General features: G+C 32.7%; 68 protein-coding genes and 1 tRNA gene (1 of these 69 running past the window's edge). 32 read left to right on the top strand and 37 right to left on the bottom strand.

Translation table 11 applies throughout. From position 1 onward, the window contains the following. The 17 genes from ACTJIW_RS14855 to ACTJIW_RS14775 all read left to right on the top strand — a co-directional run. Window positions 1-4,069 carry the 3' end of an amino acid adenylation domain-containing protein gene (locus tag ACTJIW_RS14855; protein WP_440714792.1) on the top strand. The gene continues 4,616 nt to the left of window position 1, outside the view, so the window shows 4,069 of its 8,685 coding nt (coding positions 4,617-8,685); the start codon falls outside the window, past its left edge; its stop codon occupies window positions 4,067-4,069. A gap of 73 nt (window positions 4,070-4,142) precedes the next feature. Then, on the top strand, window positions 4,143-10,559 hold the full coding sequence (locus ACTJIW_RS14850; protein WP_440714793.1) for an amino acid adenylation domain-containing protein: 6,417 nt from the start codon (window positions 4,143-4,145) through the stop codon (window positions 10,557-10,559). Between the two features lie 6 nt (window positions 10,560-10,565). Then, the gene (locus ACTJIW_RS14845; protein ID WP_440714794.1) at window positions 10,566-15,272 is read left to right on the top strand and encodes an amino acid adenylation domain-containing protein; all 4,707 of its coding nucleotides are present in this window, start codon (window positions 10,566-10,568) and stop codon (window positions 15,270-15,272) included. 29 nt (window positions 15,273-15,301) lie between these two features. After that, a complete protein-coding gene (locus ACTJIW_RS14840) occupies window positions 15,302-16,078 on the top strand; it encodes an SDR family oxidoreductase (RefSeq protein WP_149208210.1) in 777 nt (258 codons plus the stop codon). A gap of 33 nt (window positions 16,079-16,111) precedes the next feature. Then, a complete protein-coding gene (locus ACTJIW_RS14835) occupies window positions 16,112-20,332 on the top strand; it encodes an AMP-binding protein (RefSeq protein ID WP_440714795.1) in 4,221 nt (1,406 codons plus the stop codon). A gap of 419 nt (window positions 20,333-20,751) precedes the next feature. After that, a complete protein-coding gene (locus tag ACTJIW_RS14830) occupies window positions 20,752-27,984 on the top strand; it encodes an amino acid adenylation domain-containing protein (protein ID WP_440714796.1) in 7,233 nt (2,410 codons plus the stop codon). A 56-nt stretch (window positions 27,985-28,040) separates the two neighbouring features. Continuing rightward, complete coding sequence (locus tag ACTJIW_RS14825; RefSeq protein WP_440714797.1) at window positions 28,041-29,420, top strand: aminotransferase family protein; 1,380 nt, start codon at window positions 28,041-28,043, stop codon at window positions 29,418-29,420. After that, window positions 29,401-39,588, top strand: coding sequence for an amino acid adenylation domain-containing protein (locus tag ACTJIW_RS14820; protein WP_440714798.1), 10,188 nt, complete (start codon window positions 29,401-29,403; stop codon window positions 39,586-39,588). The genes ACTJIW_RS14825 and ACTJIW_RS14820 overlap by 20 nt, the downstream gene beginning before the upstream one ends. Before the next feature lie 24 nt (window positions 39,589-39,612). Further along, on the top strand, window positions 39,613-41,220 hold the full coding sequence (locus ACTJIW_RS14815) for an MBL fold metallo-hydrolase (protein WP_012024166.1): 1,608 nt from the start codon (window positions 39,613-39,615) through the stop codon (window positions 41,218-41,220). A 53-nt stretch (window positions 41,221-41,273) separates the two neighbouring features. Beyond that, the gene (locus tag ACTJIW_RS14810; protein ID WP_440714799.1) at window positions 41,274-47,252 is read left to right on the top strand and encodes an amino acid adenylation domain-containing protein; all 5,979 of its coding nucleotides are present in this window, start codon (window positions 41,274-41,276) and stop codon (window positions 47,250-47,252) included. Between the two features lie 168 nt (window positions 47,253-47,420). Continuing rightward, window positions 47,421-49,805, top strand: coding sequence for an outer membrane beta-barrel protein (locus tag ACTJIW_RS14805; protein WP_440714800.1), 2,385 nt, complete (start codon window positions 47,421-47,423; stop codon window positions 49,803-49,805). 12 nt (window positions 49,806-49,817) lie between these two features. After that, window positions 49,818-50,537: a thioesterase II family protein gene (locus tag ACTJIW_RS14800; protein WP_440714801.1), complete on the top strand. Its 720-nt coding sequence runs from the start codon at window positions 49,818-49,820 to the stop codon at window positions 50,535-50,537. Between the two features lie 41 nt (window positions 50,538-50,578). Then, a complete protein-coding gene (locus ACTJIW_RS14795; RefSeq protein ID WP_121361961.1) occupies window positions 50,579-50,938 on the top strand; it encodes a hypothetical protein in 360 nt (119 codons plus the stop codon). An 11-nt stretch (window positions 50,939-50,949) separates the two neighbouring features. Further along, window positions 50,950-52,575 carry a cyclic peptide export ABC transporter gene (locus tag ACTJIW_RS14790; protein ID WP_440714802.1) on the top strand — a complete coding sequence of 542 codons (1,626 nt, stop codon included), beginning with the start codon at window positions 50,950-50,952 and terminating at the stop codon, window positions 52,573-52,575. Window positions 52,576-52,663: 88 nt separating this feature from the next. Beyond that, window positions 52,664-57,109 carry an amino acid adenylation domain-containing protein gene (locus ACTJIW_RS14785; RefSeq protein ID WP_440714803.1) on the top strand — a complete coding sequence of 1,482 codons (4,446 nt, stop codon included), beginning with the start codon at window positions 52,664-52,666 and terminating at the stop codon, window positions 57,107-57,109. 36 nt (window positions 57,110-57,145) lie between these two features. Further along, on the top strand, window positions 57,146-59,083 hold the full coding sequence (locus tag ACTJIW_RS14780) for an alpha/beta fold hydrolase (protein ID WP_440714804.1): 1,938 nt from the start codon (window positions 57,146-57,148) through the stop codon (window positions 59,081-59,083). Window positions 59,084-59,144: 61 nt separating this feature from the next. Further along, window positions 59,145-60,512, top strand: coding sequence for a hypothetical protein (locus ACTJIW_RS14775; RefSeq protein WP_440714805.1), 1,368 nt, complete (start codon window positions 59,145-59,147; stop codon window positions 60,510-60,512). Window positions 60,513-60,628: 116 nt separating this feature from the next. On the opposite strand, the gene ACTJIW_RS14770 is transcribed toward ACTJIW_RS14775, so the two are convergent. The 18 genes from ACTJIW_RS14770 to ACTJIW_RS14685 form a co-directional block, all read right to left on the bottom strand. Continuing rightward, window positions 60,629-61,672: a serine hydrolase domain-containing protein gene (locus tag ACTJIW_RS14770; RefSeq protein WP_012024175.1), complete on the bottom strand. Its 1,044-nt coding sequence runs from the start codon at window positions 61,670-61,672 to the stop codon at window positions 60,629-60,631. Window positions 61,673-62,184: 512 nt separating this feature from the next. Then, a tRNA-Ser gene (locus tag ACTJIW_RS14765) sits at window positions 62,185-62,269 on the bottom strand. A 163-nt stretch (window positions 62,270-62,432) separates the two neighbouring features. Beyond that, on the bottom strand, window positions 62,433-62,831 hold the full coding sequence (locus ACTJIW_RS14760; protein ID WP_012024176.1) for an acyl-CoA thioesterase: 399 nt from the start codon (window positions 62,829-62,831) through the stop codon (window positions 62,433-62,435). A 1-nt stretch (window position 62,832) separates the two neighbouring features. Continuing rightward, complete coding sequence (ribB, locus tag ACTJIW_RS14755) at window positions 62,833-63,963, bottom strand: 3,4-dihydroxy-2-butanone-4-phosphate synthase (protein ID WP_187775460.1); 1,131 nt, start codon at window positions 63,961-63,963, stop codon at window positions 62,833-62,835. Window positions 63,964-63,965: 2 nt separating this feature from the next. Then, complete coding sequence (locus tag ACTJIW_RS14750; protein WP_012024178.1) at window positions 63,966-65,426, bottom strand: LptF/LptG family permease; 1,461 nt, start codon at window positions 65,424-65,426, stop codon at window positions 63,966-63,968. A gap of 8 nt (window positions 65,427-65,434) precedes the next feature. After that, window positions 65,435-66,127, bottom strand: a complete 693-nt coding sequence (locus tag ACTJIW_RS14745; protein ID WP_081432686.1) for a LolA family protein — start codon at window positions 66,125-66,127, stop codon at window positions 65,435-65,437. A gap of 7 nt (window positions 66,128-66,134) precedes the next feature. After that, on the bottom strand, window positions 66,135-68,585 hold the full coding sequence (locus ACTJIW_RS14740) for a DNA translocase FtsK (protein WP_012024180.1): 2,451 nt from the start codon (window positions 68,583-68,585) through the stop codon (window positions 66,135-66,137). A 15-nt stretch (window positions 68,586-68,600) separates the two neighbouring features. Then, a complete protein-coding gene (locus ACTJIW_RS14735) occupies window positions 68,601-68,975 on the bottom strand; it encodes a diacylglycerol kinase (protein WP_012024181.1) in 375 nt (124 codons plus the stop codon). Window positions 68,976-68,988: 13 nt separating this feature from the next. Further along, window positions 68,989-69,486, bottom strand: coding sequence for a thiol peroxidase (tpx, locus tag ACTJIW_RS14730; protein WP_012024182.1), 498 nt, complete (start codon window positions 69,484-69,486; stop codon window positions 68,989-68,991). A gap of 297 nt (window positions 69,487-69,783) precedes the next feature. Continuing rightward, a complete protein-coding gene (locus ACTJIW_RS14725; RefSeq protein ID WP_008462029.1) occupies window positions 69,784-70,041 on the bottom strand; it encodes a DUF6952 family protein in 258 nt (85 codons plus the stop codon). A 66-nt stretch (window positions 70,042-70,107) separates the two neighbouring features. Further along, complete coding sequence (locus ACTJIW_RS14720) at window positions 70,108-70,416, bottom strand: thioredoxin family protein (RefSeq protein ID WP_012024183.1); 309 nt, start codon at window positions 70,414-70,416, stop codon at window positions 70,108-70,110. A gap of 240 nt (window positions 70,417-70,656) precedes the next feature. Continuing rightward, the gene (locus tag ACTJIW_RS14715; RefSeq protein WP_012024184.1) at window positions 70,657-71,295 is read right to left on the bottom strand and encodes a peroxiredoxin; all 639 of its coding nucleotides are present in this window, start codon (window positions 71,293-71,295) and stop codon (window positions 70,657-70,659) included. 125 nt (window positions 71,296-71,420) lie between these two features. Continuing rightward, the gene (locus ACTJIW_RS14710) at window positions 71,421-73,034 is read right to left on the bottom strand and encodes a glycoside hydrolase family 3 protein (RefSeq protein WP_440714806.1); all 1,614 of its coding nucleotides are present in this window, start codon (window positions 73,032-73,034) and stop codon (window positions 71,421-71,423) included. A 2-nt stretch (window positions 73,035-73,036) separates the two neighbouring features. Beyond that, entirely contained in the window at window positions 73,037-73,486 is a 450-nt protein-coding gene (locus ACTJIW_RS14705; protein ID WP_433815899.1) for a GNAT family N-acetyltransferase, read from the bottom strand. 204 nt (window positions 73,487-73,690) lie between these two features. Continuing rightward, entirely contained in the window at window positions 73,691-74,032 is a 342-nt protein-coding gene (locus ACTJIW_RS14700) for a hypothetical protein (RefSeq protein WP_121361952.1), read from the bottom strand. A gap of 22 nt (window positions 74,033-74,054) precedes the next feature. Next, window positions 74,055-75,326, bottom strand: a complete 1,272-nt coding sequence (locus ACTJIW_RS14695; protein WP_012024188.1) for an MFS transporter — start codon at window positions 75,324-75,326, stop codon at window positions 74,055-74,057. Then, the gene (locus ACTJIW_RS14690) at window positions 75,313-76,884 is read right to left on the bottom strand and encodes a glycoside hydrolase family 10 protein (protein WP_012024189.1); all 1,572 of its coding nucleotides are present in this window, start codon (window positions 76,882-76,884) and stop codon (window positions 75,313-75,315) included. The genes ACTJIW_RS14695 and ACTJIW_RS14690 overlap by 14 nt, the downstream gene beginning before the upstream one ends. A 195-nt stretch (window positions 76,885-77,079) precedes the next feature. Further along, window positions 77,080-78,288, bottom strand: a complete 1,209-nt coding sequence (locus ACTJIW_RS14685) for an anhydro-N-acetylmuramic acid kinase (protein ID WP_440714807.1) — start codon at window positions 78,286-78,288, stop codon at window positions 77,080-77,082. Window positions 78,289-78,635: 347 nt separating this feature from the next. Between ACTJIW_RS14685 and ACTJIW_RS14680 the strand changes: the two genes are divergently transcribed. Both ACTJIW_RS14680 and ACTJIW_RS14675 read left to right on the top strand, forming a co-directional pair. After that, a complete protein-coding gene (locus ACTJIW_RS14680; RefSeq protein ID WP_149208190.1) occupies window positions 78,636-79,193 on the top strand; it encodes a LemA family protein in 558 nt (185 codons plus the stop codon). Next, entirely contained in the window at window positions 79,193-80,149 is a 957-nt protein-coding gene (locus ACTJIW_RS14675) for a DUF3137 domain-containing protein (protein ID WP_440714808.1), read from the top strand. The genes ACTJIW_RS14680 and ACTJIW_RS14675 overlap by 1 nt, the downstream gene beginning before the upstream one ends. 202 nt (window positions 80,150-80,351) lie before the next feature. On the opposite strand, the gene ACTJIW_RS14670 is transcribed toward ACTJIW_RS14675, so the two are convergent. Continuing rightward, complete coding sequence (locus ACTJIW_RS14670) at window positions 80,352-80,585, bottom strand: hypothetical protein (protein WP_433815912.1); 234 nt, start codon at window positions 80,583-80,585, stop codon at window positions 80,352-80,354. 248 nt (window positions 80,586-80,833) lie between these two features. Between ACTJIW_RS14670 and ACTJIW_RS14665 the strand changes: the two genes are divergently transcribed. Beyond that, window positions 80,834-81,619: a hypothetical protein gene (locus ACTJIW_RS14665; RefSeq protein ID WP_440714809.1), complete on the top strand. Its 786-nt coding sequence runs from the start codon at window positions 80,834-80,836 to the stop codon at window positions 81,617-81,619. A 258-nt stretch (window positions 81,620-81,877) separates the two neighbouring features. Here the strand turns inward: ACTJIW_RS14665 and ACTJIW_RS14660 are convergent, their stop codons facing one another. Continuing rightward, a complete protein-coding gene (locus ACTJIW_RS14660) occupies window positions 81,878-82,690 on the bottom strand; it encodes a mechanosensitive ion channel family protein (protein WP_274252692.1) in 813 nt (270 codons plus the stop codon). A gap of 395 nt (window positions 82,691-83,085) precedes the next feature. Between ACTJIW_RS14660 and ACTJIW_RS14655 the strand changes: the two genes are divergently transcribed. Continuing rightward, on the top strand, window positions 83,086-85,992 hold the full coding sequence (locus ACTJIW_RS14655; protein ID WP_440714810.1) for an FAD-binding and (Fe-S)-binding domain-containing protein: 2,907 nt from the start codon (window positions 83,086-83,088) through the stop codon (window positions 85,990-85,992). A 282-nt stretch (window positions 85,993-86,274) separates the two neighbouring features. After that, on the top strand, window positions 86,275-88,206 hold the full coding sequence (locus ACTJIW_RS14650; RefSeq protein WP_440714811.1) for an amino acid permease: 1,932 nt from the start codon (window positions 86,275-86,277) through the stop codon (window positions 88,204-88,206). A gap of 169 nt (window positions 88,207-88,375) precedes the next feature. Here the strand turns inward: ACTJIW_RS14650 and ACTJIW_RS14645 are convergent, their stop codons facing one another. Next, window positions 88,376-89,620, bottom strand: a complete 1,245-nt coding sequence (locus ACTJIW_RS14645) for an aminotransferase class I/II-fold pyridoxal phosphate-dependent enzyme (protein ID WP_440714812.1) — start codon at window positions 89,618-89,620, stop codon at window positions 88,376-88,378. A 334-nt stretch (window positions 89,621-89,954) separates the two neighbouring features. Here ACTJIW_RS14645 and ACTJIW_RS14640 point away from each other — a divergent pair, with 334 nt between their 5' ends. The 5 genes from ACTJIW_RS14640 to ACTJIW_RS14620 all read left to right on the top strand — a co-directional run bounded on the left by ACTJIW_RS14640 (window position 89,955) and on the right by ACTJIW_RS14620 (window position 93,479). Next, the gene (locus ACTJIW_RS14640; RefSeq protein ID WP_274252697.1) at window positions 89,955-90,413 is read left to right on the top strand and encodes an Lrp/AsnC family transcriptional regulator; all 459 of its coding nucleotides are present in this window, start codon (window positions 89,955-89,957) and stop codon (window positions 90,411-90,413) included. Window positions 90,414-90,576: 163 nt separating this feature from the next. Further along, the gene (locus ACTJIW_RS14635) at window positions 90,577-90,822 is read left to right on the top strand and encodes a hypothetical protein (RefSeq protein ID WP_149208184.1); all 246 of its coding nucleotides are present in this window, start codon (window positions 90,577-90,579) and stop codon (window positions 90,820-90,822) included. After that, complete coding sequence (locus ACTJIW_RS14630) at window positions 90,812-91,105, top strand: type II toxin-antitoxin system RelE/ParE family toxin (protein WP_149208183.1); 294 nt, start codon at window positions 90,812-90,814, stop codon at window positions 91,103-91,105. The genes ACTJIW_RS14635 and ACTJIW_RS14630 overlap by 11 nt, the downstream gene beginning before the upstream one ends. A gap of 271 nt (window positions 91,106-91,376) precedes the next feature. Next, window positions 91,377-92,780, top strand: a complete 1,404-nt coding sequence (lpdA, locus tag ACTJIW_RS14625) for a dihydrolipoyl dehydrogenase (protein ID WP_440714813.1) — start codon at window positions 91,377-91,379, stop codon at window positions 92,778-92,780. Between the two features lie 156 nt (window positions 92,781-92,936). Further along, entirely contained in the window at window positions 92,937-93,479 is a 543-nt protein-coding gene (locus tag ACTJIW_RS14620; protein ID WP_012024201.1) for a lipocalin family protein, read from the top strand. Window positions 93,480-93,534: 55 nt separating this feature from the next. Here the strand turns inward: ACTJIW_RS14620 and ACTJIW_RS14615 are convergent, their stop codons facing one another. Beyond that, the gene (locus tag ACTJIW_RS14615; RefSeq protein WP_012024202.1) at window positions 93,535-93,909 is read right to left on the bottom strand and encodes a DoxX family membrane protein; all 375 of its coding nucleotides are present in this window, start codon (window positions 93,907-93,909) and stop codon (window positions 93,535-93,537) included. A gap of 210 nt (window positions 93,910-94,119) precedes the next feature. Next, a complete protein-coding gene (locus tag ACTJIW_RS14610; protein ID WP_433815928.1) occupies window positions 94,120-95,034 on the bottom strand; it encodes a DUF4349 domain-containing protein in 915 nt (304 codons plus the stop codon). Between the two features lie 177 nt (window positions 95,035-95,211). On the opposite strand from ACTJIW_RS14610, the gene ACTJIW_RS14605 reads away from it, so the two are divergent. From ACTJIW_RS14605 to ACTJIW_RS14595, 3 genes are all read left to right on the top strand, one after another. Further along, complete coding sequence (locus ACTJIW_RS14605; RefSeq protein ID WP_440714814.1) at window positions 95,212-96,498, top strand: anthranilate synthase component I family protein; 1,287 nt, start codon at window positions 95,212-95,214, stop codon at window positions 96,496-96,498. A 217-nt stretch (window positions 96,499-96,715) separates the two neighbouring features. Further along, complete coding sequence (gene tilS / locus ACTJIW_RS14600) at window positions 96,716-98,026, top strand: tRNA lysidine(34) synthetase TilS (RefSeq protein ID WP_440714815.1); 1,311 nt, start codon at window positions 96,716-96,718, stop codon at window positions 98,024-98,026. After that, window positions 98,026-100,113, top strand: coding sequence for a cytochrome c biogenesis protein CcdA (locus ACTJIW_RS14595; RefSeq protein WP_440714816.1), 2,088 nt, complete (start codon window positions 98,026-98,028; stop codon window positions 100,111-100,113). The genes tilS and ACTJIW_RS14595 overlap by 1 nt, the downstream gene beginning before the upstream one ends. A 187-nt stretch (window positions 100,114-100,300) precedes the next feature. Here ACTJIW_RS14595 and ACTJIW_RS14590 read toward each other — a convergent pair whose 3' ends face one another. Beyond that, window positions 100,301-101,617 carry an ammonium transporter gene (locus ACTJIW_RS14590; RefSeq protein WP_073409881.1) on the bottom strand — a complete coding sequence of 439 codons (1,317 nt, stop codon included), beginning with the start codon at window positions 101,615-101,617 and terminating at the stop codon, window positions 100,301-100,303. A gap of 316 nt (window positions 101,618-101,933) precedes the next feature. Between ACTJIW_RS14590 and ACTJIW_RS14585 the strand changes: the two genes are divergently transcribed. Further along, on the top strand, window positions 101,934-102,896 hold the full coding sequence (locus tag ACTJIW_RS14585; protein ID WP_440714817.1) for a Gfo/Idh/MocA family protein: 963 nt from the start codon (window positions 101,934-101,936) through the stop codon (window positions 102,894-102,896). Here ACTJIW_RS14585 and ACTJIW_RS14580 read toward each other — a convergent pair whose 3' ends face one another. Then, window positions 102,897-103,598 carry a DUF1963 domain-containing protein gene (locus ACTJIW_RS14580; protein WP_440714818.1) on the bottom strand — a complete coding sequence of 234 codons (702 nt, stop codon included), beginning with the start codon at window positions 103,596-103,598 and terminating at the stop codon, window positions 102,897-102,899. Window positions 103,599-103,752: 154 nt separating this feature from the next. Between ACTJIW_RS14580 and ACTJIW_RS14575 the strand changes: the two genes are divergently transcribed. Then, entirely contained in the window at window positions 103,753-105,288 is a 1,536-nt protein-coding gene (locus ACTJIW_RS14575; RefSeq protein WP_073409878.1) for a YifB family Mg chelatase-like AAA ATPase, read from the top strand. A 107-nt stretch (window positions 105,289-105,395) separates the two neighbouring features. Here the strand turns inward: ACTJIW_RS14575 and abc-f are convergent, their stop codons facing one another. From abc-f to ACTJIW_RS14515, 12 genes are all read right to left on the bottom strand, one after another. Further along, entirely contained in the window at window positions 105,396-106,985 is a 1,590-nt protein-coding gene (abc-f, locus tag ACTJIW_RS14570; RefSeq protein ID WP_440714819.1) for a ribosomal protection-like ABC-F family protein, read from the bottom strand. 152 nt (window positions 106,986-107,137) lie between these two features. Beyond that, on the bottom strand, window positions 107,138-107,506 hold the full coding sequence (locus tag ACTJIW_RS14565) for a nuclear transport factor 2 family protein (RefSeq protein WP_012024212.1): 369 nt from the start codon (window positions 107,504-107,506) through the stop codon (window positions 107,138-107,140). 65 nt (window positions 107,507-107,571) lie between these two features. Then, complete coding sequence (locus ACTJIW_RS14560; protein ID WP_440714820.1) at window positions 107,572-108,438, bottom strand: alpha/beta hydrolase; 867 nt, start codon at window positions 108,436-108,438, stop codon at window positions 107,572-107,574. Window positions 108,439-108,527: 89 nt separating this feature from the next. Beyond that, window positions 108,528-109,031, bottom strand: coding sequence for an SRPBCC family protein (locus ACTJIW_RS14555; RefSeq protein WP_440714821.1), 504 nt, complete (start codon window positions 109,029-109,031; stop codon window positions 108,528-108,530). A gap of 41 nt (window positions 109,032-109,072) precedes the next feature. Next, entirely contained in the window at window positions 109,073-109,573 is a 501-nt protein-coding gene (locus ACTJIW_RS14550) for an SRPBCC family protein (RefSeq protein ID WP_440714822.1), read from the bottom strand. Further along, a complete protein-coding gene (locus ACTJIW_RS14545) occupies window positions 109,563-109,889 on the bottom strand; it encodes an ArsR/SmtB family transcription factor (protein ID WP_012024216.1) in 327 nt (108 codons plus the stop codon). Before ACTJIW_RS14545 ends, ACTJIW_RS14550 begins: the two co-directional genes overlap by 11 nt. A 143-nt stretch (window positions 109,890-110,032) precedes the next feature. Next, window positions 110,033-111,220 carry a hypothetical protein gene (locus ACTJIW_RS14540; RefSeq protein ID WP_440714823.1) on the bottom strand — a complete coding sequence of 396 codons (1,188 nt, stop codon included), beginning with the start codon at window positions 111,218-111,220 and terminating at the stop codon, window positions 110,033-110,035. Window positions 111,221-111,374: 154 nt separating this feature from the next. Next, window positions 111,375-111,950 (bottom strand): hypothetical protein, encoded by a 576-nt coding sequence (locus ACTJIW_RS14535; protein ID WP_440714824.1) that lies wholly within the window; start codon window positions 111,948-111,950, stop codon window positions 111,375-111,377. 2 nt (window positions 111,951-111,952) lie between these two features. Further along, window positions 111,953-112,666: a M949_RS01915 family surface polysaccharide biosynthesis protein gene (locus tag ACTJIW_RS14530; RefSeq protein WP_440714825.1), complete on the bottom strand. Its 714-nt coding sequence runs from the start codon at window positions 112,664-112,666 to the stop codon at window positions 111,953-111,955. Between the two features lie 30 nt (window positions 112,667-112,696). After that, window positions 112,697-113,854, bottom strand: a complete 1,158-nt coding sequence (locus tag ACTJIW_RS14525) for a hypothetical protein (RefSeq protein WP_440714826.1) — start codon at window positions 113,852-113,854, stop codon at window positions 112,697-112,699. Window positions 113,855-114,087: 233 nt separating this feature from the next. Beyond that, window positions 114,088-114,555, bottom strand: a complete 468-nt coding sequence (locus tag ACTJIW_RS14520) for a DUF1572 domain-containing protein (RefSeq protein ID WP_440714827.1) — start codon at window positions 114,553-114,555, stop codon at window positions 114,088-114,090. 33 nt (window positions 114,556-114,588) lie between these two features. Continuing rightward, window positions 114,589-115,140, bottom strand: a complete 552-nt coding sequence (locus tag ACTJIW_RS14515) for a hypothetical protein (protein ID WP_440714828.1) — start codon at window positions 115,138-115,140, stop codon at window positions 114,589-114,591. Window positions 115,141-115,343 lie beyond the last annotated feature (203 nt).

The following is a 115,343-nucleotide window of genomic DNA, read 5'->3' as shown; positions in this document are numbered from 1 at the left end:
AAATACTGTTGTAACAACTTATTATGATTGTAAAAAAGCTCTGAATGAAAAGGTATCTATAGGAAAACCTGTTGCCAATACACAGGTTTATATTTTATCTGAAAATTTAAAATTACAGCCAGTTGGTGTAATTGGAGAATTGTGTATTTCTGGAATTGGACTTTCAAAAGGATATTTGAACCAGCCGGAATTAACCAAAGAAAAGTTCATTCAAAATCCATTTGAACCTGAAGAAAAATTATATAAAACTGGAGATTTAGCAAGATGGCTTCCAGATGGAAATCTTGAATATGTAGGAAGAAAAGACAACCAGGTTAAAATTAGAGGAAACAGAGTTGAATTAGGAGAAATTGAATATGTTATCAGAGAGTTTGATTCAGCGATTTCCAATGCTGTGGTTTTGGTAAAAGAAGTAAAGAATGAACCGTTTATAATTGCTTATTACACTACAGGAAAATCTGTTGATAAAAAAGAACTTAGAAAATATTTAAAAGATAAGCTGGCTGATTATATGATTCCTGCTTATTATGTAGAACTTGAAACGCTGCAGCTGAATGCAAATGGAAAAGTAGATCTTTCTAAACTGCCTGCCATATCCGAATCAGATATTGTTAAGAAAGAATATATAGCACCTGCCAATCAAACAGAAGAAAAAATTGCCGTAATCTGGCAGGAACTTTTAGGACATCAAAAAATTGGTGCTGGAGATGATTTCTTTGAACTTGGAGGGCACAGTTTATTATTAACTAAGTTATTAAACGAATACCAGAGAGTATTTAAAATTGCAGTCAATCTAAAAACTCTTTATACAAATTCAAGTCTTAAAAGCCATGCAGCGCTTTTGATAAATTCAAAAGAAGAAATCGCTGTTATTGAAAAATTATCGTATCAGGAATTTTATGATTTATCTCCTTCGCAGGTTAGATATTGGTTATTGTATAAAATAAACGGAAAATCAAAAGAGTTTAATATCTACAGCACGTTTAACCTACCGGAAAATCTAAATACGGCTGTTTTTGAACAGGCATTTAATATTCTTTTAGAACGACACGAAATTTTAAGAAGCTTATTTGCTGAAGAAGCCGGAATGCCAAAACAAAAAATAATACAAAATCTGGCGGTGCGAATTCCTGTTTTTGAGTCAGAAACAGAGATTAAACTGCATGTATTCGAGTACGAATTTGATCTTGAATTAGATTTATTGTTTAGAGCAGCGGTCTTAAAAAAAGGCACAGGTTACAGTTTATATTTTAATATGCATCATAGTATTGGCGACGGCTGGTCTATGGGAATTATTTCCAGAGATTTAATGGAAATATATAACGCTTTACTAGAAGGAAAAACAGCTCAGCTTCCGGAACTAACCATACAATACAAGGATTATGCACAATGGCAGAATAATGTATTGCAGTCACAAGAAATCAAAATCCAGGAAAACTATTGGAGAGAACAATTTGCGGGAACGCTGCCGTATCTGCAATTACCATCAGATTATATTTCAAAGCTGAAAAAAGCAGAAACATCATCTTCATACACCCTATTTATTTCTGATGAAAAGAAGAAGAAAATAGAAGAGTTATCAAGAAAAAACGGTGCCAGTGTATTCGCAGTATTTGCTGCCGTTTTAAAAGTGTTATTGTACCGTTTGACTTCAGAAGAAGATATCATTCTTGGAATCCCAACAGCAAACAGAAATCATTATCAATTAAAGAATCTGGCAGGGTGTTTTATCAATACACTTATGCTTCGTGATACAATAAACAGTAATTTTTCTTTTGAAACATGGCTGGCAAAAGTCAACGAAACTTTGATTAACGCTTTAACACATCAAAATTATCCCTTCGAAAAGGTCTTGGAATTAATTGATATTCCTCAGGATGATAATCGTTTTCCGTTAAGTCCCGTTTTCTTAAACATGGTCGATTTTGATGCTGGATCACTGGATACTATTACAGCATTCACATCAACTCATGAAGTACTAAATACTGCTCCTAAATTTGATTTTGAATGTTATATAAAAAGTTTCGAAAATGGTTACAGTATTAACTGTGTGTACGATCATGAACTGTTTAAAAAAGAAACTATCCAATATTGGATAAATGCCTATTTGTCTATTATAGATCAGGTTATAGAAAATGATAAAAAAGCATTGTTTGAAATTAAAATTTTTGAAGACTTTATTTATCAGGAAAACGATCTCAAACCGGTTAATGATTTTGGATTTTTTGAAGCAAGCGAAATACAGCAGAGTATAGCACAACGATTTGAAAAACAAGTAGAATTGTTTCCAGACCGCGAAGCCGTTGCATCAAAAAATACCGTGCTTACCTATAAAAAACTTAATAATTGCGCGAATCATTTAGCACAACAAATAATAGAAAAAGCCAGCACAGAAACTAAACGAGTTGCATTGCTTTTAAATCACAACGAAACCTCTGTAATAGGAATGCTTGGAGTGCTTAAAGCAGGCTATGCTTATGTTCCTATAGATGCAAATAGTCCGTTGAGCAGAATTCAGTATATTATTGAAGATTCTGGATGTGATCAATTAGTTTGTAATGAAGTTACTGTAGAAAAAGCAAATCAGTTAAAGAAAGAATTACCGCAATTGTCAATTACAAAGCTTTCTGAAAATTACAATCTTCCAGAAATCTTAAATCCAAAACAGAGTTCAAGCCCTTTAGCAGAAGCGTATGTTTTGTATACATCAGGATCAACAGGTATGCCAAAAGGAGTTTTACAGATCCAGAAAAATGTTCTTCACTTTATTCGTGTATATACAAACAATGTTCATATCGCGATACAGGATAATTTAAGCGTTTTTTCGACTTATACTTTCGATGCTTCTGTAAAAGATATTTATGGAGCGATTTTAAACGGAGCCAAAGTAAGTATTTATGATATTGTTGAAAACGGACTAGATTCACTTTCTGAATGGCTTTTGGCAGAAAATATTACCATTATACACATGGTGCCAACGATTTACAGGAATTTTTTAAAAGGACTGAAAAAAGATGAAGCCGTGCCAACAGTACGATTAGTCGATTTAGGAGGAGAATCATGCCATAAATCAGATTTGGAATTGTTTAAAGAACATTTCCTTGAAGGTGCATTTTTGGTTAATGATTATGGTCCAACAGAATCTACTATTGTGGCTCAAAAATTCTTGTCGCATGAATCTGAATTGACAAGAAATAATATGCCATTAGGTAAATCTGTAGAAGAAACAAAGGTTTTCTTATTAGATGAAAATAATAAACCAAAAGGTATTTATCAAACAGGGGAAATTGTTTTCAAAAGCGATTATCTGTCTCTAGGATATCTAAACCGACAGGAATTAACAGATAAGGTTTTTACAACAGATCCTTTAACCGGAAACGGCAGAGTTTATAAATCCGGCGATATAGGAATGATGCTTCCTTCGGGAGAAATTGAATTCTTACAACGAAAAGATTCTCAGGTAAAAATTAACGGATTGCGAATTGAATTATCTGAAATAGAATATCAATTAGAGCAGATTGAGTTTATAAATGAAGCAGTGGTTTTGTTGAAAGAATTACAAGAAAACAGTTATATAACAGCTTATGTTCGATCTGAAGAAATTCTGGATGTGACCAAAATAAAATTGCTTTTAGGTAAAATATTACCCAAATATATGATTCCGGCAATCTACATTTCAATGGAAAATTTCCCATTGACACGAACCGGAAAAATAGAAAGAAAAGCTTTGCCAGATCCCGTAATTTCTGATTTAAAAACGGTTCCTTATGAAGCTCCGGCAAACGATGTTGAAAGCAGACTAGTACACATTTGGGCAGAAGTCCTTAAGCTTGATCCTGCTGTAATTGGCACCAATGACAATTTCTTTGAGTTAGGAGGAAATAGTCTGCAGGCTGTGGTTTTAATTAACAAAATAAACAAAATATACAACACGGTATTTTCTATCACAAATCTATACGAGACCTTAACTATAAAAGGATTAGCAGTGCTGCTTAATTTCTATTTAATTCAGAAAAACGAATTTGATATGGTACTTCAGGAAGAAGATCAAGATGAAATTATTCTGTAAAGTTTCTAAAGACCAAAATAATCATTAACAAATAAAATAAAGACCCGGCAATGCTGGACTTAAATCAATTTTTATGAAAAATGACATCTTAAATAAACTTCTTTCTCTTGGAGTTCAGCTGAAAATAATTGATGGTAATCTTAAAGTAAATGCCCCAAAAGGAGTATTGACAAAAGAATTATTAGAAGAAATTAAAGAATACAAGGCCTATTTAATTAGTTTAATATCCTTTAATACATCTATTCCCAAAACTGAGATTAAAGAAAATTACGCCTTAACACCAACTCAGTATTTTATGTGGTTTACACATGAACATTTGGGCGGAAAAAGAGCATATAATATAACATCGACATTAAAACTGAAAGGAAAGCTGAACGAATTTCTTCTTGAAAAAGCATTTCAGAAGGTTATAACACGTCATGAATCGCTTAGAACAGTTTTTAAGAAAGACGAGAATGATCAGGTTCAGCAGCATATTTTATCATCAGATGAAGTTCATTTTAAATTACAAAAGGCAGCATTGCAGCATTTTTCTGTAGAGCAGCTTCATAACCGCATTAAGTTAGAATACTTAAATACATTCGATCTGGAAAAAGGACCTTTGTTAAACGGTACTTTGTTAAAAACCAGCGAAGAAGAACATATTTTAGTATTTGTATTACATCATATTATTGGCGACGGATGGTCATTACAGCTGCTGACTCGTGAGATTATGCTTGTCTATAATAGCTTGGCAAGTGCTGAAGAAGTACAATTGCAAGAACTGCCAATACAATACAAAGATTACAGCGAATGGCTGAATAAAAAGCTTATCAGCGATGAATACAACCAAAAACTTGAGTTTTGGAAAGAACAGTTTAAAACTAAATCTCCCGCTTTGGAGCTAATTATGAATAAACGTCCGGCTGTAAAAACGTATAACGGACGTATTTATAATCACGAATTTTATAAGCAGTTTTTAGGAGAACTAAATGCATTTGCAAAAGAGCAGCAAATGACTCTTTTCATGTTGTTAATGGGAAGTCTCAACGGATTATTTTCTAAATATACAGGCCAGACCGATATTACATTAGGAACAACAGCTGCTGGAAGAGAACACACAGATTTGGAACATCAAATAGGATTGTACTCTAATGCATTAGCCATACGTACCAAATTTCACAAAGAGGATAGTTTCTTGGAGTTGATGCAAAAACAAAAAAATACTCTAATCAAAGCGTATGAAAATAAAGAATATCCTTTTACTGCACTTGTTAATCATTTAAAACCGGCAAAAGATCAAAGCAGATCAGCATTGTTTGATATTATGGTTTTACTGCAAAACCATCAGGGATTAGAAATTAATGACCAAAAAGGAATCAATGGAGTTACAGCATCTGAATATAATGAAATTGAAAGAGGTGTAAGTCAGCTGGACATTAGTTTTGTTTTTGTAGAAAAAGAACACGGACTTTCTTTAAGTGTAGAATATAACACAGATATTTATAACCAAGACTTTATTACAGCTCTTTTATCTCATTTTGAGGAATTTGTAAAATCAGGTTTGCAAAACCCAAATCAATCCATAAATGATGTTGAGATTGTAACTGCAGCAGAAAAAAATAAAATCCTGACGGAATTTAATCAGGACAATGTTTCTTCTGAAGTTTCTTTGACCGTAATCGATTTAATAAAATCAGCTGCAGCTGAAAATCCAAATAAAACAGCGCTTGTTTATCAGGAAGAAGAAATAAGTTATAGAACTTTAGATATATACAGCAGTAAATTAGCGAACTATTTACAGCAAAACCGCAATGTAAAAAAAGGGGATTTTGTTGGGATTGGACTGCAAAGAAATTCCTGGAGCATTATAACTATTCTGGCCGTTTTAAAAACAGGTGCTGTATATGTGCCTATAGATCCGGATTACCCTGAAGATAGAAGAAATTATATAGAAAAAGACAGCGGCTGTAAGTTTACAATAACAGCGGCTGTATTAGAAGAATTTAAAAACATTTCGGATCGTTTTATCGGCGAATACAATGCTGAGGTAAGTCCCAGTGATTTAGCCTACATTATATATACTTCTGGATCTACAGGAAATCCAAAAGGTGTGCAGATAACCCACACATCTTTGACAGATTATGCAGTGACTTTTAAAAACTATTTCCAATTAACGTCGCACGACAGTATAGTACAGCAGGCAAGTATTTCTTTTGATACTTCGATAGAAGAAATTTTTCCAATTCTTGTCAGCGGTGGAAGTATGGTGGTTTATGATGGAAAAGGAGATTTTGAAACCCTATTTCGTCTTTGTGAAAAACACAATGTAACAGTTTTGAGCACAAATCCATACGCATTGCAATATTTAAATGCTGCGTACGATCAATTTTATCTTCAAATCAGAATATTAATAAGCGGGGGAGATGTTCTGCAGCCGGATTATATTCATAATTTATGGAATCACATCTCAGTTTACAACACTTACGGACCAACAGAAAGTACGGTATGTGCGACTTATTATCATGTAAACGAAAAACTAAACGCTGTTTCTATTGGAAAACCAATTGCAAACAGACAAGTATATATTATTGAACCCGAAAGTTCTCAACTAGCTCCAGTGGGCATTATTGGAGAACTCTGTATTTCTGGAAAAGGATTATCAGCGGGTTATTTAAATCAGCCTGAACTTACCGCTGAAAAGTTTGTACAAAATCCTTTTATTAAAGGAGAGAGAATGTATCGTACAGGCGATTTAGCATACTGGCTTCATGATGGAAATATTGAGTATATAGGCAGAATCGACAGTCAGGTTAAGATTCGTGGATTTAGAATTGAGCTGGGAGAGATTGAAACATCCTTACTTCAATATTCTCAAAATGTAAGACAGGCAGTTGCCGCTGTAAAAGAAATTAACGGCGAAAAAGTACTGGCAGCTTATTACGTAAGCACACAGGAAATTGATAAATCAGAGATTCGCAGTTATCTTCAGGGAAAACTGCCAGAATATATGGTTCCTGGTTTTTATATTGCTTTAGACGTTCTTCCGTTAACACCAAATGGCAAAACGGATAGAAAAGCGCTTCCTGAAATAAGCGGAGAAGACCTTATCAGAAAAGAATATGCAGCTCCAAGAAATGCCGCAGAGCAGAATCTGGCTCAAATCTGGCAGGAAGTACTTGGCGTAGATCAGGTTGGTATTACGGATAATTTTTTCGAACTCGGCGGACACAGTCTTGTTGCGGCACAGGTCATTAACCGAATCCAAAAACAGTTAAACAAAAAAGTTTCCTTTAAAGATTTCTTCTCAAACCCAACTATAGAAGCCTTGTCAGCAAGATTGAGCGATGCCGGTTATGTATCTATAACACCCGCGCCAATTCAGGAAAGTTATCCGCTGACAGCTTCACAAAACCGACTTTGGCTTTTGAGCCAGCTTGACGGCGGTTCTCTGGCTTATAATATTCCGTTTGCTTTCGAATTATCAGGAGCTTTGGATAAGGATAATTTCCAGGCCTCATTAAAAAAAGTAATCGAGCGTCATGAAATATTAAGAACCTATTTCAAATCAGACGAATCAGGAGTAGTCCGCCAGCATATTTTACAAGCAGATTTAGTTAATTTTAAATTGATTGAAGAAGATTTTACTCAAATCGATAATCAGCAGAAATCTGTATCTAATTATCTGCAGCAGCAAAACCATATTGCTTTTGATTTAGAAAAAGCACCTTTGCTTCGTGCAGGACTTGTAAAGCTTGAGGAGCAGAAACATATTTTCTTTTTAACGATGCATCATATCATTGGAGATGGCTGGTCGCTTGAACTGCTTATTTCTGAGGTTGTTAAAATTTATAATGCTCTAAATGAAGGAAAAGATGCAGATCTTCCTGTATTGAACATTCAATATAAAGACTATGCAGTCTGGCTTTCTAATGAGCTTGAGCAGGAAAAGCACCTTGTTTCTAAAGAATTCTGGATGAAGCAGTTTACAGGTGAAATTCCAGTATTGGATCTTCCTAGTTTTAATAAACGTCCGTTATCGCAGAGTTACAAAGGCGATAGTGTAAGTCATACATTTTCGCAGACTTTTTTATACAAATTAAAATCCTATTCAAAAACTCAGGATGCCACCTTGTTTATGACTTTAATGGCAGGAGTAAAAACACTTCTTTATCGTTATACAGGCCAGAACGATCTGGTTATCGGGACACCTATTGCAGGCAGGGAACATCCGGATTTAGAAAATCAGGCTGGACTTTACCTCAATACACTTGCCATAAGAACACAGCTTAAGGAAAAATCACATTTTGCATCAATTTTAAATCAGGAAAAAGAAACGTTGCTCGAAGCTTATCAACATCAAAATTATCCTTTTGATGAACTTATCGGGAATCTGAACCTAAAGAGAGACATGAGCCGTTCCGCATTATTTGATGTCATGGTGGTGCTGCAAAATCAGTCTCAGCTTCAAAATCTTTCCAGCGGAGATGCATTAACAGGGCTTCAGATTAAGAATTATGAGTTTAAAAATAATACTTCACAATTTGACGTAAGTTTTGTTTTTGTTGAAAAAGAAGAAGGGCTGTCTCTTACAATTCAGTACAATACAGATCTTTATGATTCACTTTTGATCAAAAGAATATCTGCTCATCTGGAAAATTTAATGACTCAGGCATTAGAAAATCCTTCTCTTGCAGTTGAAGAACTGTCCTATATTACTCCAGATGAGAAACTTCAGGTAACAGAGACTTTTAATGCTACTGCTGCCGAATATTCTCGTGATAAGACTATCATAGATAAATTTGAAGAACAGGTTTTAAAAACTCCGGACCAAACCGCTGTTGTTTTTGAGGAAACAGAACTGAGTTATCAATCTTTAAATGCACTGTCTAATCAGCTTGGAGGTTATTTGAGAAAGCATTATGATATCCAGCCTGATGATCTAATCGGAATTAAGCTTGAGAGAAGCGAACGTATGATGGTGGCAGTTCTGGGAATTTTAAAATCAGGAGGCGCTTATGTTCCAATCGATCTTGCTTACCCGCAGTCTAGAATTGAATACATTGAAAAAGACAGCAGCAGCAAACTTATTATTGATGAAAAAGTTCTGGAAGCATTTTACAAAGAAAAAGATGAATATTCGACATTAAACATTGTCAAAAACAATACTCCGTCAAATTTGGCTTATGTTATTTATACTTCTGGAACTACCGGAAATCCTAAAGGGGTAATGGTAGAAAATAGAAATGCGGCAACTTTAATTGACTGGTCAAAAGAAGAATATGCTAATAGTGTATTCGATATAGTTTACGCCGTTACTTCGTATTGTTTTGATTTATCGGTTTATGAATTTTTCTTCACTTTAACAACCGGAAAAACATTGCGAGTACTAAAAAATGCATTAGATATAGAAACCTATATCAATAATGATAAGAATGTATTATTGAATACTGTTCCTTCGGTAGTGAGAAAATTATTAGAAGACAAAGTTTCTTTAAAAAACATTAACGTGCTGAATATGGCAGGAGAAATCCTTCCGACTGATATTATCGATAAGCTGCCTTTAGAGATCATGGAAGTAAGAAATCTTTACGGTCCGTCTGAAGATACAACATATAGTACGAGCTATTTAATAACTTCAAAAGGAAACAGAACAATTTCTGTCGGACGTCCAATATCAAATACACAGGCATGGATACTGAACGAATCTCTTTTACCTGTTCCTGTTGGTATAGCAGGTAAATTATATCTTTCAGGAGAAGGAGTTACAAGAGGATATTTAAACAAGCCAGAACTTACTGCTGAAAAGTTTGTTAATAACCCTTTTGTTCAAGGTGCGGTAATGTACGATACAGGCGATCTGGCTTATTGGCTTCCTGATGGGAACATAGAATTTTTAGGAAGAAAAGATCATCAGGTTAAAATTCGTGGTTTTAGAATAGAATTAGGAGAAATTGAAACCGCAGTTTCTAATTATTCAAGTACTGTAAAACAAGTTGTTGTTGATACAAAAGAAATAGAATCAACTCAGGTTTTAGCGGCTTACTATACAGCCTCAGAAAATGTCAACAAAGGAGAATTAAGAAAACATCTTCAGAGTGTACTGCCAGAATTTATGGTTCCCGGTTATTTCATACAATTAGAAAATATGCCATTGACTCCAAACGGAAAAATTGACCGAAAGGCACTTCCCGATGTATCAGAGAAACATATTATCAAAAAAGAATATGTGGCACCCAAAACCGAAATAGAAAAGTCATTAGTAACGATTTGGCAGGAGGTTTTAAAAGTAGATAGAATTGGTATTACAGATAATTTTTTCGAGCTGGGCGGCCACAGTCTTATGGCAGGACAGCTTATTAATCGGGTAAACAAACAATTTGATGTGTCGATTAATATAAAAGAAATCTTCATGTCTCCAACAATTGAAATTCTGGCCTTAAATATAGAAAACACAAAATGGATAGAAGAAACTGTTTTAGAAGATTCTACTGCAAAAATATTAATATAAAAGCATATGGAAATACGTTTATTGATTAAAAGATTAAGAGAAGAAGGCGTAATAGTTAAGATGAAAAACGATCAGCTGGAAATATCGCTGCTATATAATCATATAGAAGATGAGACCCTTCAATTGCTGAAAACGCATAAACTGGAAATTATAGATTATTTATCGACGATTTTATCTAAAAACAAAATTGTAGAAATTCCGCTTGTCAAAAAAGCAGATTCTTACCCTTTGACAGCTTCCCAAAACCGCTTTTGGATTGTAAGCCAGTTTGAAGATGCTTCTTTAGCTTACAATATGCCAATTGCTTTAAAGCTAAAAGGACAATTAGATGTAGTAAAATTTGAACAATCCTTTCTTCATCTTTTAGAAAGACATGAAAGCCTGCGCACTTCTTTCAAAATTAATGAAGAAGGAGATCTGCGTCAATTTATAACTTCTATGCAAGATTTGGATTTTAGCTTAAATTATATTGATTTAAGTTTAAATGCCGAAACAGAAAAAGCTGTAGAGGAATACATTACAAACCAAAAAGAAATCGTTTTTAATTTAGAGAAAGCACCTCTTGTACGTGTTTCGCTTATTAAATCAGCAGAAAATGAATATGTTTTCTTCATGACTATGCATCATATTATTGGAGACGGCTGGTCATCAGAGCTTTTGGTGAAAGAAGTTATAACAATTTATAACTGTTTGATAGAATCAAAAGAAATAAGTCTGCCAGAATTAAAAATTCAGTATAAAGATTATGCATCATGGTTAAACGAAGAATCGCAGCAGCAGCTTTATAAAAAAGCAGAAACTTACTGGCTGAATCAATTTTCGGGCTCACTTCCTGTGGTTGAATTGCCTAGTTCGAAGAAACGTCCATTGATGAAGACCTATAATGGTGATTTTGTTAACCACCAGTTTACAGTTCCATTTTTAGAAAAACTTACGGCTTTTTCACATAAGCACGACGTTACCTTGTTTATGACTTTAATGGCCGGAATCAACGCACTTTTGAGCAGATATACCGGTCAGCAGGATATTATTATAGGTTCTCCTATTGCCGGAAGGGAACATCCTGATTTAGAAAACCAAATAGGACTTTATCTCAATACCCTGGCATTTAGAACGAAGATCGATAAAGGCTTTAATTTTATTGATTTATTGCGCCATGAAAAAGATGTAATACTAGGCAGTTACGAACATCAGAATTATCCGTTTGATGAATTGGTTGATAAACTCGAATTAAAACGAGACAACAGCAGATCGGTATTATTTGATGTGATGGTTATACTGCAAAGCCAGTCTAAACTTAATAATTTTGAAAGTGGTAAATTAGAAAATCTAGAATTTAAAGAGTATAAACTAAATACTAAAACATCAAAATTTGATTTTGCTTTTTCTTTTACTGAAAAAACAGATTCTCTTTCGTTAGAAATTAATTACAATACAGATATTTATGATGCTTTTTTTGTTGAAAAAATTGCTTCTCATTTTGAACAGCTGATTACAGAAATGATCGATCAGCCGGAAACTAAAATTCTGGATATTGATTATTTAAGTAAAAAAGAAAAACAGCTTATTTTAACGGATTTTAATAATACAGCAGCCTATTATCCGGAAGATAAATCTATTGTACAATTATTTGAACAACAGGCAGCAAAAACACCAGATCATACTGCCGTAATTTTTGAAGATAAAAAAGTAAGTTACCAGGCTCTAAACGAACAGGCCAATCAGCTGGGCGGTTATTTAAGAAAACATTACAATATTCAGCCGGATGATCTTATTGGTATAAAGCTGCAAAGAAACGAACGTATGATAACGGCTATTCTGGGGATATTAAAATCCGGAGCTGCTTATGTGCCCATTGATCTCTCTTATCCTCAATCCAGAATTGAATATATAGAAAAAGACAGTAACTGCAGGCTTATTATCGATGAATCTTTTTTGCAGTCATTTTACGAGGAACAGCATAAGTATTCAGTTGTAAATATTGAAAACAGGAATACTCCAAAAGATTTAGCTTATATAATATATACCTCTGGAACTACCGGAAACCCTAAAGGAGTTATGGTAGAACATAAAAATGCAATAGCACTGGTAAACTGGTCAAAAGAAGAATATGCCAAAAGCGCATTCGATATGGTATACGGAGTTACGTCATATTGTTTCGATTTATCAGTTTATGAATTTTTCTTCACGCTGGCAATTGGAAAAACATTACGTATTTTAAAAAATGCACTGGACATAGAAAACTATATAAATACAGATAAAAATGTCCTGCTTAATACGGTTCCTTCTGTAGTTAGAAAATTATTAGAAGATAAGATTTCATTAGAAAACATCAAGGTCATTAATATGGCAGGAGAAATTCTGCCGACAGATATTGTGGATCAGCTGCCAATAGAAAAAATGGAAGTAAGAAATCTTTACGGCCCGTCTGAAGATACCACTTACAGTACCAGTCATCTTGTAATTTCAAAAACAAACAGAACTATTTCTATCGGGCGCCCAATGTCAAATACACAGGCCTGGATTTTAAATGAATCTCTTTTACCTGTTCCTGTTGGCATATCGGGTAAATTATATCTTTCCGGAGAAGGAGTTACAAGAGGTTATTTAAACAAACCAGAGCTTACTGCCGAAAAGTTTGTTACTAATCCTTTTATTGAGAATGAAAGAATGTATGATACCGGCGATCTTGCTTATTGGCTTCCTGACGGAAACATAGAATTTTTAGGAAGAAAAGATCATCAGGTTAAAATACGCGGTTTCAGGATAGAATTGGGAGAGATTGAAGCGGCTTTGCTTCAATATTCAACAGATTTAAAACAGGTGGTTGCAGCCGTAAAAGAAGTCAATGGTGAAAAAATATTAGCAGCCTATTATATAAGCACAAAAGAACTGGACAAATCTTCCCTTCGTGCTTTTCTTAAGGATAAACTGCCAGAATATATGGTTCCGGGATTTTATGTAAGGTTAGAAAGTCTGCCATTAACACCTAATGGAAAAATAGATCGTGAGATTCTGCCAGGGATTAATGGAGAAGATCTTATTAGAAAAGAGTATGAGGCGCCAAAAAATGAGATAGAAAAGAAACTAGCTGAAATTTGGCAGGAGATTTTATCTTTAAAAGAAGTAGGAATTCATGATAACTTTTTTGAATTAGGAGGACATAGTATGAAGGCTATGAAACTGATTTCGAAAATTAAACAAGAATTTAATATAAATTTTAAGATAAGTGAAATCTTTATCCATCCTACATTATTATCTCAGGCTGAGCAAATTGTTTCACAAGAAAAGAATTTTAACGATACCATTCCTTTATTAAAAAAAGAAACAAGTTATCCTGTTTCATTTGCACAAAGACGATTACTGCCCTTAAGTCAGATAAAAGAAAGTTCTGTTGCTTACAATATGCCAATGAAATTGGTGATAAACGGGTATGATCCTGATCTTTTTATTGAGGCTTTACATGCTGTTGTAGAAAGACATGAAATTTTAAGAACAGTATTTCAGGAAGATGCAAATGGAAACTTCAGGCAATTTGTGAAAACTAACGAAGAATTAGGGCTAAAAATAAAGACTTATGATTTTACTAAAAATCAAAATCCTTATAAAGAAGTATTTGATTATGTTTCTAAAGATTCGCTTGAACCATTTGATATAAAAAGAGGTCCTCTGGTAAGGTTTGCTTTGCTGAAAACAGCTGAAAATACATTTGTGTTTTACAGTAATTTTCATCACATCATTTTTGATGGATGGTCTTATAAAGTTCTTAAAAAAGACATAGAGGTATTTTATAACGCTTTTAAAAACCTTGAAAAGCCATTACTCCCGGATTTGCGTATTCAGTACAAAGATTTTACTGCTTGGCAGTTAAAAACAATAGAAGGTAATGAATACAAGAACCAGAAAAATTTTTGGCTCAATCAGTTTCAGGGAGAAATACCACAGTTAAATCTAAGTTTTGCTGATAAGAGACCTAATTTTAAAACTTACAATGGTTCTATGCTGACCTATTTAATTAAAGAAGAGAATTTTGAGAGTTTTGTAAAATTAACCAATACTACCGGAAGTACACCTTTTTTAAATCTGCTTGGTATTGCAGCTATGGTCTTATACAAAAATTCTCTTCAAAAAGAAATAATAATCGGAAGCCCGGTTTCAGGAAGAGTTCACCCAGATTTAGACGATCAGGTTGGATTTTATGTAAACACACTTCCATTGCGAATATTTTTAGAAGAAGACAAAACATATCAGGATTTTATAGAAACTATTAAAGAAACTGTGCTGAGTTGTTTTGATAATCAGTCTTATCCATTTGATATTTTAACAGAAGACCTAAATCAGGGCAGGGATTTGTCCAGAAGTCCGCTTTTTGATGTCATGCTTAATCTAAACGAGTACGAGGTAATTAACGAAAGTTCTATTAAAGCAGGTCAGTATGCAGAAGAAGAGACAGCCAGTAAGTATGATCTTTTACTTGAATTTGACTTATTTAAAGATAATCTGCAGTGCCGTTTTACTTACAATACTGATTTATTTGAGAAAAAAGATATTGAAAAATTGATTCAGGAATTTGAAAAATTACTAGAAACAGTATCTCAAGACCAGCAGTATCCGCTTATAAATTATTTGAATTTGATAATGAGCCAGGAGGAACTTTTGGAACAGGAAGATTTCTTCAGTGCAATTATTTCTGAAATCAGCGAAGAGTTTTAAACCATTTACTAAATGAAAAAAATAATAAAATGAAAAACACAAATAGAGTAGGAATAATAACCGGCGCAAGTTCAGGCATAGGCAGGAATACTGCATTACGTATCGCTTCTGATGGTTTTAGAATTGTTTTAAACGGACGAAACGAAAAAGAATTGGATTTATTAAAACAAGAAATAAATACAAAAACCGGAACAGAAACAGCCATTGTTATTGCTGGTGATGTTACAAATAAAGAAACCCTCGAAAAATGTATTAAGGCTTGTTACGAAAATTGGAATGTAAGTCCAACCCTTTTTGTAGCCTGTGCCGGAAGAGGGCTGCCGGGAACATTAATTACTTCAGATGAAATGCAATGGGAAAATCTATGGCATATAAACGTTCTTGGCTTGCAGCATCAGTTAAAAGCAATTTCTCAGGTTATGATAGCCGAAAGAGAAAAAGGCTCAGATACCGAAACCCCTTCAGATATTGTAGTAATAGGTTCAACGATAGGAAGAAATGTTTCTCCATTTAACTCTGTTTACGGAGCTACAAAATTTGCAACTCATGGTTTAACAGAAGCCCTGCGAAGAGAATTAGGACCTAAAGGAATCAGAGTTACGTTGATTGAGCCAGGTTTGGTTTCGACAAATTTTCAGGAATCTGCAGGTTATGATATGGATTGGTTCGAAAATTACTGTAACGAAATCGGGCCGGTGCTTGTAGGCGATGATGTAGCAAAAGTTGTTCAGTTTTTGGTTCAAATGCCCGGAAATGTGCATTTAGATAATATTTCGATCAGGCCGACAAGACAGTCCTACCCATAATTCAATTTAATTATTCATTTGACATTTTTTGAGATGATACAAGAGCAAAAAAAATTAACCGATTTATTTGAGCATATCTCAAATAATTATCCTGATCGTATTGCGATTAAGGACAGCAGTAATCATTATACTTATTCTGATTTACAAAAATCTGCACTAAAACTGGCTGCAAGATTAAAAAACAGTGGAATAAAATTAAATGACAGAATAGGTCTTTTGACTAAAAAAGATACAGCTACTATATTGTTGTTTTGGGGAATTGCTTATGCAGGAGGAATACCAGTATTGTTAGATGATGATGATGAAATCCTTGTACTTAAAAATAAATTAAAATCTTCACAGCCAACTTACATTATTGTGAGAGATTGGGATAATGATAAAGAAGAAATGTTGTCCGAAACTCAAATTCTGCATGAATCAGAACTGCTGGAAAAACTAGAAGAGCAAGAACTGTTAAACTCATATACAACAGGCGAAATATGCTATATGATTACAACAAGCGGTACAACAGGTCTGCCTAAAGTAATTAAAATCTCGCATGATAACGTAATGCATTATGTCAGCAATTTGTATGAACTTTTAAAAAGCCCGGACCAGCTAAATGCAGCACACGTTACCAATTTTTCGACAGATTTAGGACATACCAATTTTTTATTGTCTTTAATCTCCGGCGGAATGCTTTATATCTTTAACAGAAATGAATCACGAGATCCTTCCATTTTTAATTCTGTCTTAAAAAAGGAACAAATCAATTTTATAAAAACCACTCCTTCTCATATAGAAGTTATGCTTCCTTTTTTAAATTTTGAAGCAGATTATAAAATCGACTTTTTAGTTTTGGGAGGAGAAAAACTTCCATGGAAACTCGTTAGACAAATTAAAGATCTAAAATTCTTTTCATCTATACTAAATCATTATGGACCAAGCGAAACCACTGTTGGGGCTCTGGTATATCCTGTAACAGAAACATTGGGAACAGAAAATAGTGTTCCTATTGGAAAACCTATTGGAAAAGGAAATGCTTATTTGGTTAACGAAAAAAATGGAAAAGGCGAACTGTACATCGAAGGGCCAGGTGTTGGAATAGGATATTTTAATAATGATAGTGAAACACAAGAGAAATTCTTTTTTAATGAAAAAACAAAAAACTACGGATACAAAACCGGAGATATCTGTAGTATAGACAGCGATGGAAATGTTGTATTTCTAAAACGAAATGATAATCAAATTAAAATAAGAGGACACCGTGTTGAACTGGATGAAATCGAATCGGTATTAAATAAACATCCAAAAATTTTATATTGCAGGCTGAATACATTTTATGAAAATGAGACTGCTAATATAGAATGCTTTATAAAAATAGCTAAAGAAGAAAGTCTAAAAAAACAAGAATTACTGTCATGGCTTAGTAAACTATTGCCGGATTATAAAATCCCTGCACATATTTATATTCAAAACGAAGTTGTTTATACCGGAAACGGAAAAATTGATTTTAAAACCTTAAGAAAACAGCATTCTAATAAAAGTGCCAAACGACTTAAAGATCTTGATTTAAACAGCTGGGAAGATAATGTATTATATTGCTGGCAGGAGATATTTGGGCTGGGACACAGTAACAAACATTTTTTAGATTCTGGCGGAGATTCTCTTAGTGCAATCAAATTTGTGGGCAAATTACAATTAAACGGATTTGATGTGAACCTTACAGATCTATACGATAACCCTTATTTGGATCATTTTATTGCGTTGAAAAAATCGCAGAAGAATTCTTTAGAAAATAACACTTTTGAATCTTCAGATTTAAAATTTACAAGTTCTCAATTATCATTTCTAAAAAATGAGTCATTAGATATAAATCCTTATACACAGACTTTATTGTTTGATATAGAGGGAGATATTAATGCCCAGTTATTAGCAAAAGCGATTGAAGAATCCTTAAAATCTCACGAAAGTTACAGCTTGAAATTTATAAATGCTGCCGGTGATTATCTGCCGGAAAATAACATAAATCTAACACAGCCTTTGGTTGTCTATAATTTAAATTCAGATAAATTATTTACAGATCAGCTGCTGCAGATTACTGGAGATTTGGTCAATAATATTGATGTAGAAAAAGGAATTTTGTTTAAATCGGCTTTGATTACAGATACGGCTAAAAATCTGAATTATTTATTTTTTGTAAGTCATCACCTCATTACCGATGCCATTTCATGGAATACTTTGTTAGAAGAAATTTTATGGAGATATGAATCCTTAACTATAGAAAGAGTTTTACCTGTAAATAAAGAACAGATTCAGAATCATTTTTATAATAAAACCGAAAAATTGGCACAGCCAAAACTTCGAAAACCTTTAGGCATCAGTAATAAAATAAAAAGAATTCCAATAAGTAAAAGCAATACAAATTATTCGAACGCTGTAATTTCAGTTGTTGTTGCTGCTGAATATGCTGAAAAATTAAAGTATTTAGAAACCGAATCGGATAGTCATTTAAAACTTCAGGACTTTTTCCTGAATAGTTTTATTAGTTCTCTTTTTGATTTTTACAATACTGGAGAGTGTACTGTTGATATGGAGTTTCACGGAAGACCAGAAGAAAATGAAGGAATAGATTTAAGCAGATCTGTTTCATGGTGGTCCACAACGCTTCCTGTAGATTTTGACGAAAGCCATAGGTCTGTTCAGCTGCTGAAAGAATTCATGGATCCTATTACAGATTATGCTAATAATATTAATTCCTGCCAGGAGATTTTTTCAAAAAAAGCAGAATTAAAGGCTGATATTCGATTTAATTATTTAGGAAAATTTCCAGAATCATATGGCAATTCTTCTTTAAAACTGACTCCGTCGCATTATACGACCAGCCCTACGAGATCAAACAAGAATAATAATGAATATAAATTATTCTTTACAGGAAGATTTATTGGCAGTAGTTTGATTTTTGATATTCAATACAATACCGCTTGTTTCACTAGTCAGGAGATACACAATATGATCAATCTCTTTTTAAAATATTTGGCAGCTTATACTGACTTTGGAAAGAACAAAAAGTTAGGCGATTTTGCTCAGCTGTATTACAATAATGTTTGTACAGTTGGAAAAACAATGTTGAATTTTCCAATTAATAAAACAGCGAAAAAACAAAACAAAACGGTTTTACTAACAGGAGCAACCGGCTTTTTAGGATCGAGTGTTTTAAGGGATCTGCTTTTAGAAGATGCTGAGGTATTCTGCCTCATTAAATCGGAAAATTTATATAATGCGAAACAAAAACTAAAAGATACTTTAGATTTTTATTTCCCAGGAGAAATGCTTTCGGAGAAAATCAACACGAATATAGTATTGGGAGATTTGTCTAAAAGATATTTAGGAATGGACGATTACAATTATCTTTTAAATCATATAGATGTTGTAATTCATTGTGGTGCCAATGTAAACCTTGTAAAATCATTTGATGATTTAAATGATACAAATGTCTATGGCACAGAACAAATTATATCTTTTGCAAAACAAGGCAGAGAAAAAACACTGCATTATATTTCAACCCTGGCAGTCAGCGGTTATACAACAGCTTCTGTACAGGATTTTTCAGAACATCATTTTGATATTAATCAAAAATTCTTGTCTGGATATGAAAAGTCAAAGTTTCATGCCGAAAAAATTGTAAGAACAGCTTTTAGTGAAGGACTAAAAGGTAAGATCTATCGTGTAGGACATATTGGAGCACATTCTGTAACAGGTAAATTTCAAAAAAATGCAACAGATAATAGGGTTATTCAGGTCTTAAACGGAATCATTTCGCTAAATCAGATTCCAGCTTCTTATAACGAAAAAATCTCTTTTTCTTACGTTGATGTTATTTCTAATATAGTTTCATCGATTGCATTACAAAAAATTGAGTGCGATTTAGATTGTATACATTTAGAAAACACGGCCTATTTCTCAATTAAAGAAATTGCTTCAATGATGAACAATATTGGTTATCCATGTAAAATAGTTGACGATGCAGTTTTTAACAATGAAGTAATTAATTTTAAAGGATCTGAAAAAGAATCCGAATGTATTTATGGCTATAATATTTGGGTTAACCGATATCTTTCACAAAAAAGAAATGTAAGATACTTAAGTAATGACTCCAATGAGATTTTTAGCAAATATGGTATTGTTTTTCCAAAACTATCAAATAGCTGGTTAAAAAAACTAATTGTTAATCAGCTCGAATCTGAACCAATTAAAGAAGTTAGTTTATATTAGAAATCAGGTACTTTTTGAAGTATCTAAAACAACAAAATTAGGGGTTGGCTTTTTAATTAAAGTCAGCCCTTTTTTTTGTATTAAAATTCATCACGTTTAAAAAAATCTCTTTTCCGTAGTCTATAAAATTAAATAGAAAATGAGATTAAAGTTGTAGATGCCTTATTTTATTGGGATTTAGCTCTTTGTTGAATTTTTAAGCCCGTAATTATTTTACGAAAAATCCGTAATATTTAGATTTATGTTACTGCTACTTTTGAATAAATCAAATTGTTTATTGCATTTGAATCATGAACTGAGACAAAATTCCTGAAGCTTATTTTAAAATGAATCAGCATTGGAAAAACTGGAAACCAAATATAATTTTTGGATTGTTTCTAACATATAAAAAATGCTTCTAATAAATAAAATATATACAAATGAGCAAAAAAATAATTCATACCGTATTTGAAAGTGTAGTACAAAGCCAAGGCAGCAATATTGCTTTGCAAGGCGATCAAGGAAATATATCATATCAGGAACTAAATCAATATTCAAATAAGCTGGCGCATCTTTTGCTTAATAATAACATATCTAGAAATGATATTGCAACTGTTTATTTTTCAGATCCGAGATTACAGGTTATTTCATTACTTGGTGCTTTAAAGTCAGGAGCGATTTATCTGCCAATTGATAAAAAGTACAAACGCAATCATTGGGAAGAATTATATACCACAATACTTCCAAAAGTATATATTACTGCTTCAGAAGATCTTCCGCTGTTACATCAATTCAGTGACTCGTTCGATTATTCTATTCCATTTATCATAACATTATCAATTGATAGTCATGGAGCGTTAAAACATAAATTGTATGCCTATTCAAATAAAGCATACGTAGATGTAACGAGCAAAACTCTTTTATCTGACGAAAATCCAAATTTAGAATTTGGAGAGAATGATCCTAATTATATTTATTTCACTTCAGGTTCAACCGGTAATCCAAAAGCCGTTTTGGGTTGTCATAAAAGTCTGAGTCATTTTATACACTGGGAATCTAAAGAGCTGGGTATAAAAGAATCAGATAAAATAGGATTACTGCCTTCTTTTTCATTTGATGCTTCAATCCAGGCTGTTTTTATGGCGTTGATTAACGGAAGCACACTTTGTTTAATTAATTCTGAAACGAAAGAAGATATTATTCAACTGCAAAACTGGATAAGAAATTATAATATTACGGTGCTTCACATGGTACCAACCTTGTTCAGGATTTTGAGTATTTATTCAGAAGGTAAAGACAAAAATCTTTCATTTCCTGATTTGAAATACATATTACTGGCAGGAGAAAAATTATATAACAAAGATGTTGTAAACTGGAGAGAATGCCACGGAAACAACACAGAAATTATCAATTTCTACGGAACTACAGAAGCTACAATTCTTAGTACATTTTATAGAATAGAACAAGAACTTCAAGGAGAATTATCGGATGTGTTTTGTGTTGGACAGCCAATTTCAAATACTGCCATATTAATTTTAAATAAAGAAAATAAACTTTGCAAGATTGGCGAAGTAGGAAGTATTTACATAAAAACGCCATTTTTAACAAAAGGATATTACAAAAATCCGGAGCTGACAGCTGATAAATTTATACAAAATCCGTTAACTGCTTCAACAGATATTATTTATAAAACAGGCGATTACGGAAAATATGATTCGCAGCGAAATACTATCGTTACAGGAAGAGAAGATGGTTTGGTAAAAATTAATGGGGTTCGTATTGATATTAATACAATCGAGCAGACTATCCTGAAATTAAAGGAGGTCGATATGGTAAAATGCCTTACCTATCAACAAGATTTACTAAATGTAATTTTGGTATGTTTTTATAAATCGGCAGCTGTTAATGAAAACGACATTAGAAAACACTGTCTTGAGTATTTATCTCAATATGAAGTGCCTTCTCGTTTTATTGCCCTTGACGAAGTGCCAATTAATGCTAATGGTAAAATTGATCCGGTTGTCCTGAAAAAAATAATCGACGATACATTAGCTGCAGATAATAATGAAACTGAAGATGAAACTCAAGCTGATGAAACAGAACAAAAACTAATTCAGATCTGGAAAGAAATATTGAATGTTGAAAAAATCAGAGTAAAAGATAATTACCTGTTTTTAGGAGGAAACAGTATTAAACTTATTCAATTAAGACTTAGAATTCAGCAAAATTTTGATGTAGAACTCAGCATTTATGATTTATTTACTAATCCGGTTTTAAAAGAACAGGCAAAACTAATCGCAGAATCGAAGAAATCTGTTTTCGAGGCTATTCCACAAGTACAAGCTCAGGAATATTACAATTTATCTTCAACACAATACAGAATGTGGGTTGTTTCGCAAATAGAAAGCAGTTCTATTGCATATAATATGCCTAGTGCTTTCTTATTAAAGGGAGAAATTGACAAGTTAAAATTCAACGAAGCATTTAAAAATATTATTGAACGTCATGAAATCCTGCGAACTTTTTTCAAATCAAATCAGGATGGAGAAGTTCACCAATATATTACACCAGTAAACGAAGCCGCTTTTGAAATTACTGAAAAGGATTTGTCGCATTTTAATTCATTAGAAGAAATTAAACCTTACCTAATCAGCTTAAACGCAGAACCATTTAATTTAGAAGAAGCACCACTTTTAAGAGCTTATTTAATTAAAGTAAATGAAAATCAGCATGTATTCTATTTTACAATGCACCATATTATTGGCGACGGATGGTCATCATTAATTTTGCTTAAAGAAATAATCAGCACATATAATAGCTTATTAAATGGAAACCAGACTGAATTAGAGGGGTTAAATATTCAGTTTAAAGACTATGCAGCATGGTCACAAAATGAAACCCATTTAGAGAAAAACAAAATTTCTGAAAACTATTGGTTAGATCAATTTTCTGGTGAATTGCCAGTATTAGAACTGCCAGGTTTTAAAAAACGCCCTTTAATAAAAACTAATAACGGGAACAAGATAGAACACGTTTATTCGGCAGAATTTACTAAAAAATTAAAGTCATTTTCAGAAACTCAAAATGTTACTTTATTCATGACTTTAATGGCAGGAATAAATACACTTTTGTCAAGATATTCAGGGCAGGATGATATTATTGTTGGAACGCCGGTTGCAGGAAGAGAGCACCCGGATTTAGAAAACCAGATTGGTCCTTATTTAAATACTGTTGCTATCCGGACAAAACTAGAAGAGCAGGAAACTTTTACTTCATTATTGTTAAAAGAAAAGCAGCTATTATTAAACTCATATCAGCATCAGGATTATCCTTTTGATGAATTGGTATGGAAATTAAATTTAGCTCAGGATAGCAGCCGTTCATTTTTATTTGATGTTTTAGTAGTATTACAAAACCAAAACCAGGTTGCTAATTTAAATATCAGCGAAGAATTAAGCGGTATAAAAATAGAACCAGTTGATTTTGAAAGCAATTTTTCAAAGTTTGACCTGAACTTTATGTTCATCGAAGCAGAAAACTTAAACCTTTCAATTACTTATAATACAGATATCTACGATCAGTTTTTAATTGAAAGAATGTTTCAGCATTTCGAAATTCTTTTAAACCAGTTTACTGCTAATCCTGATGTCGCTGTCAATAAAGTTGATTATCTGACAGAAAACGAAAAAACACAGTTATTGTTTGATTTCAATGATTTGATTGTAGAGTATCCAAAAGATAAAACTATTGTTGAATTGTTTGAGGAACAAGTAATTAGTAATCCTCATTCTGCAGCAATAGTATTTGAAGATAAAAGCGTCACTTATGCAGATTTATCTAAAGAAGTAAATGCATTAGCTGCACAGCTTTCTGAACAAAATGTTGAAAAAGGAGATAAAATTATAATTTGTTTTAACAGCCATATCGAAAAAGCAATAACAGGACTATTGGCTGTTTTAAAAATAGGAGCGGTGTATGTTCCTGTAGATTCAGATTATCCATTAGAAAGAATCCGTTTTATTGTTGAGGATACCAAAGCAAAATTCGTTATTACAAACAGTTTAGATGCTGTTATTTTTAAAGATGTAAATGCAGATATAATTGCATTAGACGAACAAAAAGAATTTGAAAACAGTAAAGAACTTGTTTTTGAAAAAATCAATATTTCAGATAATGCTTATGTGATTTATACTTCAGGATCTACGGGAAATCCTAAAGGAGTAGTGGTAAGCCATAAAAATATAAACGATTATGTTTTTGGATTAAAATCTAAAATTCAAATACAAAAGAATGACTCTTTTGCCTTAATGTCAACATTGGCTACAGATTTAGGAAACACAGTTCTTTTTGGTTCTTTGCTGACTGGAAAAACGCTGCATTTGTTTTCGAAAGACAGTTTAAGAGATGTAAATTATATTCAGGAATATTATGAAAATCATTCTATCGATTGTATTAAAATTGTGCCAAGTTATTGGAAATCATTAAACTTAAAAAGCCAGTCTCCTAACAAGATGATCATTTTTGGCGGAGAAGAGCTGACCGTTGATGTTGTAGAACAAATCAAAAACGAAAAGCCTGCTATTACCATTGTTAATCATTACGGACCTACTGAAACAACTATTGGGAAATTACTTCATGTTGTTGATCTGGAAAATTCATACGATCGTATTCCAATTGGAAGACCGTTCTCGAATACCAATGTATTTGTAGTAGACCAGAACTTTTTACTATGTCCTGTAGGTGTTGAAGGAGAATTGGTTATTGGGGGAGATGGTGTCTCAAATGGTTATTTGAATAATCTGCAATTAACAGAAACGCAATTTGTTAAAGATACACTTCTTCAAACAGAAGCGAAACTTTACAAAACCGGAGATAAAGTAAAACAATTTCCAAATGGTGATATCGAATACTTAGGACGATTTGACGATCAGGTAAAAATAAGAGGACACAGGATCGAATTAGGAGAAATAAGCAGAAACCTTGCATTAATAGAAGGCATAAGCCAATCTATTGTAACAGTAGGACAAAATAACGAGGAGAAGTTTTTAATTGCTTATTACGTTTCAGAAACACAGTTAGATAAAAAAGAAATTCAGTCCAGTCTATCTAAAGTACTGCCAGAATATATGGTGCCGTCGTATTATGTGAATTTAGAAAGTCTGCCTTTAACATCGAATGGAAAAATCAACAGAAAAGCACTTCCTAAAATTTCTGAGAAAGACATTATCCGAAAAGAATATGTAGGGCCAAGAAATAAAACAGAAGAAAAATTAGTTCAAATCTGGCAGGAAATATTAAAAGTAGAAACAATTGGTGTAACTGATAATTTCTTTAATCTTGGCGGACACAGTTTATTAGTTGTTAGAATTATTAACTTAATCAAAAAAGAAATAGGCTTAAATATTTCTGTAAAAACATTTTTTGACAATCCTACGATTGATGCCTTATCAGGACAGTTAAAAGGAAAAGACACAGAATCTTTCTTTATTGAAAAAATTGCTCCTGCTGATTCTTATCCGGTAACGGCTTCGCAAAAAAAGTTTTGGTTAATCAGCCAGTTTGAAGATGCTTCTTTAGCTTATAATATGCTGACTGTTTTTAGACTTGAAGGAAATTTGATTATTCCAAAATTCCAGGAATCGTTTATTCATCTTATCGAAAGACACGAAAGTTTAAGAACTTCTTTCAAACTTAATGATGATGAAGAATTAAGACAGTTTATAACGCCTGTTGAAGATCTGGATTTTAGTATCAATTATGTTGATCTCAGCTCTAATGAAACAACCGAAGAAAATTTAGCCGCTTATGTAGAAAAAGAAAATGCGATTCGATTTGATTTAGAAAAAGCACCTCTGGTTCGTGCTTCATTAATAAAAGCAGCTGAAGGTAAATTCGTATTCTTTATATCAATGCATCACATTATTGGAGACGGCTGGTCATCTGAATTATTAGTTGGAGAAGTTGTTTCTATCTACAATGCTCTTATTCAGGAAAGAGAAGTGAATTTACCAGAATTAAGAATTCAGTATAAAGATTATGCAGCCTGGCTTAACAATGAAATTGAAAAAGAAGGATATAAAATTTCAGAGAAATATTGGTTAGATCAATTTTCAGGAAATCTTCCAACTATTGAACTGCCTGGTTCTAAAATAAGACCTTCAGTAAAAACGTATAATGGAGACTATTTAGGTTATGAGTTTTCAGACAGTTTTTCGCAACAGTTAAGAGATTTCTCTACAGAGCAAAATGTATCATTGTTCATGGTATTAACAGCTGGAATCAACACGTTGTTAAGTAAATATACCGGAGAAAATGATATTGTTGTAGGAACTCCGGTTGCTGGAAGAGAACATCCTGATTTAGAAAATCAAATAGGACTTTATTTAAATACGCTGGCTCTAAGAACCAAAATAAATCAAAAAAACAGTTTCTTAGAATTATTACAGCATGAAAAAGAAGTTATTCTGGGAGCTTACGAAAATCAGCTTTATCCGTTTGATGAATTGATTGATAAACTGCAGTTAAAAAGAGACAGAAGCAAAGCCTTATTATTTGATATCCTGATTGTTTTACATAATCAGACAAAATTAAATATGGAAGATGATGAAAAACTGGTAGATCTTTACATTAAACCTTATGCCTCAACACGTAAAACTTCGCAGTTTGATTTGTCATTTAGATTTTCAGACAATGAGAGACTATATCTTGAAATAAATTACAATACAGATATCTACGAAAAATCATTTATCGAAAAAGTATTTACACATTTTGAAGCACTGGTTTTTCAATTAATAACCAAACCAGAAATAAAATTAGAGCTTGTTGATTTTCTATCTGAAGAAGATAAAAGAGAAATCGAAATGAGTGATTACTGGAAATCGGTTTTCAAAAATGAATTTTCAAATGTTGTATTTCCTTTTGAAAAACAAACTCTTGAAAAATTGGATAAGTCAGGAGCTCAGTTTCAGTTTTCTATTAATGAAGAATTAAAAGAAGGATTAGAAAAATTATCAGATTCAAACAATGGTGATCTTTTTACTTCAGTATTGTTTTCTCTAAAAACGGCAGTACGAAAATATATTGAAAATGATGAGGTTGCATTTCATATTTCAATTCCGGAAGAAGCACCTAATGAATGGCATAAATTGGATTTACCATTTGTTACCAATATCAGTAACGACGAATTACTGCTGGATGTTTACAACGATTTGAATTTTAGAATAACAGAGTTAAAGGAAAATCTTTTTACTGATTTTCAATTGGCAAAAAAAACGGCTGATTCTTTTTATAAACAAAATGAAGCTGCAGTTTTCAATATCAAATATAATTATCATAAAAATCATGATTTTCAGGATTGGATGCAGTCAGAATCAACAGAAGAAAACGAGTTTGAAACAAGTATTATTTTTAAGGAAGAAGCTGCAATTACTCATAATATGTCATTCGATTTTTATGAAAATGAATCTAGTGTTACCTGCGTACTAACTTATAATGCAGATAAATACGATAAAAATCAGGTTGTGTTATTTATAGAAAGATTCAAAATTGTAATGAATCAGATAGCGAATACTAAAGAACAATTCAGCAAGCTGACAACTCGTGAGATCAGTTTTAATTATCAAAAAGAAAAACAAGCGGGGAAAAGCAAAATGCTATTAGAAGAGAATTTCTAAAATCAGTCCTTAAACTATTACAAACAGATATTAATTAACCATTAAATAAAAACAATATGATTAAATCCTTAATACAATCTATGGCAGTATGCCCGGATATGAATAAAGTTTACCCTAAAATTGATTACGGTAAAGGTGTATATGTATATGACCAAAATGGTAAAAAATATTTAGATGCATCGTCAGGATCTTCGGCAGTTTCAAATATAGGACACGGGAGAACTGAAATTGCAGATGTAATTCACCAGCAGGTTTCTAAAATATCTGTTTTGCCAACACACGCTTTTAACTCAGATGTAGTCGAAAGTTATTTAGATCGTCTTGTTTCTTTTGCACCAGCAGGATTTAGCAAAGCGTGGACAGTAATGAGCGGGACTGAAGCGGTAGAAAGTGCAGTTAAACTTGCTTTACAATTTCATCAGTTAAGAGGAGATTTCAACCGATACAAAGTAATTTCAAGATGGAATACTTATCATGGAAACTCAGTTTTTATGCTGGATGTAGGAGGAATGAAAATCAGAAGAGAACTTTACAAGCAGTGGCTTAATAATTTCCCTCACATTTCTCCGGCTTACAATTACAGAAGACCGGAAGAATTAAATGAAGATCAGTTTGTTCAAAGTTTACTGGCAGAGTTTGAAACTACAATTATTGAAGAAGGTGCAGAATCAATAGCTGCTTTTGTGGCAGAACCTGTAATCGCCTCAGCAATGGGTGCAGTACCGCCTCCGGCAAATTATTTTGCAGGAATCTCAAGAATATGTAAAAAATACGGAATCCTTTTTATTACAGACGAAATCCTGACAGGTTTTGGAAGAACAGGTAAAAATTTTGGTATGGATAATTATGGTGTTGTACCAGATATTATCGCTGCCGGAAAAGGAATGAGCGGCGGTTATTTTCCTTTATCAGCCGTAATTGCTTCAGCATATGTTACACAGCCTTTTATTGACACAAAAACGCCATTTCTTGGCGGTTACACTTTTGCTTGTAATCCGGTTGGCTGTGCTGTTGGAAATAAAGTAATGGATATTTTAGAAAGAGAAGATGTTATAGGTAATGCTAAGAGAATGGGAGCTTTGTTTCTGGAAAAACTAAAAGCATTATACGAATTCGAAATCGTTGGTGATGTTCGCGGCGAAGGGCTGTTATGCGGTGTTGAAATTGTTCAAAACCAAAGCACAAAAGAGCCATTTCCGGTTTCTATGGGAATTTCAAAAATGCTGGGCGAAAAAGCAATTAAAAAAGGAGTAGTCCTTTATCCAGGAAGAGGTTCTGTAGACGGGGTTCTGGGAGATCATATTCAAATTTCGCCGCCATTGGTAATTAACGAGGAACAATTGGATGAAATTGTAGATGTTTTAAAAGAATGTTTAAAAGAAGTAATGTCTGAAATTAAAAAAACTACCCTGAGTTATGAAAGTATTGAGTCTTAAGAAAGCTAAAACAGAAGAATTTTTAAATAGATTTTTAAACGAAAATCAAAACACTGATTCGAATACATTTTTTAAAGGAGTACATATAAAATCTGAGAGTAAAACAAACTCTCAGATTGAATTAGACCTGGATGTAAATGATGTTGCCAGAATTCAGGAAATCTGTAATGGATCAGATATATTGATGTATAATTTTTATTCTTGTACTTTAAGTATTCTGCTTCAAAAGTATGAAGAGACATCTATTTTTATTTCACGTTTGTCTCAATTTGAGGATTATATAGAAAATGACCATGAATTTTTTGTTCTGCGTCATCAATTAGATAAGAATGAAAATTTTAAAGGTCTTTTTTCAACAGGTAAAATAGCTCTTTTGGAATCAATTGAGAATAGTTTTGATCTGGAAATATTTAAAGATTCTTTTTTAAACTTTCAAGACTTCAAAAATAAAATACCATTTGGAATAGCTGTAAATGATACTGACAGCGATATTCTGGATATAGCCGGAACTTTATTTGTTTTTGATTTTAAAAGTAACACGCCTTCATTAAAGATTGTATGTAAAGGAGAAATGATAGATAATGATCTGTTGTATCTTTTTGCAGATAATTTTAATAAACTATTAAGCGAAATACTTCAAAATTTATATGAACCAATAAACAAATTAGAGTTTAGAGGAGATAAAGAACAGCAGCTTTTAAATACAATAAATCTGCCGGAAACTGATTTTTCATTAGATAAAAACATTATCGAACTTCTTGCGGAGCAGTGTAAAAACCAAGCTGAAAAAATTGCCATTTCCTGCAAAGAGCAACACATTACGTATAAAGAATTAGATCAAAAAACAAACAAACTTGCACGTTATATTCAGAATGAATTTTCTGCAGGAAAAGACGACCTTTTTGGTATAATGCTTTCAAGATCCATTAATATGGTAAGCGGTATTCTTTCTGTTTGGAAAACAGGAAGTGCCTACGTGCCGGTTGCTGTAAATCTTGGTGATGATGCTTTGCAGCATATTATCGAAAATTCAAATCTTAAAGCTGTAATTACAGATGACAGCAGCGTTTTGGAACAGCTTAAAAGATTACCTATTGACATTCCTGTTATTGATTTAAAGGCTGTTGAACCTGTTTTAAAAGACCTATCAGATCTTCCGTTAAATGTTACAATCGGGGCAGAAGACCTTGCTTATGTAATTTACACCAGCGGCTCTACTGGAAGACCAAAAGGAGCGATGATTGAACATTATGGAATGTTAAATCATATTCTGTCTAAGGTTACAGAAATGAACATTAATGAAGAAAGTGTTGTAGCACAAAATGCACCGCATACTTTTGATATTTCTGTCTGGCAGTTTTTTGCACCTTTAACAGCAGGAGCAACTAGTGTAATATACGATGAAGAAACTATTCTTGAGATTAACGAATTTGTAAACAGTATAGCAAAAGACAAGGTTACATTACTGGAATTAGTGCCTTCTTATTTATTGGAAATTCTCAATTACCTTGAAAATGAAGATAATGAAATTACGCTTCACCTCGATACACTGATCTTAAATGCTGAAACTTTAACCAAAGCAATGGTTAAAAGATGGCTGGATGCTTACCCGCAGATACCAATTGTAAATACATACGGAGCTACTGAAGTTTCTGATGATATGTCGCATTTTTTCATGCAGGAAGTTCCTCAAAGTTATTCTGTTCCGGTAATGAAACAGCCTATACAAAATTTTGAGGTTCATATTCTTGACGAAAATAGAGAAAGAGTTCCAGTTGGGGTTAAAGGTGAAATCTACCTGGCAGGTCCATGCGTAGGAAGAGGTTACTTTAATGATGAAAAACGCACAAAAGAAGCTTTTTTAAATGGACCAATAGAAGGAATCACAAATCAAAAAAGAATATATAAAACGGGTGACTTAGCAAGATTTATGCCTAACGGAACTATGGAGTTCATTGGCAGAAATGACAATCAGGTTAAAATACTAGGACATAGAATAGAATTAGATGCTATAGAGAATATTATGGCTGAAATTCCAGCTGTTAAAAGTGTTAAAGCGATCGCTGATACAAATAAACAGATGATTGTTTTGTACTACGTATCTGATTCTGAAATTGATAAAAACTTTATGGAAGAACAGCTTTTAAACAAGCTTCCTAAATATATGCTTCCATCTGCTTTTATACATATGTTAAGTTTTCCATTAACTAAAAATGGTAAAATTGATAAAACTAAACTTCCAACTGTCTCATTAGATGATTTAGCGGCAAAGGATTATGCTGCTCCTCAAAATGAAACTCAGGAGAAACTGGCTGTTATCTGGCAGGAAGTTTTAAAAATTGATAAAGTTGGAATAACAGATAACTTTTTTGATTTAGGCGGACACAGTTTGCTGGCTGTCAGAGCAATCAATAGAATAAAAAAGGAATTAGGATTAAACACTTCTGTAAAAGTATTTTTTGAAAATCCTACAATTGAGTCTTTATCTAATCAATTAAAAGAAGAGCAGTATAGTCCAATCGAGAAAGCAGGCTTACAAAGTTCTTATCCATTAACAACATCACAGCATAGACTTTGGGTGCTAAGTCAGGTCGAAGATGCTTCATTGGCACATAATCTATCTATGCCTCTTCAATTTAAAGGAGAATTGAATGCTGTAAAATTGGAAGAATCATTCCGCTTTTTGATCAACAGACATGAAGCGCTGCGTACGTCTTTCAAATTTGATGAAAATGGAGAATTGCGCCAGTTTATAACTCCAATTGATGAATTGGATTTTAATCTTAAGTATATCGATTTAAGTTCTAGTACTGAAAAAGAAACAGCAATACAAGCTTATCTTTCTAAAGAAAATGCAGTTGCTTTTGATTTAGAGAAAGCGCCGCTGGTACGCATTTCATTACTTAAATCAGAAGAAAAAGAATATGTTTTCTTTATGACAATGCATCATATTATAAGTGATGGATGGTCGTCTGTGGTACTATTCAAAGAAATGTTAACCATTTACAATTCTCTTGTTGAAGAAAAAGAAATAAACTTACCAGAATTAAGAATTCAATATAAAGATTATGCAAACTGGTTAAATCAGGAATCACAGCAAGAACATTATAAAAAATCTGAAATGTATTGGCTGGACCAATTTTCAGGATCGCTTCCTGTAATTGAATTGCCAGGTGCTAAGAAACGACCTATAGTGAAAACTTATAATGGGAATTATTTAAATTATCAGTTTTCTAAAGAGTTTACTGAAAAATTAAACGCTTTTTCTCAAAAACAAGATGCCACTTTATTTATGACATTGATGGCAGGAGTCAATGCCTTGTTAAAAAGATATACAGGACAAAATGATATTATTATTGGTTCTCCAATTGCAGGAAGAGATCATTCTGATTTAGAGAATCAAATAGGACTTTATCTAAATACTCTGGCTTTACGAACAAGAATAGGCGAAGGTTTTACTTTCCTGGATTTACTGCGTCATGAAAAACAGTTGATATTAGACGGTTATGAGCATCAAAAATATGCATTTGATGAACTTGTAGATAAACTTGAAATGAAACGCGACAGCAGCAGATCGGCTTTGTTTGATATTGTGGTTGTACTGCAAAACCAGTCAAAACTTAACAATTTTGAGAACGAAAAGTTATCAGGAATTGTAATTGAGGATCAAAAAGTAACGCATACAAAAGCGCAGTTTGATTTGATCTTTGCTTTTATGGAAACTGAGAATTTGTTATTAAGCATTGAGTACAATACAGATATTTATGACAAGCTTTTTATAGAAAATCTATTTATTCATTTTGAGAAACTACTTTTATTATTAATTGATAAGCCTGAAAATGAAATAATGGCTGCTGATTATTTATCTAACAAAGAAAAACAGCAGATTTTAGTTGATTTTAATGATATCGAAGTAGGGTATCCTAAAGAAAAAACCATAGTAGATTTATTTGAAGAACAGGCTGCCAAAACTCCGAATAATACTGCATTAGTTTTTGAAAACACAAAACTTACTTATTCAGAACTTAATAAACAAGCCAATCAGCTTGGGCATTATTTAAGAGAGAAATACAACATTCAGCCAGATGATTTATTAGGCATAAAATTAGACAGAAGCGAAAAATTAATAGTTTCAATTTTAGCTGTTTTAAAATCAGGAGGAGCTTATGTGCCTATTGATCCAAGTTATCCTGAAAGCAGAAAAGAGTATATCGAAAAAGATAGTAATTGTAAAGTTATTATTGATGAAGCTGAATTAGAAAAATTTAGTTCAGAAAAAAATAAATATTCAAAAGCTAATTTAGATCAGTATATAAAATCTAATAATCTTGCTTATGTAATTTATACTTCTGGAACAACGGGTAATCCGAAGGGTTCATTATTAGAACATAAAAACGTTGTGCGATTATTTTTTACAGACAAACCTTTATTTGATTTTAATGAAGATGATGTCTGGACTATGTTTCACTCTTACAGTTTTGATTTTTCTGTTTGGGAAATTTACGGTGCCTTACTTTATGGAGGAAAATTAGTGGTAGTTTCTAAAGAATTAGCTCAAAATACTCCAGGATTTGTAGAATTAATCTACAACGAATCTGTAACTATATTAAATCAGACACCTCTTGCATTTTATAATTTTATAGAGTGCGAAAAAGTCTGCCCAAAAAGAGATTTAAAACTTAGATATATAATTTTTGGCGGTGAGGCTTTAAATCCGGCAATGCTTTCCAGCTGGCACAATAAATATCCTGATGCTAAATTGATAAACATGTATGGTATTACAGAAACTACTGTGCATGTAACTTACAAAGAAATAGGAAAAAAAGAAATTGATTTAGGACAGTCAAATATTGGTAAACCAATACCAACACTAAGCTGTTTAATTCTGGATGAATTTAAAAATATAGTTCCGGCAGGAGTTATTGGCGAAATGTATATTGGCGGTTCAGGTTTAGCAAGAGGATATCTAAATCGCCCGGAACTTACTGCTGAAAGATTTATAGTAAATCCGTTTAACCCAGAAGAAAGACTTTATAAAACTGGAGATCTTGGCAGATGGCAGACAGATGGAAATATTGAATACATAGGCAGAATCGATAATCAGGTAAAAATTAGAGGCCATCGTATAGAATTGGGCGAAATAGAAGCTGTTTTATTGGGATATTCAAGCGATATCAGACAGTTTGTAGTAGATACCTGCGAATTAAATGGAGATAAAATTTTAGTTGCCTATTATGTTTCAGATACTGAAGTAGATAAAGCATCACTTCGCAGCTATATCCAGCAGCAGCTGCCAGAGTATATGGTTCCAAATTTCTTTGTAGCTATGGATGCCATTCCTTTAACCGGAAATGGTAAAGTTGATAGAAAATTACTTCCTGGAGTTATTGAAAGTGATTTAATTAAAACTGAATATACAGCGCCAAGAAATGAAGAAGAAAAAGCATTAGTAGAAGTCTGGACAGAAGTTTTAAAGTATGAAAAAATTGGAGTAAAAGACAACTTTTATAATCTGGGAGGTGATTCTATTAAATCTATCCTGATTATTTCTAAATTAAAACAACGCGGTTATGTATTGAAGATTGATAATATATTACGAAATCCAGTATTAGAAGATCTGGCTCGATTTGTTGTAACAATTACAAATAATATCGAGCAAATCGAAACAACAGGTAAAGTTGAATTAACGCCAATTCAGCATTACTTTTTTGAAACCGAAACCATACCAAACAAAAATCATTACAATCAGTCAGTACTGTTAAAAAGTAAAGAAGAGCTGGAACCATCTGTACTAGAGCGTTCAATTGCTTCTTTAGTAAAACATCATGATGCTTTGCGAATGGTTTATAAACAAACAAATACGAGCTGGGAACAGTTTAATGAAGATGCTTCAGATGTTCATTATAAAATTAATTTTTATGATTTAAGAGAAGAATCAGATCAATTATCTGCTTTAAACAAACTAGGAAATGAGCTTCAGTCTTCATTTGATATCAGCTCAGGAGTTTTGGTTCATGTGGGGCATTTTAGAATGTCTGACGGAGACAGACTGGCTTTAATAATTCAGCATTTAGTTGTCGATGGCGTATCATGGCGTATTTTGTTAGAAGATTTATCAAATCTGTATGATTCTTATAAGTCAGACAGCGAAGTTAAATTACCATCAAAAACAGATTCATTTCAGCGCTGGGCATCCTTGCAGAAAGATTTTGCAAAGAGCAGAGAGATGCAGTTACAAAGAAAATATTGGGAAGAAATCAGTAAAGAACAAGTACCAGTATTATCTACAGACTATGATCAAGAATCTGAAACAGTTAGTATAGATACAAAAAAAGGTTTTGTATTAGATCGATTAATAACAGAAAAACTGCAGACACAGGTTCATAATGTATACAATACAGAAATAAATGATATCCTTTTAACGGGACTAGGTCAGGCGATACAAGAAGTTTTTGATGTTAGCAAGACTGCAGTAAAAATGGAAGGTCATGGCCGTGAAGAAATTATTGATGGAGTAGATATTGGTCGTACGGTTGGCTGGTTTACAAGTATTTACCCATTTGTTTTAAATGTGTCAGGAAATAATGCATTGGTTTCTGTTAAAGAATCATTGCGTAAAATTCCAAATAAAGGGATAGGTTATGGTATTTTAAATTATCTGGATGCGCCTTTTGAATCTTCTTTACTTCCAAGTGTTCAATTCAACTACCTTGGAGATTTTGGTTCAAATTCCGGAGAGTCTGATAATGAAACCATATTTGAATTTGCAGGAGAGAGCATTGGTTCATCTATAGATATTAAAAATAGCCAAAGTACTATTTTATTAGATGTTTCAGGAATGATGGTAGCAGGTGAACTGAATATTAATATTGGGTACTCTGCAAAAAAATATTCACAAGAAACAATAGACAGACTTACAGATGCTTATCAAAATAAACTTGTAAAGCTTATAACAGAACTTTCACAAACGAAAGAATCTCAGCTTACACCTTCGGATTTGACTTATAGTAATTTGTCTTATGAAGAATTAGTACAGCTAAATAAAGACAATAACATTGAAGATGTTTACGAGTTATCTCCGTTGCAGCAAGGTTTATACTATCATTGGTTAGTAGACAAAACCAGTCCAATGTATTTTGAGCAGATGTCTTACAGCTTAAATGCAAAAGGATTATCTATTGAATCTGTTAGAAAAGCTTTTAATGAACTAATCTCAAGATACTCAGTTTTAAGAACAGCTTTTGTCAATAATCTTGCAGAATTGCCATTGCAGGTTGTTTATAAATCTGCAGAAGGTCATTTCTCACACGAAAAAGTTGTAAAAAATGATAATGAGACTATTGAAAATTTCATAGAAAGAAGGAAAAAAGAAGACAGAGCATCTGGATTTAATTTTGAAGAACCTTCACTAATGAGATTGAAAGTTTTGGAGCTCGAAGACGATCATTTCGTATTCATCTGGAGTCACCACCATATTTTGATGGATGGCTGGTGTATGAGTATTTTGATTAATGATTTTGGAAATATTATAGATGCCATTTCATCTAATAAGTCGATAGATCAGCCTAAACCTGTAAAATATTCAGAGTACATAAAATGGCTGTCAAAAGTAGATAAAGAAGAATCATTAAACTACTGGAAAAATTATTTAGACGGATTGGAAACAATCATAGATATTCCGTTTAAGAAAAAACAGCCGCTAAAATTCGAAGTTAAACATTTTAATTTTGATATAAATGGAGAACTCTATCAAAGAATCAGTCAGTTATGTCAGGAGATTGGCATAACAGTTAACACTTTCGTTCAAGGAGTCTGGGGCTATTTATTATCAAGATATAATAATACACAAGATGTTGTTTTTGGGTCTGTAGTTTCTGGTCGTCCGGGAGAATTATCCGGAGTCGAAGAAATCGTTGGACTATTTATAAATACAATACCGGTAAGATTGAAATATACTAATAATGATACTCCAAAAGCATTGTTAAAACAACTTCAATCAGAAGCTATAAAAAGTGTCTCACATCATTACATGAATTTGTCTGATGTTCAGTCTCAAAGTATTTTAGGAGTAGAACTGATTAAAAATTTAATGGTTTTTGAAAACTATTTTGTTCAGGAAACTGCAGCTGATACTTCTGAAGAACATCAAGATAGACAAAGCATAAATGTAGAAGAAGTAAAAACCTTTGAACAAACAAATTATGACTTTACGATTATTGTAAATCCATCAAATTCTGAATTAAAGATAGATTTCAGCTATAATTCAGAAGTCTTTGAAAAAGAAGCGATAAAAAATATTTCGCAGCATTTTATCAATATAGTAGAACAATTCAGTAAAGAGGATGATGTAAAATTAGGTGATGTAGTCTATTTAACAGAAGATGAAAAACACAAGATATTAGTAGATTTCAATGATACTGAATCAGCATTTCCAAAAGATAAAACAGTAATTGAATTGTTTGAGGAACAAGTTAAAAAAGCTCCTGATAACATTGCAGTATCTTTTGAAGATTGTATTCTGACTTATCGTGAATTAGATAATCTGACAGATAAAATGGCCGGGTTTTTAACAGCTCACTCAGCTATTAAAAAAGGAGATCTGGCGGCAATTAAACTAGAAAGAAGCGAATATCTGATTGTATCAATTTTAGCAGTCTTAAAAATAGGCGCGGCTTATGTTCCTTTAGATGTCAATTATCCTGAAAATAGAATAAATACTATTGTCGAAGAAACAAAAGCCAAAGTATTAATAGATCAGCAAATTATAAACGATTTTAATTTAAACAAAGAAAATTTATCGGCAGTCAAATTAAATATTGACAGATCTAGTGATGATTTAGCTTATGTAATTTATACATCAGGATCTACAGGTACACCAAAAGGAGTAATGATATCAAACAAAAGTCTGGTTAATTTATGTTTTTGGCATACTAAGACATATGAAGTCAATGCTCAGAGCCGAGGTACATTGTATGCAGGAGTTGCTTTTGATGCATCAGTTTGGGAAATCTTCCCTTATTTAATCTCTGGTGCTTCATTGTATCCTATTCAGGATGATGAGACAAGATTTCAAATAGAAAATCTGGTTTCTTTCTTAAAAACAAATAAGATTACCCATTCTTACATTCCTTCAAAAATTTGTCAGGATATAATAGAAGAAAATGTATCAGGGTTAGAGACCAAATTACTAACAGGCGGGGAAGCTTTAGTTTATTCAAAAGAAAGCAATCTGAAAATCTATAATAATTACGGACCTACAGAAAATACAGTAGTGGCTACTTATTATGATTGTCAGTCGAAAACAGATAAAAATGTTCCTATTGGAAAACCAATATCAAATGTCCAGGTTTATATATTAAACGATAAACTTAACATGCAGCCTGTTGGCGTAATAGGAGAGTTATGTATTTCGGGAGAAAGCCTTTCTAATGGATATTTGAATAATGAAGAGCTTACAAACGAAAAATTCATTGAAAATCCATTTAAATCTGGTCAAAAAATTTATAAAACAGGCGATTTGGCACGCTGGTTACCAGACGGGAATATTGAATTTATGGGAAGAATAGATGGTCAGGTAAAAATTCGAGGCTACAGAATAGAATTAGGAGAAATCGAAAAACAGCTGTTATCTCAGGAAGGAATTAAACATTCTGTAGTTCTTGTTAAAGAAATTAAAGGTGAAAAATGTTTAGTGGCTTATTATGTTTCAGATTATGAGCTTGATAAGAAGATTTTGACCGAAAATCTAAGCAAAATGCTGCCAAATTACATGATACCTGCCTACTATGTACAATTAGATGTTATCCCTTTAACAACAAACGATAAAGTAGATAGAAAAGCTCTTCCGGATGTAGATGATACTGATTTAATCAGAGAAGAATATAAAGCTCCTGATACCGAAGAAGAGTTTAAACTTATTGAAGTCTGGAAACGAGTTCTGGATATAGACAAAATAGGAGTAAACGACAACTTTTTTGCTCTGGGCGGTAACAGTATTAAAGCAATGATGATTATTGGAGGAATTAACAAAACGCTGGGCGTAAAGATAAACTTAGAAACATTCTTTTTAAACCCTACTGTAAAAGCCCTGGCATTAGAAATATCAAACAAAGCCTGGTACGAGTATCAATTGAGTGAAGAGAATATATCAGACAAGATAGTTATTTAATATAAAGTAAAAAATCGTATAAAAATGGAACTAAATACAAATCAATATTATTTAAAATTAAACGTAGCAATTGAATCGTTAGTAGATAAATGGTATGCTTGGTCATACTTAATATCGCCTGCAACTGCAGCAATGAACATAAAAGACAGACATTTAAAAATCATGGAATCCTATATCAAGAATCCTAGTGTACATGCTGCTGCTGTTGAAAATCCTAAAATGTTAGGCGGACCATTTATTGATTATAAAGGAAAAAGAGTAGATGAAATTAAGTCTCTATACGATGAAACCTTAGAAAAAAGAGCTGATCTACTAGAGTTAAGAGAAGCAATTTTAGAACTAAATGAAATATTAAGAAAAGAAGCTAAAGGATATTCTTTAAACCTTTTATATGACAAAGTTCCTGAAATTTTAAAAGGTTATGTTGAGTTATATTATGACCTTAACAATAATCCAAATTTCAGATTTTTTGAAAATTTATTGTATAAAAGTAAATATTACGATGAGTCAGCACAAACGATCTCTTTACAATTAGTAGAAGCAGATGACTCCCGTTCTTTTGTTTTAAGTACGCCAAGATTAGATGACGATAATTTAGTTCACTTAGATATACCATTTAAATCAGAAGTTATAGATGAACTTTTTAAAATGAAAGAAACTCCAAATGATTACAATAAAATAAAACAACTTTTAGGAGTAAGTGATAATCAGGAAGAATTGTTTAAACAATTTTTTACAAAAGAAGCACCGCCAAAATTTACAAAATATAGTGGTTCTGGAGTTAGAACAAGATATTTTGGACATGCATGTGTTCTGGTAGAAACAAATGAGATTTCTATTCTTGTTGATCCGGTAATTAGTTATGACGGATACGAAAAAGAAGTTAACAGATATACAATCAGCGATTTACCGGATCAAATAGATTATGTATTGATAACACATAATCATCAGGATCATATATTGCTAGAGACTTTATTACAGTTAAGACATCGTATCAAACATATAATTGTTCCCAGCAGCGGAAAAGGAAACCTGCAGGATCCAAGTATTAAAATGATGTTTAATGCCATTGGTTTTAACAATGTAATCCAATTAGACGAAATGCAAAATATTGAAATGCATGGTTGTACTATAACCGGATTACCATTTTTAGGAGAACATTCGGATATCGATATTAGAAGTAAATTATGCTATCATATTGCATTGCATAATGATTTAAAAATTCTATTTACAGCAGACTCCTGCAATATTGAACCTAAAATTTATCAAAAAATCCATGAAGTTCTTGGAGATGCAGATGTTTTATTTTTAGGTATGGAATGCGATGGAGCACCTCTTTCCTGGCTTTATGGGCCATTAATGCCGGAAAAATTAGACAGGGAAAAAGATTTATCCAGAAGATTAGCAGGTTGTGACAGCAAGCAGGGAATGTCACTGGTTGATATTTTTAAACCAAGAAATGTCTTTGTTTATGCAATGGGATTAGAGCCTTGGCTGGAATTTATCAGTTCAATTAAATATACAGATGAGTCACGTCCTATTGTAGAATCTAACCAGCTTGTAGCAGAATGCATAGAAAGAGGTATAGATGCAGAAAGACTGTTTGGAGAAAAAACTATTGAGTATAAATAAAAAAGATGCTGAATGCTTTTTCTAATTAATAAATCTTAAAAATAAAATTTGTCATGAAAAATCATATAAATAATCTGCTTAACAAATTAAAGGAACACCATATTTACATAAAACTTAATGATGAGGAAAACATTGAAGTTGCTGCCGATAAAGGTAAGATTCCAGCAGAAATGATTAATGAAATTAAAGAGAACAAAGAAGAGATTATTCTTTATTTAAAATCTTTAAAAAAAGAATCACGAACCAAAATAGAAAAAGCACAGCAGTCTGATAATTATGCTGTTTCATCAGCACAAAGAAGATTGTGGATTGTTTGCCAGAACGAAGAAGCTTCTATTTCATTCAATATGCCGGCCTCTAAAATTTTAGAAGGGGTAAAAAACAAATTGTATTTATTGAAAGCAATAGATTCTGTTATTGACCGACATGAAATACTAAGAACTGTTTTTAATGAAAATGAAAATGGTGAGTTAAAGCAATACATCTTAGATCGAAATACTTTAAATTTTAAAATTGATTATAAAGATTTTAGAAACGAAACCAACATTCAGTCTGCAGTGGCAGATTATATAAAAGAAGATTCATTTAAGCCATTTGATTTAATCAACGGGCCATTACTTAGAGCATCACTTTTGCAGACAGCAGAAGAAGAATACTGTTTTTACTATAACATGCACCACATTATTAGCGACGAGTGGTCGCTGGGCATATTAGAAAAAGAAGTTCTGGCTTACTATGAATCCTATCTTACAGATACAATAGTTAATTTACCAGAATTGCAAATTCAGTATAAAGACTATTCTGTTTGGGAAGATGCTCTATTAGCGAGCGACGAAATGAAAGGGCACAAAGAATTTTGGAAAGAAAATTTAAGCGGTGATTTAGCAGCTTTAAATCTGCCTTCAAATAAAAAGAGACCAAAATTTAGAACATACAACGGCTGTCATTTTCAAACTAATATAGCTCCGGAAAGTATTAAAAATTTAAAACACATAATTCAAAAAGAAGAAGGAAGTGTGTTCATGGGATTATTATCAGTTTTAAAAATACTTTTATACAAGTACACTAATGAAAAAAATATAATTCTTGGCTTCCCAATGGCCGGAAGAGAAGATTACGAGCTTGAAAATCAAATAGGTTTTTATATTAAAACTCTGGTGCTCAAAAATCATCTTTCTCCAGAAGACAGTTTTGTCAAATTTTTTAAAGAAGTTAAGAAAAATACTTTAGCAGCCTTTAAACATCAGGATTATCCGTTTGATGAGTTAGTGAGCGATTTAAACCTAAATCATGATCCGGGAAGAACTCCTGTTTATGATATGTCATTTACGTTTCACGACAGTAGTTCAAACAATTATGCAGAAACGCAGTATAATGTAATTAAAACTCTAGGAACAGGAAAATGTAAACATGATATCGAATTTCACTTTCAGGAAATAAATGACTACGTTTCTTTTTCAATGAATTTTAATACAGATATTTATGAACCTGAAATGATAAAACGCTTTATGGCTCATTACAGCAGCATTTTATCTCAAATTTCAAATAATCCTGAGATTCCTGTTAAAGACATCAGCTTCTTATCTGAAGAAGAAAAACAACAATTGCTGCATGAATTTAATTCTTATAAAGCCGATTATTCAATGCATAAAACAGCAGTTGAATTATTTGACAAACAGGTTAAAAACGCACCAGATAATATTGCTGTTACTTTTACTGACAAGAAACTAACTTACAAAGAACTAGATACATTATCTAATTCTCTGGCTCAAACTTTACAAAATAAGTTTAATATTAAAAAAAATGATTTTATAGGTGTACACTTAACCAAAAGTGAATTATCTATTGTTTCTATTTTAGGAATATTAAAAGCAGGAGGAGTTTATGTGCCTATTGATACAGAATTACCAAGCAATAGAAAGCTTTATATAGCTCAAGATGCAGATTTGAAATTATTAATTACCGAAACTGCTTTTATTTTTGACCTGGATTTTTACCAGGGTGATATTTTTTCGATAGATGTAGAACTGGATACAAATCCGGAAGAAAATATTTATCAGGATGTAAACCTGCTTCCGGCTGATTTGGCTTATGTAATTTATACTTCGGGATCAACAGGAAATCCAAAAGGAGTTATGATAAAACATTCTGGGTTAATAAATACGGCTGTTTCACAAATAGAACTTTTTAAACCTTATAACTGCTCAAATTGGCTGCAATACTCATCACATTCGTTTGATGCTTCGATTTATGAAATTTTTATTTCACTTCTTGGAGGACATTCTTTGTTTATTTTAAATGAAGAAACACGCAAAGATGTAAAATTGTTTGAAAGCTATGTTGTCGAAAATAATATAGATATTTCTATTCTGCCTCCGGCATTTTTTAAAATGCTTGATGTTCAATCTTTAAAAGGATTTAAAGTTTTAATAACAGGAGGAGAATCAGCAGTTTATGATAAAGTAGCAGAGTTTATACAGCACGGAAATTTCTTTAATGCATACGGCCCTACAGAAGTATGCGTTTTAGGTACAATATCTAAAATAGAAAAAGGATCTGAATTATTATCTAAAACAGTACCTATTGGTAAACCTATAGCTAATACTGAAGTTTACATTTTAGACGAATATCTTAATTTATTGCCAGAAGGAGCAATTGGAGAAATTTATATTACAGGTGCCGGATTAGCCAGAGGATATTTGAACAGACCCGAATTAACCGCTGAAAAATTTATACCTAACCCATATAAGGAAGGTGAAATTATGTACAAAACCGGTGATTTAGGAAAATGGCTGGCAGATGGAAATATAGAATATACAGGAAGAATCGACGAACAAGTAAAAATAAGAGGTTATCGAATTGAATTAGAAGAGATAGAAAAACATCTTTCTTTACAGGATGAGGTTAAGCATGCCGTTGTTGTAGTTAAAGAAAATCAAGATGATAAGTATCTGGTCGCTTATTATGTTTCTGATGTTGAATTAGATAAAAGAAAGCTGCAGGCGGCGTTAGGTAAAATATTGCCAGAATACATGATTCCGGGGTATTTTGTTCAGGTAGAATCTATTCTAATGAACACAAGCGGTAAAGTCGATAGAAAAGCACTTCCAGACGTTGTTGAAAGTGATTTAATAAAAGAAGAATACATAGCACCAAGAACATCAGAAGAAAAACTGCTTGCGGCCGCATGGTCTGAAGTTTTGAAATATGAAAAAATTGGAGTAAAGGACAGTTTTTTCAATCTTGGAGGAGATTCTATAAAATCAATCATGCTGATTTCTCGTTTAAAACAACAAGGTTATGTTATAAAAGTAGAACAAATATTAAGACAACCCGTATTAGAAGATTTAGCTAAACTGGTAGAAATAAATACTATTGCTGTTGACCAAAAAGAAGTGGCAGGCGAAGTAGAATTAACACCAATACAGTACTACTTTTTTGAGACAGAAACCATACCAAACAAAAATCATTACAATCAGTCCGTACTGTTAAAAAGTAAAGAAGAGCTGGAACCATCTGTACTAGAGCGTTCAATTGCTTCTTTAGTAAAACATCATGATGCTTTGCGAATGGTTTATAAACAAACAAATACGAGCTGGGAACAGTCTAATGAAGATGCTTTAAACGCTCATTATAAAATTAGTTTTTATGATTTAAGAGATGAATCAGATCAATTAGCAGCTTTAAACAAACTAGGAAATGAACTTCAGGCTTCATTTGATATCAGCTCAGGAGTTTTGGTTCATGTTGGACATTTTAGAATGTCAGACGGAGACAGACTGGCTTTAATAATTCATCATTTAGTTGTCGATGGCGTATCATGGCGTATTCTGTTGGAAGATTTATCAAGTCTGTATGGCTCATATCAATCAGATAACGAAGTTAAATTACCAGCAAAAACAGACTCATTTCAACGTTGGGCATCCTTGCAGAAAGATTTTGCAAAAAGCACCGAAATGCAGTCAGAGAGAATCTATTGGGAAGAAATGAGCGAAGAGTTAATTCCTTTATTGCCATCTGATTATGAACCATCTGCTAAAACCCTGAAAATTGATAAAAGAAATGTCTTTGCATTAGATAATGCTATTACAGAGAAATTACAAACTCAGGTTCATGATGTATACAATACAGAAATAAACGATATTCTATTGACTGGCTTAGGATTAGCAGTCCAGGAAGTTTTTGGAATAAGTAAAAGTGTTGTAAAAATGGAAGGCCACGGCCGTGAGGAAATCATCGAAGGAGTAGATATTGGTCGTACAGTTGGTTGGTTTACAAGTGTATATCCTTTTGTTTTAGATGTTCAGGATAAAACAAATCAAGTTACTGCAGTAAAAGAATCTCTGCGCAAAATTCCAAATAAAGGAATAGGTTACGGTATTTTACATTATTTAGATAAACCATTTAGTAATGAACTAATTCCAAGCATTCAGTTTAATTATTTAGGAGATTTTGGTGCAAATGCGGGAAAAACTGATAATAAAGTTATGTTTGAATTTTCTTCAGAAGGTATTGGTTCATCAATTGATATTCGAAACAGCGAAAGCAGTATTTTATTAGACATATCAGGAATGATGGTTGCAGGAGGTTTAAGCTTATCAATAGGATATTCAAGCGAAAGATACTCAGCACAAACTATTCAAAAACTAAGTGATTCTTATCAAAATAAATTAGAGAATTTAATCGAAACTCTGGCTTTAAAGTCAGTTGAAAAGAAACATACTGTTACTGATACAGAGAAAAAATCTGGATGGTTTTACGGTGATTTAGTTGAATTGTCTCCAAACCAAATTAGATTTTATAAATCTCAATACGCCTGTGTAACTATAAAAGAAACAATGCCTGATTTTGATAGAAATTCATTTGAAAAGAATTTTAGAGAATTTCTTTTAGGCATTCCAGCCTTGTCTATGAAACTGGAAAAAATAGACAATAAAGTTTTTCAGCGATATATCCATCCGGATGATGTAGAAATGGAAATCTTAATTCAAGATGTTTCTTTTGCTGAGCAGGAAGAGATTTTAAAAATAGAAGATAATTTTTTAGGAAGACCTTATGATCTCGAAAATGAAGCACTTATAAGATGTTTGGTTTTACAGCAGGAAGCACATACCAATGATGCCGGAATAACTTTAAAGATACATCATTCATTATTAGATCAATATTCTGTCGATAAAATCTATCAGGAGCTTTGCAGTTATTTTCAAGGAAACGGAAGACTGAATAATTACAATCATCCTTTTGATTTTATAATTAAAAAGAGAGAATTTTTATCATCTGATGAAGGTGTAAAAGAAAGAGAATACTGGAAAGAAACACTCCAAAAAGCACCATTGCATTTTAATGATTCGAAGAATAAAAAAGAATCAGTAAATATAATTCAGGAAGTAACTATTACAAGCGACAGATTCGACGGCATAAAAAAAGCGGCAAAGCAGAATAATCTTCCTATAAGTGCTTTTTTTATTGGGTTTTATGAGATGATTTTAAACGCTCTTAATATCGAAAACAAAGGATTGTACAGTTTCTTAGTTAATGGCAGGGAGCAGGAAATCCAAGGTATGGATCTAAATCAGATACTGGGAGTTACAGATAATGCTCTGCCAATTTCATATCATGGAGATCATCAAACAATGAGTCTGGAATTTATTTTAGAAACGTATATTAAATATCTTCAAAACAGAACGTATCAAAGAATTCCATACGAAACCATAAGACAAGATGTAATGGAAATCTCAGGATATGACATCGACCTGAATGTAATTGGATATTTAAATTTATTTGTTAGAGAAGGAAGTTTAAATTCTAAAAGAGAGATTAACGAAAACGGGAAAATTTATTCTGAAAAATTCCTGGACTTTTATGGAGTAAATCTGGAGTGTGAAATATTTGAAGACGGGATTTTCCTAAAACTAATATCTGCACAGAATATCTATCAGGAAAAGCAGGATGTAATTTCGTTAAATAATTTTCTACAGGACTTATACGAAGGAATTGAAATTAACCAGAATTCCGAAATCAATACTTTTTAGTACCATAAATTTTTATTGTAAGGATTACTATTCATGTTGTTTTTATCAAAAATAACAGCATGAATAGGATGCTTATGGAGTAATAATATTAATGTAAGAGCCAAAACAACAAAGCCAAAAGTTCTCTGTACAAGTAAATAGGGAGAAACTTAATTAAATAAAAAAGAAATGAAAAACACAATATTAATATTACTGATCATCATACCTTTTTTCTCTTTTTCGCAGGTAAAAATAAACGGAACTATAAAAGATGAAACAGGCTTGTTATCTAATGTAAATGTTATTTTGTCTGATGATAAAGATGTTACTGTAAAAGAAATCGTAACAGGGCAGGACGGTTCTTTTGAATTTGATGTTTCAAAAGGAATTTATAAAATAACAATTAGTTATCTGGACTATGAATCTTTTTTTCAGGAGATTTCTGCAGAAAATGATATACAGCTTGAACCAATTATCTTAAAAAGAAAAGAGAATATTTTAGAAGAAGTGGTAATTAAAAACTCGGGCAGTCTGATAAAAAGAAAGCTGGATAAAACTATTTTTTCTGTTCAGAACAGCCCAATAGCAAGTGTAGGAAACGGGTTTGATGCCTTGAAAAGAGCGCCGGGTTTAATTCTTAAAAATGATGAAATTGTTATGCTGGGAAAAAGCAGTGTTAGAATCATGATAGAAGGAAAAATGGTGCAGCTGACAGGAGAAGAATTAAAAAACTTTTTAAAAACTATTTCTGCAACAGATATTAAAGAAATTGAAGTAATCACTAATCCTTCTTCAAAATATGAAGTAGAAGGAAACAGCGGAATAGTGAATATCATTTTTAAAAGATCTAAAAAAGATTCCTGGAGTGATAATATCTCTGCAACACATATTCAGGCTAAATATGGTAAACAATCGCTTAATAATAATTTCAGCTACAGAAAAGATAAAATCAACTTGTCTTTTATTACAGGATATGATTATGGAGATACTTTTATAGACCAGCGTATGGAGATTTATTTTAAAGATTCACCTCTTAAATTAAAAACCCATCAAAAGCAAAATGAAAACAGCTTTTCGACAAGACTTTTATTTGATTATAATATGAGCAGTTATGATAAAGTTGGAATTCAATATTCTGGAGCATTTATAAAATCGAACCTGAAAGACAACATTCATACAGACATTTACAACAGCTCTAATGAAATTGATTACTACTTAAAAGCAAACGGAAATTTAGACGGAAAAAAAGACAACCATTCAGTTAATTTATTTTATGAAAGAAAACTGGATACACTAGGTAAAAAAATCATTTTTAATGTCGATTACCTTAATTACAACCGCGATGTACATAGTAATTTATTGTCGAATAAATACAACACAGATAATGAATTCATGAATGTTGACTTTGCAAACAATTCAAATGTTAATCAAAACATAGACAATTACAATGCAAAAATAGATGTAGAACATCCTTCAGCATTTGCTAATTTTCAATACGGTGCCAAAATAAGTTTTATAAAAACAAACAACGATAATATTTACTACGATCTTATTTCAGGAAGCCCGGTTTTAGATCCTGAACTTTCAGATGAGTTTAATTATAAAGAAAATATTCAGGCGGCCTATTTTACCGGAACCAAAAAAATTAATCAAAAAATAGACCTTCAAATTGGGTTAAGAGGAGAATACACGCAAACAACAGGAGAATCTGAAAAATTAGATCAGATTAATAAAAACGATTATTTTAAGCTTTTCCCAACCGTATTCTTTTCATATCAAAAAAATGAAGACAATGTTTTTAGTTTTAATTACGGACGAAGAATCCAGAGACCTAGTTATTCTTTACTAAATCCGTTGCGTTATTTTGTAAACAGCAATGTCTCATCACAGGGAAATCCAAATTTACAGCCGGCTTTTATAGATAGTTTTGAATTTTCGCATACATACAAAGAAAACCTAAACACGAAGATTTCTTTTATGTCAAAAACAAATGCTTTTGGAGTTGTGTTTAAATTAGATGAGAGTACTCAGGAACAAATAGTTACTCAGGAAAATTTTTATACAAATTATGGCTTTGCATTGACCGAAAATTATCAGCTGCCAATTTTTTCCTGGTGGAAAACAGATAACACTTTGTTCTTAAATTATTCTGTTTCTAATAAAACAAATAATGATGTAAATGCATCTTTAAAAAATGGTCTTGAATTTTATGGTTCAATTAATAACATTTTTACGTTTGATAAAGATGGAAAAATCATAGGAGAACTTAATTTTTGGTACAATTCGCCTTATAAAGATAATTTATTCGAGTATTCACAGGCATCTTCTCTGGATCTTGCATTTACTTATAAATCTATAATAAAAAACATGAATCTTTCTATGGGATTGTTTGACATTTTTAACTCCAGTGTTAGAAAAATGTCTTCAGAGATTAACGGTATAAATCAAAATTACATTTCCTATCCAAGCAATAGATATTTTAGAATTTCTTTAAACTATATGTTTGGAAATGATAAGATTAAATCTCAAAAAAGAAATTTTGGAAATGAAGAAGAAAGAAAAAGAAGTAATTAATCAGTATGTATCATGAAAAACCAGTTATTTTTTTTGCATTTCGCAGGAGGCAGTTCATTTTCGTTTGATTTTCTTAAAAACAAACTTAATAATAGTATTATGTCTATTGCTCTCGAATTACCGGGAAGAGGTAAAAGAATGGATGAAAAACTTATCAAACTAAAAGAAGAAGCAATAGATGATTACTGTCGTCAGATTATCAAATTACGAAACGGAAATCCTTTTGTAATATACGGACATAGTATGGGCGCCACATTAGGACTAAGCGTAGTGGCAAGGTTAGAAAAAATGGGACATTTTCCTGAACAATTAGTTGTTTCAGGAAATGCAGGCCCGGGAGTACGAAAGAAAAAAAACTTTATGACGTATTTATTAGGCGATTCTGAATTTAAAGAAGAATTAAGAGAGCTTGGAGGCGTTCCGGAAGAAGTCCTGAAAAATAACGAATTATACGATTTTTTTGCTCCTATAATCCGGGCTGATTTTGAATGTCTGGAAAAAGATCCCTTTTTAGAAAAAGGCATAGTAATTAATACTCCAATTTATGCCCTGATGGGAACCGAAGAAGAAACATGCAGTGAAATCGAGAATTGGAAAATATTTACAGATTCGGATTTTAGATACAATGTTTTAAAAGGAAACCACTTTTTTATATATCCCCATTCAGATCAAATAGCAATGATATTAAACAAGTCTTTTTCGGCTAAAAAAGGGGATTTATTGACAATTTAAAAATTTTAGAATATAAGGTTTAACAATTAAATTTTAAAGGGATGAATAATATAGCAAAAGAAGTTTATTGTATATCAGATGGATATGTGTATATATTGGGAATAAAAACTAAAATTCAGAACAAAAATGATCTGGAACCTATTATGATTGATGATGTTTTAATTTCAGAAAACCTTTCAATGAAATTTAGATACATATTAGGAAGCTTAAATTTTATGTTTAATGAAACATTATCGGCCAATCATAATATTGAGAAAAAACAATACATAGCAGTCAAAATTGTAAGATTACTGCTAAGGATCATCGAAATTTTTGGAAACAGCATTGAATCTTCAGAAATCGAAAAAATAATCTACCAGCTCGACGCAGAAAGGGTAGAATTAAAAATGAAATTAACGTAACCTTACTTATCATGTTAAAAATAAAAAAACGAGAAATTTTTTATCTCCTTTTATACGCTGTGCCAAACACCTTATTAACATTCTCGATTGTATATATAATCAATAATGTAATGGCAGGAAACAAAGCTTTCCTTACTGACTATATGGGAATTGTGTTTGTGTCTATTCTTGTATATACGTATTTATTAAATGTTATTTTTCAAAAAAAGCTCAATAAGTTTTCATTTAATATGCTTTATGAAAATGAAAAGAAAATTTTCAAACAAATATTAAGCGTTCCATTGCTAAAACTGGAACAATACGGATCGCAGAGATTTTATACGGTTGTCGAAGATTTAAGAACCTTTTCTTTACTGCCTTATACTGTTACACATACAATTAATTCGCTGTTAATGCTTATCCTTTGTTTAATCTATATGTTTACACTTTCGCTGGTATCTGCCTTAATAGTAGTAAGCTTGATTGTAATGGTAGGAGCCTGCTATTTTATTGTAATGAATGCAATGTCTAAAAGAGTAAATCAATTAAGAGAATACAATGATGGATATTACAAATCAGTAGATGATGTTATACGAGGTTTTAAGGAGTTGAAAATTAGTTTTTTAAGAAGAGATAACTTACTGAACAAATTTATTGTTCCAAACAGAGATGAAGCAATGAATCTTGATTTTAGTATAAATTATGTTTTTCTTTCTATTAACCTAATAAGCCAATACGGATTGTATTTTGTTGTATCTGTAATTTTATTTGTACTGCCGGCACTTGATCTCCTTTCAAGAGAAGATGTTATTTCGTATGTCGTAATTATTTTATTTATCTCTGGGCCTATAAACAATATTATCAACTTACAGCAGCTTTATACTCGATTTTTTGTTGCCAATACAAGAATCTCAAATTTTATAAAAGATTTTGAAGTTATTGAAGAAACGGCACCTAAAAATGAAACCCTGAATGATTTTGAATCCCTGAATTTTAGCGATGTTGAATTTACTTATCCAAGCAAAGATGAAGATTCATCTTTTCAGTTAGGACCAATAAGCTTAAACATTCAAAAAGGCGAAACCATCTTTATAGTGGGTGGAAATGGGTCTGGAAAAAGCACCTTTATAAACCTGCTTACTGGACTTTACAAACCTACAGAAGGAAAAATTATAATAGATGACAAAAGCGACAAGGGAGAAAATATACAAGACCTTATTGCAGCCGTATTTACAGATAATCATTTGTTTTCTAAAAATTACGACGATTATACCTTAGAGAATAATAAAGATTATGTCGAATTATTAAAAACAATGGAGATGGATAGAATCATTACAGATGATAAAGATTCGTCTATAAGAAGAAAATTCTCTAAAGGTCAAAGTAAACGAATGTCATTGATTTTTAATTTGTTAGAGAAAAAACCTGTAATGGTTTTAGACGAATGGGCTGCAGATCAGGATCCGCATTTTAGAAAATATTTCTATGAATTTCTTTTGCCAAAATTTAAAGAAGAAGGCAAAACGATTATTGCAGTTACACATGATGATGCCTATTTTCATTTGGCAGACAGAATCATAAAATTTGATTATGGCAATATTGTCAAAGAAATTAAAACTACCAGCAAAGAAGAATTGGCCGAGAATATCTGGGCCTGATAAAAACTAAAGTTTAACCGGTAATTATTCTTACAATCTTTATTCCTATAAAGATTGCAGGGAATTCTCAGCCTAATTTTTTATAAAAATGAAACTTACACTTCCTCAACAAGATGTTTATTTTGAGCAGCTTATGTATCCTGATGATCCTATTTATAACATAGGGGCAAAGATTTCCATTGATGGAGATGTTTCCTATGAAATATTAAATCAGGCATACATCGAACTAATTAACCAGCATGATTCTTACAGAAGCATTATACAAAAATCTGGAGACCAGGTAACAATTCAAACTGTTGAAAATCATGATTCGGTTTTAGAATATCTGGATTTTTCCTGTGGTGAAAATCCAGATTTAGAAGCAAACCAATTTATGCAGGAAAAATTTCAGGTATCTGTTAAATTAGATACCAAAGAATTATTGCACAAATTTATTTTGATAAAAGTAAACGAAAAGCAGCACTATTTATTTTCTGTATATCATCATATTATTACAGACGGATGGGGAACATCTCTAATGTTTCAAAGATTAGTGAAAAATTACAATGAAATTTCACTTTCAGGAAATGTAACCTCTGTTTATACTTACTCTTATCAAGATTTTATTTTAGATGATGAAGCCTATTTGTTATCTGAAGATTATGAAAATGACAAAAACTATTGGAAAAACAGATTTAAGCAGCTTCCAGAACAATTACTCGAAGTAAAAGAAAATAATGGTAAACCTAATCAAAGCAAAAGAAAAGAAATTATTATAAAACGTAACGTTTATAATCAATTAGAGCAGAGAAGCAAAGATTTAGGAGCGACAACTTTTCATGTTATTCTTGGTGTTTTATACCTCTATTTTGGAAAAAAACATCAAAATACAGATTTTACAATTGGGCTTCCAGTCCTGAACAGAGGAAAATCGATATTCAAAAAAACCGTTGGATTATTTATGGGAGTGTCCCCGTTAAGAATTCAATTTGGGTTGGAAGATAATTTTGAAGAACTTATTAAAAATATCAAACAACAGCTTCGTCAGGATTATCGTCATCAAAGATTTCCTTTAGGAAGATTAGTAAAAGAGCTGGGTTTATTTCAGGAAAATGAAAGGCTTTTTAACATTACATTGTCTTATGAAAAACAAAATTATGCAGATCACTTTGTTAATACCATTACAAAGGTAATCCCGCTTTCTCATCATTCTGAGCGAGTAGCTCTGGCAATCTATATTCGCGAGTTTGATGCATTAGAAGATGTAAAGATAGATTTTGATTACAATGTCAATTATTTTAGTCAGGAAGATATTTCCCGAGTTGGATCTCATTTTGAAACATTACTTTCTGAAATCATAAAAAGTACAGAAAAACCGCTTTCAGAATATGAATATATTACGGCAATTGAGAAAAAACAATTACTGGAAGAATTCAATGCAACAGAATTTAATTGTGATTCAGAAACAACATTGCTGGATTCTTTTAAAAAGCAGGCAGCAAAAACTCCAAATAAAATTGCATTAACAGATCAGGAAAAAACATTTACATACCAAGAGCTGGATTTGTTTTCGGATAGGATTGCATTCTTTTTGCAAAAAAAGATTAAAAAAGATGAGCCGGTACCTGTTGCAGTTCTTATGAATCGTTCTGCAGATCTTGTGGCGACTTTACTAGGTGTTTTGAAATCAGGGAATGCTTATATTCCTTTAGATCCTTCATTTCCAAAAGATCGTTTAGAATATATTATTGATCACAGCGGTGTAGAACAGGTAATTTCTACAGAAATTTTAAATCAAAGTATAGGTTTAAACAGGCAGATTATAGACATTGAATTATTGCCAGATGAGGTTTTAGATCAAAAACAAAATGCATTAAAAACTGTGCCTTCTGCAAATACGGCGTATATTATATACACTTCAGGATCAACAGGAAATCCTAAAGGAGTTGCAATTGGTCATAAAGCCCTGCTCAATTTTTTAATCAGCATACAGCAGCAGCCAAAAATTGAAGAACAAGATTATTTGTTTTCAGTAACAACACAGTCTTTTGATATTTCGATTCTTGAATTTTTTGCTCCATTAATCAGCGGTGCAGCGCTTTATATTGCAAGTAAAGAACTTTTAGACGATCCTTTTGCAGTTATAACAGCTTTAGAAGACTTAAAACCAACAATAATTCAGGCAACACCTAGTTTCTTTCAAATGTTATATAATGCCGGATGGAAAGGAAATAAATCGCTGAAAATTTTATGCGGAGGAGATTTGCTAAGCGAAACATTATCTGAAAAATTAAGACAGACCAACGGAGCATTATGGAATATGTACGGACCTACAGAAACAACAATTTGGTCCAGCTGTAAAAATATTATGCAGGCCAATGAAGCTTCAAATATTGGTAAACCTATCAATAATACCCAGCTTTATATTCTTGATTCATACATGAAGCTGCTTCCTATCGGGTCTGCTGGAGCTATTTATATTGGCGGAGATGGTCTGGCACAGGGATACTTTAAAAATGAAGAATTGACAAATGAAAAATTCGTTCAAAGTCCATTTGACCAAAATCAAAAAATATACAATACAGGGGATCTGGGACGATGGAACGAAAATGGAGAAATAGAATTCATGGGGCGCAATGATAATCAGGTAAAAATAAGAGGTTATCGAATTGAACTTGGTGAAATTGAAGCCAGATTAAATCAGATAAAAAATGTAAAAGCATCTGTTGTTGTTGCCCAAAAATCCAAAGAACAGGAATCTTTACTTATTGCTTATCTAATTTTTGAAAATGAAGAATTTAACCCTTCGTTTATTGTCAATATTTTAAGAGAAGAATTACCGGAATACATGATTCCGCATGCCATAATACAGGTAGATGAATTTCCGCTGACTCCAAATAAAAAAATAGACAGAAAAGAGCTTTCATTGCGCAAAATAACAATTCCCAAATCTGAAGTTTCAAACGAAATGCCTGTAACAGCAATTGAGAAAAGCCTTTACAAATTCTATACAGAAGTATTAGAGATAAAAGCAGAAATTAGTATTACAGATAATTTCTTTGCACTGGGAGGACATTCCTTAAATGCAGTAAAACTAATAAATCTAATTAATGAACAACTGCATTATAGAATTACCCTAAAAGATGTGTTTGATTATCCTACAGTTCAAAAACTTGCTAAATATCTTGATAATAAAGAAGTTGTAAAAGATGTAAATATCCAGACTAGTAATGAAGAGCCCTATTATGCAATAACTCCCTCTCAATACAATATTTGGCTGGCATCGCAGCAACAAGAGAAATCGACAGCTTACAACATGTCGGCAGTATTTAAAATTCAGGGAGAACTGAATAAAGCCCTATTCGATCAGATATTTCATGAAATCCAAAAGAAACATGAAGTATTGAGAACAAATTTTATTGAGATAGGAGGGATTCCGCACCAGATAATTACAAGTAAAAAAGAAGCGAATATCTTGATTAATGAATTCTTTTATGATGAAAAACACATAACTGATGCGCTGAATGAGTATATAAATACAGAATTTGATCTGGAGAAGGAACCTCTTTTTAGAGTTTCATTTTTTCACGGAAGTGACGGGCAGTCTTACCTTGTTTTTTCGACACATCATATTATAATGGATGGCTGGTCTTTGGAGATATTAATTGAAGAGTTTGTCAGCAAATACAAAGCCAGAGAAAAACAAGTTATAAAACAAGAATCAGAATTAAAATTTCAGTTTAAAGATTATGCAGTTTGGCATGAAAAAGAGCTGAAAAGTAATCACGAAAAAAACTTTGATTTCTGGAAAAACTATCTCAAAGGATATTCATGGAATAAAAATGTGCCTTTTGATTATGAAAATATCGAAGAAAAAGATTTAAAAGGCAGCCATGATTTTAGGTATGAATCAGTTGAAAATGCACAATTAAAAAGTTTTGTTCATCAGTATAATGTATCACTTCACACTTTTTTGGTTAATGCATTTAATGTCTTGATTTACAAAATGTATGAGAAAGATGATTTTTGTGTAGGAACAGTTAATTCTGGAAGAACAAATTCTGAATTGCATAATCAATTAGGAATGTATGTAAAAACATTACCATTGAGAACACAAATAAATTCAAACCAAACTGTTCTCGAAATCATGAATCAAATGCATCAAAATTTATTATTGATTGATGAACATCAGGATATACCGGCAGTTATACAGTCAAAATTAAGGTTTGATACTTTGTTAGTACTCCAAAATCCATCTTTTGATTATAATAACATTTACATAAATAAAGACCTTAATCTGCAGATAGCGCCAATAAAAGAAGCCTACAGCCGATTACCATTGTTGATCACTTTTACTGTAAACAGCAAAAATTTGACTGGAAATATAAATTACTCGGCCTCAAGTTACAGCGCTGAAACAATTGAATTAATCACATTAAAATACGAAAAAATAATAGCTGAAATTATTAAAAACCCTAACGTTCCTGTAAGCTCATTAGATATCGAATTATCTTTTGAAAAAGAAAGGAAAATTGAGATTGGTTTAAATTTCTAAACAACGATTCTAAAAACAACATTAAAAAGAAATATTATGAAATTAAAAGCGACAATTATCCTTATTCTTTTTTTAGTGGTAAATATTTTGAGCGGTTTACAAGCACAAACTGTGACCTTTGAAAAAAGCGCACCTCATTTATCTCAATTTAAAGATTCTGATTCTAAAATAGTCTGGGGATATCTTAATGTTCCTGAAACCTGGGGATCTGAAGATGGAAAGACCATAAAGATTGCTGTAACTGTTTTAAAGAAAACTTCGAACGAGAAATCTTCAAAAGCAATTGTTTTTATACAAGGAGGCCCGGGCGCATCTGGTATCTCAAATGTATGGACCTGGATGAATCATCCTCTTCGGGAAAATAATGACATTGTAGTGTTTGATGTTCGCGGTACAGGATTCTGTAAACCAAGATTATCTGAAAATCTGGGTAAAAAGTTTTTAGAAATTCTGGCAAGGAATCAAAGTGAAGAAGATGATGAAAAACAAAAGACAAATGCTGCAATGTTATGCCGACAGGATCTTGTGAATAGGGGAATAAATATCGATTCGTATAATAGTTTTTCTATTGCCAATGATCTTCATGCCTTAAAAACGGCCTTAAAATATAAAGAATGGAATGTATATGGCGTATCGTATGGAACTTACATTGCACAAGTCTATGCCAGTACTTATCCAAAAGATATACAATCATTGGTTTTAGATTCTGCTGTAAATGATATTTCAACGTATTATGTAGACAATACCTCTAATTATATGACAAGTCTGCAAAAGGTATTTGATATTTGTAAAAATGACAAAAACTACAACAAAGAATATCCTAATTTAGAAAAAGTATATTACGAAGTTATTGCCGATTTGGAGAAAAATCCTCTTACAGTAAAAGTCGACAAATCACTCGTGTCAACAGGCACATTTACTTATAATCCGGAAGATTTTAAAGTAGCAATTCAGCAGGCATTGTACAATAAACAGCTTGTAGAAGTTATTCCGGTATTAATTTATCAGTTTCATGAAAGAAAAGGAGAATCATTAGGAAATCTGGTAAGTGCTTTTTCAAATTTATTAGAAATGGATTATGGCGTTTACTATTGTGTAAGCTGTAATGAAGCACTGCCTAACAACGATTTTTCTTTATATAAAAGCGAAGCGTCAAAATTTAGAGGTTTAAGCGGGGGAATTTCTTTCTATAAATCTGATTTTAAAGTATGTGAAGCATGGAATAAAAAAAGAAATGAAAGTACAGTAAAACATTACGATCTCTCAAATCTTTCTGCAGCTAAATTTCCAGTATTGGTTTTCTCAGGTGAGTTTGATCCCATAACACCACAGGCAAATGGAAAAAAGACAGCCGAAAAATTTAAAAATGCTTATAATATTAATGCAGAAACCTATGGACATGTACCAAGCTTTACAGCAATTGGACGTGAAGTGGCAGAGAAGTTTATTAATAATCCTCAGCAAAAACCCGATTTGGATGCTTTTAAGAAAGCAAAAGAAATTAAACTTGTAACCGGAGTTATAATCAATAAAGGAGTATCAAAAGCAGGAAGCAGTATTGGACAATTTAATTTAATATTCTTATTTCCACTTATTATAGCTTTAATAATTATGCTGGTTTTTATTTTAACGTATTTCATAAAAATAATCAAAAAACGATACCCTGCAATACAGGATAAAGTGATGAGAATATGTTTAATTACTACTTCGATCATTGGATTAGCTCTTTTTGTAAATCTGATTATGGCAATAATAGAAGTATCAAAACAAAACTTTTTTATTTTGGCTTTTGGACTGCCGGAAAATTTCAATTATATATTCTCAATGGTTTTCTTGTTTTTAGGCTGTCTGATCTTAACGTTGGCATATTTTGTTTTTACGGTTAAAAAAACCAGAGAAAGAGGAATTGCCTTTTCAGTAATCTTTTCAAACATACTGCTTGCCACTTATTTATTTTATTGGGGAATCATCTAAAAAACAACCAGTAGAATCTTCAACATAATTCGATAAAAAAATAACAATAAAAGAACTTATTATGCTAGAAAATATAATAGAAGAATATACGATCCTTTCGGATAAATTTTCAAAATTCAGATACAATGATCAATTTCCTTCAAGGATTGATACTAATGATGAATCAGTTCCTGAAGTTTTCAAAAATTATGAGTATCCTGTTACATCATGGCCCATACTCATTAATAAAGAAATGACTGAACAGCTAAATGAGCTTTGTCATAGACTGCCAAAACTGCTGAATAAAATTCCGTCTCTATATTTTAATAATGACATAAAAAAAATTGCTGAATTTTATTTTGATGGGAATGAAATACTTGCCGAATTTGGAATGATGTGCCATGAAAAAAACATTGAAGTTGGCTGCAGATTAGATTTGACTTACACAGAGGATGGCTTTAAAGTTTTAGAAGCCAACATGGGATCTTCATTAGGAGGATGGCAGATACATAGCTTGGAATCTGTCATTAGAAGAAATCATCCTGAATTGTCAGATGAAGATAAGTCAGACAATTATAAGACAAGAAATACTCTTAAAATTTACATGGAATATCTTATTGAACAGATCAGAAAACAAGTAGGAAGAGACAAAAAGAAGCTCAATTTGTTTATTGATATGAGAGATATTGAAACTGTAGACCGAGAGAAAAACTTATCTTTTTTTGACAATTTCTACAGACAGGAATTAAAGAATCAAGGATTAGAAGGACAGGCATATTCGGCTAATATAAATTCGTTAGAACTTATCGATGGAGACTTATATTTTGAAGATACGGTTATTCATGGAGTTATAATTTTAGCATTAGATGTAGAAATTACTCCTGCAATTTTCAGGGCATTCATAATGGATAAAATATATTTTCCAGACCATGTAGGTTTAAGGATGCTTGGCGATAAAAGAAATTTGGCCATATTGAGAGAATTAGCTCAGTCTGGAAAATTCTCACCAAGAGACAATGAATTAATGCTTAGACATATTCCCTGGACTTCGCCAGTTGAAAACAAGACTACTATTTTTAAAGGTGTAGAATATAATCTTTCACAATTACTCAAAAAAAATAAAAGCAGATTCGTGATAAAAGCCGCAAGAGGATATCAGGGAAAAGATGTTTTTATTGGCAAATTTACCAATACGGATGAATGGGAAGAAGTGTTAGAAAAAGCTTTGGAAAATGGTGCTTTTATAGCTCAGGAGTTTAGTGATTCTGTTGACTTCGCAGCTCCCAATAGGCACAATGAATGGACTCCGCATAAACTTATTTGGGGAGCATTTGGATTTGGAGATTTTTATGGAGGCGTCTGGGTGAGAATGTCAGAAGTAAAAACAGATGTTGGTGTTATTAATTCAGCTACAGGTGCAGTAGAAGCAATTGTATTTGAGATTCTTTAATTTTTTAACTAGTCCTGAAAGTTTTGCTCATTTCAGGACTAGTTAAATATGACATAGTTAATACTATGATCTCAATGTAATTTTCGATTTTTATTTTAGAAATAATTTGACTTGTTCTATTTAATTTCAGGCAGCTTAAACTCTTTGTCGTAAATAATATTTATCAGGACTTCTATAAAAGTATTAGTGGGAATTCTTTCTCCATTTGTAGAATATGATATGGATATTTTATCTTTCTCATTATATAAAGCTATTGAATGAGAACCAAGTACATCGCCGCTATGTCCATAAAAAATATTCTCCTTAAAAGGGTACAGCGCTAAACCTCTTCCCCATTCATCTTTTCCAATGGGTTTCATGATTTCTAAAGTTTCCCTTTTCACTAATTTGTTCTGAAACAAATTATTAATTAAAATGTTCATGTCTTTAGTCGTACTTGAAATGTCTCCAACGCCTATTACATTAGAGTATTCAATATCTTTAATTTCAGTCCAGTTTTCTGTGAATTTATAGGAATTAAAAGTGTTTTTTGGATTTGATTTTACTGATGCAAAATTTTTAAGTTTTAAAGGCTTTATTATTTCCTGTTCAACAATTTTATTATAAGGTGTATTATATATTTTTTCAATTATCATTCTCAATAGGAGGTAAGCAGAATTTGAATAGACAACCTTTTCATTTGGCTGAAAACTTACACCCTGTCTTTTTATTTCGTCAAAAACTTCTTGTTCGCTTACTTTTTGGGTTACCCAGACAACACCATCTTTTATTGCAAAATTTCCCAATCCGCTTGTATGCTCTAACATGTTTTTAATTGTTATCACTTTTGAATTAGGTATCTCTGGATAAAAATCAGATAATTTAGTATCTAATTTTAATTTGTCATTTTCTATTAATTTGAAAACTAAAATCGCGGTAACCATTTTCGTTACAGAAGCAATATGATATTCCGTATTTTTGTTATAATGTACACCAATTAATTTATCTTGTCCAAAACTTCTGTTATAAACTTCTTGTGAGTTCTTATAGATTGACAAGCTGCCAATTCCGCCATTATTAGTTTCTATGTAATTAATGTATTCATCTATTTTTTTATTCATTTCTTGAGAGAATAAGCTTCCAGATAATAGCGATAAAAAAGCTAATAATTTGAATTTCATTTTTTATATTTTACAATTCTACTTATTTTGTTTGCAAAAGTTTTTTATTGGTATTTTTTGAATTCTAAAAAGAATATTCCTCAAATATAATGACATCTTCTTACAAATAAGTAAAAAACAACTATTAATAACACCAGAAAAGGAATACCACTTTAATTTTTACAAACGTGGTAATGAAAATATTTTATCTTTAAAGGAATTAAGTTCTGCTGGATCAGGAAAAAGACTTCTTGACATTGGTCATTCCACAAATATTAAATGAATTTCCAATGATTAAATTCATTTAATAATGTAACTACAGGCAGTTTGTATATCTTATTATAATTATGATACCAGATTTTTTTGATAGCTGCCAGTTCTCTAAAACTGCTTAGTTTAAAGATAAATGTACCGAATACTTAGGATACTTGCGTGTCATTCATTGGTAATTTATAGTAAAAACAGAAAAACCTTTAAATCTTAAGATCTAAAGGTTTTTGTTTTTTAAAAATTTCTTTCGAAATTTCATTAAGCGGAGAAAGAGGGATTCGAACCCCCGGACCTGTTACAGTCAACAGTTTTCAAGACTGCCGCATTCGACCGCTCTGCCATTTCTCCAGTATGTCGCTCTCATAGCCTGATTGCGGGTGCAAATATAAGACGGTTTTTCGGTTCTAAAAACTTTTTTCAGACTTTTTTTGAAACTTTTTTTGAAACTTTTTTTAAATAATTTTCAAGTATCTAGTTATCAGTATTTCCGAAGATGAGCTTTTTTAAAAAATTATTCTAAATCGTCTAAAATTGGTGTTGGTTTTTTATTTTCATCAACTGCAACAAACGAAAAAGTTCCAGAAACTACCGTTTCGCGAAGCTCAGAATACATTTGTTCCATGAAAATATCAACATGAATTTTACAACTTGTTCTTCCAACACTGTCTACTTTTGCTACTAATTCAATTAAGGTTCCTGCTGGAATTGCTTTTTTGAAGTCAATTTGACCTGTAGAAATTGTAACTACTTTTTTACGGCTGAAACGAGTAGCGCAAATAAAAGCTACTTCGTCCATTAAATGAAGCGCAGTTCCGCCAAATAAAGTATCGTAATGATTTGTTGTGCTAGGGAAAACCGCTTTAAAAATACGTGTTTCCGATTTTAAAATTCTTTCTTCTACAGTTCCCATATTAGTAAGTTACATATTCAGTGATTTCAAGGCCATATCCAATCATTCCAACACGTTTTGTCTGCTCAGTATTAGAAACTAATCTAATCTTAGAAATGTCAATATCATGAAGGATTTGAGCTCCAATTCCGTAATCTTTACTATCAATGATTACTTTTGGTGCTTTCAAAGTTCCTTGCGCCTGTAATGATTTAAGTTCAGAAATTCGGTTTAACAGATTTACGGCCGTCATATCCTGATTAATAAAGATAACAGCACCTTTGCCATTTTCATTTATTACTTTAAACATGTCATCTAACTGCTGTTCGGCATTATTCGTTAAAGTACCCAATAAATCATTATTAACCTGTGAAGAGTGAATTCTCGTTAAGATTGGTTCACCAAGATTCCAGGTTCCTTTTGTTAAAGCGATATGAATTTGTTTGTTTGTAGTCTGCTCGTATGCTCTTAGTCTAAAAGTTCCAAAACGGGTTTCGATATCAAAATCTTCTTTTTTGACAATCAAACTGTCGTGCTGCATTCTGTAGGCAACCAAATCTTCAATTGAAACTAACTTTAAATTGAATTTTTTGGCCACTTTTATTAATTCAGGTAAACGCGACATTGTACCATCTTCATTTAAGATTTCACAGATAACACCTGCAGGTTTAAATCCTGCCAGACGCGCAAAATCTATAGCAGCTTCAGTATGTCCTGTTCTTCTTAAAACGCCTCCTTGTTTGGCAATTAAAGGGAAAATATGTCCAGGACGGGCTAAATCGTGTGGTTTGGTATTTGGATCAACTAATGACTGAACAGTTTTTGAACGGTCAGCAGCAGAAATACCAGTTGTAACGCCATGTCCTTTTAAATCTACAGAAACTGTAAAAGCAGTTTCCATGTGATCTGTATTGTTGGTAACCATTGCGCGTAAATCAAGTTCCTTGCAGCGGCTTTCAGTAAGCGGTGTACAAATTAATCCGCGTCCGTGTGTAGCCATAAAATTGATCATTTCCGGTGTTACTTTTTCGGCTGCGGCCAAAAAATCACCTTCGTTTTCGCGATCCTCATCATCGACTACAATGATTACTTTACCTTGACGAATATCTTCTATAGCTTCCTCAATGGTATTCAGTTGGATTTTTGTTGACATAATTATTGTTTGTTTTGAGCTGGTTTAAACCGCTCATAAATTTTTTGAAACAGTTGTGAAATAGGAGTGGTTATTGCATCAAAATTAATTAATCCGTTATCATTTGTGGCTCGATACGTTAATAATATTGCCAATGGTGAAAGAATAAATGAAGACATCCATGAACCCATAAAAGGACTCATACCGCCTTCCTGTGATAATCTTTTTCCAAAAGTATTGATGAAATGAAAAGTAATAAAAATTAAAACCGCAAAAACGATTGGCAGACCAAGTCCTCCTTTTCGGATAATAGCGCCTAATGGGGCACCAATAAAGAACATTAAGAAACAAGCAAAAGCAATAACAAACTTTTCATACAATGCAGTTAAATGCTTGTTGATTTCACGTTGTTTGTCTTTTAAGTCTTTTTGTGTTGTTTCGATTGAGTAAATGTTGCTCGTAACATTACTGCTTGCCATTTTTAAAACATCAGATTTCTCTTTGTTTGTATATAAAGTTAAAAGATCGTTTGGGAGATTTTTTTTCTTTTTGGCTTTTTCTATCTCGCTTTGAGGAATAGATTTTCTAATTCCAACACGCTGGTTTATATTTTCAGAGAATGAAATGATTTCATTGTCAAGATTTTTGTTCAATGAATCTAATGTATAACGCAATTCGTTTACGTTCAGCATGGCATTTGTGCCCTCAATACTTTCTTTACTGTCATCGACTTTATTTAATTCAGATAAATCAATGTTGATGATGTGTTTTTTGAAAGCAGCTTTTATAAAAGGAAGTTTAGCGCGGTCCTCGTATTTTTTTGGAGTAACATCCTGATAGTAAAAACCGTTATTTAAAACAAGTTTCAAAATACTCGATTTCTCACTGCTGATTAATTCACCGTCTTTGGCCTTAATAACAGTTTTGTTTTCACCAATGTTATTTGCTTTTTCATGAATGGTAACGCCGGTTAAAATATTACCGTTTTCACCGGATTTTTTATTCACTTTAATGTTGTAAGTTCCAACATCATTAAACTGGCCTTCGGCAATTGCCATCGCAGGTTTTGCCTGAGCAATATTTTTACGGAAGTTTACAAATTTATATTCAGCATAAGGGATAACGTTATTGGCAAACCAAAACGCTACAATACTTAAAACAAATATAAAAATGATTAAAACCCGCATCGCTCTTTGAAGCGAAATTCCGGAAGATTTCATGGCTGCGAATTCATAATTTTCGGCTAAATTTCCGAAAGTCATAATCGAAGCCAAAAGAACCGAAAGCGGTAAAACCAGCGGAATAATACGAGGCATAGAAAAAAGCAGGAATTTCACGACCAGTAATAAGTCGAGATCTTTACCTGCTAGTTCTGATATAAATAGCCATACTGTTTGAAGTATGAATATGAAAAATAAGATTACAAATACCGTAGTAAATGTAAATAAGAATGTTTTTAATAAGTATTTGTCTAGAATTTTCAACCTTCTGATTAATCTAATTTATTGATGTAGTATTTCGGGTATTTACTCGCTACAAAGGTAAATTGATTTTTTGATAATGGCTGATTGGTTTTAAAAGAATTAACGGTTAAAGTTGTTTTTGTTCCGTTTTTTCCAGTTTCAATCAAATTATAGATGTGTTTTGTCTGAACGTCAATACCTAACAAAATTTCTTTTCTTTGGTCTTTTCCTGTAGTCGGCACTAATTTAATGTACTGGATTTTTCTTCCTTTCACATTTTGTACTATATCCATAGTGTATTTGTAACCAGAATTAAAGAACGTAAGCATTTTTGAAGGCGTAACAGCATTATCGTCTTTTTCGTTTACTTTAGAAACAGTAACTTCTTCGTCTTCAGGAACAATTGTATAGGTTTTTTGTCCGTCGAAAATTTTAGTAACGCCCATAAAATTCAATACATATTGATTTCCTTTCATAGTAACATTTCCTTTACTATCCTGATTGATGTTTTCTTTGGCGTTATTTAAAGAATATTTAAAGTCGATTACGATGTTATCGTAGCTTTTTATTTTTGTAGTTACTTCGTTCAATAAATCTTTAGCTTTTTTATCTTGAGCCTGAATAGAAGTGAAGCTCAAAAGCAAAATAACTGCTATTTGAAAACACTTTTTAGTCATGTTAAAGATAGAATTGTTGTTGATTTCCTGAATTTTTGTTCTCATGATTGGATTAATTTTGTTCATTATTAAAAAATTGATCAAGAGCACTTAAGTCTAAAATATTCACGCTTCTTGCTTTACTGCCTTCAAATGGTCCAACAATTCCTGCTGCTTCCAGCTGATCGATCAAACGACCGGCTCTGTTGTAACCTAATTTTAATTTTCTTTGCAATAATGAAGCAGAACCCTGTTGTGCATTGACAATAATCTCTGCAGCTTCTCTAAATAAGGTATCTCTTTCAGAAATATCCATATCAAGATTAATGCCAGTTTCTTCTCCAACAAACTCTGGAAGTAAATAAGCTGTGGCATACGCCTTTTGTGAACCAATAAAATCTGTAATTTTTTCAACTTCAGGCGTGTCAATAAAGGCACACTGCACACGAATTACATCATTTCCATTCGTGTATAATAAATCTCCTCGTCCAATTAACTGGTCAGCGCCCTGAGTATCTAAAATCGTTCTTGAGTCGATTTTTGAAGTTACTCTAAAGGCAATTCTGGCAGGGAAGTTGGCTTTGATTAAACCGGTAATAACGTTTACAGATGGTCTTTGTGTTGCAATAATTAAGTGAATACCAATAGCACGTGCCAGCTGAGCCAGACGGGCAATTGGAACTTCGACTTCTTTTCCAGCAGTCATAATTAAATCGGCGAACTCATCCACAACCAAAACAATGTAAGGTAAAAATCGGTGTCCGGCTTCGGGATTTAATTTTCTTGATTTGAATTTTTCGTTGTACTCTTTAATATTACGAACCATCGCATCTTTTAATAAAGAATAACGATTGTCCATCTCGGTACAAAGTGAATTCAAAGTGTTGACTACTTTTGCGTTATCAGTAATAATAGCATCTTCCGTGTCAGGAAGTTTGGCTAAATAATGTCTTTCAATTTTGTTGAAAAGTGTAAGCTCTACTTTTTTCGGATCGACTAAAACGAATTTTACTTCTGCCGGATGTTTTTTGTATAACAATGAAGTTAAAACAGCATTTAATCCCACAGATTTTCCTTGTCCTGTTGCTCCTGCCATCAATAAGTGAGGCATTTTAGCAAGATCGACAACAAAAGTTTCGTTTGAAATGGTTTTTCCTAAAGCAATTGGCAGTTCCATTTCGGCTTCTTGGAACTTTGCGGCTCCAATAACACTTTTCATAGAAACCATAGTTGGAGTCTTATTCGGAACCTCGATACCAATTGTTCCTTTTCCTGGAATTGGTGCAATAATACGAATTCCTAAAGCGGATAATGACAATGCAATATCATCTTCTAAACTCTTAATTTTAGAAATTCTGATTCCGGCTTCCGGCACAATTTCATATAAAGTGACCGATGGACCAACGGTTGCTTTAATCTGTGCAATTTCGATTTTGTAGTTACGAAGTGTATCTACAATTTTATTTTTGTTTTCTTCTAATTCTTCCTGATTAATTGTAATTCCTCCAGTCGAGTATTCTTTTAATAAATCGATGGTTGGAAATTTATAATTGGATAAATCCAAAGTTGGATCAAATAATCCAAAATCAGCAACCAAACGCGAAGCAAGATTTTCTTCTATAATATCTTCCTCTTCGGCTTTTTCAATTACAAATGCTTCATCAGGAGTAACTAATGGAAGTTCTTGTTTTGGCTGAATTGGCTTTAAAATCGGATTTAATTCAATTTCTGACGAATGATTGATTGTTGGTTTTAAAGCTTCTTTATTGATTTCGAATTTAGAATCATCAGTTTTTAAATGAATGTTATCCAATTCAGGATCTTCTTCAATTGCAAATTCTTCTAAGTTATAAGCGCTTTCGGGCTCCAGATCTTGTTGTTGCGGCTTTTTAATAGAATTGAGTTCTGATTTGAATTCTTTTTTAGTAGAATCAAAATAGGACTGAATTTTTTCTGGAGATACTTTTATTTTAAAGATTAAATAAACGATCAATCCAAAAAGCAGAGTTAATAAAGTTCCGGTTTTTCCAATGTAATCCTGAAGAAAAATATTCAGCTCATAACCAATAGTTCCTCCCAATTCTGGGGCCGAAGTGGCGAAAAATCCAAACAGAACTGAAACAACAATAATGGCAAATATATCCCAGAACCAGGTGTTTTTAAGTTTTTTGGTTGAAAGTTCCAATGCTAAAAACAAACCGGTTAAGAAAAATAAACGAACTAATATAAAAGAAGCCAGACCAAAGCCTCTGTAAACAATTAAATCAGCAAGATAAGCTCCAAATTTTCCAAGCCAGTTTTGTACTTCTTCGCTGCGATCTCCAAGGCTGTCAACAGCACTTTGATCAGTCTGCCATTGTCCATTAACATAAAATGAAATAAATGCTACTAACAATGCAATAGAAAAGAGTACCAAAAGGCATCCCAAAACAAATTTTTGCGGTTTGTTTAATTTCCAGGATCTAATGCCTGCAATTTTTGATTCGGTTTTTTTGTCTACAGTTTCTTTTTTACTTTTTGCCATTCTTACGTTCCTGTCCTATATAAATTTTGGAATATAAATAATTAAACCTATTGCAATTGCTGTCATTGCGGCAAAAAATACCGCTCCTGCAGCAATATCTTTAATAAATCCGATTCGTCTGCTGTAATCAGGATGGATAAAATCGGCGATTTTTTCAACTGCCGTATTTAATCCTTCAACGCTTAAAACTAAACCAATGGCTAAGGTTTGACATAGCCATTCGGTTTGAGAAATATGAAAATAGAACCCGGCAATAGTCATTATAATTCCCAATGAGAATTGCACCATAACGCTGTGTTCTGTTTTAATCAATTTTACAGCTCCTTTAAAAGCATAGGTAACGCTTTTTAAACGACCTGTAACAAAAGTATTATCTTTTTGAAACTCCATTTATTGGAAAATATTATAGTGCTGCTAAAGCTGCTTCGTAATTTGGTTCGTTTGCAATTTCTGCAACTTGTTCTGTATGTGTAATTGTTCCATCAGCATCAACAACAATAATAGCTCTTGAGTGTAAACCAGCCAATGGTCCGTCAACAATTTCTAATCCGTTTGCTTTACCAAAAGCACCAGTTTGAAAATCAGATAAATTAACTACATTTTCTAAACCTTCAGCACCACAAAAACGTTTTTGAGCGAAAGGTAAATCTCTTGAAATACATAAAACAGTAGTATTTTCTAATCCGCTTGCACTTGCATTGAAAGTTCTAACTGATGTTGCGCAAGTTCCTGTATCAACACTTGGGAAAATGTTTAAAACTAATTTTTTACCAGCGAAAGTACTTAAAGAAGCAACTGATAAATCATTTTGTACTAATTTGAAATCAGCTAATTTTGAACCAACTGCTGGTAATTCGCCTGATGTATGAACTGGATTTCCTCCTAATGTGATAGATGCCATGATTTTTGTTTAAAATTAATGAGGCTCAAAAGTAAGGATTAATATTTGAATCTAAAAGTATTTGTTATGCGTTTAAGGAGAGATTAAGATTGGCTTTTTGGCGACCTTGAATTTAAATATTTTAGATTTTAGAGGGTAGATTTTAGATTTGTTCAGCCTGAGAAAGATTGCCTAAAAATGGGAACTAAGACTGTGACTGAAAACTGTGACTGAATACTATAAAAAAAAGCGTCTCCTAAAATAGAAACGCTTTCTTCGTCATGTTTTTTTGTTTTTTCTTTGAAAAAAGAGGCCGATTTATTTATCGATTGAACCTAAAACACGTTTCATAAACGTATTTAAAGCTTCTTTTTTATCAGTTCCCTGAGCAACCAATTTTTGTACTTCAAGAGCACCATACATATTTGAAATCAATTCACCAATTACGTCTAATTCTTCATCTTTAAGAGAAGGAATTTCAGTCATCGCTTCAAGAACTTCAATCGTTTCAATGATATAATCCTGATCGTTTTCTTCGATGAATTGTGTTAAATGCTTAATTACTGGTAATTTCATAATTCTTTGTTTAAGCGTTAAATCGTTTTTTTGTTTAATCGATTAAACGAATAAACAAATAACCAATTAAACAATAGCGTTTACTAAGTCAATTAAAACTTCTTGTTTGTTAGTCTGCGTTTCGCCAACTAATTGTCCGTTTACGAAAGTTGCGAATGTTGGCAGGTTACTAACATTAGCTAATTTTCTAGATTCAGGAGAATTTTCTGCATCAACCAAAACAAAAGTGACAGCTTCATTTTCTGTTGCTAGTTTTTTGAATTTTGGTTTCATAATACGGCAATTTCCACACCATGAAGCTGAATATTGTACTACTACTTTTTCGTTTTTAGCAACTAAATCTGCTAATGTATCTTCGTTTAAGTCGATTAACATTTCTTTATTTTTTAAGGTTCAAAGTTGCAAAGGTTCAAAGGGACAAAGTTTTTGGAAACTTTATGTGTAAATTTTTTGCAAAACTAGGTTGTTTTGCATTTTGACCTTTGTATGTGTTTAATTAGAAAAGATTTTTAAAGTAACAAAAGTTCAGGGGTAAAGTCTTTGACTTTGTTTATATGCAGCAAAAAAGTCTTTGCCACTTTGTACCTCTGAACCTTTGTACCTTTATAAAAAAAATTAGTTTGCGCTTAAGTATTCAGCAGTACTGATTCTGTCTGCAGACATAGCTTCTTTACCAGCTTCCCAGTTTGCAGGACAAACTTCACCTTTAGTTTGGATGTGAGTGTAAGCATCAACCATTCTTAAGTATTCGTTTACGTTACGTCCTAATGGCATATCGTTTACACTTTCGTGGAAGATTTTTCCAGTTTCGTCAATAAGGTAAGTAGCTCTGTAAGTTACATTTGAACCTTCGATGATAACTGAATCTGTATCTTCGCTGTAGCTTGTAGATTCGATATCAAGAATACCTAAAATATTAGCTAAGTTACGGTTTGTATCAGCTAAGATTGGGTAAGTAACACCTTCGATTCCACCATTGTTTTTTGGAGTATTTAACCAAGCAAAGTGAACCTCGTTTGTGTCGCAAGAAGCACCAATTACGATAGTATTTCTTTTTTCAAATTCTGGTAATGCAGCTTGAAAGGCGTGTAATTCAGTTGGACATACAAAAGTAAAATCTTTTGGGTACCAAAATAAAAGTACTTTTTTATTGTTGTTTACTGCTTCTTCAAAAATGTTGATTTTTAAATTGTCACCCATTTCTGAGATAGCATCTACTGCAATACTTGGGAATTTTTTTCCTACTAAAGACATAATTTTCGTTTTACGTTAAATATTTATTTCTGGTGCAAAAGTAGGGTATAAGTACAGGTTCTTACAATAAGATGTGATTATAAAAATTTATAAGTTGATAAATTTTGATTATCATGTGTTTTAACTTATTGAATGTCAATATTTACGGGTAAAACACCGTTGAAAGTATTTTTTTCTAAAAATTGAATTCCTGCTGTTTTTTGAAATTCTTCGAAATCCTGATATACCTCAATTAGCCCTGAAGCTTTTTTCAGATTTGGAATTAAAGGTAATGCATACGGATTTCCAAAAACAAAAACGATGCATTTTTTAGTTTGCAATAATTCAGAAAGTAAATTCAAAACTTCGTTATCAATTTCGAAATTATTCAGCGGTTTTGCTTTAGGAACAAATAATGAAATTAAAATAGTTTCGAAATTTTCTAATCCCTTTTTGATTGCTGTAATATCTGAAACTTCTGGATTTTCAAAAGCAAATTCTGGAGAATCAAGTTTTGTATCCAGCGTTTTGAAAAAGGTATTTTCAGTATTTTTATATAAACTAAGTTTCGCAAGTTTATTGTTTTTCTGCGCTTCAAAAACTAGTTCAGCGCTTGAGTCATCTATAATTTTAGTAATTGTATTTTGAGCAATTTCTAAGTTTATTTTTGATGTTTTTTCAAAATCTAATTCACCCGAAGCCGCAGTATTTCCAGAAAGAATTCCTGCTTTTTCTTTGGCTTTCATAATTCGGTTATAGCTTTCGAAAATACGATCTGGTGAGGCATTTTTATAAATCGCTTCAATTCCTTCCGGCACATTTTCGGCGAAGCATAAAACATCATTTCCTGCATTAAAAGCTTCCCATTCTAATTGACCTTTGGTTTCATACAATTTAGAAACACTGTGCATGTTTAAAGCATCAGAAATTATCAAACCATCGTAACCTAATTTGTCACGCAAAAGATCTTGAATCACTGCTTTTGATAATGTTGCAGAAGTGTCTTTTCCGTCATTTAAACTAGGAACAGCCAAATGCCCAATCATTATAGAATCGACATTGTTTTCAATTCCTTTGATAAACGGATATAATTCGTTTTCCATCAACTCATCTAGAGTTTCTTTTAAAACCGGCAATCCTAAATGCGAATCAACGTTCGTATTTCCGTGTCCGGGAAAGTGTTTCAGACAGCCTAAAACGCCAACTTCTGACATTCCTTTTAAATATTCAATCGAAAAATCGGCTACTTTTTCTTTGTTTTCACCAAAAGAACGATAGCCAATAACGGGATTATTTGGATTGTTGTTGATATCTGCCAAAGGCGATAAATTATACTGAATTCCGGCTGCTTTTAAATCTAAACCAATTTGTTTTCCAGCTTCATAAACCAAATGAGATTTGTTTTCTGGCAAAGCGCCAAGCGTAATTGCGTACGGATATTGAGGTGTTTTTTCAATTCGCATTGCCAATCCCCATTCGGCATCAATACTAATTAAAAGCGGTGTAGAAGCTGCTTTTTGATAACGAACAATTAAAGCTTTGATTTTCTCGTAGCTGTCGTCATTAAAAACTACTTTTTTCTTGCTTTCATAATTGGTTGCAGCGCTCGCACGACTATGAAAAAAGGTCAATCCGCCAATATTGTATTCTTTAATAAGGCGTTCAGTTTCCTGAATATTTTCTTCGGTATCATTGATAAAAACGGCAGGGAAAAAGAATTGTCCTATTCTTTGTCGTAATGCTTCGGCTGTAATTTTCATTATTATAAAGTCTTTTTCATGCAGACACTATTATCCATTTCTTCATAAGGCGGATAATTTGGAATGATAGTATAATTTAATTTTTGATATAAGTTGATGGCTTCCGGCTGGTTTTTTCCGGTTTCCAAAATAGTATAAGTATAACCGACTTCTTTTGCCCAGATTTCGAGTTCTTTTAAAATGGCAGAAGCAATTCCTTTTTTTCGATAATCAGGATGCACATACATTCTTTTAATTTCAGTTTTGTCGCTTTCTTTTTCTCTAAAAGCACCACATCCAACAGGAACATCATTTTCGTAATAAACAATAGTATGTTTTATTTTGTCGGTTTTATTAAACTGATTGTAAAACGCATGATCGTCACCGTCTCTAATGGCTAAATCTTTATCTAATAAAGCAACCAGATTTATAAAATCGGGATCGTCTGAATTGGTTCGTTTTAAATTACTCATTTCGATTTTTTTACCATTAAGATATTAAGTTCATAAAGCTTGACTTAAATTACTCAATCCCTAAATGGTAAAAAGAAAATTAAGCTTAGTTTAAAATTTAGTTTCTTCGGTTTTACTTTTTTACCATTATAAAGTTCATAAAGCAGAGCTTAAATTACTTAATTTCTTAATGGTAAAAGAAAATTAAGCTTAATTTAAATTTACTTATTTCAGTTTTGCTTTCTTTTGTTTAGCTAATTGTTTTTTGGTTTCAATTGCTTTTTCCAATCGGTTTTTAAAACGGAAAAGTTTTGGTAAACCTTCCAATCGGTCTTCGATTGTAATTTCTTCATAAACCACAATGGCTTTTTCTAAAACGCGGATTTCATTTTCCAGATCGTTTTGGTTTTTGTAAATCGTAGCCAAACGATCGTAAGGATGATTTCCTTTAAAGCCTTCCGCGACATTTTCCTCATATAATTCAATAGCTTTTTCAAGATTTCCGGATTTTTCGAACTCAGCTCCTTTTAAGTTGCGTTCGGCCTGCAAATTTTCATTGATTTCCATATTGTAAGAGTTTGATTTGGGGTTAAACTTCTTCAGATTTTTTCCCAAAATCTTTCGGGAAAGTTAAAAAACGTGATAAAATAAGACCTGGAATTGTAGCTATAAGAACCCAGATAAAGAAGTTGTCATAGCCTAAATATTTTTGAATATAACCGCTCAGCATTCCCGGAAGCATCATTCCTAAAGCCATAAAACCGGTTGCCAGTGCATAATGCGCTGTTTTTGATTCTCCTTCGGCAACATGAATTAAATACATCATAAAAGCAGTAAATCCAAAACCATAACCAAATTGTTCTAAAATCACGACGGCATAAATGTAATAAATTGATGCGGGGTGAAAAAATGCTAATAAAATGAATCCAATAATAGGTAAATGCATTGTTAAAAACATTGGAAACATCCATTTCGTAAGACCATGTCTGGAAATAGCAATTCCGCCTAAAATACCGCCAATGGTTAAGGCTGCAACACCGCAGGTTCCATAAATAATTCCAACTGCTTCGGTATCTAAAGCCATTCCGCCCAATTTTTTTGGATCTAATAAAAATGGACTTAACATTTTAAGCAGCTGTGATTCTCCTAATCTGAAAACCAGAATAAAAGCCAGAATTAAACCAATTTGTTTTTTCTTAAAGAAGCTTATAAATATAGTTCCAAAACTTTGGTGATGGGTTTCTTTATTTTTTTCGACAGCGTTTATTTCATTTTTTGGAGTAAAAATGAAATTGTAAATCGTAATAAATGTCATTAACAAACCAACTGCAATCATAGTATACGACCATGCTTTAGTATTATCGCCGTATTTGTGTTCCAGATATCCTGCAAAAAGTACAATTAATCCGTTTCCGGCTAATAATGAAAGTCTGTAAAAAGTACTTCTGATTCCGAGGAAAAAAGACTGCTGATTTTCGGGTAAAACCAATAAATAAAATCCATCGCTGGCAATGTCATTAGAAGCCGAAGCAAAAGCAGCAACCCAGAAAATAGCCAGAGTCATTACGAAAAATCCATTTGTTGGAATCGTAAAACCAACTAATAAAAAGGCTATTGAAATAAGCAGCTGCATGGATAAAAACCATTTTCTTTTGGTTCCTGTTAATTCAATAAACGGACTCCAAAGCGGTTTGATAACCCACGGCAGATATAATAAACTGGTATAAACTCCAATATCTTCATTTGAGATTCCGAGATTTTTGTACATAATTACCGAAACGGAAATTATAACGGCATAAGGCAGTCCGGATGCGAAGTTAAGAAGCGGAATCCAAAACCAGGGTTTATTATCTGTTTTCATTAGGCTGAGCAGGTGAATATATTTTAAAATTCTTTTTTATGTCGGCAGCAGCGGGTGTGCTTTCGTTTGCAAAATAATCAATAAATGTTACAGCACAAGCTTTATACATGCTGATTTTTTCTGCAGGAATAGAAAATGAAATAACACCGTCTTTTTCAACAGCTCTAACTTTGTCGATTATTTTTGTCGCGTCGTTTGTATTGATTTTTGAAATATGCTCGCCTCCATAAATTACAATATAACGCACCTTTGTATTAAGCGGACTTTTAATGCTGAAAGTATATGTTGAATTATCTTTTGTAAATTCTGTAAAAACAGGATTGTCGATTATTATGCGTTTTAAATTTGGAACCGCAGCTGGAATCGAAGGATATTTATATTGATTATCTCCTAAAAGACGAACAACATCTAAATTTTTGCTCATAAACCATTTAGCGCTGAAATAAGCACTTCCGTTTACATTTTTAAAACTTCTGGCAAAATCAACCTGAGTTGGAATTTCGGTTGCAAAATACCAGCTTTTATCACCGTCGCCTCTAATTTTATAGGATGCATGACCAATATAAATGGCTGTGTTGTTTGCGTTTTCAGACCACCATTTTACTAATTTAGAGTAAGAAGCTCTAGGATTATTCATGCTCCAATATAATTGCGGCATAATGTAATCAATCCATTTTTGATCCATCCATAAAACAGGATCTGCATACAAATCATCGTAATTAGAAGTCGATTGTGTTTCAGAACCTTTTGGATCTTGCGATTTGTTCCTCCAAACTCCAAACGGACTAATTCCAAATTGAACCCAAGGCTTACTTGCTTTTATGGTTGTAGAAATGGTATGTACAAAGTTACTCACATTAGCACGACGCCAGTCTGCAAGACTTAAGCCAGAACCGTATTTTTTGTAAGACGCTGTGTCGTTAAAAACTTTTCCGGGAACAGCATAAGGATAAAAATAATCGTCAAAATGAATTGCGTCGATATCGTACTTATCAACTACTTCTTTTACTACTTTGGTTAAATGTGTCTGAACTTCAGGAAGGGCAGGGTCATAATAGTATTTTCCGCCATATTCTATCATCCATTCCGGATGTTTAAAAATATCGTGATTTGGGCTCAAAAGATTTTTATTTAAATCAAAAGTAGCACGATACGGATTCAGCCATGCATGAAATTCAAAGCCTCTATTGTGCGCTTCTTCAATCATCCACTCTAGTGCATCGTAATACGGATTTGGCGCAGTGCCTTCTTTTCCTGTTAAGAATCTTGACCAAGGCGCAAATTCTGAAGGATAAAATGCATCACCAACACTCCTGATCTGAACAATAACAGCGTTGTAATTTAGTTTTTTATAGGTATTTAAAATTTCAAGATAATCAGCCTTTTCCTTTTCGACATTATCAATTGCCGTTTTTGGCCAGTCAATATTTACTACAGTTGCAATCCAGACTCCTCTAAATTCATTTTTAGGATATATAATTTTTTCCTGTGAAAAGGCTTTCCCTCCAAAGAAAAATAAAAATATTATAGAGTATAGTAAGTACTGATTTTTATGCATTTCAAATGTTTATTTTAACAAGAACCAAAAATAGGTTTAATTTTTTTTCTGCCGCGAATTCACGAATTTTATTTTCTCAAACTATAAAAAAATAATTCGCAGTAATCCTTTTTTTACCAAACCCGATAGCCATTGGGATAAATGAATTATTTAGATTAATCTTTTACTCCTTATAATATGTGGTAAACTTATTCTTTAATCTGGAAAAGAAATTTTTCCCATTGTTACAGATGGAATTCCTTTTTGTGAACCAAAATTATAATTTCCGCCGGCAACGGTTTCATTAGCCAAAACGGCAAATAAAACGGCTTCTTTTGCATCACCTGAAATTCCCAGAACGTCGCTTTTTTCAAATTTACAAGACAATAATTCCTGTAACCATTTCACCAATAACGGATTTCGTGCGCCTCCGCCAGACATATAAACCGTAAACTCTTCTATTGGCGTTTTAGTATTTTGTACGACAAACAAAACTGCTTCAGCAATTGTTTCGGCACTAAGTCGTGTTAAAGTTGCCAGCAAATCTGGTGCCGAAATGTTTTCCAGACCTAATTTTACCAAAGCTGAGTTTACAAATTCGTGATTAAATAATTCCTGGCCAATTGTTTTTGGAAAGCTTTGCTTGAAAAAAGGATCACTTTTTAATTCGCTTAAAAGTTCTTGATTTACAGTTCCTTTTTTAGCGATTTCGGCATCTTTATCAAAACTTTTTTCAGGAAAAAACTGTTTGGTAAAAATGTCAATTAAAGTATTTGCTGTTCCGGTATCGGTTACAAAAACTTCCTCGGCGTTTTGTGAGGCAGGTAAATAAGTGAAATTTGCAATACCGCCCATGTTCAGCATGATTCGGTTTTCGCCTTTCTTGCTGAATAATAAATAATCGCCATAAACAGCTAAGGGCGCGCCTTCACCGCCCGCGGCAACGTGTTTCTGTCTAAAATCAGATAATGTGATAATTCCGGTTTTTACCGCAATATGATCACCATCCCCAATCTGCAAAGTTGCATTGGGAAATTTTTCCTGCTGATGTAAAAATTTTGGAGCATGCAGAACCGTTTGTCCGTGCGATGCAATTAAATCTACCTCACTTGAGGGAATATTCCATTTAGCAAGACAATCGTTAATCATTCCTGCATGAAGGTTTGCAATCCACTCGTTTAGCAAAACCAAATGCTGAAAATCGATTGTTTTCTGCGCAAATACCTTTCTTATTTCGGTTTTTATATCGTCGTTGTAATCAATGGTTTCAAATTGCTGGATTTTGACAACTGTGTTTCCGCCTTCACCAGAAACTTCGCAAAGAGCTACGTCGAGTCCGTCGAGAGAAGTTCCAGACATTAAACCTAGTATTTTTCTGGTCTCTTTTTGAGCAATTTCGTAAAGGACTTTTATATTTTTATTCATTTTCAAGTAATCTTAAAAAACACATTTAATTTGATAACGCTAAAATGGGATTATTTTGCATATAAATTTAGAAAAAAGAAATTTTATTGTTTTGAATTGGAAGAATTAACAAAAATCTCATCGAGATGAAATATTTATAGAGAAATTAATTCAGTCAAGAAGTATTTCATTGTCTTGAAATATTGATGTTTAAAAAGATTTCGCTCCGCTGGAGCTTCTCAGAAACGAATCAAAACAGCTATATATATTGTACTTCTCCGAAGCTTAAGCTATAATTAAAAAATTAACTAAAAACTTATATCTCTTATTTATATATTTGCTCATAACCAATTAAAAAAAATAAAACCATGTTTGTTATTATAGGACTTTTTGCTTTCCTTTTTATTATCGGAATTATAATCTACAATTCACTTATAGGAAAAAGAAATCAGGTTACCAATGCTTTCTCAGCGATTGATGTTATGCTGAAAAAACGTTTTGATTTGATTCCAAATCTTGTTGAAGTTGTAAAACAATATACAAATTACGAACAAAGTACTTTAACTAAAATTGTAGAACTTCGTGCAAAAGCGACTTCAGGAAATTTGACAGATGAAGAAAAAGCAAGTTTAGACACTCAGCTGAGCTCAGCTGTAAAAGGTTTAATGGTTACTGTAGAAAATTATCCAGATTTAAAAGCCAATACTAATTTCTTAAATCTGCAGACTACATGGACAGAAAGTGAAGAACAAATTGCAGCGGCGAGAAGAACTTACAACTCAGCCGTAACAGATTATAACAACGCTATTATGATGTTTCCTGGCAATATGTTTGCCGGAATGCTGGGCTACACTAAAATTGAGGTTTTAGCAACTCCAGAAGAAGAGCGTAAAAATATTAGTGCAAAAGAACTATTCAATAATTAATGGATTCAGAATTAAATTCGAAAGTCAATCTGCAGGAAATACTGAATACCTTAGAAGTTGATCGGAAAAAAATTTCCGAAACGTATAAAACCTGTTATATATTATTTGGCCTTGCAATAGTAATTTTAGTTATAGGGTTATTAATTCGATTTCCTGCTTTAGGGTTTATTGGTTTTTTAGTATCTGCGTTGATTGCTATTTTAATGCACTTTAGAATAGACGATGATGTTAAACAATACAAAGCAGACTATAAAACGAATGTTGTGGCATCGGCATTAAAAACGGTTAACGAAAGTTTTGTTTTTGCACCACTAAGCGGACTTCCTGAATATGAATTTGTAAGCTCGGAGCTTTTTACAACCGAACCGGATCGCTATAAAACGCAGGATTTAATAACCGGAACGACCGATAAAACTTCTTTTTGGTTTGCCGAAGTACACGCTGAATATAAAACCCAAACTCAAACCAAAAATGGAACGCGAACAGAATGGCATACTATTTTTGAGGGAATTATTTTTGCAGCCGACTTCAATAAAAACTTTAATGTTTCGACAGTTGTTCGTCCAAAAAGTTTTGGTGCTAGTCTTGGAGCGTGGTTTTCTAAAAATGTTTTCAGTTTTGGAAACACCGAAGTTGTACAATTAGAAAACGCCGAATTTGATAATAAGTTTGTAACCTATTCTAAAAACCAAATTGAAGCGCGATATATTTTAACGCCTGCCATGATGGAAAGGATTCTGGAGTTAAACAAAAAATGCGACGAAACAATTTCGATCTCGTTTATACATTCTAAAATGTATATTGCTTTTCCATTGTCTCAAAATTATTTTGAAGCGCCTATTCATTCGTCGCTTTTAGCGCCAGATTTGCTTACTGATGATCTTTCAATCGTTAAGTTTATGCACGATATTGTTCATGAACTGGATTTGAATACAAGGATTTGGGGGAAGGAGTAAAGTTTCTTTTTTTTATAAAATATTTTAAGACGTTTAATAGATTTTGATTTATTCAAGATTTATTAAGCGTTTTTTTTTCAAAGTAAGGTTTTCTGTAAGATACTCCGCTAGCGCGAGCGTCCCGCTCGTGCCCACAAAGAGCATCAATTACTAAAATAAAAACCTCAATCTTAAAAGTTGAGGTTTTATTTTTTTTTAATCTTTATTCTAACTCCAAATAAGGATTTAAAGTTTCTGCTAATTCATTGAGCCAGTAAAGACCATCTCTTAATTTGATGATTTCGCTTTGAAATGTTTCGTGTTCGCTCAAAACGCATAAAGCGAGTGTAAAATTTACTTGCCTTAAAGTTTTAGCCATTTCTACAGGATCAATTCTGTCGTTGAAAAAATTCAAAAGCTTGATTTCGGTTTCCTTGGAAAGAGTGTTGTTAATCATATTCCTAAATTTTAGAATAATAACCCTTGAAGTTTAATGAATTTTACATTTCACTTCATCTGTGGTCAAGTTTATATTAGTTTATTCTTTGTGTTTAGGACTGTAAAGGTATTAAAAAAATATTTAAAAGTAAGAAAAAGGCTATTTTTTAATTTAAAACAACAAATTGTTTGTTGCAGTTAATTGTCTTCGTATGGTAAATGTAAAACGTTATTTTTACAAAAAACAATATCCAAATAAATCAAATAATGAAAAATAGAATTTTGATACGTATTGCTTTGTTTTGTAAAGCATTATTCTTAATTAGTGTATTTTATAGTTGTTCAGAAAAAAATAATGTTGCTCCTATTTATGCTGAAATTCCAGACGCAAATTTTAAAGCTTGTTTAAGAAAGATAGTGCCATTGGCTTTTACAGCTGATGGTAAATTTATATCAAATCATCCCTCTGTTGTTTCTTATGATGAGATAATGAGTATCAGAAATAAAAATATAACTTCTTTATCAGGTATTGAATATTTTACATCCCTAACAAAACTTGATTGTTTAGATAATAAGTTGACAACTATTGATGTAAGCAAAAATTTGGCGTTGACGAATCTTTATTGTGGGCATAATAAGCTTACACATATTGATGTAAGTAAGAATATAAATTTAATAAAAGTTGACTGCAGTAATAATAAACTTATTACTCTTGATGTTAGTAAAAATCACAATTTAATCGAGCTTTTTTGTTGTTGTAATTTGATAACTACTATTAAGTTTGGGGAAAATGATGTTTTAAGAGAAATTTATTGTCCATATAATCAACTTTCTGTTTTGGACGTTAGACAAAACAAAGGATTGATAGAACTGAATTGTAAAGATAATCTACGTAATACTGTAATTATTGTAGATCCAAATAGCAAACTTACTAGGCTCTATTTAGATAGTTTTATTATGTGTAATCATCCTAGTATAAAGGCTTTTAAAGATCGAGGAGGCGAATTATATGGTACTTATTCAGAGGTATTGCCACCATTTACATGTAAATAAAACAATAAGGAAAAAAATCTAATGAAACCAAGTGCCCTAGCCCTGATGGGAGCGGCATACTTTTGCGCCGGGGTTCGGCGTAAAAGATATAGCGGACAGCAGGAAATAGCTCCTTATTAAACTTCTAAATTTTTTGAGTACCAAATTCCAAAAGAAAACATTCAAAAATTGTTTTCAGAAGCCTTCGACTTCGCTCAGGGTGACAATTGAGTTAGAGAAAAAACCTTGTCCCTTTGCAACTTTGAGCCTTTGTACCTTTTATTTCAACACAAACTCATTTTCTTTCAATTTCTTTAAAACTGCAGCAATAATTTTAGAGCGGCATTCTGAATTTTCCGTCGTTGAAGCCGTTTTAACCCAATACCGAATATTGAGCTGAATAACTCCTGCAGCGGCAACATCGGTAATTACGGCTGCATTTTCGTGGTCTTTTTCCGTTACATCTTCGCTGTTTCCTAGAACTTCTTTTACGAGTTCGATGGCGCGGGTATAATCAGAACCATATTCGAGTCCGACGGTGAAAGTCTGAAGCAGAAAACCTTCGCTGTTGTAGTTAATTAAGGTATTTTTTATAAGAAGTGCGTTTGGAATATAAATAATTTTCGAATCGCTTTTTACTTCGGTATCACGCAGGTTGAGGTTGATGACTTCGCCTTTTACGCCGTTGCTTTCAATAATATCGCCAATAGAAAACGGACGTTTGAAAGCCAGAAGAATTCCGGCAAGAAAATTTTCTCCAATATCTTTAAGTGCAAAACCAATTACAAAAGCCGAAATCCCCGCTCCGGCAAGCATACTTTGAGCAACGCCGTCAAGACCAATAATTCGGAACATAAATAAGATTCCAATAATAATTAAAACCGATTTTATTAAACGTGCAATAAAAACTGCCAGAAGGCGATCGTGCATTTTCACTTTGAGTCGGTTTCCGGCAAAAATGCCCACTCGGCTTGCGATAAACCACGAAACGAGAACAACTAAAACGGCCAGAATAAATTTTGGCGTAAGATCGACAATGCTATTGTAGTAACCTTCGAGATGGTTGATGACGTCCTGAAAGAAATTTTCCATAATTGTAAAAAGCGTAAAATGTTTAAAATTGTTGAGTGAATTTTTAAACACATAGAAACATAGTTTTTCTTTGCACTTAAAGGCATTTCATTTGTTTAAATTCACATAGTTGCGTTTGTAATTCTATGTGTTAAAATCTAGATTTTTCAACTATTCTCAGAATTTAAAGAAATAAATCTATGTTTCTATGTGTTTGAAAATATTACCCAACTTGGCAAAACAATAAAATTACTTTTTAATAAGTTTTACGCTTTACAGGATTCTCTCAGAATTTTATAAAATATGGCGGAGTTGTTACATAAAATCCAAAAATAGAATCGTTTTGCCCTGCGATATTTTTATCTTTGTGATCTGAGTTTTTTCAGGAAATATTTTTATTAAAAGCACCATTTAACATGTTGACCCAATCTCATTTAGATCAATTAGCCAGCGAACTCGAAGGCACACTTTTGTACGATGATCTTCATAAAACACTTTATTCGACAGACGCATCAGTATATCGGATTCGGCCAAATGCGGTGGCTTTGCCTAAATCTACGGCCGATATCAGCAGGTTAATTCGCTTTGCGGCGCAGCATAATATTTCAGTTACACCAAGAACTGCCGGAACTTCACTCGCAGGACAAGCAGTTGGAGACGGGCTTGTAATTGATGTTTCGAAAAATTTCACCAAAATATTAGGTTACAATGCCGAGAAAAAAACGGTTACGGTTCAGCCCGGCGTTATTCGAGATGAACTGAATTTGTATTTGAAACCTCACGGTGTATTTTTCGCTCCAATTACATCAACTTCAAACCGAGCGATGATTGGCGGTATGGTGGGAAATAATTCATCTGGAACGACTTCTATTCGTTATGGTGTTACACGTGATAAAATTGCCGAGGTAAAAGCTATTTTGAGCGATGGAACAGAAGTGGCTTTTGGCGAATTGACTTCGGCAGAATTTATTGAGAAAACCAAAGGCGATTCTTTAGAAAATAAAATATATAAAAGCGTTTACGATGAACTTTCGGTAAAAGAGAATCAGGAAGAAATTATAAGAGAATTTCCAAAACCGGAAATTCATAGAAGAAATACAGGTTACGCCGTTGATATTCTGTTAAAATCAGAATTATTTGGCGGAACTGAACCCACAATCAATCTTGGGAAATTACTTTGCGGAAGCGAAGGAACGCTGGCTTTTACAACCGAAGTGACGTTGAAAGTAGACGATCTTCCTCCGCCTCACAGCATTATGGTTGTCGGACATTATCATACCATTCAGGAATCTTTAGAATCGGTTGTGGTGGCAATGAAACATCATTTGTACACTTGCGAAATGATCGACGATACGATTTTAGATTGTACGAAAACGAATCGTGAGCATATTAAAAACCGTTTCTTTTTGGTTGGAGAACCAAAAGCGATTATGTTGTTTGAAGTGGCTTCTCATACTCTAGAAGATGCAGAGAAACAAGCTGATGCTTTGATTGCTGATTTAGAGAAAAACAATTTTGGTTACGCGCAAGTAAAAATCTACGGAAATGATATTGACAAAGCCAACGAACTCAGAAAAGCAGGTCTTGGACTTTTGGGAAGTATTGTAGGCGACGATAAAGCTGCAGATTCGATTGAGGATACAGCGGTAGAATTAAGCGATTTACCTGCTTATATTGCGGAGTTTTCGGCGATGATGTTACGTCACGGACAGGAAGCTATTTATTATGCACATGCCGGTGCGGGAGAACTGCATTTGCGTCCGGTTTTGAATTTGAAAAAAACATCTGACCTAAAATTATTCAGAACCATTGCAACAGAAGTGGCGCATTTGGTGAAAAAATACAGAGGTTCGTTGAGCGGTGAACACGGAGATGGAATCGTGCGCGGAGAATTTATTCCGTTTATGATTGGTGACAAGAATTACGAATTGCTGAAAAGAATCAAATTAGCGTTTGATCCGAATTCGGTTTTAAATATCGGAAAGATTGTCAACGCTTTGAAAATGGACGAAAACCATCGTGTGATTTCAGGAAGAGTAGAACCTGATATTAAAACGTTTCAGGATTTTTCAGATAGTTTAGGAATTTTGCGTGCAGCCGAAAAATGCAACGGTTCTGGCGATTGCCGAAAAATGCCATCGGCAGGCGGCGCAATGTGTCCGAGTTATCGTGCGACACGAAATGAAAAAGAAACGACTCGTGCAAGAGCGAATGCTTTAAGAGAATATTTGACGTATTCTGAAAAAGAAAACAAATTTGACCAGAAAGAATTATACGAAGTTTTTGAGTTATGTGTAAGCTGTAAAGCCTGTGCGAGCGAATGTCCGAGTAATGTTGATGTTGCAACTCTAAAAGCGGAGTTTTTATATCAATATCAAAAAGCAAACGGATTCTCTACTAGAAACAAGATTTTTGCCAACAACGCCAAACTGAACAAAATGGGAAGCAAATTCCCGTCGATTACGAATTTTATTTCGAATCAGTCTTTGGTTAAAAAAACAATGGGAATTGCGCCAGAAAGACAAGTACCGCTTTTAGCAAAAAAGACGTTTAGAAAATGGTATCAAAATAATAAACCTGCGATATCAGATTTTCCAAATGGGAGATTGTATTTGTTTGTAGATGAATTCACAAATTATTACGACGTAAATATCGGGATCGATGCTTTTGAATTATTGACGAAATTAGGGTATCAGGTTTTGGTTGTAGATCATGAAGAAAGCGGAAGAACGTATCTTTCAAAAGGATTTTTAGAAGAAGCCAAGAAAATTGCCAATCACAACGTAAATATTTTTAAAGATTTGATTTTGGCGAATGCACCTTTAATTGGAATTGAACCTTCGGCGATTTTAACTTTTAGAGATGAATACCTTCGTTTAGCCGATGATAAAGAAGCTGCAGAAAAACTATCCCGAAATGCTTTTACAATTGAAGAATTCTTTAAAAAAGAAATCATAGACGGAAAAATAACTCCGGATTCTTTCTCTGAAGAAACGAAAGAAATTAAAATTCACGGACATTGTCATCAGAAATCGTTAAGTTCTGTTGAAGCAACTTTTGCAATGCTGAATCTGCCTAAAAATAATACGGTTACGATTTACAATTCTGGTTGTTGCGGTATGGCGGGTTCGTTTGGCTACGAAAAAGAACATTATCAGGTAAGTATGCAAATGGGAGAGGATACACTTTTTCCAAAAGTACGCAGCACGGCCGAAAATGTAAAAATCGCCGCTGCAGGAACAAGCTGCCGACATCAAATTTATGACGGAACAAAGCGAGAAGCACAGCATCCGGTTAGTATTTTGAGGAATTGTCTGCGTTGAGAAATGGCTCACTGATTTTACAGATTGAACGGATTAACGCAGGGTTATAAAAAAAATAAGCAAACAGAATGATTAAAAACTGTGTTAATCCGTTCAATCTGTAAAATCGGTGGGCAAAAAAACAATCTGCACAAACCAGTTAAATCCGTACAATCCGCGGGCAAAAAATATTAACGTAAAACAAAATCGTTTTATATATTTGAAATAAGGATATTTTTTGCATTATTTGCAAAATAAAACAAAAACGACTGAATTAAATTAATTTATAACAGTAAAACATATATGGCATTATCAAGTTTATTCCGAAAGAAAACAGTACAGGATATTCTGAAGCAGGTTGCTCAGAATGAAACAGACGGTCATAATGCCTTAGGAAAACATTTGACAACTAAGGATTTAACAGCCTTCGGAATAGCTGCGATTGTTGGAGCGGGAATCTTTAGCACCATTGGAAAAGCGAGTGCAGACGGCGGACCAGCTGTAATTTTCTTGTTCTTATTTACTGCTTTGGCTTGTAGTTTTGCTGCCTTTGCTTACGCCGAATTTGCATCGATGGTTCCGGTTTCAGGAAGTGCTTATACGTATTCTTATGTTGCTTTTGGAGAATTAATTGCCTGGATAATCGGCTGGGCTTTGATTATGGAATATGCCGTTGGAAATATTACCGTTGCCATATCGTGGAGTGATTATTTTACCGGACTGCTCCAGAGTGGCGGTATTCATCTCCCGCAATGGATTCAGATGGATTATTTAACTGCGTCAAACGGATTTAAAGATGCTGAAGCTTTAATGCGAGGTGGAAAATCATTCGAAAATTTAAGCACTGCTTTACAACAAGCCCATACAGCCTGGACAACAGCACCAACAATAGGATCTTTCCATTTTGTAACTGATTTACCGGCATTATTTATCATTATTTTGATTACAGCTTTGGTGTATAGAGGAATGAAAGAATCTCGTAACGCCAGTAATTTAATGGTGGTTATAAAACTATGCGTAGTACTTTTAGTAATTGCAGTTGGTGTATTTTATGTTGATACAGCAAACTGGGATCCGTTTGCTCCAAATGGAGTTGGAGGGGTTTTAAAAGGAGTTTCAGCAGTTTTCTTTGCCTATATTGGTTTTGATGCAATTTCTACAACCGCAGAAGAATGTAAAAATCCGCAGAGAGATTTACCACGCGGCATGATGTGGGCTATTATTATTTGTACAATTCTTTATATTGCCATTGCTTTGGTTTTAACCGGAATGGTAAAATATCACGAATTAAATGTTGGAGATCCTCTTGCATTTGTTTTCGACAAATTAGACTTGAAATGGATGTCGGGAATTATTGCTGTGAGTGCAGTAGTGGCAATGGCGAGTGTTTTATTGGTTTTTCAAATGGGACAGCCTCGTATCTGGATGAGTATGAGCCGTGATGGTTTATTGCCAAAGAAATTTTCTACAGTTCACCCAAAATTCAAAACTCCGTCTTTTGCTACAATTGTAACAGGTTTTGTAGTGGCAATTCCGGCATTATTCTTAAATCTTACAATGGTAACTGATTTATGCAGTATCGGAACATTATTTGCCTTTGTATTAGTTTGTGCAGGAGTTTTAGTTTTGCAAAACAAACCAGAAATTCCGAGAGGAAAATTCAAAACGCCTTATATCAATTCAAAATTTATTCTGCCAGTTTTAATGATTGCGGGATTGTATTATGCTTTTGCATTCAACAATAAAGCAACAATGGCGTTTATCAATAACGATCCGCAGATTTACGATGCAACTTCAATTGTTACTTCTTTAGATAAATCAGAATCAGAGCAGGTTTTTAAATATTTAGAAAGTATCGAAGTAAACAATAAAACTGCTGAAACATCAGATTTAGAGCATTTATTAGGACAATACCAAGACGACGAAGTGAAATATGCTGAAGTGGTAAAAGGATTGCCAATTGCAGATTCTGCAAAATACGAATCAGGTTTTGGTTTGTTCAAACACAAAATACCAATGTGGATTTTCCTATTTGTTTTAGTTGGATTAGCTGTTTGGGCTTTTAGAAGAAACTTGTCTTTAATTCCGCTATTAGGATTAATCTGTTGTTTGTATATGATGGCCGAATTAAGCGTTTGGAACTGGATTTATTTTACAATCTGGTTATTAATTGGACTATTAATCTACTTTACTTACAGTAGAAAAAACAGTAAACTAAACGTAGGTAATTATTAATTGTGAATTATAAATTATAAATGAAAAAGCCGTTCTGAAAATTAATCAGAACGGCTTTTTTATGTAAAGATTCATTTAAATTTTCTCGCGCAGATTCTGCAGATTTACAGATTTTTTATTAAATCTCTAGTATAATCTATATAATCGAGCCAAATCTGCGAGAAAAATTTTAGTGTATCTCTGTGAAAACTTCTTTGTGATTTTTTGCGGAATTCAAAATCCCAAGTTCAATCATACATTGCTTCATCATTTCGTAAGTACGGTCAATATCATTATCCAAACCAATCGAAAAACGAATTAAACCATCTGTTAATCCCATTTCTTTTTGTTCTTCAAGCGGAATTTCACTCGAAGTTGAGGTTCCCGGCGCGCTGAATAATGTTTTATAAAAACCTAAACTTACTGCTAGATAACCTAAATTTCTGGCTTGCATTAACTCCATTAATTCATTCGCTTTTTCCAAAGTTCCAACATCAATCGTCAGCATTCCTCCAAAACCGTATTCCGGATTAATCATCGTTTTGTACAGTTCATGACTTGGATGACTTTTTAGACCTGGATAAACCGTTTTTAAACCGTCTTTTTCAAATTGATCAGCTAAAAAATGTGCATTATGACTGTGCTGTTTAATTCTAATATGAAGCGTGCGAAGGTTTTTCATAACACTTGCAGAACGCAGACTGTCCATTGTAGGTCCTAAAAGCATACTTGCACCAGAATTTACATTTTTCAGTGAATTAATAAATTCTTTCGACGCACAAGTTACACCGCCAACTGTATCACTGCTTCCGTTAATGTATTTTGTTAAACTATGAATCACAATATCGGCCCCCAATTTTGCAGGAGAAACAGAAAGCGGTGAAAATGTATTGTCGACAACCAATTTCAAATTGTGTTTTTTGGCAATTTTAGCCAAACCAGCAATATCAGCTACTTCAAGCAATGGATTACTAACCGTTTCGCAGTACAGAACTTTCGTTTTTGGCGTAATCGCAACTTCTACAATGTCTAATTTTGTAATGTCAACAAAGCTCGTTTCAATCCCAAATCTTGGTGTAAAGTTTTTCAGAAAAGCATAAGTTCCGCCATAAATCGTTCGGCTTGAAACTATATGGTCGCCAGCACCGCACAATTGCAATAGAGTAGGCGTAATGGCTCCCATTCCTGATGCAGAAACATTTGCCGTTTCAGTTCCTTCCATTGCAGCCAAAGCCTGATCCAGATATAAATTACTTGGCGACGAATGGCGAGAATATAAATAACAGCCTTCCATATTTCCTTCGAAAGTATCGAACATGGTTTTAGCCGAAAGAAAAGTATAAGTCGAAGAATCAGAAATCGACGGATTCACACCGCCAAATTCTCCAAAATATTGCAAATCCTGAATTTTATCTGCTGGGTTGAAGTTTTTCATTTTTATGTCATTGCGAGGAACGAAGCAATCTCATCCTCTAGTTAGTATTAATGTTTAGGAGCTATTTCCTGCTATCCGTATCTTATATGGTGAACCCCACCATAAAAGGATGCCGCTTCTATCAGGGCTAGGACTCTCGTTTTCAAATAAATTCTATTCAAAATAAGATCTAATTAGAAAATTAATCAATCATAAAATGAATAATTAGATTTTAAAACTATAAAAATGTATTTGTAATGATTTTTAATCTAAATTTGATTCATATAAAGCATTTAAATAGATTTTCTATCATTTAGATAAACTATCAACAATCAACCAAAAACCATCAACTATAATGGCTTTAGACGCTACAGATAAAAAACTCTTGGTTTTACTACAAACCGATAGTAAAAAAACAACCAAAGAATTATCCTTAAAACTTGATCTTTCTGTTACAGCGGTATATGAAAGAATTAAAAAGTTAGAACGCGAAGGAATAATCAAAAACTACGTCGCGTTAGTCGATAAATCCAAAATCGAAAAAGGATTTGTAGTTTTCTGTCATCTTAAACTCATTCAGCATACCAAAGAATTCTTAACCAAATTCGAAAGTGAAGTCATCAAACTAAATGAAGTTTTAGAATGCCATCATGTAAGCGGCGATTACGATTATATTTTAAAAGTTCTGGTAAAAGATATGGAAGCGTACAGGGAATTTTTAGTAACAAAACTGACTTCATTACAGCACATTGGAAGTACACAAAGCATGTTTATGATTAGCGAAGTGAAGAATTCAACGGTGATTTCTTTTTGAGAGGTTCAAAGGTTCAGAGAGGTAATCCCGATAGCTATCGAGACAAAGGTTTTCATGTAGCGACGCACCACAATGCGTTTAACACTATGTTAAATACATAGCTGAAAACATTAACAAAATTCAAAGCAAAAAAATCTTAAATTTGAGTTTAAATACAAACAAAATGGAAACGAAAGAATTAAGACGTAAGCTTATCAAAGACTTTGGAAAATTCATAGACGACGATTCAAAATTAGAGATTTTAGAAAGCGTTTTTGATGCTATTAATCACGATGAAAAAGAGTCAGTTGTTCCAGATTCACATTACAATTTGGTTTCTGAAGAAAGAGAGAAATATTTGTCTGGAAAAATAGAGGCAGGTACTTGGGAAGAAGCAGAGAAACGTTTGAGTGCTAAGTATGGTTTTTAAAATCAAAATTTTACCATTAGCAGAAAAAGAAATTGATGATTCGATTGAATTTTACGAAAGAAGAAGTAAAGGCTTAGGAAAGCAATTTCTAAATTATTTAAGATCTTATCTCAAGGTTTTAAAAACAAATCCAGAATTATTCGAAATTAAAAAAAAGCCAGGTTATCGTGAAATGACTTTGGTTAAATTTCCTTTTGTTATCATTTACGAGATTATTGAAACAGAAATAATCATTTATTCAGTATTTCATACTTCAAGAGATCCTGAGAAGAAATCTCATTAAGTAACTCCATAACAAGAATCTAATCTTTGTAGAGCTTTTCGTGGAAATTTGCTTAGCCAGTTTGTTATCGCTTGAGTCTCCTTTGTCTAGATGACAAATAGAGCGTTATAATCTTTGCTTAAAACAAAACTTTGCGAACCTCTGCGTAATTCTTAGTGCCCTTTCCGGTAAAACTCACACCCAAAATTTCACGCAAAAAACATTGAAAATTAAACTTTAAACAGAACTTTATTGCTTAATTTTGTAACCGCTAAAATAAAAACAAAATACTATGAGTTCATTTGACGTAGTCATTATAGGTTCAGGTCCTGGAGGATATGTATCAGCAATTCGTTGCGCACAATTAGGTTTCAAAACTGCAATTGTAGAAAAATATAATTCATTAGGCGGAACTTGCCTTAACGTAGGTTGTATTCCTTCAAAAGCATTATTATCTTCTTCTCATCATTATGCTGAAATTGCTCATTTTGCAGATCACGGAATTGAAGTTTCCGGCGATGTAAAAATCAATTTAGAGAAAATGATCGCACGCAAGCAAGCTGTTGTAGATCAAACAGTAGGTGGTATTAACTACTTAATGGAAAAAAATAAAATTACTGTTTTCAATGGTTTAGGTTCATTCGTAGACGCAACTCACATTGCTGTTGCAAAAGCTGACGGAACATCAGAAACTATTGAAGCAAAATATACTGTAATTGCTACAGGATCAAAACCATCTTCTTTACCATTCATCAAAATTGATAAAGAAAGAATCATTACTTCTACTGAAGCTTTGGCTTTAAAAGAAGTTCCAAAACACTTAGTAATTATTGGTGGAGGAGTTATCGGAATCGAGCTTGGACAAGTTTACCTTCGTTTAGGAGCTCAGGTTTCTGTAGTAGAATTCATGGACAGAATCATTCCAGGAATGGATGGAGCTCTTTCTAAAGAATTGACTAAAGTATTGAAAAAACAAGGAATGAAATTCTACGTTTCTCACAAAGTAAAATCAGTTGAAAGAAATGGTGATGCTGTTGTAGTTCAGGCTGAAAATGCAAAAGGAGAAACAATTACTCTTGAAGGAGATTATTCATTAGTTTCTGTTGGTCGTCGTCCTTACACAGACGGATTAAACGCTGACAAAGCTGGAGTAAAAATTTCAGACAGAGGACAAGTTGAAGTAAACGATCATTTACAAACTAACGTTCCAAATATCTACGCAATTGGTGATGTTGTTCGCGGCGCGATGTTAGCGCATAAAGCAGAGGAAGAAGGAGTAATGGTTGCTGAGATTTTAGCAGGTCAAAAACCACATATCGATTACAACTTAATTCCTGGTGTAGTTTACACTTGGCCAGAAGTTGCTGCAGTTGGACAAACTGAGGAGCAATTGAAAGCTGCAGGAGTAAAATACAAATCTGGAAGTTTCCCATTCAAAGCGTTAGGACGTGCAAGAGCAAGTGCTGACTTAGACGGATTCGTAAAAATCCTTGCTGACGAAAAAACAGACGAGGTTTTAGGAGTTCACATGATTGGTGCTCGTACAGCAGATTTAATTGCTGAAGCGGTTACTGCAATGGAATTTAAAGCTTCTGCTGAAGATATTTCTAGAATGAGCCACGCGCACCCAACTTTCGCGGAAGCGGTAAAAGAAGCAGCATTAGCAGCTACAGAAAATAGAGCTTTACACGTATAATTTTTACGTCGAATCATATTTAAAACCGTCAGAGCAGTCTGGCGGTTTTTTTATGCAATATTTTTAAGCGTTATATAATATAATAATCAAAAATAATTTTGTAAATTAGATGTAGATTTCAGGTGCTATCTTTATGATAATTAAAAAGATAGTATTATGAAAAGTAAATATATAGTTCCAGTTTTGATTGGAGCAGGAATTGGTCTCGCATTGTATTCTTGCGGAGGAGGAATTCCAGAGAAAGCAAAAGCTGTAACAAACTTTGACAGCGCAAAATATCTCGGAAAATGGTATGAAATTGCCAGATTAGATTACAAATGGGAAAGAGATTTGAACAATGTAACAGCCGAGTATTCTTTAAACGAAGATAAAACTATAAAAGTCGATAATAAGGGCTATAATGTCAAAAAAGACAAATGGGAACAAAGTGTCGGGAAAGCTAAATTTGTCAAAAAAGACAACATTGGTATGCTAAAAGTCTCATTTTTTGGTCCTTTTTATTCTGGTTACAATGTCGTAGCAATCGATCCTGATTATAAATATGCACTTGTAGCTGGAGAAAGTTTAAAATATATGTGGATACTTTCCAGAGAAAAAACAATTCCGGAAAGTGTAAAAGCAGATTTTCTTATCAAAGCTCAGGAAATCGGATATAAAGTAACTGATTTGGTTTGGGTAAAACATGATAAGTTGAATTAAATAAAAAACGCCGATATTTTTAAATATCGGCGTTTTTTATTTTTATCTGTATGAATCAAGGAGTAAATACAGTTTTATAATTATCCCAATATCTGTAAATCAAAAATAAATTTCCAAGGAAAAGCAATACAGCAATTGGCAGACCTTCTGGCGCAAGGAAATAATTAATAAACAAAATATTGATTGTAATAGGTAAAATCAGAATATTTGCCAAAGTCACAAAACGACCTGTAACAAATGAAAGACCACAAAGCAATTCAACTGTTTTTGCCAAAGGCAATAAATAAGTCGAAGCAACTAATCCCATATTAAATGCCTTAAAATTACCTGTTGTTTCTGGTTCCGGCGCGAGTTTAAAAAAGAACGAAATTGAAGCAAACAGCAAAAGAAGGCCGATTAAAACGCGGACAATAATAGTAGCAATTTTCATAATACTTAGAATTTAAAATAGGTTAAATGATATAATTAGTGGGTTGAAAACGCAAAATCTATATTCATCAATTAAAACTGAAAATTTATTTAAGCCAGCTTTTTTTTGAGAATTTAACAATCAATAATATTCTATTTTGGGATTAGTTTAATGCTATATCAAATATAATGATTTTTTTTCTTACTAAATGTTGTATTTTAACAGTTTTGATTATTTTTTGAAATATTTTCTATAAACAAAATAACCTCCAATGCCAATCAGTATAAACGGCCAAAGATTAAGGAAAAATATAAAGACTGCCTCAATAATATATAAGCCGTTTTTTAAGGCATCTAAAATCTGAATTCCTAAATTAGGTCTATAGCTGCTGCTGTCTTTTTCGCTTGCCGTTACGTCCTGTTTTATTGTCTGGTTTTGATAAAGCTGTAAAGTAATTGTGCTGAAATTAATCTGATCTTTTAAAGAAAGATTGTTTACTAACGCATTGTCACTTGCTTCTTTTTGATTTGTCAATGTATTTTCGGCATCAACAATATCATTTACTTTTTTGCCTTTATTGTCAATTGCTTTTTCTATTCGGCTGGCACTTTCGCTGTTTCTTTTTTGTGAAAGCTGATTGCTTAAAAGTTTTAAAGAGACATCATCGGCTTTAATAACTCTAAAATCCAAAAAGTCAATTTGTCTTGCAATTGTTTTAATTACTGTATCCAGCTGCGTATTAGGAACTCGGATTGTAATGTTATTTTCTACTGTAAATTTAGTTGTTTCCAGAGTGCTGTCCTGACTGATTTTAGTGCTGATCTGGTCCTGAATATTGCTTTGCAGATTCGTATAGGTTACAAAACCTCCAAATTTTTGAACTGCATTTTCGATTGCATAAGTTGATTTTACAACATTCTTGACTTTAAATTTAAGATCTGCAGTTCTGATAAATTTTTGTTTACTGTCTTTGTTTTCGACTGCTGCAGATGATGAAACTGCTGTGCTGTCTGCTGAGGCATAATCAGCTGTTGATTTTCCTGTTGCATAGGCATTTTCAGCAGATGTATTTTCGGCTTTTTTACAGGAAAAAAGCAGCACTATGATGGCTAAGCCGGTCAATCCTAATTTTACAATTGTTTTCATAAAGGTTAAAAATTTGATTAAAATGAACGTTTGTTGGTTAAAGGTTTCTAATTGTGTAAAATATTTTATGAATCGATTCAAAAACGATATACTAAAAAGCGTGCCAATAATTTTAAGATATTCTTTTTATTGAAGGATTTTTTTTGTTGTAATTTTGAAGTTTAAAAAATATCATTTTTGAGAGTTTCTATTCATAAACATATTTCAAATCCTTTTGATTTTAAACAACAGCTATTAAGCTGGTCACAGCAGTTTCGAGAGGTTGTTTTTCTGGAAGGTAACGGCTATCCTGAACAATATTCAAGTTTTGACTGTATTCTTGCTGTTGATGCTTTTACATCAATTAAAACTGATTTTCATAATGCATTCGAAGATTTAAAACAATACCAGCAAACCACTAAGGACTGGTTGTTTGGTTATCTGTCGTATGACTTAAAAAATGATATTGAAGATTTAAAATCCAACAATTTTGACGGATTAGAATTTCCGGATTTGTTTTTCTTTCAGCCCAAAAAAGTATTTCTGCTTAAAGGAAATGAACTGGAAATACAATATCTGCTTTTTTGTGATGATGAATTAGAAGATGATTTTAATGAGATAGTCGGAAGTCAAAAGTCAAAAGCTGAAAGTTCTGCATCTTTAAAAATTCAACAGCGTATTTCAAAAGATTTATACGTAGAAAAAGTAAACCAAATGCTTCATCATATTCATATTGGTGATATGTATGAAGCCAATTTCTGTATGGAATTTTATGCTGAAAATGTTGTTATAGATCCTCAGGAAAAATTCAGAAAACTAAATGAAATTTCGCAGGCGCCATTTTCGGTTTTCTTTAAAAATCATAAACATTTTCTGCTTTCGGCATCTCCGGAACGCTATTTAAAAAAAGTTGGAGAAACTATTATTTCCCAGCCCATAAAAGGAACTTCAAAAAGAGCTGCAGATCCTGTAGAAGACAAAAAATCAAAAGCCATGCTGGCTTCAGATGAAAAAGAACGTGCAGAGAATATTATGATAACTGATTTAGTACGTAATGATCTTTCGCATACAGCTCAAAAAGGTTCGGTTGAGGTAAAAGAACTCTGCGGTATTTATTCATTTCTGCAGGTGCATCAAATGATTTCGACCGTTGTTTCAAAATTAGACAAACAATATTCGGCTGTAGATGTTTTAAAATCTACTTTTCCAATGGGAAGCATGACTGGAGCACCAAAAATTTCGGTAATGAAAATCATCGAAAATCTGGAAGAAACTAAACGCGGACTTTACAGTGGTGCTGTAGGATATTTTACGCCGGAAGGCGATTTTGATTTTAATGTGGTAATTAGAAGCATATTATACAATCAGGAAAAACAATATGTTTCGTTTTCAGTAGGAAGCGCTATAACATCTAAGTCGATCCCTGAAAAAGAATACGAAGAATGTTTGCTGAAAGCCAGAGCAATGCACGAAGTTTTGCGATAATTTTTTTCGCTGCTAATGGCACGAATTTGCAAAAATTACTTTTTTGCACAGATTAAAAAGATTTACACAGATTTTTTAATCATTTAATCTGCGGCTAATTTTATTGCCTGTATTTTAAAGGGAAAAATTCGTGAAAATTTGTGCAATTCGCGGCAGAAAAAATCCGCTTAACATTTCATTTAAAAATAGATCGAATTTAATTTTTTACTTTTATCGAATGCTTTCAAAATTTCAAAATCATATCGTATCCAAATTTCCTTTCTTAAAACAGAAAAAGCTTTTTCTGGCTGTAAGCGGAGGATTAGACAGTATGGTTTTACTGCATTTGTTTAAGCAGTTAAACTATGAAATTGCTGTTTTGCATTGTAATTTTCAACTTAGGGGATTGGAAAGTTTTGGCGATCAGGAATTTATTCAAAACTATTGTGATAAAAACAATATCAAAATTTTTACTACTCAATTTGATACTCAGGCGTTTGCAGAAGATTATAAGCTTTCGATACAAGTTGCGGCAAGAGAACTTCGATACAGTTGGTTTTATGAGCTTTTAGAAGAAAAACACTTCGATTATCTCTTAACAGCCCATCATGCCGATGATAATCTGGAAACTTTTATCATCAATTTAACCCGCGGAACCGGATTAGACGGCTTAACCGGAATTCCGGAACAAAACGATAAAATTATTCGTCCATTACTTTCATTTTCAAGAGAAGAAATTTTAAAATACGCTCAGGAAAATAATATAGAATGGCGTGAAGACAGCAGTAATGCTTCGACTAAATATGTTCGAAATAAAATTCGTCATGATTTGGTTCCGGTTTTAAAACAAATCAATCCTAATTTTTTGGATGCTTTTCAAAAAACACAATCTTTTCTGCAGGAATCAAAAGAAATGGTAGAAGATGCTTCGATTGTGATTTATCAGCAAGTTGCGAAAGAAGCCGGAGACGACATTCATTTTGATTTAAACCAGCTTAAAAAACTTCCAAATTATAAATCGTATTTGTATCAATGGCTGAATGAATTTGGTTTTTCGGCATGGAAAGATATTTATGATTTGGTTGAAGGACAATCCGGGAAACAAGTTTTTTCAGATGAATTCAGACTGCTGAAAAATCGCGAAATTTTGATTTTGACTCCAATTTCAGAAACATCAGAAAAAGAAGAATTTGAAATTTATGAAAACGATACAGAAGTTAATTTTCCCTTAAAAATGACACTTTGTAACGTAGGTCACACAACATTCGGTTCAAATAGAACTATATTTGTCGACGCTGAAAAAATCCAGTTTCCTTTGAAATTACGTAAATGGAATGAAGGCGATGTTTTTCAGCCTTTTGGAATGAATGGTAAGTCTAAAAAAGTAAGCAAACTTTTTAAAGACGAAAAAATGTCCCTGATCGAAAAAGAAAAAACATGGATTTTGTCTTCTGATGATCAAATAGTCTGGATTGTTGGAATTAGACAGGACGAACGTTTTAAAATAAAAAATACCACAAATAAAATACTTAAAATAGAATTGCAATAATGAACTTTAATCAAAATCATCGAGCGATACTTTCAAGAAGTATCTGGAATAAAATAACCGCCTTTTTACTGCTGTTCTTTTTTACTTTGGCAGGAAATGCTCAAATTTTAGAGCCTGTAAAATGGACTTCTAAAATTGAAAAAAAAGGAAACAATGCCGTATTAATTTTTGATGGAACAATCGAAAAAGACTGGCACATGTATTCGCAGTTTACACCAGACGGCGGACCTCTTGCACTTGAAATTTCTTTTAAAAACCAAAAAGGGAACTACGAATTAGTTGGAAAAGCAAAAGAAGGCAAAACAAGAACGGCTTATAATGACGTTTTTGGAGTAGATGAAACTTTTTTTGAAGGAAAAGCACATATTGAACAAGAAATAAAAATCATTAATCCGAATTTAAAAACAGTAGATGTAGATTTTGATTTTCAGGTTTGTAAAGAAGTTTGTATCAATTCAAGCAAGAAATTCTCGATTGCTGTTCCTTCAACTTTCAAAATAGATGAAGCCCTTCCTGTTGTATCAGAAGCAAAATTAGATGAAACAAAAACGGCTGGTTTAGCAGTTGATACTATTAAAAAAGAAACAGCTGCAGCTGAAGATCAAACTGTAAAAGCTGAAAATGAAGCTAAAGAAGATATTCCGGCTCCTGCACCAGCAAGAAGTTTATGGTCAATCTTTTTTATTGCATTTTTATCTGGATTTGCAGCTTTGTTAACACCTTGCGTTTTTCCAATGATTCCTATGACGGTTAGTTTCTTTACGAAACAAAGTAAAAGTCGTGCAAAAGGGATTAGAAATGCTATTATTTATGGACTTTCTATTATTGCAATTTATGTGATTTTAGGACTTATAGTAACTAAAATATTTGGTGCCGATGCCTTGAATGCTTTGTCTACAGATGTTTGGTTTAACCTGATTTTCTTTGTAATCTTAATCATTTTTGCTACTTCATTTTTGGGTGCTTTCGAAATTATGCTTCCAAATTCATGGGCAAATAAAGCAGATCAACAGGCAGATAAAGGCGGGTTGATCGGGATATTATTCATGGCTTTGGCTTTGGCAATTGTATCATTCTCTTGTACAGGACCAATTGTGGGGACTTTATTGGTTGAAGCAGCTTCAAACGGAGGAATTGCTCCCGTAGTTGGAATGCTTGGTTTTTCATCGGCATTAGCGCTTCCATTTATGTTATTTGCTATGTTCCCGGGCTGGTTAAATTCACTGCCAAAATCTGGCGGATGGTTAAACACCGTAAAGGTAGTTTTAGGGTTTTTAGAATTAGCTTTAGCATTTAAATTTTTATCAAATGCTGATTTAGTTCTTCAATTACATTTCTTAGAAAGAGAAGTTTTCATCGCAATCTGGATTGCAATTTTTGGAGCTTTGACTTTATATTTATTCGGAAAAATAACTTTGCCTCATGATAGTCCAACGCACCATATTTCGGTTGGAAGATTGTATTTAGGATTACTTACTTTAGTGTTTACAATGTATTTAATTCCTGGACTTTGGGGAGCACCGTTAAAATTAATCAGCGCATTTCCACCACCGCCACAATATAGCGAAAGTCCTTTTGGAGTAGGAGGTTCTGGTAACGGAGCTGTTTCTTCAGAATCAATAAAAGGACTTCCTGAAGGTGCAGAATTAGGTCCGCATGGTATTATGGTTTTTCATGATTATGAAGATGGATTAGCTTATGCAAAAGAAATTAAAAAGCCAATTATGCTCGATTTCACAGGTTATGCTTGTGTAAACTGTAGAAAAATGGAAAACAATGTTTGGTCAGAACCAACAATTCTTCCAATTCTAAAAAATGATGTGGTTTTGATTTCGCTTTATGTAGATGACAAACGTGAATTGCCAAAAGAAGAACAATTTGTTACGAAATCCGGAGATAAAATCATTACAGTTGGAGATAAATGGACAGATTTCATGATTTCTAAATACAAAACCAATACACAGCCTTTATATGTGATTACAGATTTAGAAGGAAACAATTTAAATACTTCTAAACCGACAATAAGTTATGTAAGTGCCGATGAATATTTACATTGGCTGAAAGAAGGAATTTCTAACTTTAAATAATTATTTAAGAATTAAGAATTAAGAATTAAGAATTAAGAATTAAGATTATAGTTAAAAATCTAAAATTTATCCCGAAGCTTCGGGACTAAAATCTACAATATAAAAGGGATTTAATTCAAAGCAAAAAGCACTCTAAATTTATCTTAGAGTGCTTTTTTATTTAAGGGAAAAAGGGGAAAATTAATTCTTATAAGAACTCACCGTGTTGAGAAATATCTAATCCTAACTCTTCTTTTTCTTCAGTAACTCTTAGAGGAGTAATTTTATTTACTACAAAGAATAAAATGTAAGAACCAACAAAAGCGAAGATTGAAACAGCAACTAAAGCAGTTAACTGGTTGATGAATAAAGTTGGAGTTCCGAAGATTAAACCTTGATTGTCACCAACGGCAGGGTTGATAGCTTTTGAAGCAAAAACTCCAGTTAATAACATACCTACCATACCACCAACACCGTGACAAGCAAATACATCAAGAGCATCGTCGATTTTTCCTTTAGGGAATTTACTAACTACAAGGTTACTCACAATTGCAGAGAATAAACCAATGAAGATTGCGTGAGAAATGCTTACGAAACCAGCAGCAGGCGTAATAGCAACAAGACCTACAACTGCACCAATACAAGCTCCAAGAGCAGAAAGTTTGTGTCCTAAAATTTTATCAAGGAAAACCCAAGCCATTGCAGCAGCGGCAGCAGCAACTGTAGTTGTTCCTAAAGCTTGAGCTGCAAGACCATTTGCTCCTAATGCAGATCCGGCGTTGAAACCAAACCATCCAAACCAAAGTAAACCAGTTCCTAATAATACATAAGTAATTCTTGCAGGGTTAACTTTTTGAATTTTTCTTTTTCCTAAGAAAATAGCTCCAGCCAATGCAGCCCATCCAGCACTCATGTGTACTACTGTACCTCCGGCGAAGTCTAATACTCCCATTTTAAAGAAAACTCCATCAGGATGCCAGGTCATGTGAGCAAGTGGTGTGTATATGAATAAGATAAATAAAACCATGAATAACAAATAAGCCCAGAAACGTACACGTTCTGCAAAAGCACCTGTAATTAAAGCAGGAGTAATGATAGCGAATTTTGCCTGAAATAATGCGAATAATATAAATGGAATAGTTGGTGCAAGGCTCCATGCAGTGTTAGTTCCAACTCCTTCAAAGAATAAATTATAAGTTGGATTTCCTATAATTCCTCCAATAGTAGGTCCAAAAGCAAGTCCAAAAGCAACAACAGTCCATAAGATAGTAACAATTACCATTGCCATAAAACTTTGAAGCATAGTACTAATTACGTTTTTCTTACCTACCATACCTCCGTAGAAAAATCCTAATCCTGGGGTCATTAACAAAACAAAAGCAGTTGCAACGATCATCCAAGCTGTATCTCCTGTATCAAATTTTACAGCTTCAGCCGGAATTGGGTTATCGGCAATGATGAAATTTGATATAAAGGTTAGTACCAAAATAGTGATAAGAATCACACTTAAAATAATTTTTCGCATAGTTATTTAGTTTTAAAATTTTTGATAAAAGTATAAAATCATTTAATACCCCATAAAAAAATAGGGGTAGTTGTTTAATTTTTGTTAAATTTAAAATTTAACCCCTATGATTTTGCGTGAATTTCTTAAAACAAACTTAAAATTTACATTTTGGCAGCAATTTTTTTTCACTTACTGTCATTTTTGATAATTTTTGGGGTAATTGATTGCTATTTTTTGTAGGATAATAGATATTTGTTGTTTAAAAACATCTTAAGTTTTGTAACGAAGAAGTTTTTTTAATCTTTTTAACAATTTTGATGATTATAATTTAAGGATGGAAAATAGAAAAATTAAATGGGGAATTGTAGGGCTTGGAAATATTGCACATCAGTTTGCATCAGATTTGTTATTGGTTGAAAATGCTGAACTGACAGCTGTTGCTTCCAGAGATCTTACTAAAGCAGAGCAGTTTGGAGAAAAGTTTAATGCATCAAGAATGTATAATTCGTATGAGCTGCTTTTTGAAGATTCAGAAATTGAAATCGTTTACATTGCAACTCCTCATAATTCGCACGCCGAATTGACAATAAAAGCCTTAGAGAAAGGAAAACATGTGCTTTGCGAAAAACCAATGTCGTTATCTTTTCAAGATGCGCAAAGAATGATCGAAGCTTCGAGAAAACACAATAAGTTTTTTATGGAAGCTTTTTGGACCAGGTTTATTCCATCGGTTCAGGATGTTTTGCAGAAAATTAATAACGGAATTATTGGAAACGTAAACTATATAAAAGCTGATTTTGCTTTTCACGGAAGTGAAACAGAAAACAAAAGGCTTTTTGACAAACAATTAGGTGGCGGCGCATTATTTGATATTGGTGTTTATCCTTTATTTCTGTCTTATATACTATTAGGAAAACCAAAAGAGATTGCAGCAAAAGCAGTCAAACATAAAAATGATATCGATCTGCAGACTTCTATGATATTACAATACGAATCGGCACAATCAGTTTTGCATGCTTCTATTGTTTCAGAATCTGATATGAAAGCGGTTATTTCTGGAACAAAAGGAAGAATAGAATTAAATGCTCCGTGGTTTATTGCTGATGGTTATTCTTTATTTATAAATGAGGAAAAAGAAGCTACATTTACTTTACCTGCTTTAGGAAAAGGATATTCACATGAAATAATCGAATGCCAAAATTGTATTTTGAATAATGAAATTGAAAGTAAACTTTGGTCGCATCAAAATAGTTTGGATTTGAGTGAGATAGTGGAAGAAGTTAAGAATAAATCATAATCAATAAAAATCAATATAATACCTCCATTCACCAGTTTTTCTATTTTTAGCAAAATAGAAGTTACCACTGTCAATAATATTTAAGTTTGCTTTTTTATCAGAAGAAATTTGAAATACAAATTCATAATCTTCGCCAAAATCAACTCCTGACTGACGATAGCTTGCATATCCTCCAATTTTATGACCATTACTGTTTTCAAAAAAATCATAATAAGAGCCAATAGTGCCAGAGTCTTCCAGTTCCAGTATTTTGTCTGTGATTTCATCTGAAATCCCAGAAGCATCTTCCCAAACCGGATAATCTTCTTCAATTAATTTATTAGATAAAGGAAAAGCCTTTATAAATGATGCATCATTTTGTAAATCTTTTATAACAATTTTATCTGTGTTTTTGTATTCGCGCAAAACCCAATTATTTCCGTTAGGCGTTAAATCCATTGGGAAATCCTGAGATATAAAAACAGTAATAATTTTAGTTTCTTTTAAAATGTCGGGTACAAAAGGAAACTGATCGAAATATAATTGAAATAAAGGAAGCATTAAGTTCCCTTTTTGATCTAATGGAATTTGTTCGTTTTCATTATATAAATAAACTTTTCCAATCCAGCTTTCAGTAATTGAATTAGTTGGCTTGAACCCGCCAGCTATAAATTCAGTCGCATTTTTTGCCAGTACATTTTTTATTTTTTCTACTTCATCCATTGCCAGTTGATTTTAAAAGAAAAGTAAATTTAAATATATTATCTAAGTTAAAAATCTATTTTTGCAAAAAATAAAAGTAATAAAATATTTACAAATATAATTAGATTTATTTCTAATTGTAATACTTTTACTCTTTAATAATAGATGAGTTTTTATGTTAGTAAAAGTTTACGGAAGTGCCGTTTTTGGAGTTGAGGCCACAACCATTACGATTGAAGTTCATATGGATAAAGGGATTGGTTATCATTTAGTTGGACTTCCCGATAATGCCATAAAAGAAAGCAGTTATAGAATTGCAGCAGCTTTAAAAAATAACGGATTAAGTTTTCCCGGAAAAAAAATCACTATAAATATGGCGCCTGCCGATCTTCGAAAAGAAGGTTCTGCGTATGATTTACCACTGGCAATGGGAATTTTAGTGGGTTCTGACCAGATAAAAGCACCCGAAATCGAACAGTATATTATTATGGGTGAACTTTCTCTTGACGGAAGTTTACAGCCTATTCGAGGTGCTTTACCTATTGCCATAAAAGCAAAAGAGGAAGGTTATAAAGGTTTTTTCCTGCCGATTCAAAATGTGAAAGAAGCAGCAATTGTATCTGATTTAGATGTTTACGGAGTTTCTAATTTACAGGAAATAATTGATTTTTTTGCCGGAAAAGGAACTCTTCAGCCAACGGTAATTGACACCAGAGCTGAATTTTACAAAACTCTGGATTTTCCTGAATTTGATTTCTCTGACGTTCGCGGACAAGAAAGTATAAAACGCTGTATGGAAATTGCTGCAGCCGGAGGACACAATATTATTTTAATTGGCCCGCCCGGAGCAGGTAAAACAATGCTCGCAAAACGAGTTCCGAGTATTTTACCGCCTATGACATTACGTGAAGCGCTTGAAACCACTAAAATTCATAGTGTAGCCGGAAAACTAAAAGAAGTTGGGTTGATGAATCAAAGACCATTTAGAAGTCCGCATCATACAATTTCAAATGTCGCATTGGTTGGAGGAGGAAGTTATCCGCAGCCAGGAGAAATTTCGATGGCACATAACGGTGTTTTGTTTTTGGATGAACTTCCGGAATTTAAAAGAGATGTTTTAGAAGTAATGCGACAGCCGTTAGAAGACCGTGAAGTAACTATTTCCAGAGCAAAATTTACGGTGACGTATCCGTCATCGTTTATGCTGGTGGCAAGTATGAATCCGAGTCCGAGTGGATTTTTTAATGATCCAAGTATGCCAAATACTTCTTCTCCGCACGAAATGCAGCGTTATATGAGTAAAATTTCCGGTCCGCTTTTAGACCGAATTGACATTCATATTGAAGTTACGCCTGTTCCGTTTGATAAATTAGCAGACGACCGAAAAGCCGAAAGCAGTGCAGAAATTCGTAAACGTGTAACTGCAGCGCGTGAAATTCAAACTAAACGTTTTGCCGATGTAGAAAATATCCATTACAATGCACAAATGAGCAGTAAACTAATCCGTGAGTTTTGTGCATTAGACGAGCAGTCAAAAGAACTGCTTAAAAACGCAATGGAACGTTTAAATCTTTCTGCCCGAGCTTATGACAGAATTCTGAAAGTAGCACGCACAATTGCCGATCTAGACAATTCAGAAAATATAATTTCGCAGCATATCGCCGAAGCAATTCAATATCGAAGTCTGGATCGTGAGGGATGGCTGGGATAAATTAATTTTAGATTTTAGAATTCAGATTTTAGATTCGATGCATTAGAAAATAACTTTGTCAAAGTTTAGAACTTTGACAAAGTTAGCGGGAATGGCAAGCAGCACTTTTAATTCAGTTCAATAAAATCTTCAATTTTTATCTCTTCCAAAAAATGAACATCATGCGAAACCACAATTAAAGTTTCTGTATATTCATTAATTGCAGCGGTCAGGATTTCGATATTTTGAATATCAAGATTGTTTGTAGGTTCATCTAAAATGATAATATCAGGAGCTTGATTGTTAATTGTTAAACAACAAAGCATTAAACGCATTTTTTCTCCTCCGCTTAAAGCTGCACAAGGTTTATTCCAGTCATTTTGCGAAAACAAAAACTTGTTGAGTTTCATTTTTACATCATGTTCCTGTAAACCTGATGAATTAAATTTCTGAGCCTGCTCATAAACTGTAATTTCGTTTTCTATAAGCGAATAATCCTGATCGATATAAATAATCTTAGAATCTGCTTTTTGAAAAGTTCCAGCCTTGGGCCTCAATTCGCCCATGATAATTTTAATTAGTGTCGTTTTTCCAGAACCGTTTAAACCTTTTAGTGCTAAACGCTGACCACTCAGAATTTGAAAACTAAGCGGTTTTTTCCATAAAGACTGATTTTCGTAACTGTGATTAATTTCAGTGGCTGTAAAAAGTGTTTTTCCTTTATGTAAATTCGTTTTGTCAAAACCAAATTTCATTTGATCAATATCTGGTAAAGACGATCGCAATTCTTGTAAATCTTTTGAGATTCCGCCAATTTTTTCAGCATGAACGCCTTTCGTTTTTGCCGTGCTGTTTTCAGCATTATTGCGTAAAGTATTCATCATAATTCTGGAAACCCCGGCTTTTTTTTGTTTCTTTTCACCGCGAGAATCGAGTTTGTTTTGACGTTCAAGAGTTTCGCGTTCTTTTTCTTTCGCTTTGCGCAAAGCCTTTTCTTTGCTCTGAATATCCTGACTTAAAGCATTATTTTCGATTAGTTTTTGTTCGGCATAAAAATCATAATTACCGCCGTAAACTGTAATTCCATGTTTCGATAATTCAAAAACCGGATTCAGTAAATTAAGCAGTTTTCGATCGTGGCTCACAACAATTAAAATTGAAGAAGTGCTTTTTATAAAATTGTACAATAATTCTCTGCCCGAAATATCCAAATGATTACTCGGTTCATCAAGCAAAACAAGTTCAGGTTCGTGAATTGAAATTCCGGCCAGAAAAACTTTTGTTTTTTGTCCGCCGCTCAGTGTTTCCAATTTTTGGTTTAAATTTAAATCCTGTAATTGCCAATATTGTAATGCTTCATTGCAACGATCTTCAATTGTCCAGTCGTCGTTTAAAGTGTTGAGGTTTTCTTCGGAAACATTTCCGTTAAGAATTTCCTGAAGAGCATTCAGTTTATCTTCAATCTGCAAAGCCTGAGCAATTGTAAGATGATTAAATTGCCCGAATATCTGCGGCAGATAATAAGGTTTAGAATCGGTTTTTAATATTCCGTCGGCAGGTTGTAATTCGCCTGCAATAATTTTTAATAAAGTTGATTTTCCAACGCCATTATTGCCAATTAAAGCAATTTTTTCGTGATGGTTAACTGTAAAAGTAATTTTATCAAACAACAAATCTTTGTTTGAATGAAGGTATGAGATATTCTGTAAAATAACCATGATTTCTTTCTTTAGGAGATAAACAAATATGTAAGCCGATTTTCAGCTTACCTTAAAATTGTCCGAAAGAAATTTTTATTCACATAGAGTTTGTGCGGTTTATTTAGTGATGCAAAGATATAAAAAATATTTTTTAAGATTTAAATGTCAGATTACTCAAATTTTAAATTGGCATTTTTTGACATTAAATAGGAGGTAAGCTTTTTGATTTTTCCGTTTTCCATTTCAAAAACATCACAAAAAACGGCATCCAGTTTGCCGCCGTTTTTCATGTTTCCCTGAACTGCACCTTCGGCAATTACAATATTATTTTCTTCAATTAATTTAATAATCTGAATTGTTGGACTTCCAACAAAATTGTCATTTTCAATTTCTTTGTCAAAAGCTTCTTTGCCCACATGCTGATAAATTCCGGGCATTTCCCAAACAACATCATCAGTAAGACAGGCAAGAATTCTTGCATGATCGCTTACCATAAAAGCAGCCATATATTCGTTTACAGTTTGTTTATTTGGTGTCATGATAAGAAATTATGAATCAATAGATTATAAAATTACAATTTTTTAGAATACTTCTAAAATCCCCTTTATTCTTTTGTTTGAGGATAAAAGAATTTAAAAGAATTAAAAACGGCCAAATGCAGGATTGTTCCGTGGTTTTCATTAGGAAAATAATCAAAAAAGACTTTAATGTTTTTGCTTTTAGAAGCCTGTATTTTCTCGGCTAATAAATTGGCATCGACTTCCATAACTCTTGGAATTTCGGTTGGAGTTAATCCTTCTTTGCCCACTGCGATATAAATCTCTGTTGGCTGTTTAAAATTTTCCTGAAGAATTTGTGAATCTATATTCAGTATAGAACCATTATCCCACCATATACTTGGGCTTACAATAACATATTTGTTAAAAAGCGATGGTTTTTTAAGCAGTATTTCAGAACTTAATAATCCGCCAAGCGACTGTCCTATAATCATTTTTGATTCAGTTGTTTTGTATTTTTTATCAATAAAAGGCTGTAATTCTTTTTCGATAAAAGCAATAAATTTATCAGAATGTCCGGTTGTTGGATAACGTTTTTTATCTTTTTCAAGAGTTGTTGCAAAAGTAAAATCTCTTTTTCTGTCGACCGTTGCAATACCTACCACAATTGATTTTGGAACCTGATTGATCCATTCAAAACTATTAAACTGCACCAAACCTGAAATGTGAATAAAATCTTCATTGGCAGAACCGTCTAATAAATAAATTACAGGATATTTTTCTGCATCTTTTGGGTTGTAGCCTTCGGGCAGATAAATGTTGAGGATTCTGTTTTCTCCTAATTCTTTTGACTGAATTTCGTCGATAACGCCTAATACAAAAGGTTTAGTTGTTTCTGTAGTTTTAGATTTATTGTTTTGGCTGAAAAGGAAATGAGAGGAAAAAATTAAAAGTGTGATTAAAAATTTGTTCATTGATTGAAGTAAAAATGATTTGTAAAAAGAAAGACGAAAGTTACAATTTATTTTTTGCAGCTTTCGTCTTTTATAGCATTCAAACTTATTTATTTTGCTTTTTCTGCAAAAATTTTGTCTAATCCTTCCATTGCAATGGTAAAACCTTCTTTGAAGCCCATTTGAATAATCATTTCCAAATCAGATAGTTTTTCGTGTTTTATTACAACATCAACGAAGGTTGAACCGTCTTGTTCAGAAAAATTTACATTCCAGTCTGAACGCGGAAATTCGGTGTTTAAATTTCCTTCGCTGTCGCTGAATGCATCCAGATATTTAAAATTAGTCTTCGAGCTGATAGAAGTAAAATCGGCAATTGCCCAGTGTTGTTCGCCTTCTGGTCCTATCATGGCATAGAGTCTGCGTCCGCCTTCTTTAAAATCCATGCTTTTTGTTTTGGATTTCCACGGAGCCGGTGCCCACCATTGATCTAAAATTTCTGGTTCTGTCCATGCTGACCAAACGTTTGCTAATGAAGCATCAAACTCACGTTTTACATTTACAGTATTATTTTCTTTATCTACAGTAAAATTCATTAAAAGATTTGATTTCATAATTCTCTCGATTTTAAATTCATTACTACTTTATTTAACTGTTATTTTCTTGCTTCAAATATTTTATCCAAAATTTGCATTGTTGCTGTGATTCCTTCTTTGAAACCCATTTCGATTAATTTTTCCATTTCTTCAAAGCTGTCACGTGTTATGGCGATGTCTACAACTGTTAAGTCGCCTTGTTCTGAAAAGGTTAAATCCCAGTATGAACTTGCAAAAGCAGAATTTGGTTTTCCTTCGGCATCACAAAAAGTAGAAGAATGTTTAAAATTTGTTTTTGGAGAAATCGAAGTATATTCAAAACAACTCCAGCGTTCTTCGCCTTCAGGACCAACCATCGCATACAATCTTTTTCCGCCTTCTTTAAATTCCATACTTGTGGTTTTAGATTTATACGGAGCCGGCGCCCACCATTGATCTAAAATTTCAGGTTCTGTCCAGGCTGACCAAACATTCGATAACGATGCGTCGAATTCACGTTTGATGTTTACAGTCTTATTTTCTTTGTCTACAGTAAAATTCATTAACAGGTTAGATTTCATTTTCTTTAGATTTTAGATTCATTAATACTTGATCCAGCTGGCTGAAACGGCTTTCCCAGATTTTTTTGAATTGTTCGAGCCATTGGTCAACTTCTTTCATTTTTTCGATTTTGAGCTGATAATAAATTTCTCTGCCCACTTTTTTTTCATCTAATAATTCACATTCATTTAAAATTTTGATATGTTTTGAAACTGCCTGACGTGTAGTATTAAATTGTTCTGCAATGGCATTAGGAGTTAATGCATTGGCTGAAATTAAAACTAAAATCGCTCTTCGGGTTGGATCGGCAATAGCCTGAAATATATCTCGTTTCATTTTAAATATAAATTACGCAACTAATCAGTTGCAAATATAAGCAACTTTTTGGTTGCGCAATTCTTTTTTATGATTTTTTTAATTGAGGATTTTTTATAGAAACAAAAAAGGTGCATAAAATGCACCTTTTTCGTAGTTTTAATTTAGCTTCTAAATTTATTTTTGACAATAATATCTTTAAGTCTCGCTTTTAGGTCTTCTCCCGTATCATAAACCATTTGTTCATTATTAGGGAACGGAACAGCACGTTTATTAAAATAAGAGATATAACTGTCTTCGCATGCATTTTTATCGCCTTTGTAAGTCGAATATATATTTTCAAAAACAAATTCACTGCTTACCGGGAAAGTCTGGATTAACTGATTTGTTTTTATATCAATATAATCAACTTTTGCTGTTATCTGGCAGGATTTAAATTGTCTGAATTCGTAAATATTAGCACGAAGTGTTCTGTAATTATCAACTTTTATTTCTTTGCCTAAACTGTCTTTTACAGGTCTTCCGCGACTGTCTACAAGTGTTTTTACACCATCTTTTATCTGTCTTTCTTTAATGAATTCCTTTTCTTTTATCTGTTCCGGCGAAATGAGGATTTGCCTAAAGTTGATAATCAGGCTGTAATCGTACACTATATTTTTTTGTCTGGCATTATGATAAACAGTCCATTTATCGTTTAATCCGTAAGTTTTAAAATCCAGTAAATCTTCCTGAAGCAATTTCGGAATCACCATTTCGGTTTCATTTTTCGCGTAAACATCTACAAAATCAGTTCCTTTAAACTGAGCGTCGTCCATCAGTTTTTTAGTGTTTTTGTAATTTGGGTTGATGCTTTCCAAATACGCAAAATCATCATAGGCTTTTCTAAAATCGAGTTTGTTGTTAGATTTTAAAAGAGCCGAAGCATTTTCATATAAATATTTTGAAAGTGCATTTCTACTGCTTACAATTTGATCTGAATAATTATCAAATGGAAAATAAGCGTTTTTTCCTTGTTTCAATAAAGGCAGAGGCAGTAAAGGACGAATTTTTTCCTGACGATTATTAAGTTGTAAATATGTATTGTAAATACGTTCTACATTTGCAGGATTTGCTTCTTTTGTCATCATTTCAAGATTGCGTAAATCTCTGTCTTTGGCTTTTGCAAATGCTTCTTCCAGCAGATAAACATAATCTTGTTTTCCTTTAGAATCTTTTTTAGTTCGAAGTGCTTCGACCGCTCTGTCGATGGCGCCGTCGTAATTTCCGTCACTCAGCATCGACTGTGTTGTTTTAACTCCGCATGACGAAAGAGCTAAAAATAGTATAGAAAATAAAAGGGTAATTTTTTGCATGGCATTCTTTAATTGAAGGTGTAAATATATCTTTTTTAACTTTCAACAACTATGCCTTTTTTAAATATTTTGAAGAGTATAAAAAGGTGTTTTTATAAGAACGTTTACTCCCGCTTTTGCATTTATATCTTCGAGAATATCGGTTCTGTTGGGGCTAAAATAAATGGTTGTTATTTATAACACATAATTTCGCATAATTTATGGCGGCAGTCAATAAATCATCATCCGTATTTATTTCGCTTATTTCTTTCAGTACAATTAAAGCAAATTTGCTATAACCTTCTTCTAATAAAGCTTCTGCATCAAATTCAGCATCATTTAATGAATTCGATTTTTCGATAGCATCTTTCTGTTTTAAAATACCATTTATATGCTTTTTTATTAAATTAATGCTTTGTGCTTGGTTATTGTCTAGATAGGCTCCAAAAGCTCCCGAAAACATTTTTCTTCTAAATGACAATAAAGGTTTTCCGTTTTCATCACAAACGCTATCATGCAGATCTGCCCAGACTTTTTGTTGCTTTCCTTTTGGAGTCCAGTTAAAAGAAATATTTTCTCTTTTTAAAATTTCTTCACCAAAACTAATTTTCTCAAATTTTAATTTTAAAAATTCTGTTCTTGATAATTCTTTTTCGAGTTCTTTAGAATTTTCTTTCCAAAAGATTTTCCAGGCTGCGACATCTTTTCCTTCGATGAAATCTTTAAAGTATTTTAGATATTTCTTTTCCATTTTTAATCTTCCCAGGTTTCAATTAAATTATCGTTCCATAATTTTTGAGCAAACTCTTTAAAAACTTTCGGGCCTTTTTTGAAGTTTTCATCCAGTTTATATTCACCGCCTATATATTGTTCTTTGCCATTGTCAAGAAGTCCAACAGCAACTTTGCTTTCGCCTCGCATGGCATATTTTTGATTTCCTTCGTACATGATAACCTTCATGTCGCACGGACTCACATCTCCGTGGCATACAGTTTTGTACATCAGCCATGTTTCGGCAATTCCGTTTTTGTTTAAGTCTGTAACCTGAAATGTGTTTTTTACAAACGAAGCCACAATATCAACCGGACAATCAGAAATATAATCGTAAACTTTCCAGGTTTGTTTTGCTTCATTTCCCGAAACTATAAAATGATACGCAAACAATTCGGCATCAGAACCGTCGGTTTCATGTTGAAATTTTTTGTTTATATGATAACCTGTTTCGGTTGTAATCACAATATTATCCCCCAATTTATCTTTCCATCGAACGGCATTTTTAATAAAACCTTCGTATTTTATTGAACTTGGAAATTGTGTCGAATCGATTTTTTCTACCGTTAAAACAAAATCTTTGTTTTCAATTGCTTCTGATTCAGTTTTTGCTGTGGGCTTAATTTCTTCTTTTTTATCTTCTTTACAGCTTGAAAAGAGAACAAGAGAGAGTAATAAAATGATGGTATTTTTCATAAACATTTTTTTTTAACGATATTTTCTTTTTTAGCTTTTAGCATAATCTTTTAAAAGGTTTTCACTCTTTTGATCTCCCTTTTCAACAAAATACTTTAGTAAACCTTTATAAATAGCCGGAGAACCAAAATCTACAATTCCGTAAAGTTGATCAAGGTTATAATTTTCAACACATTGATCGTAGGTTTCTATTCCTCTTTTTTGGAGGTCTAATTTAACCCAAAATAAGAATTGCGAATCGTTTTGGTATGCTGGGTAATTAAAAGTAAATAATTCTGCTATATCACTGATTTCTATCGTAGGATTATGATCTATTAATTTTGTAAAAACATCAATACCTGCAATTTCATCTTCTGATTTAGAAAGTGTTTTTAATGAATTAAGAGCATCAAAAACTTGTGTATTGTTAATATTAAAAAGCGGATTATTGTGTGTACGCAGATGTATGACATAATTTAAAATTTCTGCGTCAGACATCTTAAATTGCAGTTGATCGTAAATTGTTTTTAATAATAAATTATCCGATGAAGATGTTAAATTCAGCATATCGCTTTTGCTTAAACTTGCCAAATGAGTTTCTTCAATATAATTTCTGCCGCGATGAGTCATACAAACCGGATCGCACAATAAATTAGCTTTGTGTTTGTGGAGTATTCTTTCAAAATAGATGATTGCCAGGTATTTAATGCAGTTTGTGCTTCCTAATTTGGCTCCTTTTTTAAATTCAATAATTGGATGCCCGTCGGCAAAGCTAAAATATCCGTAAGATTCTAATAATCCTGAGGTATAAAAACTTTCGGCTATTTTTAAACTGTTTTTGCTTTCTACATATTTTGTTAATTCATCATTAATTGATGTAAAATCTTCATCTTTATAGACATAACCATTGGCATATATGTCCATTGCCTTTTCGACTCTGGCGTTTAAAGTATCAATTGACTGCTGACTTTCATTTCTGCTTAAAAAATCTTTTAAAAAGGCCATGTATTTTTTTCGTTCTTGACGTTCTTCATCAGAAGTATAGTCTCCATCGGTTTGGTCTTCCGAATATGTAGAATCTGCCTGCGTTTTAGAAATAGATACGGCTGTTTTAGTTTCTTTTTTATTGCAGTTTAAAAATAGAAGAAAAAATAAGACGGAGAAGGGTAAGAATTTTTTTAATGAGATGCAGTAAGATTTGATTTTCATTTTTATAATTTAACTAGTGGTAAAGGTTTTTAGACCGCTAATTTATTATAAAAATACTTACAAAGATGTATTTGTTTTTTAAAATCGATAATTTGAGTTGCGTGTGCTTTATAGCATGATAAATTAATGTTTTTCTGCTTAAAAACATTTTTGTAAGAGACTATTATTTATACTTTTTTGAGTTAAAAACCGGTTTTGAAATTATTGGTTTCAGAAATTTAGGATTTTACTTTTTAATCCGTTAATAGCTTTTTTATCAATACAATCTGCCCTAAATGATAATAACTGTGTTCGATCATACAGTCAATATTTCTTCTATAAGTACCGTATTTTTCATCAACGAAGGGTTCATTGAGTTTTTCATCTGGCATTTGTTCAACAAAAGAAGCAAATTCCTGACTGTCGTTCCAGAACTTTTCTAAAAAGTTGTTCCATTCTTCCTGTGATTGAATAGGAGGAAAGTCAAAACTGAATTTGTCTTTTATATCGAGTGTTCCACCTTTAAAAACCTGATTAAGTCCGTTAATATAATAATGAATATGCTGTGCCAGAATTGCAATTGTATTTAAGTTTTGAACAGGTTTTACTGCGATTCTCCAATCCAGATTTTCGAGCTGGAGTTTGTAATTTGTGTTTGCAACCCAGGTTCCGTTTAGGATAATTTCTTTAAAACGACTAGCAATTTCTATTGTACTTTTCATATTCAAAATTATTTAGGAAGTTATTTTACAGTTTTATTCCTGCTGAACCCAATCGTATTTACCATTATTTAGGTAAATAATCCCGCCTCCGCAGCTTTCGTCGGCGTGAATAAAGATTCCGTCGTTTGGAAGTTTTATTTTGTTTTCTTCTTTTATTTCTTCATCGCCCATAATTTCGCCGTCTTCATTTACATTGTTCCATACAATGTTTCCTTTTGATGCTTTTTCGAATACTCCGGCCCAGTCAATTTCGTCAAAACCCTGTCCCAGAATATTATGTCCCATTCCGAAATAATCTGTGCGGTTTCCGTTTCCAAAAATTATTCTCAGACCGCTTTTATCGTTATTTGTACTTCGAACAATTTCAACAGTTTCGTTTTTTCCATCTCCGTCTAAATCGCATAGAATTTTGTTTGTTTTATGTTTTGCAGAAATTACAATTGTATCGAAGTCGTCGTTTATAATTTCATTTTCTTCGACTGTTACAACTGTGTCTTTTAAAGCAACTGGTGTTTTTTCGTTTGTTGATTCTTTTTTGCAAGAGATAAAAATAAAGGCGGATAAAAGTAAAATTTTGAATTTCATGTTTTTGAATTGCGATTTAGGTGTATTTCGAATCGCTAAAATATAAAAAAAGGTTTACAAGAAAGTTACAGGAAAATGAAAATTTGCAACAACAATGTGTCTTTGTTGAAATTAGATTGTTCAATAAAAAATGCTTCGGAGGAGCATAATATTTATAACAATGATGTACACGCAGATTTCAAGCTCCAGCGGAGCGATATATA

This window comes from Flavobacterium sp. 22659 (genome assembly GCF_052044235.1).
Taxonomy (GTDB): Bacteria; Bacteroidota; Bacteroidia; order Flavobacteriales; family Flavobacteriaceae; genus Flavobacterium; species Flavobacterium johnsoniae.
Note: the sequence above shows the minus strand (reverse complement) of the source record. Positions and strands in the feature narration are given on the sequence as shown.

Excerpts from the sequence above, each read along its gene's own strand:
- ACTJIW_RS14850 (WP_440714793.1), top strand. The coding sequence starts at position 4,143 with ATGAAAAATGACATCTTAAATAAACTTCTTTCTCTTGGAGTTCAGCTG.
- ACTJIW_RS14845 (WP_440714794.1), top strand. The coding sequence starts at position 10,566 with ATGGAAATACGTTTATTGATTAAAAGATTAAGAGAAGAAGGCGTAATA.
- ACTJIW_RS14840 (WP_149208210.1), top strand. The coding sequence starts at position 15,302 with ATGAAAAACACAAATAGAGTAGGAATAATAACCGGCGCAAGTTCAGGC.
- ACTJIW_RS14835 (WP_440714795.1), top strand. The coding sequence starts at position 16,112 with ATGATACAAGAGCAAAAAAAATTAACCGATTTATTTGAGCATATCTCA.
- ACTJIW_RS14830 (WP_440714796.1), top strand. The coding sequence starts at position 20,752 with ATGAGCAAAAAAATAATTCATACCGTATTTGAAAGTGTAGTACAAAGC.
- ACTJIW_RS14825 (WP_440714797.1), top strand. The coding sequence starts at position 28,041 with ATGATTAAATCCTTAATACAATCTATGGCAGTATGCCCGGATATGAAT.
- ACTJIW_RS14820 (WP_440714798.1), top strand. The coding sequence starts at position 29,401 with ATGAAAGTATTGAGTCTTAAGAAAGCTAAAACAGAAGAATTTTTAAAT.
- ACTJIW_RS14815 (WP_012024166.1), top strand. The coding sequence starts at position 39,613 with ATGGAACTAAATACAAATCAATATTATTTAAAATTAAACGTAGCAATT.
- ACTJIW_RS14810 (WP_440714799.1), top strand. The coding sequence starts at position 41,274 with ATGAAAAATCATATAAATAATCTGCTTAACAAATTAAAGGAACACCAT.
- ACTJIW_RS14805 (WP_440714800.1), top strand. The coding sequence starts at position 47,421 with ATGAAAAACACAATATTAATATTACTGATCATCATACCTTTTTTCTCT.
- ACTJIW_RS14800 (WP_440714801.1), top strand. The coding sequence starts at position 49,818 with ATGAAAAACCAGTTATTTTTTTTGCATTTCGCAGGAGGCAGTTCATTT.
- ACTJIW_RS14795 (WP_121361961.1), top strand. The coding sequence starts at position 50,579 with ATGAATAATATAGCAAAAGAAGTTTATTGTATATCAGATGGATATGTG.
- ACTJIW_RS14790 (WP_440714802.1), top strand. The coding sequence starts at position 50,950 with ATGTTAAAAATAAAAAAACGAGAAATTTTTTATCTCCTTTTATACGCT.
- ACTJIW_RS14785 (WP_440714803.1), top strand. The coding sequence starts at position 52,664 with ATGAAACTTACACTTCCTCAACAAGATGTTTATTTTGAGCAGCTTATG.
- ACTJIW_RS14780 (WP_440714804.1), top strand. The coding sequence starts at position 57,146 with ATGAAATTAAAAGCGACAATTATCCTTATTCTTTTTTTAGTGGTAAAT.
- ACTJIW_RS14775 (WP_440714805.1), top strand. The coding sequence starts at position 59,145 with ATGCTAGAAAATATAATAGAAGAATATACGATCCTTTCGGATAAATTT.
- ACTJIW_RS14770 (WP_012024175.1), bottom strand. The coding sequence starts at position 61,672 with ATGAAATTCAAATTATTAGCTTTTTTATCGCTATTATCTGGAAGCTTA.
- ACTJIW_RS14760 (WP_012024176.1), bottom strand. The coding sequence starts at position 62,831 with ATGGGAACTGTAGAAGAAAGAATTTTAAAATCGGAAACACGTATTTTT.
- ribB (WP_187775460.1), bottom strand. The coding sequence starts at position 63,963 with ATGTCAACAAAAATCCAACTGAATACCATTGAGGAAGCTATAGAAGAT.
- ACTJIW_RS14745 (WP_081432686.1), bottom strand. The coding sequence starts at position 66,127 with ATGAGAACAAAAATTCAGGAAATCAACAACAATTCTATCTTTAACATG.
- ACTJIW_RS14740 (WP_012024180.1), bottom strand. The coding sequence starts at position 68,585 with ATGGCAAAAAGTAAAAAAGAAACTGTAGACAAAAAAACCGAATCAAAA.
- ACTJIW_RS14735 (WP_012024181.1), bottom strand. The coding sequence starts at position 68,975 with ATGGAGTTTCAAAAAGATAATACTTTTGTTACAGGTCGTTTAAAAAGC.
- tpx (WP_012024182.1), bottom strand. The coding sequence starts at position 69,486 with ATGGCATCTATCACATTAGGAGGAAATCCAGTTCATACATCAGGCGAA.
- ACTJIW_RS14725 (WP_008462029.1), bottom strand. The coding sequence starts at position 70,041 with ATGAAATTACCAGTAATTAAGCATTTAACACAATTCATCGAAGAAAAC.
- ACTJIW_RS14720 (WP_012024183.1), bottom strand. The coding sequence starts at position 70,416 with ATGTTAATCGACTTAAACGAAGATACATTAGCAGATTTAGTTGCTAAA.
- ACTJIW_RS14715 (WP_012024184.1), bottom strand. The coding sequence starts at position 71,295 with ATGTCTTTAGTAGGAAAAAAATTCCCAAGTATTGCAGTAGATGCTATC.
- ACTJIW_RS14710 (WP_440714806.1), bottom strand. The coding sequence starts at position 73,034 with ATGAAAATTACAGCCGAAGCATTACGACAAAGAATAGGACAATTCTTT.
- ACTJIW_RS14705 (WP_433815899.1), bottom strand. The coding sequence starts at position 73,486 with ATGAGTAATTTAAAACGAACCAATTCAGACGATCCCGATTTTATAAAT.
- ACTJIW_RS14700 (WP_121361952.1), bottom strand. The coding sequence starts at position 74,032 with ATGGAAATCAATGAAAATTTGCAGGCCGAACGCAACTTAAAAGGAGCT.
- ACTJIW_RS14695 (WP_012024188.1), bottom strand. The coding sequence starts at position 75,326 with ATGAAAACAGATAATAAACCCTGGTTTTGGATTCCGCTTCTTAACTTC.
- ACTJIW_RS14690 (WP_012024189.1), bottom strand. The coding sequence starts at position 76,884 with ATGCATAAAAATCAGTACTTACTATACTCTATAATATTTTTATTTTTC.
- ACTJIW_RS14685 (WP_440714807.1), bottom strand. The coding sequence starts at position 78,288 with ATGAATAAAAATATAAAAGTCCTTTACGAAATTGCTCAAAAAGAGACC.
- ACTJIW_RS14680 (WP_149208190.1), top strand. The coding sequence starts at position 78,636 with ATGTTTGTTATTATAGGACTTTTTGCTTTCCTTTTTATTATCGGAATT.
- ACTJIW_RS14675 (WP_440714808.1), top strand. The coding sequence starts at position 79,193 with ATGGATTCAGAATTAAATTCGAAAGTCAATCTGCAGGAAATACTGAAT.
- ACTJIW_RS14670 (WP_433815912.1), bottom strand. The coding sequence starts at position 80,585 with ATGATTAACAACACTCTTTCCAAGGAAACCGAAATCAAGCTTTTGAAT.
- ACTJIW_RS14665 (WP_440714809.1), top strand. The coding sequence starts at position 80,834 with ATGAAAAATAGAATTTTGATACGTATTGCTTTGTTTTGTAAAGCATTA.
- ACTJIW_RS14660 (WP_274252692.1), bottom strand. The coding sequence starts at position 82,690 with ATGGAAAATTTCTTTCAGGACGTCATCAACCATCTCGAAGGTTACTAC.
- ACTJIW_RS14655 (WP_440714810.1), top strand. The coding sequence starts at position 83,086 with ATGTTGACCCAATCTCATTTAGATCAATTAGCCAGCGAACTCGAAGGC.
- ACTJIW_RS14650 (WP_440714811.1), top strand. The coding sequence starts at position 86,275 with ATGGCATTATCAAGTTTATTCCGAAAGAAAACAGTACAGGATATTCTG.
- ACTJIW_RS14645 (WP_440714812.1), bottom strand. The coding sequence starts at position 89,620 with ATGAAAAACTTCAACCCAGCAGATAAAATTCAGGATTTGCAATATTTT.
- ACTJIW_RS14640 (WP_274252697.1), top strand. The coding sequence starts at position 89,955 with ATGGCTTTAGACGCTACAGATAAAAAACTCTTGGTTTTACTACAAACC.
- ACTJIW_RS14635 (WP_149208184.1), top strand. The coding sequence starts at position 90,577 with ATGGAAACGAAAGAATTAAGACGTAAGCTTATCAAAGACTTTGGAAAA.
- ACTJIW_RS14630 (WP_149208183.1), top strand. The coding sequence starts at position 90,812 with ATGGTTTTTAAAATCAAAATTTTACCATTAGCAGAAAAAGAAATTGAT.
- lpdA (WP_440714813.1), top strand. The coding sequence starts at position 91,377 with ATGAGTTCATTTGACGTAGTCATTATAGGTTCAGGTCCTGGAGGATAT.
- ACTJIW_RS14620 (WP_012024201.1), top strand. The coding sequence starts at position 92,937 with ATGAAAAGTAAATATATAGTTCCAGTTTTGATTGGAGCAGGAATTGGT.
- ACTJIW_RS14615 (WP_012024202.1), bottom strand. The coding sequence starts at position 93,909 with ATGAAAATTGCTACTATTATTGTCCGCGTTTTAATCGGCCTTCTTTTG.
- ACTJIW_RS14610 (WP_433815928.1), bottom strand. The coding sequence starts at position 95,034 with ATGAAAACAATTGTAAAATTAGGATTGACCGGCTTAGCCATCATAGTG.
- tilS (WP_440714815.1), top strand. The coding sequence starts at position 96,716 with ATGCTTTCAAAATTTCAAAATCATATCGTATCCAAATTTCCTTTCTTA.
- ACTJIW_RS14595 (WP_440714816.1), top strand. The coding sequence starts at position 98,026 with ATGAACTTTAATCAAAATCATCGAGCGATACTTTCAAGAAGTATCTGG.
- ACTJIW_RS14590 (WP_073409881.1), bottom strand. The coding sequence starts at position 101,617 with ATGCGAAAAATTATTTTAAGTGTGATTCTTATCACTATTTTGGTACTA.
- ACTJIW_RS14585 (WP_440714817.1), top strand. The coding sequence starts at position 101,934 with ATGGAAAATAGAAAAATTAAATGGGGAATTGTAGGGCTTGGAAATATT.
- ACTJIW_RS14580 (WP_440714818.1), bottom strand. The coding sequence starts at position 103,598 with ATGGATGAAGTAGAAAAAATAAAAAATGTACTGGCAAAAAATGCGACT.
- ACTJIW_RS14575 (WP_073409878.1), top strand. The coding sequence starts at position 103,753 with ATGTTAGTAAAAGTTTACGGAAGTGCCGTTTTTGGAGTTGAGGCCACA.
- abc-f (WP_440714819.1), bottom strand. The coding sequence starts at position 106,985 with ATGGTTATTTTACAGAATATCTCATACCTTCATTCAAACAAAGATTTG.
- ACTJIW_RS14565 (WP_012024212.1), bottom strand. The coding sequence starts at position 107,506 with ATGACACCAAATAAACAAACTGTAAACGAATATATGGCTGCTTTTATG.
- ACTJIW_RS14560 (WP_440714820.1), bottom strand. The coding sequence starts at position 108,438 with ATGAACAAATTTTTAATCACACTTTTAATTTTTTCCTCTCATTTCCTT.
- ACTJIW_RS14555 (WP_440714821.1), bottom strand. The coding sequence starts at position 109,031 with ATGAAATCAAATCTTTTAATGAATTTTACTGTAGATAAAGAAAATAAT.
- ACTJIW_RS14550 (WP_440714822.1), bottom strand. The coding sequence starts at position 109,573 with ATGAAATCTAACCTGTTAATGAATTTTACTGTAGACAAAGAAAATAAG.
- ACTJIW_RS14545 (WP_012024216.1), bottom strand. The coding sequence starts at position 109,889 with ATGAAACGAGATATATTTCAGGCTATTGCCGATCCAACCCGAAGAGCG.
- ACTJIW_RS14540 (WP_440714823.1), bottom strand. The coding sequence starts at position 111,220 with ATGCAAAAAATTACCCTTTTATTTTCTATACTATTTTTAGCTCTTTCG.
- ACTJIW_RS14535 (WP_440714824.1), bottom strand. The coding sequence starts at position 111,950 with ATGGAAAAGAAATATCTAAAATACTTTAAAGATTTCATCGAAGGAAAA.
- ACTJIW_RS14530 (WP_440714825.1), bottom strand. The coding sequence starts at position 112,666 with ATGAAAAATACCATCATTTTATTACTCTCTCTTGTTCTCTTTTCAAGC.
- ACTJIW_RS14525 (WP_440714826.1), bottom strand. The coding sequence starts at position 113,854 with ATGAAAATCAAATCTTACTGCATCTCATTAAAAAAATTCTTACCCTTC.
- ACTJIW_RS14520 (WP_440714827.1), bottom strand. The coding sequence starts at position 114,555 with ATGAAAAGTACAATAGAAATTGCTAGTCGTTTTAAAGAAATTATCCTA.
- ACTJIW_RS14515 (WP_440714828.1), bottom strand. The coding sequence starts at position 115,140 with ATGAAATTCAAAATTTTACTTTTATCCGCCTTTATTTTTATCTCTTGC.